General features: G+C 60.5%; 95 protein-coding genes, 1 tRNA gene and 1 pseudogene (2 of these 97 running past the window's edge). 65 read left to right on the top strand and 32 right to left on the bottom strand.

The window, feature by feature from the left end; translation table 11 throughout:
- Both ACQY7R_RS07235 and ACQY7R_RS07230 read left to right on the top strand, forming a co-directional pair.
- A protein-coding gene (locus ACQY7R_RS07235) for a glycoside hydrolase family 130 protein (protein WP_428304921.1) crosses the window boundary here: on the top strand, nucleotides 1-29 show its final stretch. Its footprint begins 1039 nt before the window's first position; 29 of the gene's 1068 nt are visible here — the last part of the coding sequence; the start codon falls outside the window, past its left edge; it ends in the stop codon at nucleotides 27-29.
- A 133-nt stretch (nucleotides 30-162) separates the two neighbouring features.
- A complete protein-coding gene (locus ACQY7R_RS07230; RefSeq protein ID WP_428304920.1) occupies nucleotides 163-2076 on the top strand; it encodes a sodium:solute symporter family protein in 1914 nt (637 codons plus the stop codon).
- A gap of 23 nt (nucleotides 2077-2099) precedes the next feature.
- Here ACQY7R_RS07230 and ACQY7R_RS07225 read toward each other — a convergent pair whose 3' ends face one another.
- The 3 genes from ACQY7R_RS07225 to ACQY7R_RS07215 all read right to left on the bottom strand — a co-directional run bounded on the left by ACQY7R_RS07225 (nucleotide 2100) and on the right by ACQY7R_RS07215 (nucleotide 4712).
- On the bottom strand, nucleotides 2100-2321 hold the full coding sequence (locus ACQY7R_RS07225) for a hypothetical protein (RefSeq protein ID WP_428304919.1): 222 nt from the start codon (nucleotides 2319-2321) through the stop codon (nucleotides 2100-2102).
- A 225-nt stretch (nucleotides 2322-2546) separates the two neighbouring features.
- A complete protein-coding gene (locus ACQY7R_RS07220; RefSeq protein WP_428304918.1) occupies nucleotides 2547-4133 on the bottom strand; it encodes a methyl-accepting chemotaxis protein in 1587 nt (528 codons plus the stop codon).
- A gap of 84 nt (nucleotides 4134-4217) precedes the next feature.
- Nucleotides 4218-4712: a chemotaxis protein CheW gene (locus ACQY7R_RS07215; RefSeq protein ID WP_428304917.1), complete on the bottom strand. Its 495-nt coding sequence runs from the start codon at nucleotides 4710-4712 to the stop codon at nucleotides 4218-4220.
- 761 nt (nucleotides 4713-5473) lie between these two features.
- Here ACQY7R_RS07215 and ACQY7R_RS07210 point away from each other — a divergent pair.
- The 21 genes and pseudogenes from ACQY7R_RS07210 to ACQY7R_RS07110 all read left to right on the top strand — a co-directional run bounded on the left by ACQY7R_RS07210 (nucleotide 5474) and on the right by ACQY7R_RS07110 (nucleotide 39032).
- Complete coding sequence (locus tag ACQY7R_RS07210; protein ID WP_428304916.1) at nucleotides 5474-7378, top strand: cellulase family glycosylhydrolase; 1905 nt, start codon at nucleotides 5474-5476, stop codon at nucleotides 7376-7378.
- Nucleotides 7379-7744: 366 nt separating this feature from the next.
- A complete protein-coding gene (locus ACQY7R_RS07205) occupies nucleotides 7745-8491 on the top strand; it encodes a PEP-CTERM sorting domain-containing protein (RefSeq protein ID WP_428304915.1) in 747 nt (248 codons plus the stop codon).
- 128 nt (nucleotides 8492-8619) lie between these two features.
- Nucleotides 8620-10176, top strand: a complete 1557-nt coding sequence (locus ACQY7R_RS07200; protein WP_428304914.1) for a dockerin type I repeat-containing protein — start codon at nucleotides 8620-8622, stop codon at nucleotides 10174-10176.
- Between the two features lie 85 nt (nucleotides 10177-10261).
- Nucleotides 10262-11362 carry a DUF1559 domain-containing protein gene (locus ACQY7R_RS07195; protein ID WP_428304913.1) on the top strand — a complete coding sequence of 367 codons (1101 nt, stop codon included), beginning with the start codon at nucleotides 10262-10264 and terminating at the stop codon, nucleotides 11360-11362.
- Between the two features lie 4 nt (nucleotides 11363-11366).
- The gene (locus ACQY7R_RS07190; RefSeq protein WP_428304912.1) at nucleotides 11367-11795 is read left to right on the top strand and encodes a hypothetical protein; all 429 of its coding nucleotides are present in this window, start codon (nucleotides 11367-11369) and stop codon (nucleotides 11793-11795) included.
- 30 nt (nucleotides 11796-11825) lie between these two features.
- On the top strand, nucleotides 11826-13535 hold the full coding sequence (locus ACQY7R_RS07185) for a glycosyl hydrolase (RefSeq protein WP_428304911.1): 1710 nt from the start codon (nucleotides 11826-11828) through the stop codon (nucleotides 13533-13535).
- A 157-nt stretch (nucleotides 13536-13692) separates the two neighbouring features.
- Entirely contained in the window at nucleotides 13693-14292 is a 600-nt protein-coding gene (locus ACQY7R_RS07180; RefSeq protein WP_428304910.1) for a DUF2513 domain-containing protein, read from the top strand.
- Nucleotides 14293-14878: 586 nt separating this feature from the next.
- Nucleotides 14879-15934 (top strand): SAM-dependent methyltransferase, encoded by a 1056-nt coding sequence (locus ACQY7R_RS07175; protein WP_428304909.1) that lies wholly within the window; start codon nucleotides 14879-14881, stop codon nucleotides 15932-15934.
- A gap of 234 nt (nucleotides 15935-16168) precedes the next feature.
- Nucleotides 16169-16936 (top strand): hypothetical protein, encoded by a 768-nt coding sequence (locus ACQY7R_RS07170; protein WP_428304908.1) that lies wholly within the window; start codon nucleotides 16169-16171, stop codon nucleotides 16934-16936.
- Between the two features lie 317 nt (nucleotides 16937-17253).
- A complete protein-coding gene (locus ACQY7R_RS07165) occupies nucleotides 17254-18963 on the top strand; it encodes a GspE/PulE family protein (RefSeq protein WP_428304907.1) in 1710 nt (569 codons plus the stop codon).
- 432 nt (nucleotides 18964-19395) lie between these two features.
- Entirely contained in the window at nucleotides 19396-20502 is a 1107-nt protein-coding gene (locus tag ACQY7R_RS07160) for a type IV pilus twitching motility protein PilT (protein WP_428304906.1), read from the top strand.
- Between the two features lie 167 nt (nucleotides 20503-20669).
- A complete protein-coding gene (locus tag ACQY7R_RS07155) occupies nucleotides 20670-22385 on the top strand; it encodes a GspE/PulE family protein (protein ID WP_428304905.1) in 1716 nt (571 codons plus the stop codon).
- Between the two features lie 247 nt (nucleotides 22386-22632).
- Entirely contained in the window at nucleotides 22633-23961 is a 1329-nt protein-coding gene (locus ACQY7R_RS07150) for a type II secretion system F family protein (protein WP_428304904.1), read from the top strand.
- Nucleotides 23962-24575: 614 nt separating this feature from the next.
- Entirely contained in the window at nucleotides 24576-25643 is a 1068-nt protein-coding gene (locus ACQY7R_RS07145; RefSeq protein WP_428304903.1) for a type II secretion system protein, read from the top strand.
- A 2-nt stretch (nucleotides 25644-25645) separates the two neighbouring features.
- Nucleotides 25646-26773 carry a prepilin-type N-terminal cleavage/methylation domain-containing protein gene (locus ACQY7R_RS07140; RefSeq protein ID WP_428304902.1) on the top strand — a complete coding sequence of 376 codons (1128 nt, stop codon included), beginning with the start codon at nucleotides 25646-25648 and terminating at the stop codon, nucleotides 26771-26773.
- 76 nt (nucleotides 26774-26849) lie between these two features.
- Nucleotides 26850-26966: pseudogene (locus tag ACQY7R_RS07135) on the top strand (type II secretion system protein); the annotation flags it as partial.
- 165 nt (nucleotides 26967-27131) lie between these two features.
- Nucleotides 27132-28130 carry a hypothetical protein gene (locus ACQY7R_RS07130; RefSeq protein ID WP_428304988.1) on the top strand — a complete coding sequence of 333 codons (999 nt, stop codon included), beginning with the start codon at nucleotides 27132-27134 and terminating at the stop codon, nucleotides 28128-28130.
- Between the two features lie 13 nt (nucleotides 28131-28143).
- Nucleotides 28144-29535 carry a type IV pilus modification PilV family protein gene (locus ACQY7R_RS07125; RefSeq protein ID WP_428304901.1) on the top strand — a complete coding sequence of 464 codons (1392 nt, stop codon included), beginning with the start codon at nucleotides 28144-28146 and terminating at the stop codon, nucleotides 29533-29535.
- A 184-nt stretch (nucleotides 29536-29719) separates the two neighbouring features.
- Nucleotides 29720-35989, top strand: a complete 6270-nt coding sequence (locus ACQY7R_RS07120) for a hypothetical protein (protein ID WP_428304900.1) — start codon at nucleotides 29720-29722, stop codon at nucleotides 35987-35989.
- 305 nt (nucleotides 35990-36294) lie between these two features.
- Nucleotides 36295-38346 carry a dockerin type I domain-containing protein gene (locus tag ACQY7R_RS07115; RefSeq protein ID WP_428304899.1) on the top strand — a complete coding sequence of 684 codons (2052 nt, stop codon included), beginning with the start codon at nucleotides 36295-36297 and terminating at the stop codon, nucleotides 38344-38346.
- A gap of 143 nt (nucleotides 38347-38489) precedes the next feature.
- Entirely contained in the window at nucleotides 38490-39032 is a 543-nt protein-coding gene (locus tag ACQY7R_RS07110) for a redoxin family protein (protein WP_428304898.1), read from the top strand.
- A 126-nt stretch (nucleotides 39033-39158) separates the two neighbouring features.
- On the opposite strand, the gene ACQY7R_RS07105 is transcribed toward ACQY7R_RS07110, so the two are convergent.
- Together ACQY7R_RS07105 and ACQY7R_RS07100 are read right to left on the bottom strand one after the other, a co-directional pair.
- Nucleotides 39159-40430 (bottom strand): transglutaminase-like domain-containing protein, encoded by a 1272-nt coding sequence (locus tag ACQY7R_RS07105; protein WP_428304897.1) that lies wholly within the window; start codon nucleotides 40428-40430, stop codon nucleotides 39159-39161.
- 332 nt (nucleotides 40431-40762) lie between these two features.
- Nucleotides 40763-40966 carry a hypothetical protein gene (locus tag ACQY7R_RS07100; protein WP_428304896.1) on the bottom strand — a complete coding sequence of 68 codons (204 nt, stop codon included), beginning with the start codon at nucleotides 40964-40966 and terminating at the stop codon, nucleotides 40763-40765.
- Here ACQY7R_RS07100 and ACQY7R_RS07095 point away from each other — a divergent pair.
- From ACQY7R_RS07095 to ACQY7R_RS07050, 10 genes are all read left to right on the top strand, one after another.
- Nucleotides 40965-41231: a hypothetical protein gene (locus ACQY7R_RS07095; RefSeq protein ID WP_428304895.1), complete on the top strand. Its 267-nt coding sequence runs from the start codon at nucleotides 40965-40967 to the stop codon at nucleotides 41229-41231. The genes ACQY7R_RS07100 and ACQY7R_RS07095 overlap by 2 nt on opposite strands.
- A gap of 269 nt (nucleotides 41232-41500) precedes the next feature.
- On the top strand, nucleotides 41501-42607 hold the full coding sequence (locus ACQY7R_RS07090; protein WP_428304894.1) for a hypothetical protein: 1107 nt from the start codon (nucleotides 41501-41503) through the stop codon (nucleotides 42605-42607).
- A gap of 148 nt (nucleotides 42608-42755) precedes the next feature.
- On the top strand, nucleotides 42756-43655 hold the full coding sequence (locus ACQY7R_RS07085) for an aminotransferase class IV (RefSeq protein WP_428304893.1): 900 nt from the start codon (nucleotides 42756-42758) through the stop codon (nucleotides 43653-43655).
- 504 nt (nucleotides 43656-44159) lie between these two features.
- Nucleotides 44160-45662, top strand: a complete 1503-nt coding sequence (gene ffh / locus ACQY7R_RS07080) for a signal recognition particle protein (RefSeq protein WP_428304892.1) — start codon at nucleotides 44160-44162, stop codon at nucleotides 45660-45662.
- 279 nt (nucleotides 45663-45941) lie between these two features.
- Nucleotides 45942-46409: a 30S ribosomal protein S16 gene (rpsP, locus tag ACQY7R_RS07075; RefSeq protein ID WP_428304891.1), complete on the top strand. Its 468-nt coding sequence runs from the start codon at nucleotides 45942-45944 to the stop codon at nucleotides 46407-46409.
- A gap of 33 nt (nucleotides 46410-46442) precedes the next feature.
- On the top strand, nucleotides 46443-47129 hold the full coding sequence (gene trmD / locus ACQY7R_RS07070) for a tRNA (guanosine(37)-N1)-methyltransferase TrmD (RefSeq protein WP_428304890.1): 687 nt from the start codon (nucleotides 46443-46445) through the stop codon (nucleotides 47127-47129).
- A gap of 76 nt (nucleotides 47130-47205) precedes the next feature.
- Nucleotides 47206-47586 (top strand): 50S ribosomal protein L19, encoded by a 381-nt coding sequence (gene rplS, locus ACQY7R_RS07065; protein WP_428304889.1) that lies wholly within the window; start codon nucleotides 47206-47208, stop codon nucleotides 47584-47586.
- Between the two features lie 123 nt (nucleotides 47587-47709).
- Nucleotides 47710-48126, top strand: a complete 417-nt coding sequence (locus tag ACQY7R_RS07060; protein ID WP_428304888.1) for a YraN family protein — start codon at nucleotides 47710-47712, stop codon at nucleotides 48124-48126.
- Between the two features lie 258 nt (nucleotides 48127-48384).
- On the top strand, nucleotides 48385-50046 hold the full coding sequence (locus ACQY7R_RS07055; RefSeq protein ID WP_428304887.1) for a CTP synthase: 1662 nt from the start codon (nucleotides 48385-48387) through the stop codon (nucleotides 50044-50046).
- Between the two features lie 26 nt (nucleotides 50047-50072).
- Entirely contained in the window at nucleotides 50073-50456 is a 384-nt protein-coding gene (locus ACQY7R_RS07050) for a DUF1844 domain-containing protein (protein ID WP_428304886.1), read from the top strand.
- Between the two features lie 185 nt (nucleotides 50457-50641).
- On the opposite strand, the gene ACQY7R_RS07045 is transcribed toward ACQY7R_RS07050, so the two are convergent.
- Entirely contained in the window at nucleotides 50642-51127 is a 486-nt protein-coding gene (locus tag ACQY7R_RS07045; protein WP_428304885.1) for a division/cell wall cluster transcriptional repressor MraZ, read from the bottom strand.
- Between the two features lie 360 nt (nucleotides 51128-51487).
- Here ACQY7R_RS07045 and ACQY7R_RS07040 point away from each other — a divergent pair, with 360 nt between their 5' ends.
- Both ACQY7R_RS07040 and ACQY7R_RS07035 read left to right on the top strand, forming a co-directional pair.
- The gene (locus ACQY7R_RS07040) at nucleotides 51488-52741 is read left to right on the top strand and encodes a beta-ketoacyl-[acyl-carrier-protein] synthase family protein (RefSeq protein ID WP_428304884.1); all 1254 of its coding nucleotides are present in this window, start codon (nucleotides 51488-51490) and stop codon (nucleotides 52739-52741) included.
- 311 nt (nucleotides 52742-53052) lie between these two features.
- A complete protein-coding gene (locus ACQY7R_RS07035; protein ID WP_428304883.1) occupies nucleotides 53053-54303 on the top strand; it encodes a TlpA family protein disulfide reductase in 1251 nt (416 codons plus the stop codon).
- Between the two features lie 353 nt (nucleotides 54304-54656).
- On the opposite strand, the gene ACQY7R_RS07030 is transcribed toward ACQY7R_RS07035, so the two are convergent.
- The 5 genes from ACQY7R_RS07030 to ACQY7R_RS07010 all read right to left on the bottom strand — a co-directional run bounded on the left by ACQY7R_RS07030 (nucleotide 54657) and on the right by ACQY7R_RS07010 (nucleotide 61898).
- A complete protein-coding gene (locus tag ACQY7R_RS07030) occupies nucleotides 54657-55973 on the bottom strand; it encodes a hypothetical protein (RefSeq protein WP_428304882.1) in 1317 nt (438 codons plus the stop codon).
- A gap of 54 nt (nucleotides 55974-56027) precedes the next feature.
- Nucleotides 56028-57371 (bottom strand): Gfo/Idh/MocA family protein, encoded by a 1344-nt coding sequence (locus ACQY7R_RS07025; protein WP_428304881.1) that lies wholly within the window; start codon nucleotides 57369-57371, stop codon nucleotides 56028-56030.
- A gap of 196 nt (nucleotides 57372-57567) precedes the next feature.
- Complete coding sequence (locus ACQY7R_RS07020) at nucleotides 57568-58470, bottom strand: cation diffusion facilitator family transporter (protein ID WP_428304880.1); 903 nt, start codon at nucleotides 58468-58470, stop codon at nucleotides 57568-57570.
- A gap of 163 nt (nucleotides 58471-58633) precedes the next feature.
- Nucleotides 58634-60022, bottom strand: coding sequence for a UvrB/UvrC motif-containing protein (locus ACQY7R_RS07015; RefSeq protein WP_428304879.1), 1389 nt, complete (start codon nucleotides 60020-60022; stop codon nucleotides 58634-58636).
- 70 nt (nucleotides 60023-60092) lie between these two features.
- Nucleotides 60093-61898, bottom strand: coding sequence for a phospho-sugar mutase (locus tag ACQY7R_RS07010; protein ID WP_428304878.1), 1806 nt, complete (start codon nucleotides 61896-61898; stop codon nucleotides 60093-60095).
- 127 nt (nucleotides 61899-62025) lie between these two features.
- Between ACQY7R_RS07010 and ACQY7R_RS07005 the strand changes: the two genes are divergently transcribed.
- Nucleotides 62026-63018, top strand: coding sequence for a cytochrome c (locus ACQY7R_RS07005; protein WP_428304877.1), 993 nt, complete (start codon nucleotides 62026-62028; stop codon nucleotides 63016-63018).
- 79 nt (nucleotides 63019-63097) lie between these two features.
- On the opposite strand, the gene ACQY7R_RS07000 is transcribed toward ACQY7R_RS07005, so the two are convergent.
- The gene (locus ACQY7R_RS07000; RefSeq protein ID WP_428304876.1) at nucleotides 63098-63478 is read right to left on the bottom strand and encodes a hypothetical protein; all 381 of its coding nucleotides are present in this window, start codon (nucleotides 63476-63478) and stop codon (nucleotides 63098-63100) included.
- A gap of 181 nt (nucleotides 63479-63659) precedes the next feature.
- A complete protein-coding gene (locus ACQY7R_RS06995; protein ID WP_428304875.1) occupies nucleotides 63660-64235 on the bottom strand; it encodes a DUF2179 domain-containing protein in 576 nt (191 codons plus the stop codon).
- Nucleotides 64236-64540: 305 nt separating this feature from the next.
- On the opposite strand from ACQY7R_RS06995, the gene ACQY7R_RS06990 reads away from it, so the two are divergent.
- The 3 genes from ACQY7R_RS06990 (at nucleotide 64541) to ACQY7R_RS06980 (ending at nucleotide 68008) form a co-directional block, all read left to right on the top strand.
- Nucleotides 64541-65590, top strand: coding sequence for an NAD(P)/FAD-dependent oxidoreductase (locus ACQY7R_RS06990; protein WP_428304874.1), 1050 nt, complete (start codon nucleotides 64541-64543; stop codon nucleotides 65588-65590).
- A gap of 228 nt (nucleotides 65591-65818) precedes the next feature.
- On the top strand, nucleotides 65819-67213 hold the full coding sequence (gene asnS, locus ACQY7R_RS06985; protein ID WP_428304873.1) for an asparagine--tRNA ligase: 1395 nt from the start codon (nucleotides 65819-65821) through the stop codon (nucleotides 67211-67213).
- A 66-nt stretch (nucleotides 67214-67279) separates the two neighbouring features.
- Nucleotides 67280-68008, top strand: coding sequence for a creatininase family protein (locus ACQY7R_RS06980; RefSeq protein ID WP_428304872.1), 729 nt, complete (start codon nucleotides 67280-67282; stop codon nucleotides 68006-68008).
- A gap of 191 nt (nucleotides 68009-68199) precedes the next feature.
- Here the strand turns inward: ACQY7R_RS06980 and ACQY7R_RS06975 are convergent, their stop codons facing one another.
- A complete protein-coding gene (locus ACQY7R_RS06975) occupies nucleotides 68200-68571 on the bottom strand; it encodes a hypothetical protein (protein ID WP_428304871.1) in 372 nt (123 codons plus the stop codon).
- A 541-nt stretch (nucleotides 68572-69112) separates the two neighbouring features.
- Between ACQY7R_RS06975 and ACQY7R_RS06970 the strand changes: the two genes are divergently transcribed.
- Entirely contained in the window at nucleotides 69113-69778 is a 666-nt protein-coding gene (locus tag ACQY7R_RS06970) for a hypothetical protein (protein ID WP_428304870.1), read from the top strand.
- 51 nt (nucleotides 69779-69829) lie between these two features.
- Nucleotides 69830-70189, top strand: coding sequence for a hypothetical protein (locus ACQY7R_RS06965; protein ID WP_428304869.1), 360 nt, complete (start codon nucleotides 69830-69832; stop codon nucleotides 70187-70189).
- A 94-nt stretch (nucleotides 70190-70283) separates the two neighbouring features.
- Here ACQY7R_RS06965 and ACQY7R_RS06960 read toward each other — a convergent pair whose 3' ends face one another.
- Nucleotides 70284-70781, bottom strand: coding sequence for a TrmH family RNA methyltransferase (locus ACQY7R_RS06960; protein WP_428304868.1), 498 nt, complete (start codon nucleotides 70779-70781; stop codon nucleotides 70284-70286).
- 360 nt (nucleotides 70782-71141) lie between these two features.
- Between ACQY7R_RS06960 and ACQY7R_RS06955 the strand changes: the two genes are divergently transcribed.
- The 3 genes from ACQY7R_RS06955 to ACQY7R_RS06945 all read left to right on the top strand — a co-directional run bounded on the left by ACQY7R_RS06955 (nucleotide 71142) and on the right by ACQY7R_RS06945 (nucleotide 75411).
- Nucleotides 71142-73076 (top strand): peptide ABC transporter substrate-binding protein, encoded by a 1935-nt coding sequence (locus ACQY7R_RS06955; protein ID WP_428304867.1) that lies wholly within the window; start codon nucleotides 71142-71144, stop codon nucleotides 73074-73076.
- A complete protein-coding gene (locus tag ACQY7R_RS06950) occupies nucleotides 73073-73993 on the top strand; it encodes an ABC transporter permease (protein WP_428304866.1) in 921 nt (306 codons plus the stop codon). The genes ACQY7R_RS06955 and ACQY7R_RS06950 overlap by 4 nt, the downstream gene beginning before the upstream one ends.
- 122 nt (nucleotides 73994-74115) lie before the next feature.
- Nucleotides 74116-75411 carry an ABC transporter permease gene (locus tag ACQY7R_RS06945; RefSeq protein ID WP_428304865.1) on the top strand — a complete coding sequence of 432 codons (1296 nt, stop codon included), beginning with the start codon at nucleotides 74116-74118 and terminating at the stop codon, nucleotides 75409-75411.
- Nucleotides 75412-75469: 58 nt separating this feature from the next.
- On the opposite strand, the gene ACQY7R_RS06940 is transcribed toward ACQY7R_RS06945, so the two are convergent.
- The 4 genes from ACQY7R_RS06940 to ACQY7R_RS06925 form a co-directional block, all read right to left on the bottom strand.
- Nucleotides 75470-75997, bottom strand: coding sequence for a hypothetical protein (locus tag ACQY7R_RS06940; RefSeq protein ID WP_428304864.1), 528 nt, complete (start codon nucleotides 75995-75997; stop codon nucleotides 75470-75472).
- 42 nt (nucleotides 75998-76039) lie between these two features.
- The gene (locus ACQY7R_RS06935; protein WP_428304863.1) at nucleotides 76040-77377 is read right to left on the bottom strand and encodes a M20 metallopeptidase family protein; all 1338 of its coding nucleotides are present in this window, start codon (nucleotides 77375-77377) and stop codon (nucleotides 76040-76042) included.
- A gap of 164 nt (nucleotides 77378-77541) precedes the next feature.
- A complete protein-coding gene (locus ACQY7R_RS06930) occupies nucleotides 77542-78165 on the bottom strand; it encodes a non-canonical purine NTP pyrophosphatase (RefSeq protein ID WP_428304862.1) in 624 nt (207 codons plus the stop codon).
- A 110-nt stretch (nucleotides 78166-78275) separates the two neighbouring features.
- Nucleotides 78276-79553, bottom strand: coding sequence for a hypothetical protein (locus ACQY7R_RS06925; protein WP_428304861.1), 1278 nt, complete (start codon nucleotides 79551-79553; stop codon nucleotides 78276-78278).
- A 332-nt stretch (nucleotides 79554-79885) separates the two neighbouring features.
- On the opposite strand from ACQY7R_RS06925, the gene sppA reads away from it, so the two are divergent.
- Together sppA and ACQY7R_RS06915 are read left to right on the top strand one after the other, a co-directional pair.
- A complete protein-coding gene (gene sppA / locus ACQY7R_RS06920) occupies nucleotides 79886-81955 on the top strand; it encodes a signal peptide peptidase SppA (RefSeq protein WP_428304860.1) in 2070 nt (689 codons plus the stop codon).
- 370 nt (nucleotides 81956-82325) lie between these two features.
- The gene (locus ACQY7R_RS06915; RefSeq protein ID WP_428304859.1) at nucleotides 82326-83762 is read left to right on the top strand and encodes a sialate O-acetylesterase; all 1437 of its coding nucleotides are present in this window, start codon (nucleotides 82326-82328) and stop codon (nucleotides 83760-83762) included.
- Nucleotides 83763-84496: 734 nt separating this feature from the next.
- Here ACQY7R_RS06915 and ACQY7R_RS06910 read toward each other — a convergent pair.
- A complete protein-coding gene (locus tag ACQY7R_RS06910; RefSeq protein WP_428304858.1) occupies nucleotides 84497-85033 on the bottom strand; it encodes a hypothetical protein in 537 nt (178 codons plus the stop codon).
- The gene (locus ACQY7R_RS06905; protein ID WP_428304857.1) at nucleotides 85030-85554 is read right to left on the bottom strand and encodes an RNA polymerase sigma factor; all 525 of its coding nucleotides are present in this window, start codon (nucleotides 85552-85554) and stop codon (nucleotides 85030-85032) included. The genes ACQY7R_RS06910 and ACQY7R_RS06905 overlap by 4 nt, the downstream gene beginning before the upstream one ends.
- 461 nt (nucleotides 85555-86015) lie before the next feature.
- On the opposite strand from ACQY7R_RS06905, the gene ACQY7R_RS06900 reads away from it, so the two are divergent.
- A complete protein-coding gene (locus tag ACQY7R_RS06900) occupies nucleotides 86016-87089 on the top strand; it encodes a DUF6666 family protein (protein WP_428304856.1) in 1074 nt (357 codons plus the stop codon).
- 609 nt (nucleotides 87090-87698) lie between these two features.
- Here the strand turns inward: ACQY7R_RS06900 and ACQY7R_RS06895 are convergent.
- Nucleotides 87699-87771: transfer RNA gene (locus ACQY7R_RS06895), tRNA-Arg, on the bottom strand.
- A gap of 180 nt (nucleotides 87772-87951) precedes the next feature.
- Between ACQY7R_RS06895 and ACQY7R_RS06890 the strand changes: the two genes are divergently transcribed.
- A complete protein-coding gene (locus ACQY7R_RS06890; RefSeq protein WP_428304855.1) occupies nucleotides 87952-89229 on the top strand; it encodes a tyrosine-type recombinase/integrase in 1278 nt (425 codons plus the stop codon).
- A gap of 1344 nt (nucleotides 89230-90573) precedes the next feature.
- On the opposite strand, the gene ACQY7R_RS06885 is transcribed toward ACQY7R_RS06890, so the two are convergent.
- On the bottom strand, nucleotides 90574-90843 hold the full coding sequence (locus tag ACQY7R_RS06885) for a hypothetical protein (protein ID WP_428304854.1): 270 nt from the start codon (nucleotides 90841-90843) through the stop codon (nucleotides 90574-90576).
- 47 nt (nucleotides 90844-90890) lie between these two features.
- The gene (locus ACQY7R_RS06880; RefSeq protein ID WP_428304853.1) at nucleotides 90891-91121 is read right to left on the bottom strand and encodes a hypothetical protein; all 231 of its coding nucleotides are present in this window, start codon (nucleotides 91119-91121) and stop codon (nucleotides 90891-90893) included.
- A gap of 330 nt (nucleotides 91122-91451) precedes the next feature.
- On the opposite strand from ACQY7R_RS06880, the gene ACQY7R_RS06875 reads away from it, so the two are divergent.
- Nucleotides 91452-91988, top strand: a complete 537-nt coding sequence (locus ACQY7R_RS06875) for a hypothetical protein (RefSeq protein WP_428304852.1) — start codon at nucleotides 91452-91454, stop codon at nucleotides 91986-91988.
- A gap of 44 nt (nucleotides 91989-92032) precedes the next feature.
- On the opposite strand, the gene ACQY7R_RS06870 is transcribed toward ACQY7R_RS06875, so the two are convergent.
- Nucleotides 92033-92155, bottom strand: a complete 123-nt coding sequence (locus tag ACQY7R_RS06870; RefSeq protein ID WP_428304851.1) for a hypothetical protein — start codon at nucleotides 92153-92155, stop codon at nucleotides 92033-92035.
- Nucleotides 92156-93834: 1679 nt separating this feature from the next.
- Here ACQY7R_RS06870 and ACQY7R_RS06865 point away from each other — a divergent pair.
- From ACQY7R_RS06865 to ACQY7R_RS06830, 8 genes are all read left to right on the top strand, one after another.
- Nucleotides 93835-95061, top strand: coding sequence for a hypothetical protein (locus tag ACQY7R_RS06865; protein ID WP_428304850.1), 1227 nt, complete (start codon nucleotides 93835-93837; stop codon nucleotides 95059-95061).
- Nucleotides 95058-95513, top strand: coding sequence for a hypothetical protein (locus ACQY7R_RS06860; protein ID WP_428304849.1), 456 nt, complete (start codon nucleotides 95058-95060; stop codon nucleotides 95511-95513). Before ACQY7R_RS06865 ends, ACQY7R_RS06860 begins: the two co-directional genes overlap by 4 nt.
- A gap of 10 nt (nucleotides 95514-95523) precedes the next feature.
- Nucleotides 95524-96198, top strand: coding sequence for a hypothetical protein (locus tag ACQY7R_RS06855; RefSeq protein ID WP_428304848.1), 675 nt, complete (start codon nucleotides 95524-95526; stop codon nucleotides 96196-96198).
- Between the two features lie 1085 nt (nucleotides 96199-97283).
- Nucleotides 97284-97496, top strand: coding sequence for a hypothetical protein (locus ACQY7R_RS06850; RefSeq protein ID WP_428304847.1), 213 nt, complete (start codon nucleotides 97284-97286; stop codon nucleotides 97494-97496).
- 627 nt (nucleotides 97497-98123) lie between these two features.
- The gene (locus tag ACQY7R_RS06845; RefSeq protein WP_428304846.1) at nucleotides 98124-99095 is read left to right on the top strand and encodes a hypothetical protein; all 972 of its coding nucleotides are present in this window, start codon (nucleotides 98124-98126) and stop codon (nucleotides 99093-99095) included.
- Nucleotides 99096-99581 (top strand): hypothetical protein, encoded by a 486-nt coding sequence (locus tag ACQY7R_RS06840; RefSeq protein ID WP_428304845.1) that lies wholly within the window; start codon nucleotides 99096-99098, stop codon nucleotides 99579-99581.
- 41 nt (nucleotides 99582-99622) lie between these two features.
- Nucleotides 99623-99802: a hypothetical protein gene (locus ACQY7R_RS06835; protein ID WP_428304844.1), complete on the top strand. Its 180-nt coding sequence runs from the start codon at nucleotides 99623-99625 to the stop codon at nucleotides 99800-99802.
- Between the two features lie 26 nt (nucleotides 99803-99828).
- A complete protein-coding gene (locus tag ACQY7R_RS06830) occupies nucleotides 99829-100182 on the top strand; it encodes a hypothetical protein (RefSeq protein ID WP_428304843.1) in 354 nt (117 codons plus the stop codon).
- A gap of 442 nt (nucleotides 100183-100624) precedes the next feature.
- Here the strand turns inward: ACQY7R_RS06830 and ACQY7R_RS06825 are convergent, their stop codons facing one another.
- The 3 genes from ACQY7R_RS06825 to ACQY7R_RS06815 all read right to left on the bottom strand — a co-directional run bounded on the left by ACQY7R_RS06825 (nucleotide 100625) and on the right by ACQY7R_RS06815 (nucleotide 105431).
- Nucleotides 100625-104050, bottom strand: coding sequence for a choice-of-anchor Q domain-containing protein (locus tag ACQY7R_RS06825; RefSeq protein WP_428304842.1), 3426 nt, complete (start codon nucleotides 104048-104050; stop codon nucleotides 100625-100627).
- A gap of 408 nt (nucleotides 104051-104458) precedes the next feature.
- On the bottom strand, nucleotides 104459-104656 hold the full coding sequence (locus ACQY7R_RS06820) for a hypothetical protein (RefSeq protein WP_428304841.1): 198 nt from the start codon (nucleotides 104654-104656) through the stop codon (nucleotides 104459-104461).
- 538 nt (nucleotides 104657-105194) lie between these two features.
- Nucleotides 105195-105431 carry a hypothetical protein gene (locus ACQY7R_RS06815; RefSeq protein WP_428304840.1) on the bottom strand — a complete coding sequence of 79 codons (237 nt, stop codon included), beginning with the start codon at nucleotides 105429-105431 and terminating at the stop codon, nucleotides 105195-105197.
- A 206-nt stretch (nucleotides 105432-105637) separates the two neighbouring features.
- Here ACQY7R_RS06815 and ACQY7R_RS06810 point away from each other — a divergent pair, with 206 nt between their 5' ends.
- From ACQY7R_RS06810 to ACQY7R_RS06795, 4 genes are all read left to right on the top strand, one after another.
- Complete coding sequence (locus ACQY7R_RS06810; RefSeq protein ID WP_428304839.1) at nucleotides 105638-105802, top strand: hypothetical protein; 165 nt, start codon at nucleotides 105638-105640, stop codon at nucleotides 105800-105802.
- An 836-nt stretch (nucleotides 105803-106638) separates the two neighbouring features.
- Entirely contained in the window at nucleotides 106639-106971 is a 333-nt protein-coding gene (locus ACQY7R_RS06805; protein ID WP_428304838.1) for a hypothetical protein, read from the top strand.
- A gap of 419 nt (nucleotides 106972-107390) precedes the next feature.
- Nucleotides 107391-107882, top strand: a complete 492-nt coding sequence (locus ACQY7R_RS06800) for a DUF4240 domain-containing protein (RefSeq protein WP_428304837.1) — start codon at nucleotides 107391-107393, stop codon at nucleotides 107880-107882.
- Nucleotides 107883-108136: 254 nt separating this feature from the next.
- Nucleotides 108137-108364 (top strand): hypothetical protein, encoded by a 228-nt coding sequence (locus ACQY7R_RS06795; protein ID WP_428304836.1) that lies wholly within the window; start codon nucleotides 108137-108139, stop codon nucleotides 108362-108364.
- Nucleotides 108365-108400: 36 nt separating this feature from the next.
- Here the strand turns inward: ACQY7R_RS06795 and ACQY7R_RS06790 are convergent, their stop codons facing one another.
- Entirely contained in the window at nucleotides 108401-108634 is a 234-nt protein-coding gene (locus ACQY7R_RS06790) for a hypothetical protein (protein ID WP_428304835.1), read from the bottom strand.
- 824 nt (nucleotides 108635-109458) lie between these two features.
- On the opposite strand from ACQY7R_RS06790, the gene ACQY7R_RS06785 reads away from it, so the two are divergent.
- Both ACQY7R_RS06785 and ACQY7R_RS06780 read left to right on the top strand, forming a co-directional pair.
- Nucleotides 109459-109620 (top strand): hypothetical protein, encoded by a 162-nt coding sequence (locus ACQY7R_RS06785; protein ID WP_428304834.1) that lies wholly within the window; start codon nucleotides 109459-109461, stop codon nucleotides 109618-109620.
- A 134-nt stretch (nucleotides 109621-109754) separates the two neighbouring features.
- Nucleotides 109755-109949: a hypothetical protein gene (locus ACQY7R_RS06780; RefSeq protein ID WP_428304833.1), complete on the top strand. Its 195-nt coding sequence runs from the start codon at nucleotides 109755-109757 to the stop codon at nucleotides 109947-109949.
- 108 nt (nucleotides 109950-110057) lie between these two features.
- On the opposite strand, the gene ACQY7R_RS06775 is transcribed toward ACQY7R_RS06780, so the two are convergent.
- Entirely contained in the window at nucleotides 110058-110408 is a 351-nt protein-coding gene (locus ACQY7R_RS06775) for a hypothetical protein (RefSeq protein ID WP_428304832.1), read from the bottom strand.
- Between the two features lie 118 nt (nucleotides 110409-110526).
- On the opposite strand from ACQY7R_RS06775, the gene ACQY7R_RS06770 reads away from it, so the two are divergent.
- A complete protein-coding gene (locus ACQY7R_RS06770; RefSeq protein ID WP_428304831.1) occupies nucleotides 110527-110733 on the top strand; it encodes a hypothetical protein in 207 nt (68 codons plus the stop codon).
- 2840 nt (nucleotides 110734-113573) lie between these two features.
- Here the strand turns inward: ACQY7R_RS06770 and ACQY7R_RS06765 are convergent.
- A complete protein-coding gene (locus tag ACQY7R_RS06765) occupies nucleotides 113574-113876 on the bottom strand; it encodes a hypothetical protein (protein ID WP_428304830.1) in 303 nt (100 codons plus the stop codon).
- 933 nt (nucleotides 113877-114809) lie between these two features.
- Here ACQY7R_RS06765 and ACQY7R_RS06760 point away from each other — a divergent pair.
- Complete coding sequence (locus ACQY7R_RS06760; protein WP_428304829.1) at nucleotides 114810-115085, top strand: hypothetical protein; 276 nt, start codon at nucleotides 114810-114812, stop codon at nucleotides 115083-115085.
- Nucleotides 115086-115232: 147 nt separating this feature from the next.
- Here the strand turns inward: ACQY7R_RS06760 and ACQY7R_RS06755 are convergent, their stop codons facing one another.
- Nucleotides 115233-115343: the final stretch of a DUF4142 domain-containing protein gene (locus tag ACQY7R_RS06755; protein ID WP_428304828.1), read on the bottom strand. Its footprint extends 558 nt past the window's final position; 111 of the gene's 669 nt are visible here — the last part of the coding sequence; its start codon lies off the right edge, out of view; the stop codon is at nucleotides 115233-115235.

Here is a 115343-nt window from a genome sequence, read left to right as displayed (position 1 = left end):
ATATTAAGGAAAACTCGCTAGTTTTCTAATGGCAGCCTCGGGCTCTGCCCGGGGGTAGGTTTGAAGTACGCTGCACGTTGTGTAGGGGCGACGCGACCCCCGGGCGGAGCCCGGGGCTAGTGGAATTTCTCTTCGTTCGATCTCATCAGCGGGGCCGAGACTGTGCGCCTGCATCTGCTCGATATCTCCATCCTCCTCAGCTACTTTGTCGCCACGATTCTGATCGGGCTGTGGGTTTCGCGGCGCGGGAGCAAGGATCTCGATTCGTACTTTCTGGGCGGCAAATCGCTGCCTTGGTACGTGCTCGGCGTGTCGGACGCCTCGGGGATGTTCGACATCAGCGGCACGATGGTGATGGTCTTCTGGCTGTTCGTCTACGGACTGAAGAGCATCTGGCTGCCGTTCGTGTGGCCGGTGTTCAATCAAGTCTTCCTGATGATGTTCCTCAGCGCTTGGCTCAGACGCTCGAACGTCCTGACTGGCGCCGAGTGGATCGAGTTTCGGTTCGGTCGCGGCTTGGGGGCGAACTTGGCTCACCTGAGCGTCGTGCTGTTCGCGGTGCTGAACGTCATCGGCATGCTCGCCTACGCGTTCAAAGGCATCGGCAAGTTCGCCGAGCGGATGCTGCCGTGGGATCTGCAGTCGACGCTGGCCGGGTGGGCGCCCTCGCTCTTCTCGACCGACCCCGCGGCACTGCTCAGTAACGAAAATCTCTACGCTCTCGTCATCCTGCTGCTGACGTCGCTCTACGCCATCAAGGGCGGCATGGTCAGCGTAGTCATCACCGAGGTGATGCAGTTCTTTGTGCTGACGATCACCTCGGTGATCATCGGCGTCACGGCGATCTATAAAGTTTCGCCGGAGATGATTCAAAAGGCTGTGCCCGAGGGCTGGTTGAGCCCATTCTTCGGCTGGGAACTCGGCCTCGATTGGAGCAACCTACTGCAGCAGGCGAACGAGGTCATTGAGCAGGATGGCAACGAACTGTTCGCCATCGCGTTCGGCCTGATGTTTTTTAAAGGCGTGCTTGCCAGCCTCGCGGGGCCGGCGCCTAACTACGACATGCAGCGGATTCTCGCCACGCGAACGCCGCGCGAGGCATGCCTGATGAACGGCATGGTCAACCTCGTGCTCTACTTTCCGCGGTACATGATGATCACCGGCATCACGGTGCTGGCGGTCGCCTTCTCGATGGAAGAAATGCGGTCGTTGAAGGCGGACCAGTTTGAAGAGTTGCTGCCAATTGTGCTGACGCGGCACATTCCGGTTGGCGTCGTCGGCCTGCTGCTCGCGGGACTGATGGCGGCGTTCATGTCGAACTTCGCCGGCACGCTCAACGCCGCGCCGGCGTATATCGTGAACGACGTTTACAAACGCTTCATCAACCCCGACTGCACGCCGCGGAGGGCCGTGTCGCTCAGCCGCGTCGCCTCGATGGCTGTGTTGGCGATCGGCATTGCATTCGGACTGTTCACGACGCGCATTACCGACGTGATGATGTGGATCGTCGGCGCCCTCTACACGGGCTACGTGATGGCCAACGTCCTGAAGTGGTATTGGTGGCGGTTCAACGGCTACGGCTACTTCTGGGGGATGGTCAGCGGCATCGGCGCCGCGATGATCGCATCGGAAATCGCTGGGCAAGCGAGCGTGAAGGCGTGGTTCGTCGAGCATGTCGGCAACATGAACGCCCTCTACCTCATTCCGCCGATTTTGTTAGCGTCGGCGATTGGTTGCCTAGCAGGAACGCTGCTCACACCGCCGGAAGACGAAGAGACGTTGCTGAACTTCTACGTGAAGACGCGGCCTTGGGGGGCCTGGGGACCAATTCGAGAGCGGGCGATCGCGACGATTCCTGGCTTCGAGCCGAACCACGACTTCCGCATCAATATGTTCAACGTCGCGATCGGCATCGTCTGGCAACTCTGCCTGACGGCGCTGCCGATCTATGTCGTGCTGCAGCAATGGAATTGGGCGATTCCTGTCGCTACGATGCTCGCAGTGACGAGTTTGACGCTCAAGTTTACCTGGTTCGATCGTTTGGAACACGATCCGCCGGCGGTTCGCACCGCCTAGCGTGCAGGCCGCTCGGAGATGGCCTAACACGCTTGGCGATGCTGAATCCGTTCGACGCGCATCGCTATCGTCGGCGCTGCTTCCAGCTTCTCTAGCACGTCGGCTCTCACCGACGCCTCCATTCCCAGCAACCGTAGCGCTGCGGCATGCTGCCCCGCAGCCGCCAGCGTACGGGCCAGGAATCGGAGATCTTGTACAGCCCGCGCCACGGCTGCAGCGACTTCAGGAGCAAGAGGCTGGGGCATGACGCGGGTTCCTCGGGCACTACTTATTCGACTCTCGTCGGGGAGCTGTTTCCCGTGACCCCTTCGCTGGTCACTTCGTCTCCCATTAGCATTTACGAGTCAATCATCCTCTTGGATATTACAAACTGGAAAGACCTGGCTGCGGGTTAACGCGAAAACCCTCGGAGCGACCGCAGTCGCCCCGAGGGCCGTTTACTTCAACAGTGAGTTTCTAAGCCGTTAAGCTCAGAATTCCTCGAACCCGTCGTGACCGGCGCCGGCGCCGACCAGTTCGAGCTCTTCGACGCGACGGCTCGCAGGCTTCGCGGCGGTCCGCTTGGCCGGCTTGCTCGGCGTCGAGTAGGCCTGAGCCGTTGCCTGCGGGGCATAGCTCGTCTTCTTCGGAGCCTGCTTCACATCGCGGTTCAGGTTGAACTGAGCCACGACCGACTGCAGCTGCTCGGCTTGACCCGAAAGGGCCACGGCGGTGCCGCTCATCTCTTCGGTTTGCGAAGCATTACTCTGAGTTACCTGATCCATCTGAGCGACCGCCTTGTTGATCTGCTCGATGCCGACCGTTTGCTCACGGCTGGCAGCGGCAATCTCCGCGACGATGTCGGTCACCCGCTTCACGCTGGTGACGATCATGCCCAAGGTTTCGCCCGACTTGTTCACCAGCTCCGAACCGGTCTCGACCTTCTGCACCGAGTCTTCGATCAAGCCTTTGATCTCGCGAGCGGCGGTGGCCGAACGCTGAGCCAAGTTGCGAACTTCGCCGGCGACGACCGCGAAGCCACGACCTTGTTCGCCGGCACGAGCGGCTTCGACCGCGGCGTTGAGGGCAAGCAGGTTCGTTTGGAACGCGATCTCGTCGATCGTCGTGATGATGTCGGCAATCTTCCGCGACGAGCGGTTGATCTCGCCCATCGCGTCGACCGCTTGAGCCACCACGGCGCCACCCTTTTCGGCCGTTTCCCGCGAGCTGTTCGCGAGTTGGTTGGCCTGGTCGGCGTTGTCGGCGTTTTGGCGAACCGTCGCCGTGATCTCTTCCAGCGACGAAGCCGTTTCTTCGAGGCTCGAAGCCGATTGCTGGGCGCCCGAGCTCAGCTGTTCGCTCGCCGCGGCGAGTTGCTGTGAAGCCGAAGCGACGCTGTTCGAGATGTCGTCGACTTCGACGATCGCACGGGTGAACCAACGCGAGATCCATGCAGCCATGCCGAGGCCGAGCAGGACGTTGATGCCAAGCACCGACAGCGTGACCATGCGGCCGGTCGAGTAGGCGACCAGCGCCGTCGCGGCTTCATTGTTGCAGCCGGTCCGGTTGATTTCGAGCTCTTTGGCGATCGACGCGCTCAACGCTTCGCGCGATTCAAAGAGCGGGCCCAGCAAGATTTTGTTCGCTTCGTCGCGATTGTCTTCGTCGACCAGCTTGATCAGCGAGTCAGTTTGGGCGAAGTAGGTGTTCATCTTGCCCTTAAGTTCGTCGAGCACCTGCTTTTCTTCGGGAGACGCGCAAAGCTTCACCAACGCATCGTAGTTGGCTTGAATCTTCGTCGTGAAATCAGCAAGCGACTTCTTGCACGCGGCACGATCTTCCGGAGTGGTGACCGTGTACAGCTTGTAGGTCTGCACGCGGTGATCCGAGGCGTTCGTATTCATGACGTTCGTTTCAGCGCGGGCGGGAATCCAGTTGTCGTTCAGTTCGACGACGCTGGAGTTCAGCGAGGCCATCTTCAGGATGGCGATCGTTCCCATAATGCCCATCAACAACAGCAGAGACATGAACGCAGCGAACAACTTCGCTCCAACGCTCAAACGAGTAAACCAAGCCATAGTAAATTCTCCCCCACGACGCCGCTGCCGGCGTCTTGAAAATAGATAGGAACAGTTCCTTGAAAGATTTCGACAGCAGGACGACTAGGCCGCCGTTGCTTCAGCTTCGATCAGCGCTTCGACGCCAACCAACCGCCCGGTATCGAGCAGCATGACGATCCGCTCGCCCAGCTTCCCCATGCCGGTGATGCAGGAGGTGTCGCCCGAGGTCGCCAATTCCGGCGGCTCGGCGATCGAGTCGGTCGGAATGTTGAGCACGTCCGACACGGTGTCGACGACGAGGCCCACCACCCGATTGCCGACGTTCACCACGATGATGCAGGTGAACTGATCGTATTCCTTCTCGGTCATCGCGAAGCGAGCGCGAAGATCGATGATCGGCACCACCGTGCCGCGCAAATTCATCACCCCGCGCACGAACGACGGTGCGTTCGGAATTGGCGTGATCTTCGAAAACCCTTTGATCTCCTGCACGCGAAGAATCTCGATTCCGTATTCTTCGTTCTGCAGGGTGAACGTCAGGAACTGGCCGTTCTCCGACGTCTTGTCTCCTCCCCCACTGTCTAGTTCTTGTCGCATATCACCATTCCCCTGGTTGACCGGAGTCGACGTTGTCGCGTTCGACGTCCGCACAACTGGCGAAACCGAATTCGCCTTGCTGCGGACTACCCGTTCGACTCTACGGCAGTCCGCAAAGACTAGGTTGCGTCTGCATGAAGCCGGTCAAATCCACCATGCGGAGATGTGCGTCTTTAGAACTCTCGCTTTAGCTGCGGGACATTGCCCCCAGCGGCTGGCGGAAGGCCACGTGCAGAACTCGCAAAAACCGTGGAGCGAGGAGGCGCCGCTGCCCGAAAAGCGGTTTTGTGCATCGCGATTGGATGGCCAATGCCGCGTGCTAAGAGAACTCCAAGGGGCGTAGCGGACGCTTTGGGATTAATTGGCGGCGATTCAGTAGAGCCCTGATGATACGCCCCACACCAGCTACATTGGCTGTGCACGGAACATCGCGCTCGCCTAGGAGCTGCCAATCGGCCGGCACGACTTCCGACAGCGGCTGGAGTAGCTGATCGATTTCGCCGGCGGCGCTCTCACGAAAATCGACAAGTTGTTGGCGACCGAGACGAACACCGGGGCGAAAATCATAACTTTTGGGCTCCGACTCCGTCGTTTCTTCCCAGTTTTGTTGCTGAAAAGGGCCGTCTGCTTCGGTACGATTGCAATCTGCTGCACGTCAGCGAATTCGACGCAAATTTCCTGACGGCTACAGAACTCATCAGCGATCGCAGCGTTCAGCGTCGTCGACTAGCCAAGCGACCACTCAAGCGGCATTCAACACCATGCGATTTGCATTCGTCGCGAGCGCGACCTTTCTGGGGATCTCCTTGTTGGCGGGTGCCGCATGCGCAGAGCTGAGCGGTTTTATCAAAGCTCGCGGCGACCAACTCTTCGACGGCGACAAGCCGTTCCAATTCATCTCGTTCAATATACCTAATTTGCAGCTGATCGAGGATAATTTCGCGCCCGACGCCGAAACGGCTTGGCGGTGGCCGAACGAGTTTGAATTGAACGATGCTCTCGCGTCGGTGCGACAACTTGGCGGAACCGTTGTGCGAACCTACGTCCTGAGCGCGCGCCGCGAAGGTTCCGACATGGGCGATCACGTCTACGTCCGCGGACCCGGCAAATTCAATGAGGAAGCGTTCCAGTCGCTCGACCGCGCGCTTGAAGCGGCGAATCGCCAGGGCGTGCGGCTGATCATTCCGCTCGTTGATAACTGGAAGTGGCAGGGAGGCATCGCCGAGTACGCGGCCTTCCGCGGGTTGCCACCCGAGGCGTTTTGGACCAACGAGCAGTTGATCGCCGATTTCGAAGCGACGATCCGCCACGTTCTTACCCGCGTCAATTCCCGCACCGGCGTCGCGTATCGCGACGATCCGGCGATACTCGGTTGGGAAACCGGCAATGAGCTCGACGCCCCGCCCGAGTGGACCGCGCGGATTGCAAAGTTTATCAAGTCGCTCGATCGCCATCACCTCGTGATCGACGGCTACGCGCTACATGGCGTGCGCGAAGAATCGCTCGCCGATCCCAACATCGACGTTGTCACGACGCACCACTATCCCAACGTCGGCAACGGCGACTACATCCCGCCGATTCGCGCAGCCCGGGCGAAGGCGCGGGGCCGTAAGCCGTACTTCGTCGGCGAGTTCGGTTTCATTCCAACCGATCAAATCGCGGCCGTTTATGACGAAGTCATCGCCAACGGCACTAGCGGCGCTCTTCTCTGGAGTTTACGGTTCCATAACCGTGACGGCGGTTACTACTGGCATTCTGAACCGTGCGGAGAGGGATTGTATAAGGCTTACCACTGGCCCGGTTCGTCGACCGGCGACGCCTACAACGAGCGGGAAGTGTTGCGGCTGACGCGGACCAAAGCGTTTGAGATTCGCGGCGACCAAATCCCGCCGCTCGAAGCGCCGGAGGCGCCGGTGCTGTTGCCCATCGTCGACGTCGCGGCAATTTCATGGCGCGGCGGCGCCGGCGCTGCGACTTACGCCGTCGAGCGTGCGACCAATGCGGCAGGTCCCTGGACTCGCATCAGCGCTGGAGTCGATGACGCCGCCGTGCAGTACCGGCCGCTGTTTAGCGACGCTTCGGCTTTGCCTGGCCAGAGCTACTTTTACCGCGTGATCGCCAAAGGGAGCGGCGGCGAATCGCAGCCGTCGAACGTTGTCGGGCCCGTGGCCGTCAAGCAGTACACGCTTGTCGATGAAGCACGCGACCTCGCGCTCATCGCAGAGGTCGACGGCGAGGTCGTTCCGGTGAGCGCCGAAGCGCGTCGGCGTCGTGAAGACTGCTCGCGGCTAAAGCTCGCGCCCGGCAGTCGCGTGACATACCGAGTCGATGCGCCGATCAATTCCTGGCAGGCGGAGTTCTTCTTGTTGGGCGCCGACGCGACCGCAACTCAGGTAGCGGCAGAATGGTCTGTCGATGGCGTGGACTTCAAGCCGCTTGAGGCCGCGGCCGAACTTCGCGGGGCAGGGCCGACCGACGCCGACTACGGCTACCTACCGCGGCTCGAACTCAGCGCGGCGCAGCTTCCGGCCGGAGCGCGATTCCTCCGCTTGGCCGCCGAGACTGAGGTGGAGCTAGCTTGGCTAGAAATCCGTTACGGGACGCGTGCAGAGTCAGCAATCGGGCCTGCCCAAACGCCCGCGGTAAAAAAACACGACAGTCGGTAAAATCTGGTAGACACGCCGCGGCGAAGGCGGTAATATGCCGGCGTTCAACTATTTGAGCTAATTTCCTCGCGAGCTGCTCAAGTATTTGAACTACCCAGGCATCTCTTCACTATTCGAACGTAACGGCAGGCGGCCCATTCGCTCGATCCCTTTGAGTCGTGGTCGGTAGCTGCTGGCAGATTTGCCGGTAGCGGTCAGCGAAGCTCGCAGCTTCCCGCGAGTTCGAAGTCCCTTTTCGATTTATATCGCGTCTCCGTCCGTTGATGGCGTTCCCGACGATCAGCGCTGCAAGCGTCGTTCTTGCGCGCCGTCGCTCATCGTGATCCCACTTCTTGTGAGCTCTTTTCAATTTAGGGGAGAAGTCTAATGCAATTGATTCCTCGTTGGACCTCGATCGCCGCACTGGCGGTCGCGTTGTTGCCGGCCGGAACATCGCTGGCGGGCAGTGCGCAGCTCTACTCTTGGGAAGCCGGCCTCGAAGGCTGGACTGCCGCGAACGTGACGCTGGCCAATTCGCCGACGCTCGGCGTGACCGACGGCGCCCAGTCGCTGCTAATCGACAATCTCACTTCCGGTTTCAAGAACGACGCCGGCGTGGCGACGGTCGGTTCCGGGACAGCGTTTGCGGGCTGGTCGCAAGCCGCCACGGCCTTCGCCGGCGGCGCGACCGATGTGAAGCTCGAATTTGATTTCAGCTGGGACAACACAAACGCCACGACAGACGGCTTCGCTCAACTCGGCATGTTCCTCAACAGCACCACCGGCGGCTACACGCAGTACGGCACCGGCGCGTTTATTCAAGGCAATTTGCTGAGCACGTTTCCGATTCTCGGCGCGCAGGCGACCACCGATGGCGTCACGCTCACCTCGATTGGCCAAAATCGTGTCCACGTGGCTGTGCCGTTCGTTTCGGTGGGCGTCGGGCCAGGTTCGTTCTTCCAGATTGGTTTTAAGTCGAACGGCGGTTGGGGCGGCACGACCGACTGGGCGATCGACAACATGAAGGTGACGAGCGCCGCGATCGGAGTTCCTGAGCCGAGCTCGGTGATGATCGCGGGAATCGCAGCGACCGGCTTGGTCGCGGCGGTGCGCCGTCGTCGCAGCGCTATCTAGCGCAGGTTGGCACGATAACGCGTCGGCTGGCTCGCCGCAGCGAGCCAGCCGACGAGTACGAAGCTTTTCTCGAACGCAGGTTGCTCGAAACTAACGCCACGAAGTGAGGAACGTTCACCATGAAGAAAATGCGAACCCTGTTTCTGGCAGCTGCGACTCCCTGCCTCCTTCCTGCCGCGACGCACGGAGCGACGGTGTTCCATCAACTGGCGGACTTCGAAAGCGGCGTCCCCGCCTTCTTCGCTCCGCAGAATGGCGCGATTCTCACGCAGTCGACGATCGGCGCGACGCACGGTACTTCGAGCCTAAGCGTTCAATTCACGGACACTCGTGCGACCGATACGGGGCCGGACCAGCATATTTACATGGCGATCGACGCGACGAACAACAATTTCGCTAAGTGGCAGGAAGCGGCGACGTTGCAGGCGACGACCAACCGTCAGTTCGCGCTGGCGTACGACATGTACCTCGATTTCGACGGCGGTTCGATCCCCGCCGGCGCCGACCTCTTTGCCTCAGACCTGCGCTACAACCAAGACCCCGATCCAGTCGCGGCCGTCCCCATTCCCGGCTTTCAAGATACCGGGGGCGAGTATGGTCTGCCGACTCGCTACAGCAGCGGATTTCCGACCTCCGATCGGTTGATGCCGATTGTGATTCCGTTCGACAAAGCCGATAATCCCCGCAGCTTCTTCGTGAATCCGAGTCCCAGCAATAGCTTTTATCAGCTTCAGCTGGGGCATAAGTACGGTCCGGTCGGTCTCGGCAGCTCGGCGAAAGTCTACTACGACAACTTCCGTATCCTCGAGTACAACACGCCGCAAACCAACGTCCTGTTTTCGTGGGAAACGCCCGACAACCCGGGAACGCCCGAGAACGAGCAACTTGAGGGCTGGGGCCTGGGGGCAAGCGGCGCGCCGGGGCACAACCGCTCGATTACCACCGTCGGCGTCACCGACGGCGCCTCGGCAATGCGCATCGGCACCGGCCTCAACGGTTTTACTTGGGGGAGCCAAGTCACCTTCGGCAATCAGACGCAGGTAACGCAACTCGCCGATTCGTTTAAGAAGGCGATCCGCGTCGAGGCCGACGTTACCTTCACCGGCGGCGGCGCCTCGACGACCTATTTCAGCTTCTTCATGCACATCTCCGGCGCCGGGCACTTCTATCAGTCGCCCGCCTCGCAGTTCAACGACATCCAGAACCTGGGCGTCGGCGAGTCGAAGACGATCACGATTCAATTCAGCATGGACGATTTTCGCGACGCGAACGGAACGCTGCGGCAAGTTGGGCTCGATGGAGCCACCTCGCTGGCGATTGGCATCGGCACGAACGAAGGCGCCCTCAACAACGTGAACATTTCGGTCGACAAGCTTCGTGTCATTAGCGAGCAGGCGGTAGCCGTCGAGACGGGCGACTTCAATGACGACGGCATCGTCAACGGCGCCGACTTCCTGATCTGGCAGCGTGGTTTCGGCGCCGGCAGCGGGGCGTCGCTTGGACAAGGCGACGGCAACGGCGACGGCGCCGTCAACAATCTCGATCTGGCGATTTGGAAGGCCCAGTACGGCACGCCCGGTTCTTCAGTAACGACCGCCGCCATACCGGAACCAGCTGCGGGACTGCTCGGAGCCGTCGCGCTGCTCGGCGGCGTAGCGTTGCGGGGCAAGACTCGGCGTTCGTAACGGAGTAGCGTTGCGAGGCGGCGAATGCGCCCCGCAACGCTCGTCTGGATAATCTCAGCAGGAACGTGAGAGACGAGGAGGCCATGTGGCGTTAAGCATTCAATTGGAGCACCGCTCGACGAATCGCCGCGGATTCACGCTTGTCGAACTGTTGGTGGTCATCGCAATCATCGGCGTGCTCGTCGCGCTTCTGCTGCCGGCGGTGCAGGCGGCGCGGGAAGCGGCTCGGCGCAGCCAGTGCACGAACAACCTCCGTAACGTGGGGTTAGCCGTGCTCAATTACGCCGATGCCCGCGGCCGATTGCCGGCGGCGGCGACCTTCCTCCCGAAGGGGGAGCTCAGCGCCAATCCCGCCCGCGACAATGGTTTGATGCTCAACTGGGCGATCGACGTCCTGCCGTACATGGAACAGCAGGGGCTACGCAAGTCGTTCATCATCGATCCGGCGAACGACATCAAGCTGTTCAGCGACGAGAACAAGATTGCCCGCGGCACCGAGATTCCCATCATGCTTTGTCCGAGCGACGGCGGGCAGGGGCAGCTGTTCCAGGGATCCGGCGGGAATTGGGCTCGCGGCAACTACGGTCTCAATGCGATGCAGTGGTACCCGAACGCGTTCATGTGGCCCACGATGCAGACAGATCCCTTCTTCGACTTCAACATCGGCATGGCCGGATTTAGCAACGGGATCGTCAATCAAGGCCAGAAGCTTGCACAAATCACCGACGGCACGAGCAACACGATCATGCTTGCCGAGATGCGCGTCGGCCTGAGCGGCAGCGATCGCCGCGGCACGTGGGCGATGGGGTTATGCGGCTCAAACTACCATTGTCGGCACGCCGGCTTCCCGCCGAACGCCTGCGGCGGCGCCGAGGATGATACGCAGGGCGTTGCCGATATTATCAAAGACGTCGGTGAGGGAACGCTCAAGCAGGAGTGCATGCTTCCTGACGCTAGTGTGCCCGATAGCGGCCAATCGGTCGTCCGCAGTCGCCACCCCGGTGGCGCTCACGTCGCGATGGCCGATGGCAGCGCCCGCTTCATCAGCGACTTCATCGAGTACGTTCAGGTAAGCCTGGGAGGCAAATTCGATGCGACGGACAACATGACCTCCGAGAGCAAGTTCGTCGCCTGGCAACGCCTGAACGTCTCACGCGACGGGATGGTCGTGGGAGCGGTACAGTAACGATATGATGCCGCTGATTCTCAGAGATGCTTGGTGGGCGATCGCGTTGGCTCTGGTCGTTGGATGTGGTGCAGCCAGTCCCTTCGACTACCAGCAAGTGTCGGGAAAAGTCACCTACGACGACGGCACGCCGATTTCCCCAAGCGGCTTTACTATCTACTTTTCGCCGCAAGTTGCGGCCATCAACGCCGAGACCCACCCACGCGTGGCGAAGGCGATGGTCGATGGCAGCGGCAACTTTACCGAGACGACCAGCCACAAATTCGGCGACGGCCTCATTCCGGCGAAGCATAAAGTCTTCTTAGACTTGAAACCCGCCAAAGGCGCCAAGCCACTCGTCGCCGCCGTGTACACTGACGTCGAAACGACGCCACTGGAGGTCGACTCCACGGCCACCAATTTCTTAGAGATCAAAGTCCCGCGCCCGCAATAAATCTACTCATTCAGATCGAGCAGCGTCGACGTGCGAACAGCGATCATCATTGCCGGAGCGTTGGCGTTAGCGACCTGCCTCACCGTCCGTCTCGACGCTCAGAATTATCGCTATGAAGCCGAGGCGTCGCAGCGCACTGGCGTGCAGATCGCCAGCAGCATTCCGGGCTATTCGGGAACCGGTTACGTCACTGGCTTCGACAACACGTCTGACAAGGTGACATGGCAGGTCGACGTGCCGAACGGCCTCTACGAAATGTGGGTCGGCTACCGTTCGCAGTATGGCCAGAAGGGCTACGACTTCCATGTCGACGGCGAAGCGGGCAGCGGCATGTTCGATCAGTCGAACGTCTTCAAGGCCGATCGCGCCGGCCTGTTCAACCTGCAGAATCCGACGAACACGTTTTCGATCGAGTACGGCTGGGGCTACTACGATCTCGACTATGTCGAGTTCCGCCCGTTCACGCCGCCGACGCTCGCGCCCGTTTCGCCGCAGCTAGTCGACGAGCAGGCGAATGCGCGGACTAAGTTCTTGATGAACTATCTCACCGATATTTACGGCGAGAAAACGCTTTCCGGGCAACAGCACGAGGTGAGCCAGAATCTGTCGTTTCCCGGACAAAGCTATCTCAACAAGTCGGTCGGCCTCGTCCCGGCAATCCGAGGTTCCGACTTCATTGAATACTCGCCGTCACGCCGGCAGTTCGGTTCGAACCCTCGCAACGAAACCGAGCAGACGATCGCTTGGGCTCAGCAAACGGGCGGCGTCGTGTCGATGATGTGGCACTGGAACGCCCCTGCGAACCTCATCAATCAATCGGGCGGCAAAGAATGGTGGCGCGGGTTCTACAGCGACGCCACCACGTTCAATCTTCCTGGTGCACTGGCAAATCCCGCCGGGAACGATTACCAACTTCTGCTCCGCGACATCGACGCCATCGCCGTGGAATTGCAGAAGTTCGAAGACGCCGGCGTCCCGGTGGTTTGGCGTCCGCTCCACGAAGCGCAAGGGGGCTGGTTCTGGTGGGGAGCCCACGGGCCGGACACCTTCAAGCAACTGTGGAATCTCACTTACGATCGGCTCACTGAGTATCACGGCCTCCACAACCTCATTTGGGAGTTCACTTCGTCGTCTGCGGAGGGAAACTTCCGCGACTGGTATCCCGGTGATAACGTCGTCGACATGATCGGTCTCGACATCTACACCGATCCCTCGGCGAGCATGAGCGGCCAGTGGTACGACATGGTGGAGGAGTACGATGGTCGGAAAATGATTGCCCTGTCGGAGACCGGCACGCTGCCGAATCCCGACGTGATGGATCAGTGGGGCATCGATTGGAGTTACTTCTCGCCCTGGAGCGGTTCGTTCGTTAACGCGTTCACTTCGCAGCAGCTTCAAGCGACGCTCGGACACGAAGACGTCATCACGCTCAACGAACTGCCGATGATGCCCTGGAATTTGGCCGCTCCGCGGAATGGCGACTTCAATGACGACGGCATCGTCGACGGAGCCGATTTCCTCCTTTGGCAGCGAGAACTAGGGCAGAGCGGCGCGCTAACCGCCGACGGCAACGGAGATGGCGTCGTCGACGCCGACGATCTCGCGATTTGGCGGGAGCAATTCGGTCAGTTAGCCGGCGGGGCAGGGGGACAAGCGACTGTCCTCGAGCCGGCCACTGGCCTCTTGGCCGGCATTTTCGGCGGCATTATCGCTCTCTGCAGCCGACGGTCGAGACGCTAGCACGCGGCGGCGTTAGCCGCACTGCGGTGTCTTTGCGTCCCCTCCCCAAGTCGATCTTGACCCATCTGCCGAACTGGGCCACATTCGCACGATCTTGCGCTGGCCGGAGTGCCGCGCTTCCCCGCATACTTGCTTTTGAGCTCAATGGAGTGACGTGATGAAGCGAGACCTCGACCTGGCCCGGCAACTCTTGCTGGAAATTGAAAACCGCGGCGCCGATTGCTCGGTGAGCGTCCTGCGCAGCGGCCCGAATCACGAGGCGGAAGAACGGATCCGCTACCACCTGCGTCTGTTGATCGACGCCGGCCTGCTGAAAGAAGTCGACCGCACCGCCGGCGGCGTCCCGTGCGTCCGCCTGACCGACGCTGGCCACGAAACGATCGAACTCACTCGTAGCGAGTCGCGTTGGCGCGACGCGAAGTTCGCCTGCCAAGAACGTACCGGCGGCCTGTCGCTGGGCGTCGTCCGCAACATCCTCACGCACTGGTCGCTCGAGGCGCCTCGCTATCGGACTCGTCGACGATACGCCGTCGAGTCGCCCGCGCTCGTCGAAGGCCGTTACCGCGGTCGCCGTTCACCGTACCGGTTCGAACCGTTCGTTGAGAACGAAGTAAACGCCATCCTCGACGACGATGTCCGCTATGTCCGCGTCCGTCCGAGCCATGCGAACGGCTGGCGTTACGAAGCGGTGGAAAGCGATTCGCTCCGCAACGCTGACTTCGGCGTAGACGCGACGCTGCCCGATTATCTGCTGTAACGTTCGCCGTCTCGAATAGCCTTTCGAACAACGTCAAGCCGTCGCCTCTCCCAGCGAGAGGCGGCGGCTTGTCGCATTTTCCGGCGCTCGCCCGCTGGCAAGAGCTCTCAACGCTCGGGGCGAATTGTCGGCAGCCGCAGCGGGGCGTTGGCAATTGCAGAATGGATTCCTAGACAAAATGGGTGGAGTCTGAGCGGACGCTTTGCCGCAGAATCGGTTGAATTCATCGATTTAAGGTCCGTTACAGGCTCTCCGGTGAATTTCAACGGGTCCGCCGCTTGTGCCGTTCCTAGGAAACCAGCTAGATTCCCTCGCCTCGTGCATTTGCTGGCAAGCGGCGTCTCGTGCCCGTTCCTGGCGGACTTTGTAGCCGGCTGCTCTGCTAATTATTAACGATGGCTTGAGGGACGTTGGCGGCGCCATTGCAGCCATTTCCGTTCGTAGCGGTTATGCCGTCTGCAGACCTGTGGTTGGCCGTTTTCTGACTCACTCATCCAAAACTCTGCGTCCCGCGCGCTCGTAATCATTCTGTACTAAAGAGGCAGTTTTCCGATTCCGCCACCGTTGATTCACACCCTGAACGTGTATGCTCATCAAGTTAGCCGAGCGACGGATGCTCCCAGACACCGTCATTCGGGCCGGTATTCGCAGAGTTCTCGAACGACGCCTCGCCCGCGAACGCGCTGCGATCCCCGCCGATTATTCAGGTCGCTTGCAAGTGTTGCGCGAGCGTTTCGCTTCGGGGCCGATCGCTGATAGCGTTGATGCAACGCTCGCTCAGCAATACGAAGTTCCCGCAACGCTATTTCTCACCATGCTCGGACCGTGGCTGAAGTACAGCGCGGGCCTGTGGGAAAACGACGACAGCACTCTCCTTGAATCTGAGGAGGCGATGCTCGCTCTTACCTGCGAGCGCGCTGAGATTGCCGACGGGCAGCGAATCCTCGACCTCGGTTGCGGTTGGGGCTCGTTGACTTTTTGGATGGCGGAACGTTATCCAAACGCCGACGTCGTCGCCATTTCGAATTCACGCACGCAGCACAAGTTCATCACCGAGCAGGCGCTCGCCCGCGGGCTGATGAACGTGCGGCACGTGCGGATGAACATCGCAGACTTCGATCGAGAGCCGCCCGCCGAGCAGGCGGAGCCGGAAGCTGAATGGCAGTTCGATCGCATCGTGTCGATCGAGATGTTCGAGCAGATGCGCAACGTTGAGAGCCTGCTCGGGCGGCTCGCCGGTTGGCTCCGTCCGAACGGCAAGCTGTTCCTGCATGCTTTTTGCCATCGCGAACTGTTCTACCGATTCAACCTCGACGGTCAGTACGATTGGATGGCCCGCCACTTCTTCACCGGCGGCGCCATGCCTTCGGCGGATTTGTTCGAACACATTCACGGCCCCCTGCATCTGCAGCAGAAATGGGAAATCGCCGGGCAGCACTACGCCCGCACTTGGCACGCGTGGCTGGTTAATCTCGACGCCAATCGCGACGAGATCATTCAGGAATTCGAACAAAAGCTTTCTCCTGTCGAGGCCCGTCGGCAGTTCCAACGCTGGCGGATGTTCGCGATGGCCTGCGAAGAGATCTTTTCCTATGCCGATGGCAACGAATGGTTCGTCATTCATGCTCTGCTTGCTAAGTGAACGAACGCTGCGACGCTGAGAGAGCCTTTAAGAACCGCTTCTGCGCGGTGTTCCGTCGTACCCGGCGGGCAGACGTGTTCCCTTGCAACCCGGATTTTCTTGCCTTTCGGCAGCTAGGTCAGGTACAACAACGGCGAGTTGAGCACGTTCTCATCCCGCAGTATCTGACCCGCGGTGCAGCCGATGCGTATTCCACCTAGCCCTCGCTTCTGTCGTTCGTTCGCAATTGGCGCGATGATCGCCTCGACATGGGGCTCAGTCCTCCTGGCGGACGAGACGCCAGCGGGCCCTGCTGCCGATCAGCGTGACTTTTCGGCTGAAGCCGCGGCTCGACATGCCGATCGGTTCGAAGCTCTTCGCGATCCTGAACTGCGAAGGCACTACCTGGACCAATTAGAAAGCCGCCGCTGGAGTGATTTAGAGAGCAGGACGCCAGGCGAGTCGCAGCTGACTCCCGGAGGCGGCGAACTTCCACCGGAAATCCGCCAAATTCAGAAGGCGCTCGGCGGGCCGCAGGTCGATCAGTTCCCTTCGCTCCGTTCAGACGCCTTCAACGCCCCATCGTCGCCGCCGCGAAACGACCGCAGCTCGCGGGTTTCGCAACGGGAAGTCATCCGTGCTCTCCGCGATGCGGCGACACAACTCGACGCGACCGCCAACCGCTTGGAACAGCTCGATCTCTACCGCCAGGCCGATGGCCTCCGCCATCAGGCGCAGCAACTTCGCATCGACGCCCGCAGTTTTGGCGGCGATCCGCAGACGACCCCGACGCCATCAGCGCCGACCCCGGCCTCGTGGGAACAGTGGCCCGCGCCGTCCGCACCGGCACTCGCCCCGCAACCCATGTTGTTGCCCGATGCCATCCCCCAGCCGACCCTCGACGCGATTCCCACTCCGGCCCCCACGCCTGAGCCGAAAACTCCGAACGACCCTCCCAAGCCGCAGCCTCTGAACGACGCTCCCACAAACTCACCAATCGCCGAGCCCCAACTGGAGGACTAGCCACCCAAGGGCCCGCGGCATGGATCGCCCATCGGACTGGTCGCTTAAGCAACCGTCCAGCACCACGCTGTGGCATCGTCGACCACGCTGAACGTGCCCACCGGCATATTCCAGCAAACGTCGCCCCGCACGGCATTGATTGACTTTCCCCCCTCGCCCCACTAGCCTAAAAGGTTACGGGGGGGACGGTTACGATCGCTCTCAGCGATCGCCGAGAGATCTACATTCCGCCCACTCTTCGGGTCGGTTCGCGGCCATCGCGGTCGCACCGATCCTGTCGATTCGCTTCCGGAACACGCAGCAGAGAAGTAGCCGCCATGGCCGATCGATTCGGGGATTTTCTCATTAAGAAGGGGATCATCGGTCCCGAACAGCTTCAAGAAGCCGAGACGGTCGCCAAGTCGCGCCGGCTAAAGCTGCAAGACGCCATCGTTCAGCTTGGCTACGCCAACGGCGAGCAAATCGCCAAGTCGTTGGCGAAGCTCCACGGTTACGAATACTACGACCTCAACAACGTGCCGATTCCCCCAGCGGTGGTGGAACTCGTGCCCGAATCGGTCGCTCGCGAAAACGCCGTCATTCCGTTCTCGGAAGAGAACGGCGCCCTGAAGGTGCTCGTCAGCGATCCGCAAGACTTCGAAACCTTCGACAAACTGCAGTTCATTCTCAATCGCAAGATCGAGATCGGCGTGTCGACGAAGGAAAGCATTCTCGAAGCAATTAACCGCAACTACGGCCAAGTCGACGGCGAATCTGCCGACTCGATGCTGCAGGAATTCACCGACACGGCCATCGACTTCACCGAAACCGAAGACGACGCTACCAGCGACTCCGACGATGTGGTCGACGAAACGAGCGCCCCGATCGTTCGGCTCGTCCAGCTGATGATCGGCGAAGCTGTCCAGCTGCGTGCCTCGGATATCCACGTCGAGCCGTTCGAAGACCGCGTCCGCATCCGTTACCGGATCGACGGCATGCTCGTCGAACGCGACAGCCCCCCGCGGCGTCTGCTCGGCGCCCTGCTGAGCCGTATCAAAATTCTCGCCAAAATGGACATCGCCGAACGCCGTCGCTGTCAGGACGGCCGGATCAAGATCACGGCCGGCGGCAAGGAACTCGATCTCCGCGTCAGCATGCTGCCGACCAACCATGGTCAGTCGTGCGTCATGCGGTTGCTCGACAAGGACAACATCAAAGTCGGCGTCCGGCAGCTTGGTCTTTCCGAGAAAGACTTCAAGACGTTCAAGAATCTCATCCGCCGCCCCAACGGCATTTTGCTCGTCACCGGCCCGACCGGTTCGGGTAAGACGACGACCCTCTACGCGGCGATGAACGAACTGAATCGCCCCGACCGCAAGATCATCACTGCCGAGGACCCGGTCGAGTACTACCTCCCTGGCGTCAACCAGGTAGAGGTTCGCCATAACATCGGTCTCGACTTCGCCAAAATCATCAAGGCGATGCTGCGGCAGGCTCCCAACGTCATTCTCGTCGGCGAAATGCGCGACCATGAGACGGCATCGATGGGCATTCAAGCGTCGCTGACGGGCCACTTGGTGTTTAGCACGCTCCACACCAACGATGCTCCCGGCGCCATTACCCGCATGGTCGACATCGGCGTCCCGGCATATTTGGTGGCCGGTAGCGTCGTCGGCGTTATGGCTCAGCGGCTCGTCCGCGTGAACTGTGCCAAGTGCAAGCAGCCGTTCACGCCCTCGCAGGCCCAACTCGACATTGCGGGCATCACGCCCGAGCAGGTCGCAGGCGCCACCTTCATGAAGGGCGTTGGCTGTTCCCATTGCGGCAAGAGCGGCTACCGCGGCCGTATCGGCATTTACGAGCTGATGACGATGACCTCAAAAGTCCGGGAGCTCTCGTTCCAGGGCGCCTCGACGCTCGAAATCCGCAAGGCTGCCGTGAAGCAGGGGATGACCACCCTGTACGACGACGGGATCCTGAAGACCCTTCAGGGGATCACAACGCTAGAGGAAGTCTTCCGCGTCTCGAAACGCGAACAAACGACTTAGCCGTTCGTCGAAGCGTCGTAGTCTCGCCTCTAGCCCCGGGCTCCGCCCGGGGGTCGGCTTCCATTCCGGTAGACGTCGCGGCTCGCAATGCCACCCCCGGGCGGAGCCCGGGGCTAAAGCGCCGCTGCAACCTGCGCGGCGGCTGAAGCCACGGCATTCCGTCGGATTAAACGGCCTTCCCCAACCCCAGCCAAATGCCATTATCCTCTTGAAACGCTTGAGTTTACCACTTTCCCCCGACATAATGCCTAGGTAGGCGCAGAGCAATTTTGAGGGGGTGGATCGAGGAGCGTGCAGACCCGTTCGGCCGGAACAGCCGACGCGGGACGCCTCTCTTGCCTGGGCCGTCAGACTTGTCACGGGAAGAGGCTTCCCGGATGGCGCTGCTTGCCTCTCGGCAACTCGCCGCGCGATCGTTACGGGAAAGAACATATGGGTACGATTCTCATCGACAAGCTCCTCTCTGCTCAAGTGAAGCAGGGAGCGAGCGATCTTCATATCTCCGTCGGGCAACCGCCGGTGCTGCGCCTGCATGGTCACATGCAGAAGCTCAAGACGAAAGTCCTCGAGCCTTCCGACACGATCGCGCTGATGAAGTCCATCACGCCCGATCGCTGCCAGCAAGAATTTCAAGAGACTGGCAGCGCCGACTTTGGCTTCGCCTTCGGCGATCAGGCCCGTTTCCGCGTGTCGATTTTCCGCCAAAAGGGCAATGTCTCGATGGTTCTCCGGCAGATTCCGGTGAACCTGATGTCGATGGATCAATTGGGCCTGCCCCCAATTTTCAAAGACCTCATCTTGCGGCCGCGCGGTCTGCTGCTCGTCACCGGGCCGACCGGTTCGGGTAAGTCGACCTCGCTCGCTGCGATGGTCGATCACCTCAACTCGACAGTCGACCATCACATCATCACGATCGAAGACCCGATCGAATTTTATCACAACCACAAGAAGTCGACGGTCAATCAGCGTGAAGTCGGCGTCGACGTCACTTCATTCGCCGAAGCGATTCGGCGTGCGTTGCGGCAAGACCCCGACGTCATCCTCGTCGGCGAATTGCGCGACTTGGAAACGATCGAAGCCGCCATTACCGCAGCCGAAACGGGCCACGTCGTGTTCGGCACGCTTCACACTTCCAGCGCCGCCGGCACGATCAACCGCGTCATTGACGTGTTCCCCAGCCATCAGCAAGATCAGATCCGCACGCAGCTCGCCACGGCGATCATCGGCATTCTCGCCCAGCAGCTTGTCCCTCGCATCGGCGGCGGCCGCGCTGCGGCGTTCGAGACGCTCGTTGTTACCCCGGGCATCGCGAACCTGATCCGCGAAAACAAGATTTTCCGCATCACCTCGGCCATTCAAACCGGCTCGAAGTACGGCATGCAGCTCCTCGACGATCACCTCTTCCAGCACTGGCGCAACGAAGTCGCCACGAAGGAAGACGTGATGATGAAGTCGAACAGCCCTGACGATTTGGCGAAGCGGATCGCCGCCGCCGAACGGGGCATCTTCGACGAACCGCAAGCGAACGATCCCGGTTAGACGCATGCAGAAGTCTCTCGCAGAGGCGCAGAGACGCAGAGTTAACCCAGACGATAAGAAACAAAAGTCATACGCAGATATCTCTAATTATTGACGATCGCCCGACCCTCTGCGACTTCGCGCCTCTGCGAGAGACATTCCGAGTACCGCAAAGTAGATAGACAGCCATGGCCCAACGCCGCATCGGACAAATCCTGGTCGACCTCGGTTACGTCTCCGACGACCAGCTCGAATTGCTTCTCGAAGAGCAACATCAGCGTACCGGCCAAATGCTTGGCCAAGTCGCCCAGGATATGGGTCTGATCAACGACGATCAGCTCGCCCAGGCCCTTGCGGAGCAACTCCACCTTCGCGTCGTCACGGTGACCGACCTCACCATCGATCCCAAAGTGATCGCGATGGTCACCGAGCCGATGGCGCAGATGTACCGCATCATTCCTACCGAGTTCGACGGCAGTACGCTCACCGTCGCAATGTGCGACCCGCAGAACCTCGGAGTTCAGGACGAGCTGCGTACCTTTCTCGGCTACAACATCCGCGTAGTCGTCGCCACTGAGCCGGGCATCATCAAGTCGCTCGAACGCTACTACGGCGAGAGCACCGAGAGCGTCGAGTCAATCGTCACCGCGATGGAGGACGACGCCGACCTCGCCGCCGCCGCCGCGAAGGTCGCCGGCAACTCGGTCGACCTCACCAGCGTCGAAGCCCTCGCCGACAGCGCCCCGGTCCGCAAGCTGCTTAACATGGTGCTGCTGCTCGCGATCAAGGATCACGCGAGCGACTTGCACTTCGAACCTTTCGAAGACGAATTCCGCATTCGTATCAAGGCGGACGGCGTCCTTTACGAAATGGTGCCGCCGCCTCGTCACTTGGCCTTCGCGATTACCACGCGCATCAAGGTCATGGCGAACCTCGACATCGCTGAACGCCGCCTGCCGCAGGACGGCCGCATCGAACTCACCGTCGGCGGCCACCCCGTCGATCTGCGCGTCAGCGTCCTGCCGACGCTGTTCGGCGAGAGCGTCGTCATGCGGGTGCTCGACCGCTCGGTCGTGTCGCTGGACCTCAGAAAAGTCGGCCTCGATGAAACGACGATGGGCCAGTTCCGCGTCGCCATCGCCAAGCCGAACGGCATTGTCCTGGTCACCGGCCCGACCGGTTCCGGTAAGACGACGACGCTCTACTCCGCGCTCAACGAACTCAACACGATCCACGACAAGCTGATCACCACCGAGGATCCGGTCGAGTACGACATGGAGGGGATCATCCAGGTCCCCATCGACGCCTCGATTGGCAACACCTTCGCCGCCTGCCTCCGGGCGATCCTGCGGCAAGACCCCGACAAGATCCTGGTCGGCGAGATCCGCGACCTCGAAACGGCCGAAATCGCCGTGCAAGCGTCGCTCACCGGCCACATGGTGTTTAGCACGCTCCACACGAACGACGCCCCCAGTACGATCACCCGCTTGAAGGATATGGGGGTTCCGGTGTTCCTCATCACCGCCACGGTCGAGGCAATCCTCGCCCAGCGGCTGGTCCGCCGCGTCTGCACCAAATGCCGCGAAGAGCATACTCCGAGCAAGGAAATGCTGGACGATTTGGAGCTTTCGCCTGCCGACCTAAAGGGAAAACGCTTTTTTCGTGGCTCAGGTTGCGAAAATTGCAACAATACTGGGTACAAGGGGCGCGTTGGTCTGTTCGAGCTGATGATCATGAACAACGAGCTCCGCGAGCTCATCATGCGCAACGCCTCGACCGACGAACTCCGCGAGGCGGCTCGTCGGGCTGGCATGGTCACCCTCCGCGACGCCGGCATGAAGGCCTGCTTCGAAGGGCTGACCACCGCCGAGGAAACGATCCGCGAAACGATTATGGAAGCTTAGGAAAAGCGCTTAGCAATCAACCGGCAGCTTCGAGCTTGAATAAACAAAAACCGACCAAGTAAACATCCCTAGGACGGGTCGCTTCAGCGACCAGCCTTGGGGGCCGGGATACGCGAGCCGAGGAATCGGACAGACAAGATTCCGGGCAGATCAAAATTCAGGGCAGACAGGGACAGGGCAGACAATGAGCTTTCAAGCCAGAAGCTAATCGCTGACCGCTGAAAGCTCGTTCCGCAGGAACGCTACTATGCCAACTTTCCAATTCGAGGCGATGGACTCCACCGGGGCGGAGATCAAAGACGTCATTGACGCCGCCACCGAGGAAGATGCGCAAGCGACGATCCGGCAGATGGGGTACTTCGTCACGAAGATCTCCGTCAAGAAGGTTCGCAAGAAGGCCGAAGCTGGCGGCGCTAAAAAGAAACGGGGCTTCGTCTTTGGCGGCGTCCCCTCAAAGCATCTCACCGCCTTTACCCGCCAGCTCTCCATCCTTCAGGACGCCGGTCTGCCGATTCTCCGCTCGCTCCGCATCCTCGCCGAACAGGCGAAGCCGGGCCGACTGAAATACTCGCTCGAAGATACCTGCGAAGCGATCGAAGGCGGCGACACCCTCTCCGAGGCGATGGCCAAATCGCCCAAGGCCTTCGACCGGCTGTACGTCAACATGATCAAGGCCGGCGAGGCGGGCGGCGCCCTCGAAGTCATCCTCCAGCGTCTCGCCGACTTCAAAGAACGGGCCGAGTCCCTCAAACGCAAAGTCAAGTCGGCGATGATCTACCCGGTCGTCGTCGTCAACGTCGCCGTCGGTATTTTGACGTTCATCATGATCAAGATCGTCCCGAGCTTTCAGGACATCTTCGAAGACTTCGACCTAGAACTCCCGGTCCTAACTGTCTACCTGATCAACGTCGCCGAATGGTGCCAGAACTACTGGTACCTGATCCCCGGTATACCGATCGCCATTTGGCTGACGATCAAGCTCATTCGCAAGTTCAAGCATGGCCGCATCGGCTGGGACCAGTTCTGCATCAAAATGCCGATCTTCGGCAACTTGGTCGAAAAGAACATCATGGCCCGCACCTCGCGGACGCTCGGCACGCTGATCGCTTCCGGCGTGCCGATTCTCGAGGCCCTCAACATTACCCGCGAAACCGCCGGCAATGCGATCTTCGAGAAGATGTTCCTGAAGATCAGCGAGCGGATTCGCGAGGGCGACGCCATCGCCGGCCCGATGAAGGAATTCTCACGCCTCAGCTTCCACCCCGTGGCGGCCTTCTTTTGGTTCTGCTTCATCGGCGGCCCCATCGGTCTGCTGATGTACATGCTGAAGTACCGCCAGCGGGTAGTCGACGACATCGTCGTCAACATGGTCGACGTCGGCGAGGAAACAGGCGAACTCGACACGATGCTCTACAAGGTGGCCGACACCTACGACGAAGAAGTTGCGGTGCTCACGGACGGCCTGACAAAGCTCATGGAACCGCTGCTGATCATCTTCCTCGGCGGCGCCGTCGGCTTCATCGTCATCGCCCTGTTCGTCCCCCTGGTCGACCTCATCAACAACCTGTCGGGCTAGCCGTTCGAAGGCTAACCGCTAGGCCGCAAAGGCACTAAGAAGTCACGAAAAGAACATGAGGGCGAAGCCCCGGGTGGCAGGATCGAACGCTGGCGGCGACCCGCCCGGCTCGGCGTTCTTCCGCGTCCATCGGCGGTTCCACCCCTCTTTGTCTCTTCGTGATTGCTTAGTGCCTTTCTGCCTTAGTGGTTAGTTCCAGACCGCCCGGAGAGAGGTTAAACTCTATCTGGCACACAGTTTGCGGTTGCTAGCGGTTCGACATGCGAACTTGCTAATTTCCGCGGACTTGCGTCGGGGGGCGCCTTATTCCGCCTTGCGAAATCAAACGCTTCGTCTCATCTCAATACCCTCGCCCGTCGGCGGAGGGGAGGGTGAGCGGGAGCATCCCGAGCGTGGCGATTTCGCCACAGGCAGACAGGTCAAACTCCGCCGCCTAGTGACCCCCAATCGGGGGAGCCAGCCGCCAAACAGAACCGAGCAGCCGGACGGTCACGCCCTCCGGTCGCCCCGAAACAGACGCCCGTCCCGGAAACCCAACAAAACCCCCGCCCAGCCCCACGCCCGGCTAGGCGAGTGCAGCGAGCCAAACGAGCAAGACAAGGAGCCTAAGTCACATGCAAGAATCGCAAGTCACCCCCGTCGCCGGCCAGCGTCGAGCAGCCGCCCGCCGCCCGGCGTTCACCCTTACCGAACTGCTGATCGTCATCGCGATCATCGCGGTCCTCGCCGGCCTCATCGCCGCCGCGGCGGTAAATGCGCTGCGGCGCGGGCGGGAGGCTCGCATCGCGCTGGAACTCAAGAACATGTCCGGGGCGATCGAGAACTTCAAGAACGATCCCAACATCGGCGGCGCCTACCCCTGCAGCGCCGCATACGCGACGAATCCGACGAATGCTCAGAAGCAGCAAGCTCGTTCCGATCTGCAGCGAGCATTCGCAAAGATGTTCCCCCGAGCGAATGAGCCGTCGCTGGCGCTAATCATCAACAAGCTGGCTGGCGACACGGCCGCGCCAGGCACCATGAACTTTGGCGGCCATCTCGAAGGCGGCCTCTCGCCGAGCGAGGCGCTGTTCTTCTGGATGGGAGGCTTTAGCAGCGACCAAACGTTGCCGCTCTCTGGCGCGGGCGGGCCTGCGTTCATCGGTACGGAAATCCTCGAAAACCGCAAACCAGGATACGAGTTCGATTACAGTCGACTTGGTCCGCGCGATGACAACGGGAACTTCGTGGGACGCTACATCGAGTATCCAGACCCCGTGAATCCTGGCGACACGCGGCGGATTAATCTGTGGACTTACACGCCGGCCGGTTCTCAGGTGCCGTACGCGTATTTCGACGTCTCGCGCATCAAGCCGTCGACCTGCTCAACGAAGTTTGGGCCTCCGGCGAACAACGTCGCGTCGTTGCCATGGGCTCGTTCCAATCCGCTCGACGCGAACTCGGTGCTGATCACGCCGCTACGCGAACCGCTGGAATCGGCGCCCAATACGAACGGCACAATCTTCGCGGAAACGAAGTTCGTCAACCAAGACAAATTCCAGATCTTGCACCCGGGCCTCGACGACGCGTGGGGCGCAGGTTTCGACGTGTTGATGTACCCGTCGGGTCCATATATCGGCGAAATCGCCGATACGCTGACCAACTTCACGGACAGCACCCTTGAGAACGCGTCGGAGCAATGAGCATGAACAAGCAATGCGGAACGTCGAATGCGGAAAGGGGAACGGCGCCTAATCGTCTAGACGCTCGGCGTCCGCTCCCCATTCGCACCGGCGTCACGCTCATCGAACTGCTGATCACCATGACCATCATGGCGATCATCGCCGCCGCCATCCTCGGCACTGCCGCGATGGCAATCGAGTCCGCGCGCGAGAAGCGGACACAGTCGCTGATTACAAAGATTCATGCGCTCATCATGGAGCGTTACAACTCGTACGAGACGCGACGCATCGATGTTAACCCCACGATTATCAACGCCATCGATCAGTGGGTTACTAGCACGGTCGCGAGCGCCAGCAATCCGCAGCAAGCGATGAAGGAAGCTTTAAAAGCTCGCGGCGAAATGATTGCCGACGCTCGGCTGCTTGGCGTCCGTGAGTTGATGAAGAAGGAAATGCCGGATCGCGTCGAGGACGTCCTCTACGTGCCGAAGATCCTTACCCAGCCGCCGCCGCTGGCGTTCGCGTACGATCGGCGCCGTCAGCAGTTGCCCGCTACCGCGGGCCTCTCACAAGCTGAATGTCTTTATCTCGTCGTGATGAACGCTACCGGCGACGGCGAGGCGCGGACGTTGTTTTCTAAGCAAGACATTGGCGACGTTGACGGCGACGGCGCTCCCGAATTCATCGACGGCTGGGGCAACCCCATCGGCTGGATACGTTGGCCTGCCGGAGTAGTTTCCAATTTGCAGCCTCGCAACCCTAACGGAACTCGCCCTGGAGAGACGGATCACGATCCTTTCGATCTTTACCGCCGTGACTTGCCAACGACAAAGTCTTCCCTGCCGCTGACTTCCTATCCCCCCGCACTCCAAACTGTTTATCGAGCCAATATGCGTAGCCGCATGGATCGTGCGGCGGGCGCCAACATGACGCATCAGCAGGCCTATCGATTGGTGCCGTTAATTTACTCCGGCGGGCCGGACGGTGAATCGAAACTGCAGCTCACTGGCGCCAGCAGCGGAGATGATATCGATCCTTACGTTGCCAATTCGGGTGCGGGGTACGCGGATGGCACGCAGTCGGGAGCTCCCGTTGCTGATTCAATCGAACTCACCAAAGACAACATCACGAACCACCTCATCGAATATTAGTCGCCGCCCAGCGCCGAAGTGACCGCCAAATAGCCTCGACCTAGCTAGATCGAGGCTGCCGCCGAAAGACGAAGCCATGAATTGCCACCACCAAGTTCGACATGCCGACTGCGGAGTCATCGCGTCCGCGCGCCGCGGCCTCACGCTGATCGAACTCCTCGTGACAATCGTCATCATGGTGACGGTCCTAGCCGGAGCGCTGCCGCTACTCTCGCCGAACAACAACGCCCGCAAGATTCGCGAAGCCTCCCGCCAACTCACGACGCTTCTTTCTCAGGCCCAGGCCCAAGCTGCCCGCGACGGTCGTCCTGTCGGCGTTGCGTTCCGAGAAACAGGAGTCAACTCGCCCTTCAGCGGCATGGCGCTCGAAGCTTATGTGATTGCGTCGCCGCCTCCGTTTGCGGGTTTCAGCGAACACTCTCGCGTGGTTGTCGTCGATACCGGGAATCAGTACGGACCAACGAGCACTTTTACCAACCCGGATTTCAGCCCATATCTAAACGGATATAAAATTTGTCAGCTTGATTTCTTGGCTTCTGGAATGGTGGACGCGTTTCCGCCGCGCACCCTGAAAATTGGCGACATTGTCGAGGTCGGCGGGAATTCATTTTTGATTTGCGACGACCAAGATAAGACGACGATGCCCAACCAAGTCGAGGTGGTGAATGGCGTCGAGTTCCTGCTTTCCGACCTCAGTGCTAGCGCACCTGTTCCAGGAACAATCTTAAACGCCATCTGGCTGAACTATCACGGGCAAATGTTGCCGCAGCCGACGACCCCTCTATCGGGGCAGGCATACGTTATCCGCCGTCAGCCGGTGAATACTTCTGATCAGCCATTGCAGCTGCCGCGCGGCATCGGGGTCGACATGGACGCATCTAGCGCCACCGACGCTGGTGCTTCGACGCCGATGGATTTTGACGTCCCCAATCCCTACCTGACGACCGTCGGGATTATGTTCAGCCCCAATGGGTCGATCGAGACCGTCTACCGTGACGGCGTCCGTCGCGAGGGCGTCGAGCAGGTGTTCGTTCTTCTGGGGCTGTTTGAAAACGGCAACAACGGCTCGCAAGATTGGAACGATTACGATTTTGCCTCGACGACGGTCACCGATGACGAATTAGCGCTGCGTCGCACGCGCCTCAATTGGCTAAACGCCGACAGCCGTTGGGTGACCATCAATCGCGCCGGCCGAATCATCACAGCCGCGAACAACATCAGCTTTAACCCGCGGCTATCGCCGTTTATCGACAATTTGACTGGAACTGCCCAGGAGAAAGCGATCACGCAGAAAGCGCGCCAGATCGGCGCAGCTCGCGATGTTGCTCGGGATATGACCGGCTCCACCGGCCGCTAACGCGTTCAAACACATGACGAACCACTTGAACATCTGCCGACTCTCGACCTGCCGCGGTCCCCGCGCCGCAGCCGCGCCGATGATTGGCGTTTCATTGTCCACCGCCATCGCCTCTCGCCGCGGTATCTCGCTCCTCGAAGTCCTCATTTCGATGTTCGTGCTGCTGTTCGGTTTGATGGGCGTCGCCGCCGTGTTCCCGGTCGGCAACCACTACGCCGGCAAAGGCGAACAATTCGATCGCGGCTCCGCCCTCGCTGAAGCCGCCATGGCCGATCTCAAGGCCCGCGGCATGCTCAAGCCAGAGCTCTGGTACTACGCGAGCCACCCATATTCTGAAGCTCAAATCGTTCCGCCGAACAACACCCCGCCGCAGCCGCCGAGCCCCTCGCCCGTCCTGCGGCCGAGTTCGCTAGACGACTTCAACGTGCCGTTGATTTCAACGAGCGTTACCGGGCCCGGGTACGCGTTCGTCATCGACCCGATGGGCGCGGCGCAGGGCTTGTACAACGCTCAAGGGAACTTTGACGCAACGACGTCGATCTCGACGAATCTCGACTACTTCCCTTATGTCAGCCTAGTGGGCGCCAGCACTCCCGACGGCGTGCCCAACACGCTGATGCCGAATCAGTGGGTGCAGAATCTTCCCAATCAGCCTGGCCTGATCGGCCAGCGCTGGCCGTTGCGTCGCATCAGCCTCCAGCAAGCCAACGGCTACTTGCTAACGCCGCGAGTTGGCGCAACGATCTTCCGCCTCCACGACGACGTCATCAACGAGCTCCCCAAGCAAGACGATCGCCCGGCGATCCAGCGTTGGAGCGTCAACACAAACGGTAAGCCACAAGAAAATCCTTGGCAGCACACGCTTCTCTCACGCGATTACGCCGGCAATTACTCCTGGCTCGCGACCGTTGTGCCGACCTCGGTCGAGAGTCTTGCGGCGTTGCAGCCGATTAACTCCCGATTCGGCAGCGACTTGTACGAAGTCTCTGTCGCCGTCTTCAACAAGCGCGAGCCGCTGCCGCCGTCCGCCGCGACCGAGCGACTGATCGAAGCGCAAATGTTGCAAGGCAATGAGTTGGTGATTTATGGAACTTCCAGCAACACCGTCGAGCAAGCTGCTGACAATCTCGACAATGCCGTAAAAGATATTCGCGCCGGCAACTGGATCGCCGTCGCCGGCGTTCATCCGACGACGGGAACGTTTCTGATGCGCTGGTACCGCATCCTCTCGATCGACGACGAGAATGATTTGCTAACCGGCCCGAATCCGCTGCGTCGCATCATGCTCGAAGGCCCTGAATGGCCAATTTCGCAGAGCACCGGCACTGCCGACAACCTCCGCGCCATCCTCCTCCCCGGCGTCATCAGCGTCGCTACGCAGATGCTGCCGATGGAGGCTCAGTAAGTTGCGAGTGACGAGCGGCGAGTTTCGAGTAGCAAAAAATGACGCCGCACGACCCTCCAACTGACAACGAACGCCCGCTACTAACAACTCGCAACTCATCGCTCGCAACTCGCAACTAGATACTCGCAATCGGATACTTCCGCATACTTGGGGCAACACAAGTAGCACAGGAACAGCAGCCGCCATGTCCCCGCACCGTCGCCAACCGTCGTCGTCGCCAGCTCCTCGCCGAGCCCGCGTCGGCCGCACCGCTCGCACCAGCCGCAGCCGGCCCGCTCGCCGCGCCCGGCTGCTCACCCGCCGCGCGAAGCTGAACGCCGCCCGCGACCGCCGCGGCGTGCTGCTGCTGGTCGTCCTCAGCTTGCTCGTGCTGTTCATGATGGTCGGCACTGCGTTCATCATCACCGCGAAGCAGTCGGAGAAGACGGCCAAGACCGCGATGAAGGCCTCGGTCCGCCTCGCCAGCGAAACGGCCCAAACGCAACTCCTCGACGAAGTCCTGCTGCAAGTCCTCCGCGACACGAACAACCCGCACAGCTCGCTGCGGTACCACTCGTTGCTGGGCGATCTGTATGGCAACAACGGGCTAAAGGGAGTCGTGCTCCCTACGCCGACGATGCTCAATCCCGGCCCCGCTCCGGCGACGGCGATTCCGCCCAAGTTCGCCGGTTCGACTGGTGGAGTCGATCAAACGGCTACTGGCGGGCAAATCATCGAATTACAGATCGGCACGCAGGCTACGGGCGTCACCGCTCCGGGAGAACTGCTGCGCGATCTCTACGGCAATACGTACCAACCGGCCGTTGGAACCAACCCGCCGGCGGCTCTCTCGTTCGCCAACATCGACAACGCCTACAACGGGCAGGTGCTCACCTTCCTCAGCGGCGCGGCTCGCGGTCGCAGCACGCGGATTGTGGGGTTCATCCCGCCGAATACGTTCCGCGTGATGAACTTCACGCTGGAAGACGGAACGCTGGTTGCTAATCCGACGACGCAACTCGCTTCTGCGCGAGTTCTGATCAACGGCCGCCCTTTCAGCGGCACGGGCGTCGGGTTGAACGTTTGGGCTGATCCAACTGGCCCGAAACTCAACGCTGCTGAAGAACTCGTCACCGGCAGCGGAACGTTCTGGCCGATGGCGTTGATGCCAAACGCCCAGTTCCAGATGGCGACGGCGAAGATCAATCTCCCCGGCACGCCGCCGACCTCGGCCGGCGTTACGGCCACCGATCCGCATAATGCGTTTTATAATCCGCTGGATCCGGTGAATCCCCTAGGCCAGCAGAACTGGATTGGTCGCGGCGGGGCGAACGAGTCGTACGACGCGGTTGATTACCAGAACATGCCCCTCGCTTACGTCCCAGCGCCAAGAACCGGCGGGGCGCTGCAGGAAACGATGATCCTGGATCCGACGCTGTTAACCAACACGGCGCTGCCGGTTCCCACTGACTTGGGAACGATGATCATCCCGTCGTGGCATCGCCCCGAATTGCTAAACTTCTTCGCCTATCAGACGCCCTACAAAAACGGCGTCGATATCCGAGAATCGAACCTCGCGGGCGATGCGATGCTGTTGCGTCGTATTCTCATGCGGCCGAACTGGCTCGACCATCCCAACTTCACCGGCAGCAACCCAGAACTGGCGGCCATTCCCAACACGAACAATATCGTTGAATGGCAGCAAAAGCTTACCCGCATGGTTTACGGCCCTTGGGACGTCGACAACGACAACGACGGCATCCGCGACAGCGTCTGGGTCGACGTCGGCCTGCCGGTGATGGCTGGTCCCAACGGTAAGCTGGTCAAACCGTTGGCCGCGATCTTGATCGTCGACATGGACGGCCGGCTCAACGTCAACGCTCACGGCACCTGCGACTTGGCGGAAGCATGGCCAGCCAACGGGAGCAACACAGGTCTGACCGCCATGACGGCGATGACGCGTTTTGTGAACGCCGTTACGCTAACTCAGTCGGACATTGCCCCTCATGGAGTCGGTTACGGCCCTGCTGAGATTAGCCTGTCAGATGCAATTGGCTTCGACGATTTCCGTCGCATCCTTGTGGGCAACACGATCAACGGCGTCTTCGTTCCAGGCCGGTATGGCTTTGAAGCGGATATGAACCCGACCGGCCCGCCAAGCGGGTCGCGGGCAATCCGCCCAGGAATGACTAACCAGAGCGAGGCGCTCGCTCAAATTAACTTCTATGGTTGGCCGCAGAAGGCGACCGATCTTTCCAGCTTCGTCACCCCGCCCGACTTGCGGGCCCGCTACGCCGTCGGCTTGAACCAACTTGGCCAAGCCGAATCCGAATCGACGCTGGCTCCAGTGATCAACAGCGCCGACACAACCGACAATCTCTCCGTCGACTCCCCCTACGAACTTAACCTCTCGAACAAGACCGCTGCCGGCGTTCAGGGAGTCAATGGCGGCTACGCATCGAGCGATGCGCCATTTGCTGTTGGGGAACTCGAACGCGTGTTGCGTATGTTCGACGCCGACGCCGGCTCGTTGCCTTCACGCTTGGCTCTGCTGTCTGGCGTTGCCACTGATCCCGGGGATCGCCTCAAGCTCACGACCGACAGCTTCGACCTGCCGGCGCCGAATATCTCGTTGCCGCACGAGATGGAAGGGCTGCTAACGCCGGACCTAAAATTCCGTCGGCAACCCAACTCCGTGGCTGAGTTGATGGAGGTCCGCGTCCGCGCGGCGCTCTTCCCCGGCAACAATTCGAAGCTCTTTCCCGTGCCACTCACTGACGTGAACGACGTGAATCGCGTTCGGGCCATCGTGCGGCGGATCCTTGCGCCGGAACTCGCGAGCGGTACGCGGCTGAACATCAACCGTCCGTTCGGAAATGGGCGTGACGATACTGTACCTCGCGATATAAACAACCCGTACCTCACGCCAGGATACGGAGTTGTTGACGAGCCAGGCGAGTACGTCGACGCCAACATCAATGGCCGCGTCGATCTGGGCGAAGAAACGCAAATGTGGGCTGTAGGCGGCGTACGGCCCGCCGCGGCCGACACGTTTAGCAGCGCGACCTTCCCCTTGTTCGCCACGGAGATTCTTCCGGATTCCGCCCAGCCCAACGGACAGGTCGGCGTCGTCGATCACCGGCATCTAATGGCTCGCCACTTGTACACGCTGGCGATGATGCTGACCGCCGAGCCCGATTTCGGCACCCGCGTCCCCACGGTTCAAGACCAGGAGTTCGCACGCCAACTGGCGCAGTGGGCGGTTAACGTCGTCGACTTCCGCGATCCCGACAACATCATGACGCCGTTCGAGTACGACGTGAATCCGTTCGACGGCTGGCATGTCGACGGCTTCGTTGGCGCCGCGCCAGGCCCTGACGGCATTCTCGGTACGGCCGATGACGTCGCCTCGCTAGACGGCGACGGCGTGCGCGCCAGCCAACTCGAACTGCCGCCTAACATGCCGGGCGGCACGAGTATTCTCGGCCCGGAATATCGCGGCCTGGTCTGGGGCGTCGAGCGCCCCGAAGTCGTCATGAGCGAAACGCTCGCATGGCACGACCGCCGCACCGACGACACGGCGCTCGAAGACGTTTACACCGGCAACGGCCAGTTTGAAGGGACCGTCAACGCGAGCGTGTTCGATCCCGTCGACCCGAAGGCCGACAAAGATTTCGACCAACTCGTTCGCCCGCGCGGAACCCTGTTCGTCGAACTTTACAATCCCTGGGCGGCCGATCCGGCGGCGAACGCCGATACGCATCAGCGCGTCTTCAATAACAACGCCGCAAATCGAGACAAGGTGCACGATTTCGGCGTGAACCTCGGCGCTTATGTCCCTGATTCGAGCGACCCGACCAATATTTTGAAGCAGAGTTCTGTTTGGCGGATGGCGTTCTGCAAGCGAACGGTAGGCAAGCAGGTTACGCAAGAGGCAGACGCCTACAAGTGGGACCCGGAGCACCCCGACCAAAACTTCCGCCCATATCGCCAACCGCAAGTGCAGTACGATCGCACGATCTACCTCGGCGGAGCCCCGGGCCGAGACAGCTTGCAAGGCGCCGCCTATTTCAACGATCGCACGCAGAATCCCACGCCTGCCGTTCGGCCCGGACGCTACTTAGTCGTCGGCTCGGGCAAAGAGACTTCGACTGGCAGCGGGATTTACGAGACGCCGATCGCCGATCGCAAAGGCGCCCGCAATACGAACAACGTGAAGGCCCAACGCCGCATCGAGTTGGTCACCTCGCGCGCTACAGGGACCGCGCTTTCCAATCGCGTCCGGATGCTTGACTGCATTACCGATCCCGTCGCGGCGAAACTCACCGATACGACGCGGCAATACGATCTCCAATCGCCGGCTGACGATGGCATGCAGGTGCCGCGCATCCCAGGCGAAATGCTATTGGACCTGGCGCAACGGCCTGTGCAGTCGATGAGCGACGTCGCCATCGTCGATCAGGTCCTTAGCCCAGGGCAGAACAGCCCCGAATATCGCAGGCTGTCGTTGACCGAACCAGCCCGCGGCTACCCTCGCAAGATCGGCGACGCGACTTGGAACACTTCGAAGGAAGAGTACCAAGCCCAAGGCGCTCCGCGCGCCCTCGACGTTCCGCTCGATGGACCGATCGGCGGGCAGGCCGCGCTCGATAACCAGAACATCGACTGGCCCTATGCCTATCCGCTCGACGAAGTGTTGACCGAGATTCGCGATCCCAACCCGCAGACGGCTTCCAACCCGCGCGGAGATCAAGGCGCGTTCTACGGCAGCCTTTATCTTCAGCGTCTGGCCAATCCGCTGCTCCCTTGGAACCCGGAGCCAGGGCATCCCGATCACCAGAACAACAAGCCGATTAATCCGTACCTCACGGTCGACTCGATGGCTCCGAATGTCTCGGTGTTCAACAGTCGCGGCAGCGCCAACGGCAAAGAAGAGCCGTCGGCGGATCAACCCGGCGGAGCCGACGCGAACAATCCCCGCAATTACTTCTCAAGCGTGCAACGTGGTTACACCGCGAAGACGCAACGCCAAGCGGATGCGAACTACGTCTCCAGCCTATGGGCCCGCGAAACTCCGTCGGTTGTCCGGACGCGACCTGGCAAGGCGGGGCTCGACATGCTGACGACTCCGCGGAGCGATTATCGCCTGATGCAGCTCAATCGCACCGACGACAATTGGTTCAACGCTATTCCGATGGCGAGCCTCGGCTTTCTCAACACCTCGTTGCAGGACACGGCGACGAATGGCGTACAGAAGCAAATCATTCCAAGCCAGAATAAGGCGTTCGAGTGGCTTACCTGGAACAACCGGCCGTTCGTCAGCGGCAACGAGGTGATGCTGACGCCAAAACTACGTTCTTCGCAGTTGACGACGCAATTCTCATCGGCCGAGACGCCGCCGGCCAATTGGAATGAATATCAGTTGCCCACGTCGCCTGAACCTGATCCCCAGGCGGGCGCGCAAATGGTGCAGCCGTTCCGCCACTTGCACGGCTTCTTCTACCAGGAGGGGGCCGCCGCTCCGCCTCCGGGGACGCCGTTGCATCTCTATCGCGTGCTGGAATACGTTCACACGCCCTCGCTGTTCGTCGGCGCGGAAACGTGGATGAATCCGTCGCCCGATCGGTTCGGCATGACGCTGACGATGCCGCTAGCGACGCGAATGGAAACGGACCCGAGAATTAGCTTCCGGCCGCCGTTCAATCTGATTCCTGAGTTCCGCGAACCGGGGCGCGTGAATATCAATACGCTTCCAGGTAGGGACGTCTGGACCGGATTGTTCCACGGCTCGACGAAATCGGGCAAGCCTTCTCAAGGGGGGCAAGTTGCACCCGTTCGAGTCCACCCTGGTCCTGACGATGATTATTTTGCGTCGTCACGGCGGGGGTACGGAGCAGCCACTGCTGCGGCCACGCTGCTGGATCCGACTGTGCCGACGATGTTCGCCAACCCCTTCCGCGCGCCCGACGCTGGGAACCTGGTGCCGTTGCCGCAACTGGTGCGGACGGGCGTCGATGTCGGTCTCCTGAGGAGTGATAAGCTGACGACGGCGGGGCCCGCGACCGATGCGACGCCGCTGTTCTCGGTCAACTCGACGCTCGCTTACAACAACACCGATCGGAATCCGTACTTCCGCTATCAGCCAATTACGCGGCTCAACAACCTGGTGACCAATCGCTCAAACGTCTACGCGATGTGGGTCACCATCGGCTTCTTCGAAGTCGATGAAGTGCCGGATTGGAACGCAACGTCGGGGCCCCAACCAGTAAAGGCGAACTTCAACAACGATCGGGAACTCTACAAACGCGTTTACCCCGAAGGCTACTCGTTCGGCCGCGAAGACGGCGTCGACATTGGCAACGTCCGGCGGATTCGCAGCTTCTACATTATCGACCGTACCCTCCCGGCCGGCTTCGAACCAGGCGCCGACCACAACGTCGATGAGACGGTTCGACTCCGCAGGAGAATCGAATAAGAAGATTGGCGTTCAACGCAGCGGGGGCAGCGCGCCAAGCGAGTGCCTCCCCTGAACCCCGAACCCTACCCCCCGAACCCTTTCAACAGAGACAAATGCCGCCCATTGCGGCCAATATGTATAGTCCCCAGCAACGTCAAACCGGGCCTGCCGACCGCAATCGCCCATTTCGCCCCGGCCGACAGGCCTGCCGACAATTTGCTGGCACTTTACCCAGTTTTCAACGATCATAGAACGACGGGCCAGACACCGACCGAGGCGAAGCTGTGCGCCGCGGTCGACGAGATTAGAAAGAGGCATCATCGATGAAGCGTAGCAATTGGCGGCTTTCCGCGATCTTGTGGTTCAAGCAACAGGGGACGGTCGCGCTCCTCGCCGCGGCTGGATTAGGCGCAACATCTGCGCAGTCTTTCGCCGACGTCGTCGGCATCGGCGATGTGACGCCCTCGAAAACTGTCGACGGCGAGACGGTTCCCGATCTCCCGCAATTTGGCGGCGCCGTTACGGGGGGAACGGTAACTGTCGGCGGTACTGGGCAGAACGTCGGCGGTACCGCTGCCGGCCAAATGACCATTGATATCCCTGCCGATACCGATCCGCTCGCCTCTGATAACGGGGTTATTGGCGGCAATCGATTTGGCCTCGGCCTCGTTCGCATCGTTGGCCTCAATTCAGAGTGGCGCGTCGGCCAGACGCTCATCGTTGCCGACCAGGGCCAAGGATTTCTTCAACTCGTCGCCGGCGCCCGGCTCGGCACCAATGGCTCCGGAAGCGGCGGCGGTACCGACGAATACGACCTCATCTTCGGCAACCAGGAAGGTGCGCAAGGCTTCGCGACTATCGACGGCTTCGCCTCGCTGATGGTCAATACGAACATCTCTATCGGCTTCAAGAGCTTCGGCGACTTGCGGCTCACAAATGGAGCACGCCTCGAAACGCTCCATACCGCCAGCATCGGCACGGAGATGGACCTCTCTAGCAGCAAAAACGATCTCGGCCAGGGTTATGTCTTGGTCGACGGCATCGGCACTCGCTGGAACGTCGGCTTCGTTGAGAACGGGCAGTCAGTCTCCGAAGATCTGGATTTCTTCATTGGCGAAGAGGGCCGCGGTACGCTCGAAATCACCAACCAGGGCCGCGTGCAAGTAGCCGACGACACCTACCTGGGCAGCGAGAATGGCGCCTACGGCGAGCTTATCGTCACCGGCCGCAACTCGATCATTTGGACCCGCGAGGAGATGTTCGTCGGCAGTGCCGTCGCTCCGACCCCGCCGGCTACGATTGGCTCCTACGGCACCGGCGTCGTCTACATCAACGACAACGGCATGGTCCGCAACGACACGTCGACGACGATCGCCCGCCTCGGCACGATCAACCTCAACGGCGGCACCTTGCTCACGCCGCTCGTCACCAACAACAGCGGCGTTATCCGCGGCGGAGGCACGGTCGATGCCGCTTCGGTCGTCAACAACGGCGACATTCGCAACACCGCCTCGACGATCAACCCGAACCTTCGCGAACGCCTCCTGTTCACGGGCGCGGTCACGAACAACGACAACATCGAGTCGATTGGCGGCGAGATGGAGTTCAAGGGCAACGTTACGAACAACTCGCCCAACGGCGACATTTACGGCAAGGATGCGATCTTCCGCTTCCTCGGCGCCAGCGGCCTGATCAACAACAGCCGCGTGACGCTCGATAACACGATCGTCGAATCGACCGTCTTCACCAACAACGCCGCGCTCGCCGTGCAAGCCGACGCGACGTCGACCATCATCGGCAACCTCACGCTGAGCGGTTCTAGCATCCTGGAGATGGACCTCGGTAGCGACTACAGCCAGCTGTGGGTAACCGGTACGGCTGATCTCGGCGGCATCTTGTCGTTGTCGCTGATTCCGAACTACGCTCCGAAGCTCGGCGATTCGTTCGAGATCCTTCGCAGCGACACGCTGGCCGGCTCGACGTTCGACGCGGTGATTAGCCCCGGCACGTTGTGGAACGTCACCTACCCAGGCGACAGCGTCTTCGTGACGTACGCCGGCATCGCGGGGCCAGGCGTCGGCGCCGATTTCAACGGCGACAACATCGTCGACGCCGCCGATCTCGCCGTGTGGAAGATGAACTACGGCGTCGGTCTGAACCCGCCGCCGCTCGCGACGAAGGCGCAAGGCGACGCCAACAACGACGGCAAAGTCGATGGCGCCGACTTCCTGCTGATTCAGCAGCAGTACGGCGGTCCGCCGGTCGCTGTCCCAGCCGCGGGCGGTTCGATCGTCGGCGTGCCGGAACCGAGTTCGTTGGTGCTCGCTGCCGCCGCGTTCGGCTTGCCGCTAGCAGCTCGCCGTCGTCGCAAGTAAGTCGCTGCCGTTTCCGCATCGCGACTAAATCGACGTTTGCGTTGATCGCCTCGATCACTGCAAATCGCGAATTGAAGTCAGCAACCTGACGCCGTGAGAGATCGCATTAGCGGCCTCTCACGGCGTCGTGCTATATTGCGGCGATGGAAAAGCGTGCAAATTTCGGCGATTCGTTTGGCGTCATCTTGCTCGTCATCGCGATCGTCGGCGGCGTCTGGATGCTCCGCGGCTCCGCGGGCTCAAGTTCCGCTCTAAAAGTCGGCACGCCGATGCCGCCGCTCGGCGTCGACGGTTGGTTGAACGTTCCCGAGGGCTTCGCGTTCGAACCCGCCGGCAAAGTGGTCGTCGTCGATCTGTGGGCGACTTGGTGCGGGCCATGCCGTGCGGAAATTCCCCGGCTCGCGAAGGTAGTCGAGAAGTACCGGCCGCTGGGCGTCGAGTTCGTCGGGCTGACGAGCGAATCAAAGCGCGACGTGCAGCGGATCGAAGAATTCGTCGCTGCGCGGCCCGAGTTCACCTGGCCCGTTGGCTGGGGGGCGATGGAGTTCTTCGACGCCTTGCCGATCGAAGGAATTCCGACCGTGATCGTCTTCGGTCGCGACGGCAAACTGCGCTGGTCGGCCGTCGGGGCAGGGCAGACGGGACTTGAGGCCGCCCTCGATGCAGCGCTCGCCGAAGCGGGGTGAGCATTGCTTTACTTAGCCCCGGGCTTCGCCCGGGGGTCGGTTTCCATACCGGTAGGCATTGCTGCGCGATGTGCAACCCCCGGGCGAAGCCCGGGGCTAATATTGCGGCGAGCATCACGAATGCCGTTAGTTCGTCAGCGGCTCGCGCACATACACCACCCGCGGCTTGTGCTTCCCCGAAGCCTTTAGCGTCGTGTAATCAGTCGCATACCGCAGCCGCTCACGGCGTCGTTCGGGGACGCGGAAATTATCCCCCTTCTGGAAGATCACCATCGGCAACGGCATCTCGCCGAAGGCCCGCGTCCCCGCGAGCTGAGCGGGGTACCAATAGCCTTTGCCTTCCTCGTCTTCCAGATAGAACTCGGCGTACTGATGGTTGTCGACCCACACCATGCGGGCCGGAACCTTCATCGTGCGGGCCATCGCGACGAATAACGCCGACAGGCCGTAACAGTCGGCCTCGCCGTCTTCGAGGGCTTTCGTCGCCGGCATATCCTCGGCGCCGTCCAGGTACTTCACCTTCGTGCGAACGAAGTCGTAGAGTGCTTCCACCTTCTGCCAGTCGGTGAGCTCGCCGATCTTGGCTTCAAGCTCCGCCAACTCTTCTTTAGTCTTTGGCTTCGGTTTTTCCTTCGCCGTCTTCTTCTTCGCGTCTTTGGCATCGCCCGCGTCGGCCGCGACCGAAGCTGCCGGCGCGATGGAGAGATTCGCGCTTCGAATCGCATTCGAATCAGCCGCCAGTTTGTCGCCTAGCGTCACGCGTTTTTCCAGCGCTTCGGCAACCGCATCGCGAATCTCGCGGTCGTTCACTTCGATGAACGGGCTCGACTTCACGAACAGCTTCAAGTCGCTCGGAGTCTTCGGCGGAATCCGCAGCCCGGCAGTTTCCGTCGGAGCATAGACGTGATCGGTTTGGATTTCGTAAGTCACCACGGCATTGGCCGTTTGCCGTGCGGGCAACTGCGGGATCGAAATCAACATTTGGTTCGCGCCCGGCTTCGACCGCTTGTCGTCCGGCAGCGTGCGGAAGTCCACCGTTCCGACGTCGGTGGGATATTCTTCTTCAATGATCTCCACGCGCTGCTCGGGACAAGAGAGCGGCGCCGCGACCATGATATAAATATTCTGAACCTCGCCACCCTTGGCCTCGACGCGTGCGCCGATCCGCATCCGCCGCGTGACAGGCGAGCCGTAGGTCGGTTGGCCAGCGCTTGGCTCGGCGTTCTTGGCGTCGTCGCTGGCCGCGTCCGGTTTATCGTCGGCGACAATGACGTCGGCCGCTGGTTTCTCGACGGCGTTTTGCGCGTCGGCAGCGGCGTGCAACATCGACGGCGCCGCAGCGAACGTCAGGGCGGCGGCGAACAAACGGCAGGGCAGGGGAGCGGTGCGAATTAACACGGAACACGAGTCCTGAGGTACGGAACAGTCCATACTCTCAGCATAGCCCAAGGCAAAAGCAGCGGCGAATTTGCCGGTCGTACCGCCCGCGACGATAAGCCGCATGTACTGGAGGTACTGCGTAATAAAAGCCACCGGCTCCGCCGGTGGACGCAGCAAAAGCACTGCCAACTAACACCTCGTCCACCGGCGGAGCCGGTGGCTTGGATTCGGCGTATTCTCTGAACCTCAATAAACGCAGAAAAACTCGAAGCCGCCCGACCGCGTTCAGGATGGCGCGGTGCGAACGGCTTCGAGTTCGTTAAATCAGACTGTGGGTCTCAAGCTTCGGCTTACATATCGCCGCCGGGCGTCGGGGCCGGCATCGCACCGCCCTGGATCACCTGCGGAGCCGACATGATCGCTCCGGCGCCGCCGCCAGAGCAACCGCAGCCTTCCGGAGACGCATAACCGCCGTCGCCGCCATAGCCCATCGTCACCATCCCGCCGGTGGCGCAGGGATCTGCGCACGGGTCCGCACACGGATCGACAGGCATGCACATTGGAGCTTGCGGCACGCACATCGGACCGGCCATCATCGGGGCCGATACCGGCATCGTCATGGGCGTTCCCATGGCGAGCGGGGCGCCCATCACGGCCGGAGCGGTCATAGCGGTCCCGCAAGGCGAGCCTTTGTGGAACAAATTTCTGCAGCGGCCGATGCAGCTCGAGCATCCGCTGCTCGCGGCGACGGTCGTCGCCAGCGCCATCAGAATCGTCAATTTCCTCATGACTTGGTTCTCCGCTGCCAGCGCACTGTAGCGAAGGCGTAGAAGGGGGGAGGGGTGTTTTGCTTCAGGAGGGCAAAACGGAGGGTCCGGCAACTCTACAACACGTGGAATGATGTGCAAACGCAACACGCGTTTTTTTTCGCCCTCATAGCTTCCGCCTGCGCGCAGAAAAAATGCTACGCTTGTGCGGGTCGTAGGTGCGCACCCGCCCAAAGGAGTTATTGGTCTCACTTCGGTGCGCCTGCCGTGCGGATTGGACGAAGTCTGCGCTAAACGGTCATGATGGAACGAGCAACAGATATGCTGAGACGCGGCGTCCTGCCGTTCGCGATGGCGATGCCGTTGGCATGCGCTACGGGCGATTCCCTCTTCGCGATGAACCACCCGCACCCGATCAAACAGGGCGGCGGAATCATTGACGCAGCGGCGTCGCGAACGCCCGGCTTCGCAAACGCATCGCTGCGCCGTCAGCAACAGGAAGACCAAGATCAAATCTTCCTGATTAATACTCGGAGCATCGGCACGCGCTGCGAAGGCGACGCGATGTGCTCCGGCTTGGTGTGCGAAACGCACGCAGGGCTCGGCGGTCCCTCTGGCTGGGAATCGCTGGGCTGGGAACAACTCTCCGCGGAACTCGCCAAGCCGACGCCGACAATCATTTACATTCACGGCAATCGCGTTGACTGCGGCTACTCGAAGTCGCACGGCCTCGCGATGTACCGTTCGCTCGCCAACCGTCGCCAAGACGATGGGCCAATCCGATTCATCATTTGGTCGTGGCCCTCGTCGCAAATTCGCGGGCAAGTGCGCGATTACCAGGTGAAGGCTGCTCGCACCAAGCAAGTCGGCTGGCAGCTCGCGTGGGCAATCGACCAGCTTCCCGCTGAAACGCCGCTCGCGGTGATCGGCTACAGCTACGGCGCCCGCGTTGCGACTGGTGCGCTGCACCTCCTCGCCGGCGGCCGACTCGGCTCGCTTGAGTTGAATGAACGTCTCCACCCCGAGCGCCCGCCAGTGCGAGCCGCCCTCGTCGCCGCCGCGCTCGACGCCAATTGGATCCGTCCCGGCGGCTACCACGGCCGCGCGCTTGAGCAAATCGACGAGTTGCTACTCGTCAACAATCATCTCGATCCCGCGATGCGGTTCTATCACCTCGCAATGGAAAGCGGCGCCCGCCCGCTCGGTTTCGGCGGCACCGGTGGCCTCGGCCAGTTCGCGACGCGCGTCCGTTCAGTCGACGTGACGAATTCCGTCGGCCGCCATCACGCGATCGAGGAGTATCTTTCCTCCTCCAGCCGTGTGACGCGCGTCCTGGAACAAGTCGCCCAGTTCCCGCCGCAACATCCGCAAGAGCCAACAATCGACGACGTCGAGGGCGCAGAAACAGAACTCGCCTCGCGCCCGTAATCCGTATGGGTGCCACTGGCGTGTCGCCAGTGTGAAGTGCCGAGCGAGTTTCCACTCCAGCACTGGCGACACGCCAGTGGCACCCCTAGGCAATCGCTAGCTTCCGGGACGGTGGCAAGCCGCGCCCCTCCCCGCCATACTAGACTGCATGAACCTCAGCCAAGCCTACCTCAGCGGCGAATGGATCCCGCTGCAAAACGCCCTCATCCCGCTCAGCGACGTCGGCTTCGGCCTCGGCGTCGTCGTCGTCGAACGCCTCCGCACGTTTGCCGGCCAACCCTTCCGCGTCGAAGAGCACCTCAAGCGTCTCCACCGCTCGCTAGAAATCGTCGGCTGGAACGCCGCCGCAATTGTCGACGAAGTTCGTGCAGCCGTCGCCGCTTTCCCCGACGTCAACGCGGAGCTGATGGCGCCGGGCGACGATTGGTACGTCGCCATCTTCGTCACGCCCGGCGATTCCCCCGCCGCGACGCAACCGCGGATTGGCGTCCACGGCGGCCCGCTGCCGTTCGCCGGGTGGGCCGACAAGTTTGAAACCGGCGTCGACACCGTCATCACCGAGGTCCGCCAAACCCCCGCCAACTGCTGGCCCCCCGAGCTGAAGTGCCGCAGCCGCATGCACTACTACCTCGCCGACCAGGAAGCCGCCCACCGCCAACTCGGCGCCCGCGCTGTCCTCCTCGACCAAAAAGGTTTCATCGGCGAGGCGTCGACCGCTAACGTCGTCGCCTACTACGCCGATCGCGGCATCGTCACTCCGCGCATCGACGGCGTCCTGCCCGGCATCAGTCAGCAGGTGCTGTTTGAACTCGCCGACGCGGCCGGCATCTCCCATACGGAGGCTGATCTCACGCCCGCCGAGTTCGCGCGAGCGGACGAGCTGTTCATCACCAGCACCTCGATCTGCCTGCAACCCATCGTCCGCGTCGACGGCCAACCCATCGGCAACGCCCAACCCGGCCCCATCTACAAAAAGCTGCTCGCCGCCTGGAGTGAGGAGGTCGGCGTCGACATCGCCGCCCAAGCGAAGCAATTCGCCACCCGGTAGCCGCGGGTCAACGACCCGCCGGAGCGAACCGCGCAAAGCTCACCACAAAGGCACGACGGCCACAAAGAAGCGCAAAGAACGCATTTGAATAGAAATCGGCCACCCATGTCGCTATACTGTTCGTTTGTGTACGTTTGTCGGCCGTTGGGTATTCATTGTCGCGGCCATTAGCCGCGTGTCGCGGGCGATGCGAGTGATAACCCCACACGCCGCAACGACTTAGCATTAATGTCGCCAAAAATGCGTTGAGGCGACATAAAGCGACGCGACACCAGCCGCGGCTCAACGAGCCGCCGGAACGGTCGCACTCTACGTTCGAAGGGGTCGGGAGCCTTTTGCCACTGGGAGGTTTCTTGGCGTGGAGAGTCGCCAGTGGCAAAAGGCTCCCGACCCCCTCAGGCCTCCAAGCCATCGCGGCCCGTCCTCGCCTATATCACCCGTACCCCTTCCGCTAGAATTGCGAGTCTCGCGACTCAATCCCAACGCTAACGCCTTTCAACAGCCATGTTCGAAGCCCTCCAAGACGGTCTCTCCAGCGCCTTCAAAACCCTCCGCGGGCAAGGAAAGCTCTCCGAATCGAACATGCGCGACGGGCTGAAGCTCGTCGAACGCTCGCTCCTTGAAGCCGACGTCAGCTTCGCGGTCGTCCGCGACTTCATGAAGCGCGTCAACGAAGAGGCGGTCGGCGAAGCGGTCCTCAAGTCGCTCAATCCAAGCCAGCAAGTCGTCGGCGTCGTTTACCAGGCGCTCGTCGATTTCATGGGCCCGGTCGACCACTCGCTCCACCTCAAGGGGAAAGGCGAGCTAACGACCATCATGATGTGCGGCCTGCAGGGCTCGGGTAAAACGACGACCACCGGCAAGCTCGGCCGCCAGCTCAAGGCGGCGGGCCGTATGCCGTTGATGGTCGCGTGCGACTTGCAGCGTCCTGGCGCCATCGATCAGCTCCATATTCTCGGCGAACAACTCGAAGTCCCCGTTTTTTCCGATCGGGCTCAGAAAGATCCCGTTGCCGTCACGAAGGCCGCCCAGGCCCACGCGAAGAAGATCGGCGCCGACGTCCTGCTGCTCGATACGGCCGGCCGGCTCCACGTCGACGAAGCTCTCATGGAAGAGCTCAAGCGGGTCGACCGCCAGGCGATGCCCGACCAGGTGCTGCTCGTCATCGACAGCATGACCGGCCAAGACGCGGTCAACAGTGCACAGGCGTTTAACGACGCCCTCGAACTCGACGGCGTCATTCTCACGAAGCTCGACGGCGACGCCCGCGGTGGCGCCGCCCTTTCGGTGAAGCATGTCACCGGCGTGCCGATCAAGTACATCGGCGTCGGCGAGCACCTCGACGCCCTCGAAGAATTCCATCCCGACCGGATGGCCGGCCGTATCCTGGGCCAGGGCGATATCCTCACGCTCGTCGAAAAGGCGCAGCGCGAGTTCGACCAGGACGAGATGGCCCGCCAGGAAGAGCGGCTGCGGAAGGGCGAGTTCACGCTCGACGACTTCCGCAAGCAAATGAGTCAGATCAGCCGGCTCGGCCCGCTCCAGAAGATCATGGGCATGATCCCCGGCATGGGCGGTCTGATGAAGCACCTCGACAACGTCGACGCCGAACAGGGCATGCGGCGGATGCTCGGCATCGTCGACTCGATGACGGCCGACGAAAAGCGGAATCCTTCCAAGGTGATCGACCAGAACCGCCGCCGCCGCATCGCCGCAGGCTCCGGCGTTCAGCCGCACGAGGTGAACGAACTGGTCAAGCAGTTCGACGCCATGTCCCAGGTGATGACCGCCATGGCGGGCAAGGGCGCTCGCGACCGCATGAAAATGGTCCGCGACCTGCAAAACGGCGCCATGGCGAATCCCGGCGGCCAATTGACCCGGCAAAAACAGGCCTCGGGCAAGCGGCTCAGCCCGCAGGAGAAGGCGAAGCAGAAAAAACAGCGGGAAAAAGAGATGCGTAAGCGTCGCCGCGACGAAAAAGGTGGGGGGGCAAACCCCAAGGAGTGAGGCTTTTCGGGTTAACTTGTCATTCCGAGCGGAGCGAGGAATCTAGCCGGACCCCTCGGAGTACCTCGGGGTGACAGCTGCAAGGGCCTTCGGCAGGGTAGGTACAGTAACCCCGGGGTAACAGTTGATGGTCCAAAAAACCTTTGCGAGACCCCACTTGCCAAATACCCCCACATTCTGACAAGATACTGGATTCCCGTCTGGCCCCTAAGCTATGCCTGGGCGGGCACTTGTGAAACGCGAAGGCGGTTCACGTAACGATTACCGAGGAGATTGAACGTGGCGGTATGCATCCGCATGAAGAAGATGGGCCGCACCCATCGCGCCTTCTTTCGTATTTGTGCGACCGACAAGCGCGCTCCGCGCGACGGTCGCGTCCTGGAAGAGTTGGGCACTTACGACCCGTCGGTTCCTGATACCGACGCGCGGGCATTGTTCAACAAGGAACGCGTCGCTCATTGGCTCAGCGTTGGCGCTCAGCCGAGCGAGAAGGTCGCCATCCTGATCAAGAAGTACGGCCCGGAAGGGACGCACCTGGAGCAGCAGACCAAGGCGCTGGAAAAGCTGAAGGGCCCGAAGTCGATTCCCGACGCCGGCCCCGCCGCTCCGTCACGCAAGAAGTTGGCTGAAGAAGCTGCCGCGAAGGCCGCTGAAGAAGCCGCGGCCGCGAAGGCTGCCGAAGAGGCGGCTGCTGCCGCTGAAGCTCCGGCTGCTGAAGAGGCTCCGGCCGAATCGGCTGAAGGTTAATCACACGGCGAGCAGCCAAGGAGCCGTCTAACCATGCGGTTCGACGTCCTCACGCTGTTCCCCGAAATGTTCTCGGGCTACCTGACGCAGAGCTTGCTGAAGCTCGCGATCGAGCGATCCATCGTTTCGGTCGACCTTCACAACATCCGCGACTGGGCTCAAGACAAACACCACTCGGTCGACGACCGTCCCTACGGGGGCGGGCCTGGCATGGTGATCATGCCGGGGCCCGCGGTCGAAGCGGTCGAAGCGGTGCAAAAGATGGATGTAACGCCGGGGCGAGTCGTCATGCTCACCCCGCAGGGCCGGCCGCTTAACCAGCGGCTGGTCGAAGAGTTGGCGACCCATCCGCGGCTGCTCCTGATGTGCGGCCGCTACGAAGGGTTCGACCAGCGCGTGATCGACATTTTGGAGCCTGAGGAAGTCTCGATCGGCGACTTCATCATCAACGGCGGCGAAGTCGCCGCGATGGTGGTGATCGACTCGGTCATCCGACTGGTTCCAGGCGTGTTGGGCGACGAAGACAGCGGCCGGTACGATTCGTTTTCAACTGGCAACCGACTGTTGGAGTTTGCTCAGTACACCCGTCCGCGGGAGTATCGGGGACTGCAAGTTCCCGAGGTCTTGCTGGCGGGCGATCATCAGAAGATTGCCAAGTGGCGCGAAGAAAGCAGCTTGCAGCGGACGAGAAAGCAGCGTCCCGACTTGCTGAACGAATAGAAACACTTCGCTACGGGGAGCATCGACTGTTCTCTGTAGTCAATTTCCAAATCGCATTTGCTTACGGATTGCCAAGATGAGCCAGCAAATCCTCGCTAGCGTCGAGAAGTCGAGCCTCAAGCCGGCCGACCAGATTCAGAAGTTCGAGATCGGCGACACCGTCGACATCCACACGAAGATCCTTGAAGGCGAGAAGGAACGCATTCAGGTCTTCTCGGGCATCGTGATCGCTCGCAGCGGTTCGGGCTCGAAGGAAATGTTCACGGTCCGTCGCATCGTCGCCGGCGAAGGCGTTGAGCGGAAGTTCCCGCTCCACTCGCCGCGCATCGCGAAGATCGACGTGAAGCGCAGCGCCGTCGTCCGCCGGGCGAAGCTCTACTACATGCGGGAACGCTCGGGCAAGTCGGCCCGTCTGCGTGAACGCCGCAGCGAGCAAGCCGGTACCGACAAGAAGTAGCCAATTTCTTGTTGATCGCTGGCTGATTGGGGCTAGGCTGGGACTTGCTTCCCGCCGCGTCCTGTAGCCGGCATGCTGGCGGGAATGGCGTGCAACGCATCGCTTCCTTCCCTCGGCACGGTCATGACGCTTCGGCAGTGGTTCGGGCTCCGCTGGCGACCGCTCACCTTCGGTGAGCAGGGCGAACGCGCTGCCGCACGATTCTTACGCCGGTTGGGTTACCGCATCGTGGTGACCCGCCGGCGTTTGCGTTATGGCGAGATCGATGTCATTGCCGTCGACGGCCGCAGCGTCGTCTTCGTCGAAGTGAAGACTCGCCGGAGCGCCGCGATTCGTCCCGCCCTCTCCGTCGATGCGGTTCGTCGCCAGCGAATGACCCGCGCCGCAGTCGCGTTTCTGAAGTCGCACGGCTTGCTGCAAAAGTGTCCGGCTCGGTTCGATATCGTCGAAGTCATTTGGCCGGCGGGCGACCCGCGGCCGAGCGTCGTGCACCATCCGAATGCATTCCAGGCGGAAGGGCGGGGGCAGTTCTTTGCATAGGCAACGCCAACGGGGTCGGGAGTCTTTTGCCACTGGTGAGACTGCGTTGAATGGGAAGCCGCCAGTGGCAAAAAGCTCCCGACCCCTTCCATGCCTCAACCCCGCTGTGGTCGCCGACTTCGCAACGTGGCCAATTCTCAGGACTGCGCGCCTCGCACTTTCCCGACTAGAATAGACAGGTCCGCGACAGCCAGGCTGGCGCCCCGCGGACCGTTTCTCCCACCTTCGCGCCCCACATCACGGAAGGCCCCGCAGCGTATGACCAAGCATATTTTCGTGACCGGCGGTGTCGTCAGCTCTCTCGGCAAGGGCCTTACCAGCGCCTCGATCGGCATGCTGCTCGAACGCCGCGGCCTCAAGGTGCGGATGCAGAAGCTCGATCCGTACATCAACGTCGATCCGGGCACGATGAGCCCCTACCAGCACGGCGAGGTCTATGTCCTCGACGACGGTAGCGAGACCGATCTCGACCTGGGGCACTACGAGCGATTCACCAATTCGCCGCTGACGCGAGATTCGAACTACACGACCGGCCAAATCTACCAATCGGTCATCAATAAAGAACGCGCCGGCGAGTTCCTCGGCAAGACAGTGCAGGTCATCCCGCACATCACCAACGAAATCAAGTCGGTGATTCATCGCCTGGGCGAAGGCGACGTCGATGTCGTCATCACCGAAATCGGCGGCACCGTCGGCGATATCGAGAGCCTGCCGTTCCTCGAAGCGATCCGCCAGTTCTCGCTCGACGTCGGCAAGCAGAATTGCCTCTACATTCACCTCACGCTGGTGCCGTACCTCAAGGCGGCCCGCGAACTGAAGACGAAACCGACGCAACACTCGGTCGGCCAGCTCCGCGAGATCGGCATCCAGCCCGACGTGCTTATCTGCCGCACTGAGCAACCGATCAGCCGCGAAGACCGCGAGAAGATCGCCCTCTTCTGCAACATCTCGATCGACGCCGTCATTGAAGAACGCGACAAAGATTTTTCGATCTACGAAGTGCCGCTCAGCCTCGTCGAGCACAAGCTCGACGGGCTTATCTGCAAGCAACTCGGCTTGAAGACGCCGGAGCCGGTAATCGACGATTGGCGTGAACTCCTTCGCCGCCTTCGCAATCCCGACCACGAGGTGAGCATCGCCGTCGTCGGCAAGTACGCCGAGCATCGTGACGCCTACAAGTCGATTTACGAATCGATCGATCACGCCGGCATGGCGAACTCGTCGCAGGTTCGCATCGCCCGCATCAAGAGCGAAGAGCTCGAAGCCGAAGGGCCCGAGCGGATGCTTGCCGGCTACGACGGCATCCTGGTGCCGGGCGGGTTCGGCGAGCGCGGCATCGAAGGCAAGATTGCCGCGATCCGCTACGCTCGCGAGAAGGGCGTCCCCTTCTTCGGCATCTGCCTCGGCATGCAGTGCGCTGTCATCGAGTTTGCCCGCAACGTCTGCGGACTCGAAGGCGCCCACTCAACCGAGTTCGACAAAGAGACCCGCCACGGCGTCATCTGTTTGCTCGACGACCAGAAGACCGTCACCGACAAGGGGGGCACGATGCGACTCGGCGCCTACCCCGCGAAGCTCGATCCGGAAAGCCATTCGGCGAAGGCTTACGGCGCTGAGGAAGTGTCGGAGCGGCATCGCCATCGGTACGAACTCAACAATGTCTACCGCCAGCAGTTCACCGCCAACGGCATGATGATCGCCGGCAAGAGCCCAGACGGCACGCTGGCCGAAATCGTCGAATTGCCGGGGCACCGCTGGTTCGTGGCGGTGCAGTATCACCCCGAGTTCAAGTCGAAGCCGACCGACGCCCACCCGCTGTTCGCCGGTTTCGTGCGGGCTGCGATCGACCATCACGCCGCCAAGCACGCGAGCGGCGAAGGCAAGAAAGCGGCTCCCCGTTCCACTCATCAAGAAGCGTAACGACTTTCCACGACTGGCGACGAACTATGAGCGACGCGAAGAAAATCATCATCGACGAAGATTGGAAGTCGCAGGTCGAGGCCGAGAAAGAAGCGGCCAAGCATCCTGTTGCCGGCGCGGAAGGTCTCGGCGATGAGATGTCGGCTCACGACGGCGAGTTGCCGGAGGCGTCGTTCGAGCTGCTGATCTCGACCTTCGTCACCGAAGCGATGGTGGCGCTCGGGCAGTTTCCGCATCCGGGCACCGGCGAGATTGCCGCCGATCCGGGGCATGCGAAGTTCGCGATCGACATGATCGGCGTCATTGCCGACAAGACCAAGGGAAATCTCAGTCCCATGGAAGAGCAGGGGCTGCAAGACCTGCTCCATCAACTGCGGATGACTTACGTCGCCGCGACGCAGGGTCAGTAATCTAAGCCCGTGGCTTGGGGCAATAAAAAAACCGCGCCCAGCCAGCAGGAGATGCGGGTCTCCTTTGCCGATTAGCCTACCGTTAGACTTGCATCCCGAACCGGGTGACAACGGACGGGTGGCGTGTGGCTAACCGTGCCAGCCAGGCGCGGATTGTATGGTGGAAGCTTCTCGCTTCGCTGTCGTTACTCCGTTAACTGGTCGAACAGCTGCCGGAAGCCCGGCATCTGATCTCCGATATGTTGGCTCCAGCTCTCTGGCCGCCAGATTTCTACGCAAACCGCGGCGCCGACGATCAATACGTCTCCGCCTGGCTCGACTCCCAGGAACTCCCGAAACGCGTCGGGAATCGCGATCCGTCCGCGGCCGGCAATCGGCAGCGAGTAGTGGCGAGTCGATAGCAGCCGCCCCACGAGCTGAACGCTCTCTGTGCGACGATCGAGCCGCCCGCTGCGGATCTTGCTTTGCAACAGCTCGACGCCGTTGCTCAGCCAGCCTTGCCACTGCTTGGTGTTCCACAGGCTGAGGCATCCCGGCCGTTCCTTGGCCAAGGTGCAGTTCGCCGTGTCGCCAGCGAGTGGTTCGACCCATTCCGGCGGGAGCGAGAGGCGGAAGCGATCGTCGATCGTTCGGGGCCACTCGCCGAGGAACAGGTCAAAGGAATCGGTCATGCCGTCCCGGCGGTTGCTTGAAATCCCTCCGTGTGTCGCAGTGGGCAATTTACCCACCTAAGATACTATTTTGATTGCCTTGTTGGGCTTCCATTCCCAGTTGGCGTTGTGTGGCTGATTCTACCCGTCGCGCGCTCGCTCGCAAGCCCCCGCCAGAGGGATTTGCTAGCATTCCGCATGATTTCGCTCGCAGTCACGCACTTCACCATCAGTAAAGTTACGGCAGTCGCCCCACTTTCTCATTTTTCGTCCATACCGCCGGAACTCGGGTGGCGTCGTTTGGTTGGAACCCGTATTCCTTGCGTTTCAGAAAGAGATCCCTGCTGCAATTTCCTGCGCACTCACCACATTGCGGATTCGATGGACGATCGCGTCGTTATCACCGGCATCGGCATGGTCACCGCCGTGGGGCGTGACCGTGAATCGACGTGGAATGCTGTGAAGGCCGGCCGCAACGGCGTGAGCAAGCTCTGCGGAATGCCGGGAATCCCCGACGGGCTGCTGCTTGGCGCGACCATCGATGAAGTCGGCCACGACCGCTACGGCGATCGAAACTTCCCGATCGCGTTGGCCGCGGCCCGCGAAGCGCTCGACGACAGCCGCCTCGATCTCAAGCGAGTCGATCGCTCGCGCATCGCCCACTCCTACGGCACCTGCGGCGGTCCAACCCCGTGGATGGCCGAGGAATACGCCCGCCGCGACGGGACGACTCAAATCAAACCTTGGTGGGAGAACCTGCTTTACTCAGCAGTCCCCACGCGCGTCGCCAATCGGCTCGGCATCTACGGCCCCCGCATGGTCAACTCGACCGCGTGTGCGACTGGCTCGATTGCGACGATCAACGGCATGCGGGCGATTCTCGACGGCCAGTGCGACGTCGCCTTCGTTGGCTCGGCGCAGACGCTCCACCCGATTCTCTCCGCCGGCTTTTACAACATGCGCGTCCTGGCGAACGCCGACGACCCCGCCTCCGCGTGCCGGCCATTCGACGTCAATCGCACCGGCTTCGTGATGGGCGAAGGCGCCGCGACGCTCGTCCTCGAGCGCCTCAGTTCGGCCCGCGCTCGCGGAGCGTCGATCTATGCTGAGATCTTAGGCGGGTCGTTGATGAGCGACTCGACCCACGTTACCGACCTGAGCGCCGACAGCCGGCCGCTCACGCACCTGCTCGATCGCACGCTGCGGAAGTCGAATCTCGTTCCGAGCGACGTGGCCTACATCAACGCTCACGGCACGGGGACCAAGCAAAACGACGCGATGGAGACTCGCGGCATCCGCGCGGCCTTCGGCGCCGCGGCGAATCGTCTCTGCGTTAGCACGATCAAGGCGAACCTCGGCCACCTCGTGAATGCCGCCGGCGCCGTGGAACTGGCGATCACGGCGATGGCCCTCCGCGACGGGTTCGCCCCGCCGACGGTCAATCTGACGCACCCCGACCCTGATTGCGACCTCGATTGCGTGCCGCTCATCGGCCGTCGTCGCGCCTTGGAGCATGCGGTCAAAATCTCGATCGCCTTCGGCGGCCATCTGGCCGCGATCGCGCTGCGACGTTGGTCGGGCGCGGGTGAACGCTGCGAACCGGCGCCGGCAGCCGTGCTGCGGATGGCGGCGTAATTCTTGCCGCGGGACTAGAAGACTGCGCTGGCTGTGTGCCACTGCTCGCTCGACCAGCAGTGGGCGCCGTGTACCCGCTTCACACTGCTGGACAAGCCAGCAGTGGCGCGCGTTCTAGATCTGCACTCATGCCTTCACGGCATTAAATTCAGCCGCACTCCCGGCGAATTCGCGCACCCCATTCCACTTGGCGGGTGATTTAGTTGCATTTGGACGTGGATTGGCGAAAATGCGTCGCTGCGGAGTTGCGTTGGCGTCAAGCGTCGAGGCTTCGCGGTAGTTGCGAGGGGAACTTATTAAGGAGAGTCGTCATGTCTATGCGGAGCCGATGGTCGTGGTTGATGATGCTGGCGCTGACGGCGACTTGGACAGTGGCCCCGCTCGGCGGAATCGTCCGCGCTGCCGAAGAGCAGGCTGGCGAGGAAACCGCCGTTAAAGTGGAAGAGACGGAAGAAGAAGTCGATCCGCTCGCGATTCCGGAAGGGGGCGCGAAGGAAATGGCCGAATTTGTTCAGAAAATTGTGCGGATCAAGCCCGAAGGCGATACCGAACTCGAGAAGTTGCAGCATCAGGCGAAGATTTTTCGAACCGCCGCCGACGCCGCTGGCCAAGGCTTGGAGTCTGATGCCGATGCTGATGATCGCATCGTGAATATGCTCGCAAATTTTCGCTTCATGGCGCTGCAGCAATTGGAGCAAGTCAACAAGCAAGAATTCGATCTGCTAGTGAAGGAGGCGATGGCCGACGATCGCGCCCCCGTCGCCGCCACCGGTTGGCGGATGATGATTCAGGGAGTCGTCAGCAAGTGGGGCGACAAGAGCGACGAGGAGAAAGCGGAATTCCGCGAAACGCTCCTCGGCAACTTCCCGACCGATCCGAAAGAGGCCTCTGCTCGTGCGACCGGCATCCGAACCGCCGTGGCGTTCCTGGAGCGGACCGATCCCGAATTCACCAAGGCGCTGATGACCGACGCGGTCGAGCAACTCGGCAAAAGCGACGAAGAATCGGTCAAAAAGGTCGCCGATCAGTTCGCCGGCATGCTGCGGCGACTCGATCTTATGGGTAATGAGATGGAACTGACCGGCCCGTTGCTCGGCGGCGAGGAACTCGACTGGGCCTCCTACCGCGGCAAGGTCGTGCTCGTCGACTTCTGGGCGACCTGGTGCGGGCCGTGCATCGGTGAGATCCCAAACGTTAAGGAGCAATACGAGGCCTACCACGACAAGGGCTTCGAGGTGCTGGGCGTTTCGCTCGATAATGAAGCTGACAAGGTCGAGACGTTCCTGAAGGACAAAGAGATTCCCTGGGTAACCCTTTTCGGCGGTCCGAAGGGAGAAGAGGATCTCGGCTGGAATCAACCGATGGCCAAGTTCTATGGCATCTCGGGCATTCCGACGGCGATCTTAGTCGACAAGGAGGGCAAGGTTGTCCACATGAACGCCCGCGGCGAGGTCCTGCCGGAGGAACTCAAGAAGTTGCTTGGCGAGCCGGCGACGGCTGATGACAGCGAGAACTCGAAGTCTGACGAAGAGAAAGCGGCCGCGACGGAAGCCGCCGGCTGAGCTTGATTCGTTTGCTCAGCGCTGAAAATGAATGATTGAATTGATTGGGGCGCCAACGTCTTTGACGTTAGCGCCCCCTTTTTATTGCGAACGATTTTTCAGATTGCTTTTGGCCGCTCATACCGAGCTGATATACAGACGTTTATTGTCGGTCTCTGGCAATTCGTCGATACGAATCGATCTTCCGCATACTTGGTCAGCGGAGGGATTGTCTCGTCCCGTGCCTCGGCTTCAATGTGTCGCCAAAAATTGCGTTTTGTAGGTCGGGCTGTCAGCCCGACAGCAGCACGCTCGGGAGCGACTGCCAAATGCCGCCAACTCCAGCGAAGGTTCCGTCACGCTGAAAGCCTGACCTACGGCCCGAGCGTCATTTCGATCGACTTCAGCTCGTCGAGCGGGATGCCATAGCTAAATCCGCCGGCAGCCTCGGCGGCGCCGCTCGCGCGGGTGCTGCTGCGCTCTGGCAATTGAGACGCGGGGATCGGCTGGTTCGACGTCGCGTCGAAGAAGCGAAATCTCGGCTGAGCGCTATACCCGCAGATCTCGTAGGTGACGCTAAACGAATCGTCGACGTCGATCGGCCCCCCTTCGCGGGGGATCAGCCAAGCCTGCGAGCCTCCTGCCGACGCGCCTTCGAAGCTGTCGCCGCGACGGGTAGAGACGACGACTTCAACGGGGTCGAAGTCCGCCAGCCGGCGTTCGATCTCCTGGCCGTTCACGTCGACCGCGACAACTGGCGGCGCGGCCAACGGCTTGGCGCTGATCGCGGGCAGCTCGACCCCCTCGAAGAAAAACCTATGAAGCCCCCCGAAAGGTTGCAGAATGAAATGATCGACTTCGTCAATCGGCATGTTGAAGCGGGGAGTTTCGCTGAAGACGCTGGCGCCCATGCGAAAAGAAATGTAGTTGAGTAAATGAGTGTGACCTCGGCGACCATCGGCTGCAACGGCGGTAATTTGATAGCGCTCGCTCGCCGGAGCCGGCGACACGTCCCACGACAGGACAGCGGTCGTCGTCGGCGCATCGGGATCGAGCGGTCTGAGCAGCTTGGCTCCGACAGTGGACCAGTTGCCGGGCTGCAGGTCTTCGACGCGAACGGTGCCGTACGGAAACTTGCACTCGGCGCCGACGGCCGCGGGGAGTTTGAACTCCTGCACCGGCAACGCGTAGCTGTGTGTGCGAAACCACAGATCGAGCTTCGGCGGCAGAGGCTTTTTGAACCCATACAGCTGAACGACGTTAGGCGATTTGAGCGCCCAGCCGTAGCCGTCGCCTGCGAACAGAAACTCGCGAGTCTCGTGGTTGAACGCTCGGAACTCAATGACGTCGACGGCGTCGCCGGGGGCGAGCGCAATTTCAACCAGATCGAGCCAGGGGCCGGCGTCTTTCAACCGCTGGGCGTTGGGCGACGTTGCCTTGATGGTCGAGCCCAATCCATCCGCGTAGCGGATCGACCCGTCGCGTTCGTTGCGAGCTAGGTATTCGATTTCGATCCGATTGGGCCCAACCGCAATCGAGCCGTTGCGCGTGCTGGGAGCTTTTTCGTAAAGGCCGAGAAAGTACGTCGGGTGGCGGTAAAAGACAAGTTGCCATGTGGCGGCAAGCAGCGCAACGAGCGTGATCGCCGCGAGGAGCTTGGCAAGCGAGAAGCGGAAACGTCGGCGATTCACCAGGATCGAACTCCAACCGGATTAGATCGATTCTTTATCGCCATCAGGCTGCGGTCAACCAACGCTCGGATGAACCCACGGCGTCCGATACGGCCGCGCCAGCTTCGAGTTCGCCTCCTCATCGCCGACAATCTTCCCCGCCGCAGCGTCCCAGTGCAGCGTCCGGCTCAGGTCCATCGACAGGTTGGCCAGGATACAACTCGCCGAGCTGATGTGGCCCTGCTCGATGTTGCTCACCGGCAAGCGTTGTTCGTGCCGGGCGGCGAGGAAGTCTTGCATGTGCCGGCGTGTGGCAGCGGAGGCGAACATCTCGGTCTCATTGTGCTGCGCGTCTTCGGGATACTTGTCGCGCTCGTCGAGATGATTGCCATGCTCGGCGGCGCCGTCGCCGTGCGGCTTGAAATCGTAGCTGTGGACGCTGAGCTTCAGCGTCCCCTTGTCTCCGTAGAGCGTGGCGCCCCACGGGTATTCTTTATCGCCTGACTCGCCCCAGTTGCGTTGCGTCCACACGACCTGCAACTCGGGGTATTCGAACGTCGCCGTCTGCGTGTCGGCGATCGTGGCGATCGACTTCTTGTCCCGCTGGAAGACGCCGCCGCTCGCCGAGATGGTCGTCGGCCAGCCGATGTCGAGGAAGTAACGCACCACGTCGAACATGTGCACGCAGAGGTCGCCGATTTGTCCGTTGCTGAAGTTGCGGAAGTCGCGCCAGCTACGGGGATGGATACGCGGGTGAAAGTCGAGCCATGGCGCCGGGCCAACGTACATTTCCCAGTCGAGATTGGCGGGCGGTTTTTCCTGCGGCGGAAACCCGCCGGGGCCGCCGTAGTAGCTGTGAATGTCGACGAACGCCACTTTGCCGAGCTTCCCGCTCCCGATGTAACGATCGCGAGCTTCGATGAGGTGCGGCGTACTGCGGCGTTGCAGGCCGACTTGGACGGTGCGGCCGGTGCGCTTGGCAGCGGCGACCATCGCGGCGCCTTCAGCGACGTCGACGCTGATCGGCTTCTGGCAGTAAACGTCGGCGCCCGCTTCAACCGCAGCGATCATCGGCAGCGCGTGCCAATGGTCGGGCGTGGCGATGTTCACGACGTCTGGTTTCTCCGCGGCGAGTAGCTTGCGGTAGTCGCCGTAGATCGGCGGTTTTTTCTTGGAGGGTTGCCGCTGAGCGACGAGTTCAGCAGCGCCCTCGGCCATCTTCGCATCGACGTCGCACAGGCCGACGACTTCCACCGGGGCGACTTGCATCAGATGCAGCAGGTCGGTCTTGCCGTACCAGCCGCAGCCGATCGTTGCCACTCGCAGCGGCTTGTCGCTGGCGGCGGCGAAGGCGCGGGGTTGAATGGCGGCGAGCGACGCGGCGAAGGCGGTGCTTTGCAGGAAGCGGCGACGATCCATGGCTGAACTCTTCTGAGTGGGAATGCTGACCACGAAGACACGGGGTCACGAAGATAAGCACGAAGGGGCGAAGAACAGAATGCGAGGCAACGAGACGTTAATCTTCGCTGATCCTCACGCGCCAAGTCAATTAGCCCAGTTCCGCAGAACGTGCCAGCGGCGCATTTATTCGTGCTTTCCTTCGAGCCTTCGCGACTTAGTGGTGATCGCATTCATGAGCACTAGGCGGGAACTCGCTGTTGCAATGCTCCCCCTCCAGCTCGGTTTCGATCGTGATATGCTCGAATTCACGATTCCGCAGCAGGCGATAGAGCTCGCCCTTCGCGGCGCAGATTTCTTCGCGCGACGTTCCCGCTCGCATTAGCAGGTGGGTGGCGATGACGTGCCGTTCGCCGTCGAGCGTCCAAGTGTACGTATCGTGAAGTTCCACAACCTTCGGCAGTTCCAGTGCTTCCTTGCGGAACGCTTCAACGTCGAAACCAGCGGGAGAAGCCTGCAGGAACACCATGCCGACCTTCTTCAGATTGCGAACGACGTTGTACAGCACGAAGATCGAGATGCCGATCGACAGCAGCGGGTCGATGATCGGCACATCCCAGAAGGCCATGATCGTGCCGCCGACGAGGACGGCGACCCAACCGAGCGTGTCCTCCAACAAGTGCCACGTCGCGACCTGCTCGTTGAGCGACTTGCCGCTGCGGAGTCGCCACGCGGCGGCGCCATTGGCCAGCACGCCGACCACCGCCAGCGCGACCATGCCGCCGGCGCGAACTGGCTTCGGTTCGAAGAGGCGATGGATCGATTCCCACGCTACGAAGCCAAGGCCAATGATCAGCACGCAACCGGTGATGAGCGCGCCCAAAGCCGACAGCCGCCGGTAGCCGTAAGTAAAGCGCTCATTCGGTTCGCGGTCGGAAACGCCTTGCAGGTACCAAGCGAGACCGAGCGAGATGCAATCGCCGGCATCGTGCACGGCGTCGCTGAGGATGGCAACGCTACCGGTCCAAATGCCGCCGGCAATTTCGATGAACGTGAACACGAAGTTCACAAAGAACGCGAACCGCAGATTCTTACCGGCGGGATGGGGATGATCGTGCATGCGGAATCAGCGTTGGCGTTGTAGCCCCGGACTCTGCCCGGGGGTGAGCGTGAAGTGCCGCCTAACGTTGCGCAGGGGCAAAGCGACCCCCGGGCGGAGCCCGGGGCTGGGTGGGCGGCTGCCAAAGTGTAGGTCAGGGTTGTAGGGCCTGGCCAGCCGGCTTTTACGAGTCGCCGAGTGTCCGTTTCCGCCGCAACAAATGATGATAATGCTGGGCAAATCGGTGTGCCTCATCCCGCACGTACTGCAGCAGCCGCAGGGCGAACGCGTGCCGGCTCAGCCGCAGCGGTTCGTCGCGGCCCATCACGTAAATGAGCTCTTCCTTCTTGGCGAGCGACAACACGAGCGGCGGTTTGATGCCGAGCGTTTCGAACGCCGTGAGCGCCTTGCCGAGTTGCCCCTTGCCGCCGTCGATCAGCAGAATGTCGGGGAAGACTTCGCCTTCGCGTTCGAGCCGACGGAAGCGACGGGCGACGACTTCGTGCATGCTCGCGTAGTCGTCGATCCCCTGCACCTCGCGAATCCGAAAGCGGCGGTAGCCCGGTTTGAACGGCAGCCCGTCTATGAACTGCACAAGACTCGCTACCGTCTCCGTGCCGCCGAGGTGGGCGATGTCGCACCCCTCGATCGTTCGCGGCTGGAAGTCGAGTTTGAGCACCTTCTGCAGCCCCGCGAGTCCCTTCTTCGGGTCGAGATAAAACACCTCGGGCTGCTCGTTCTTCTCGAGGTCGCCGCGATCTTCGAGCGACTCGAGCATTTGGATTTCGTCGCGCAGCTTGGCGGCCTGTTCGAAGCGACGCGCGGCGGCCGCTTCTTGCATCTCGGCCCGCATCTCGGCGAGCAACGGCTTGCGGCCGCCGTCGAGGAATTTGCGGAGGCGGTTGATGTCCTTGCGATACTCCTCTTTCGAGATTCGCAGATTGCACGGCGCCGTGCATTGGCGGATCGAAGCGAGCAAGCAAGGGCGGAACCACCGCCAGCGGTCGTCGTTCTCTTCGATGTCGAGCGGGCAGGTGCGGAACTTGAAGACCCGCTGCAGCACTTGCAGCGCGCCGCGCAGCGAGCTGACGTTCGCGAACGGACCATACAGTTTCACGCCGCTACTCTGCGGCGTGCGGGTGATCTCGACGCGGGGGAAGTCCTCGTGCGTCGTAATCTGCAGGTACGGAAACGTCTTGTCGTCGCGCAGGTCGCGGTTGAACTTCGGCTGGATGTCTTTCACCAGCCGAGCTTCTTTCAGCAGAGCGTCGACTTCGCTCTCCGTTTCCATGAAGTCGATGTCGTAAGCCTCGAGCACGAGCTGGGCGGTGCGCGAATCTTCCGCCGCCGCCTTCAGGAAGTAGCTGCCGGCCCGGGCGCGCAGGTTCTTCGCCTTGCCGATGTAGATCACTCGGCCGAGCTTGTCCTGGAAGAGGTAGACGCCGGGGGTATTGGGAAACTGCGTCCGCACCTTTTCGGCGGCGCGGAGGAAAAACTCGACCTGCGACTTCGGCAAGTCGGGCGGCGCCTCCGGCTGAGCATCCTGCGGCAATTCGTTGGCGTCGGCGTCCATGCGTGAATTGTAGCGCAGCGGTTAGCCCCTGGTCAGTGACCGGGGGGCATTTGGCCCTATTTCGTTGCCTCTACACCCCCGCAAACGCCCGCATGTCGGCTTCCATCGCTAGCAGCCGCTCATCGAGCATCTGCTTCGCGTCTTCCAGGTTCGCCAACTGCTCCGGCGGTTCGTAGGTGAACATGTAGAGCTTGATCTTCGGCTCGGTGCCGCTGGGGCGAATCGCGACGTAATTTCCTTCGAGAGCCAGATCAAGAATCACCAGGTCCCCCTTCGGCCCATCGAGCGGCTGCTTGCCGCCGCCAGGGAGGATGACCGTCTGGTCGAAGTAGTCGCGAACCTGCACCACCGGGCTGCCGGCGAGCGTCTTCGGCGGGGCCGCGCGGAACTGGGCCATCACTTCCTTCATCCGCAGCATCCCTTCGCTGCCGGGCATTTGCACGGAGACCGTCCGCTCGATGTGGACGCCATGTTGCCAGAAGAGATCGTCGAGCTTCTGGTGAAGCGTCTTCTTCTGCGCCTTCAGCTTCGCGGCGAGTTCGCACAGCAGCATCGTCGCGAGGCCGCCGTCCTTATCGCGGTTGTAGTTGCCGGCCATGTAGCCGTGCGACTCTTCGGTGCCGTAGAGGAACTTGTCGGCGCCTTCGCGATCGATCACGCCGGCGATCCACTTGAAGCCGACGAGGTTGTCGCCAAACGTCTTCACGCCGTAGCTATCGCCGATGCGGCGAGTTAGCTCGGTGGTGACGAGCGTTTTCACAATGAAGTTCTGCGGCGAAAGCCGGCCCGCGGCCTTGCGTGAGTCGCACATGTAGTCGGCGAGCAGAGCGCCGATTTCGTTGCCGGTGAGGGTGAGCCATGGTGCCCCTTTGGCCATCGTCAGCGGCGCCGCGCAGCCGATGCGATCGCAATCGGGGTCGGTCGCCACGGCGAGGTCGGCGCCGTTGTGGCTGCCGTGGGCGATCATCGTGTCGAAGACTTGCGGATTCTCGGGATTCGAGACATGCCCCGGCACGTTCGGGAAGTCGCCGTCCGGCTTCGCATGGAGGCTGAACAATTCGACGTCTTTGAACCCGGCCGCTTCGAGCACCGGCAGCACCGCGCTGGCGCCGACGCCATGCAGCGGCGAGTAAATCACCTTGAGATCGCGCGGGCCGGGGATCGACTGCTCGACCACCGCGGCGACGTACTTGGGATCGACCTCGTCCTGGCAGATCTCGATCCGGCCATCGGCGACCGCGGTATCGAACGGCACGCGCTCGATGGCGTTCACCGACATCACGCGGTCGATGACCCCCTTATCGTGCGGCGGCAGCAACTGGCCGCCGGTCGACCAATACGCCTTCACCGCGTTGTCTCTCGGCGGGTTGTGGCTGGCGGTGACCATGATGCCGCAAGAGGCGTGCTTGTAGCGAACGCAGAACGAAAGTTCCGGCGTACTGCGGTAGCCTTGCAGGAAGAAGACGCGGAACCCGCTCGCGACCATGATTTCGGCACAGAGCCGGGCAAAATGTTCCGACCGATGCCGAGTGTCGTACGCCAGCGCACACGACGGGTTGCCGTCGGCGCCGAGCTGCTCCTTCACATAGTCGGCCAAGCCCTGGGCGCTCTCGCCGATCGTGCGATCGTTGATCGCGTTCGACCCCACCGGGTACATCCGCCCGCGGCGGCCACCGGTGCCGAACGGAATCACCGTCCAAAACACGTCGTCGAGCGTTTGCCACTGCCCCGATTCCACCATCTCGGCCACTTGCCCGGCATACTCGCCGTAGCGGGGCTCGGTGAGCCACGCGGCGATATTCTTCTGCGCGGTGCTGGTGATCTTGCCGGTCTCGGCGGCCTGGCGGACGAGGGCGAGCGTGTTGTCGTACGACATGGTGCGATGGTTCCTGGGGGGCGGAGAACCAGGGAAATGGGCAGGCCGTGGGTTGGCCTGGAAGGGCGATTTAACGTACACCATAGTGCAGGAACGGGGAAGTTGGCGCGGGAAGGAGGAAGGGCGAATGCGGAATGCTGAATGGGGAATGGGGCGAGGGATGCGGGGAGCTTTTTCCGCCGCCTTCGTCATGGGCCTCGCGCTGGGCGGAATCGGACACGCGGCGGAGAAGGCGGGGCCGGTGAAGCGGGCGAAGCCGCCGGTTTGGTCGCCGGATGTGCTCGACGAGTTTTTCGTCGATGCGCGCGAGCAACTCGTTGGCGAGCGGCCGGCGAAACGGGCTGACTCGATCGCGGCGACTCCGTCGGCAGGGCAGGGGAGTGGCGCTGCAACCGTCGAAGGGGCTGGTTCAAATTCTGGCGCCGCGACTTGGTCGCAACTTATCTCCGGTGACACGCTCGCAGCCGAAGTAAAACGGCTTGCCGCGACGCTCCGCGATCCGCTCGCCAACCCCGCCAAGTTCAAAGCTGGCGGTTACAAGATTTGCCGCAGCGCGTTCAGCGAACTGGCGACGCTCTTCGCCGTGATCGCCGAGTACGACGGCGACGTCCGCTGGCAAGACGATGCCCCAGCTCTCCGCGAAGCGTTTGCTCGGGCTGCCCGCAATTGCAAAACGGGAACCGACCAAACGTTCGCGGAAGGCGCCGAGTTGCGGACGCAACTCGACGATCTGGTCCGCGGGGAGCGTTTAGGCGGCAAGCCGACGCCACCGCCCGAGCAGTGGAGCGAAATCGCCGACCGGCCGCTGCTCATGAAACGGATGGAGTCAGCGCTGCAAGAAGCGATCTCGCCCGCGCTCGCCAATGCCCGCGAGTTTTCACGCAAGGCGGTCGACGTCCAGCAACAGGCCGAGGTCCTCGCGATGCTCGCGGCGATCATCGATCGCGAAGCGTACGAGTATTGGGACGACGAGAACTTTCAGCAGCAGAGTAACGACCTCCGCGCCGCTTCCCGCGAACTCACCCGCGCCGCTGCCGAAGCCAACTACGAAGCCGCCCGCGCCGCCGCTGGACGGGCAAGCCAATCGTGCACTGCCTGCCACGAAGGCTACCGCGGCTAGCAATAAAAGCCACCGGCTTCGCCGGTGGACGAACCACCGTAAGGCTCAATCTACAGGGCAGGCCAGAATTCCAAGCGACTCAAGCATTCTCAACTCGCCGACCGCAAAGCAGCCGCAGCCCCGGATGTTTTGTCGGATATCTTCTCGCGTTTTCGAGAGCTTCTTCATCGAACAACAAGCGATGCGAATAACCTGCGGTCCAAATTCGTCCGCGGTTGAGCCCCTGCCGCATTCGGTTTTTCAATCGCCCGGCCATGTCATCAACGGCGTCGCCATGACCGATGATCCAATGGAGATGTGTTGCTTCGATGACCGCATCGGTTAGCGAGTAGCCGAACTCCCCAGCAGCATCTTGGAGGTATTGAAAGAGGCGTTCTTGCTCTGGCAGGGAGAAGGTTGTTTTCGGCTCGCTAATGGATTTTTCGACATGCGCCTTGAGGTAGCGGCGTTGCGGGTACATCTGCCCGTTATCGACGTACCCGCGCTCATCCCCAGGCAGCCACGTGCCGAAGCTAGTCGTCGTCACGAATGTGGCGAGTGGATCTGAGTACATGAGGCGTTCGTTGCAAATTTTGCACGTCGAAACCGCTGTGGCGTGGTGGGATTTATTGTAGTTCGTCCACCGGCGGAGCCGGTGGCTTTTATTTCCGCATCCGGAAAATCGCCCGCCAGTCGGCCGGCGTCGATAAGGCGGCCGTCGCTCCGCCGTGGTACTCCCGCACTAGGTCGACGCTGTAGTAAATGTGCGGATCAACGCCCCGCGCCGTTTCGAGTAATTCGCTGGTGCGGCGACGTGGGGCGATAACAAATATCATCGTATTCGGCCCCTCGGCGCCGATCCCTTGAAACGTCGTCGGTTTCCAGCCCGCGATGCTCAGTGCCGAGGCGATCGCTCCGCCTGCTTGCGAAGAGAACATCCGGATCACCACGATTCCCAAGGCGATCTTGCGTTCAATTTGAATCCCCACGGCATTGCCTGCCGCGAATCCCGCGCAGTATGCAATGATCAGCATCGGGTTCTTCTCGACGCCCATGAGCGCTTGAGCCACGGCCGTGAGCCAGACGAACGTTTCGAAAAAGCCCAGCACGACCGCCAGCTTGATTCGTCCCTGCACAACCGAGATCGTCCGCAGCGTGCCAAGCGAGACGTCGATGATCCTCAAGAAAAAGATCAGCAGCGCGGCCGCGAGCGGATGGAGCGAAATGAGGAAGTCCATAGCGAGTTACCCAGCGAAGGTCGTTCTGAATGCAGCGAGGAATCTAGCGCATCGCAAATCGTCGCAGCGCTAGATTCTTCGTTTCACGCTCCACGACGCAAGATGATGCGGCGAATGAAGCATGCCACTGCAGCCGCGCCGCTCGCATAGGTGCTCGCAATGCCGGCCATAGGCAAAAACGTCGCAAATCAAGGCGTTTTCGCAGCACTCGTCGAGTTTACGCCCATCGGCCACCCCTCTATAATTCCCCCTTCACCCACCCACTGTGGGTTCATTAAAAGTTTGTGCCGGAAGGATGTGCGACTGTGGCTGAACATGTGGTGATTATTGGCAGCGGACCCGCGGGATGGACCTCGGCAATCTACACGGCGCGGGCCAATCTCTGCCCGATCGTGTTCGAAGGCGCCATCACCGAAGAGAATCGCCAGGTCGGCACGCTGCCGCTCGGCCAGCTCGCGCTGACGACCGAAGTCGAAAACTTCCCCGGCTTCCCCAAGGGCGACCTCAGTCATTACCTTCGCTCGGCGCTCGACGAAGAAAATCACTACCTTGCCGACATGCATCACGGGGAAGGCTGCTCCGGTCCCGAACTGATGCACCTGATGCGCAAGCAAGCCAAGAATTTCGGGACGCGCATCGAGACCGACGACATCGTCAAAGTCGATTTCAGCAAGCGGCCGTTCGTGCTCCACTCGGCGAGTGGGCAGCGGATCGAAGCCCAGTCGGTGATCATCGCCACCGGCGCCCGCGCGAACTACCTCGGCCTGCCGTCGGAAGATCTCTACAAGAATCGCGGCGTCAGCGCCTGTGCCGTGTGCGATGGCGCCTTGCCGCGGTTCCGCAATAAGCCGCTTGTGGTCGTCGGCGGCGGCGACTCGGCCGTGGAAGAAGCCGACTATCTGTCGAAGTTCGGTAGCGTCGTTTACATGATCCATCGCCGCGATCAGCTGCGGGCGTCGAAGATTATGGCCGACCGAGCGATCGCCAATCCGAAAATTGACATCCAGTGGAACACCGAAGTCGATGAAGTGATCGGCGACGACGCCACCGGCGTGAAGGGCGTGCGGCTCAAGTCGACGACCGGCGACGGCAAGACGATCGATCTCGATGCCACGGGCATGTTCGTCGCGATCGGCCATACGCCGAACACGCGGTTCCTCGAAGGCCACCTGGAGATGACGTCGAAGAAGTATCTCAAGTGGACCGTGCCGTTCCGCACGAACACGAGCGTCGAGGGCGTGTTCGCCGCCGGCGACGTGGCGGACGATTACTATCGGCAAGCGATCACCGCCGCCGGCAGCGGCTGCATGGCGGCAATCGATGCGGAGCGCTGGTTGGCTTCGCAGGGGCTATGAGCAGCCGGAAGTTGACTTGAAGTTACACGGCGACGTGAAGTTAAATTGAATGCTCCGGCTCCCTCCTCCTGGAGGGGAGGGCTGGGGAGGGGGGAGAAGTTGGTACACTGGTTCTTCACCACTCCCTTGTATTACACATAGCTACCGCACTGCGCACGGGCAACTTCGGGTTGCCCGTGCTCGCTTGCTCCCTCCCTGCATGGGAGGGGGATTTCAAGGACGAACATCGTGGAAAAGCTTTCAGTCTCGGCCGCTCGGCAGGCAAAGGCGATTGGCAAGCAGGCGACGCTGCAAGGTTGGGTGCGTACTCGTCGCGACTCGAAAGGGGGCTTCAGCTTCATCGAGCTGAACGACGGCTCCTGCCTCGCCAACATCCAGATCGTCGCCGATGCGAACTTGCCGAACTATGAAGCAGAAATAAAACATCTCAGCGCCGGCTGCAGCATCACGGTGCGCGGCGAAGTAAAACCTTCCGGCGGCAAGGAGCAGGCGACCGAACTGCTCGCGAGCGAAGTGATCGTCCACGGCCTCGCCGACCCCGACGATTACCCACTGCAGAAGAAGCGCCACACGCTCGAAAAGCTCCGCGAGTGGGCCCACCTCCGCCCGCGGACGAACACGATGGGCGCCGTAATGCGAGTGCGCAATCGCATCTGCCGCTCGATCCACGACTTCTTCCAGGAGGAAGGATTTCTCTACGTCCACACGCCGATCATCACCGCCAGCGACTGCGAAGGCGCCGGCGAGATGTTCCGCGTGAGCACGATCGACCCCGCTAATCCGCCGAAGACGGCCGATGGCAAGGTCGACTACGCTCAAGATTTCTTCGGCAAGCCGGCCTACCTCACCGTCTCCGGTCAGCTCGAAGGCGAGATCTACGCGACCGCGCTCGGCAAGATCTACACGTTTGGTCCGACGTTCCGCGCGGAGAACTCGAACACCTCGCGGCATCTGGCCGAGTTCTGGATGATCGAGCCCGAGGCGGCGTTCTTCGACCTCTACGACGACATGGCCCTCGCCGAGCGGTTCCTCAAGCGAATCGTCAACGACGTGCTCGCCGAGTGCCAGGAAGACATGGCGTTCTTCCAAGAGCGGATCGACAACACGATCATGTCGGCTCTCGAAACGGTCCGCGATCGCGACTTCTTGCGGCTCAGCTACACCGAAGCGGTCGAAATCCTGGAGCAGTCGGGCGAGAAGTTCGAGTATCCGGTGAAGTGGGGCTCCGATCTCCAGGCCGAGCACGAGCGTTATCTCACGGAGAAAAAGTTCAACGCTCCGGTGATCCTCTACGACTACCCGCGCGGCATCAAAGCGTTTTACATGCGCGTCAACGACGACGGCAAAACGGTTCGCGCGATGGATGTCCTCGTCCCGCGCGTCGGCGAGATCATCGGCGGCAGCCAGCGGGAAGAACGGCTCGACGTGCTGATCGAACGGATGAAAGAGCAGGATCTCAATCCCGACGATTATTGGTGGTACCTCGACCTGCGCCGCTTCGGCACCGTCCCGCATGCCGGTTTTGGTTTAGGGCTTGAGCGGATCGTGCAGTTCGTCACCGGCATGGCGAACATCCGCGATGTGATTCCGTTCCCCCGGACCCCCGGCAGCGCGGAATTTTAAAGTGTGCCACTGCTGGGCAAGCCAGTAGTGGCACCCGTGCGAAATCCCTCAGCCCATAAGTTTGCCATGATCCTCGAAGAAATGACCACCGTCGAAGTCGAAGCCGCACTCAAAACGTGCCGCAGCGTCTTCATTCCCTTCGGCGTCATGGAAGCCCACGGCCCGCACTTGCCGCTCTCGACCGACACGATCCAGGCGTACGACGCCGGCAAGCGGGCGGCCCAGCTTGTGCCGCTCTTCGTCGCTCCGCCAATTCCGTACGGCTACTGCCGCAGCCTCGGCGGCCACGACGGGACGATCAGCATCAGCGCGGAAACGCTACGCTCGCTGGTCCGCGACATCGTCCAGTCGCTCTACCAAACGGGTCTACGGAACTTCATTCTGTACTCAGGCCATGCGAGCGCGCTGCAAATGGCGGCGATCGAAGAAGCCGCCGAACGAGTGCTCCGCAGCTGCCCCGATGCGAACGTCGCGATCGTGCTTGAGTACGACGTCCTACTGAAGCGGATGGCCGGCATCATCGAAACGCCCGGAGACATGCACGGCGGCGAAATCGAAACGTCGAGGTTGATGTCGATCTGCCCCGAACTCGTCCGCAACGATTTGCTCCCCGAAGAGAGCGGCCGCGAGTCGCCCAAGCCGCTGCTAGTCCGCGACGTGAAACGCTACTGGCCCAGCTCGGTTCTCGGCGCCCCGCGCAAGGGAACTCCCGAGAAAGGCGAACGGCTCGGTAAGATCATTGCCGACTACCTCGCCGACCTCGTGAAGCGAATGGAAGCCTTCGAGCCTCACTAGCGCCGCTACGATGAATGTTGTGGCTCCCTCCCCCTGGAGGGGAGGGCTGGGGAGGGGGGAAGAACCCTGGTACCCGCTTCAATCACGCCTCCCTAACCCTCCCCTTCAAGGGGAGGGGACCTCAGGGTTTGGTTTTCTGTGGAGCTTGAGCAACTTATCGTCGAATGAGTTGCTCCTCCCCGGGGGCGAGCTCAGCGCTGCATCGCCATCACCAACACCGCCAAAATCGGCGCCAGCGCACTGCAGATGGCGAACGTCAAAAACCCGCCCGGCGGCGGCGTCTTCCGAAACCGCAGCACCACCGGCAGCAGCAATAGCGAAATCAGCCCAATCGCCGCCGCGCAAAACAGCAGCAGTTGGCTGAGCATTTGCGCTCCGCCCAATCGTGGATTCGCCCGCGCATAGAGGTGGGCCGCCACGGCTGCGATATCGCACAGGAATACCGTCGTCACTGACACGGTCCACGCCACAGTCGCCGCTTCGGCGGTGCGCGTGTCCGCGACGCGGTGCTCGAGGTCACGGGCCGAGTTCTGACGACGCGGTTTGGTCTTACGCTTCGACATGGCGAACGCCGCCTCCTGCGGGGAAGAGAAGTACGCTCCACGATACGAAGTTTCGCCAAATTGGCAACTCCGCCGGCCTCCTTCGCTTGTTTCCTTGCCTTTCTTTGCGCCTTCGCGCCTTTGCGTGAGATCTAAATCCGAAATGTCTCACGCAAAGGCGCGAAGGCGCAAGGGTAATGCTGGGGTGCTTCCAGGTACGGTTGTAGCGACTCAGCCCCGCGCTTCCCCGCAACTTTCTCCGCCGTTCGCTCCGCCGCGCGCCCGCTAGCAAGCTAAATTTCCCATGGAGTCGGTCTGCATCCGCGCACCCGCCCCTCAACTCGTCAGTCTTGCCCCTTTTCAAGTTGCGACGCCGCCACGACGCACGTGCGGTTGGGAACGTTCCCAGCCAAACGCTGCGACGCAAGTGGATGGCTCGCAGTTGTCAGGTCTCAACTCGTTTGCTTGGAGCGTTCTACCGCGCGCTCAACGCAACCGATCGAGGCCGCGCTATTCGTCCGTCGGTACCACCCGTTGCACCAGTAGCTCACTCAACACGGCAATGGTCGAATTTCGGTCGTTGGAGACCCTCCGCGAGGCGTTAGCCCCGGTCGAGGCGCTCCGAGGGGAACAATCTGAACTCGAATCGTGGGTCTGCGAATCGTTCGCGACGCTCGATTCGTTGCATGGCGAACTTTCGGACTGGCAGCGCGACCTCACGCGACAGCAGGCGCTGCTCGATCAGCGCCAAGCGGCCGCCGACGATGCGTCGCAGCACTTCGCTCACGCCGAGGAATACGAACGTCGGCTGGTCGCGGCAGAAGAAGAATATCGTCAGCTCGTCGCCGAAAACGCCGAGCAGCTGCAAACCTTGGAGGAGGTGGGGCGCAAGCTCGCCGTCGCCAAGTCGGAGTTACGGCTCCTCCAGCAATCGAACGAAGAACGCGGCTCGGCGCTCGAACGCGAACGGCAACGGGCGACCGAAGAACATCACGAATGGCTCACCGAACTACGCGAACTACGGAGGACGATGCAATTGCATGGATCATTGCTGCAACGATTGACCGGATCGACGCACGAGGGGAATGCCTTGCCCGACGGGGCCGCAACTGGCCCGGCGAATGATGCCGCCGGGCAGACGCCGCTCGACGACGACGTCGCGTGTCGGGCCGCCGAATTGCGGCGGCGGGCGGAACTCCGCCGGGCCGCCCACGGGCGAACTTCTTGATTCCAGCGTTTGTCTCTCTTCCGAATCAATCGATCTTCAGGCGGCTCGGCAATGGCAAAGAATCTCAACATGCACGGCGCGCATCTTCGGCGCATAAAGCCCGGCGATGAACTGCCGCCGACGGTCCCGCTCGATCCCGAATCGCGCGAAGCGAACGAACTGCTTGAGGCCCTCGACGACGCGATGTTCGAAGCGATCGCAGGCGACGAAGCGGCGCTCGCCCGCGCCCATGAGCTCTGGCAACGCGCCGTCATCGCTGTCGGCGGCGAGCGCGTCGAAGAATCGCGCGAGCAGTATTTGCGATTTGCCGTCGAGACGACCAACCGCCACTCGGCGGGCGAAATCCGCGAATCGGCCCGCATGGTCGCCGCGGTGGAAGTCATCGCGTGGCTAACGCGCGGCGCCGCGTAGCCCCATCGTGCAACTGCTGGCTCACCCAGCAGTGCGAAGCTGGTACCCGCGATCCGATCCACTGCTGGACCAGCCAGCAGTCGTACGAGAAACGTCAACCATTCGGAAACTGCCGACAGTACTCATACAGCGCCATCGTCGTCGCCGTCGCGACGTTGTAGCTGAACGGCAGCCCCCAGACCGGAATCTCGACGACGTCATCGAGCAACTTCAGCAGATCGGGCGTCAGCCCCGTCCGCTCGTTGCCGATTACCAGCGCGGTCTTCCGCTGAAACTGGAAGTGGTGCATGTCGTGCGAGTCGGTCGTCTGCTCGAGTCCGACCAGCCGGTAGCCTTCATCGCGGAGCCGTTCCAGCACCGGCGGCAGCGTGCGGCGGACTTCAATCGTGATCGTATCGGCCCCATCGCGGGCGATCTTGCGATCGAGACTCGCCTGGCCGGTGCAAATAATCCGGTCGAGCCCGCAGCAACTCGCCACCCGCGCGATCCGCGACAGGTTGATGTTGCTCCTCATCGGCGCGCAGACGATCAGCAGTTCACGCGGCTGAGTGAGTTCACGGGGTGGTTTGTGACGCAAATGTTCGAAACTCATAGAGAGCAATTCTAGCAGGCGGCTTGGTTCTGTTCAGGAGAAGAAGATTAGTCGCCAAGGACGCCAAGGACGCCAAGGTTCGCCAAGGGAATGCAGGGATATAAACCACGAAGACACTAAGAACACGACGCAATACGAGAGAAGATGGAACCGCAGATAAACGCCGATGAACGCAAATAATTCTTCATCTGCGTCTATCCGCGTTCATCTGCGGTTCCAAATGTATTTGTATTCCCTTGGCGAACCTTGGCGTCCTTGGCGGTTCAAATTGAAGCTCAGTAAGTTCTTTGCCCCGTCCTCTCCGTCCGGTAAGCTAACGTCAGTTGGAGCCCGCCCCACTCACCTCCCCAGCAGAGCCGCATGCCACTGGATGGCCGATCGCTGTTCCCCTGGATCGCCGGCGTTGCGATTCTCGGCTCCATTGGCTGGGCCCTAAACCGCGGCCAACTCCCGCCCGCCGACTTCACGTTCATTAACGGAACCGAGGTAAAAAGTCTCGACCCGGCGATCGTCACCGGCCAGCCCGAGAACCGGATGATCAACGCCCTGTTCGAAGGGCTGACAAGCTGGAACCCCGAAACGCTCAAGCCCGAGCCCGGCGTCGCCGAGCGTTGGGATGTCTCCGCAGACCTGCTTACCTACACCTTCCACCTGCGGAAGGATGCGAAGTGGTCCGACGGCTCGCCAGTGACGGCCCACGATTTTATCTACTCGATGCGGCGGTTCCTCGACCCCCGCACCGCGGCCGAATATTCGTACCAGGCTTGGTACGTGAAGAACGCGAAGCGCTACAGCGGCGGCGGCCGCGCGGTGCGGCCCGGCGACAACGTCGAGGTGGAACTCAATGTCGATCCGGCCGCTTCGAATGCGCTCCGCGGAGAACTCGTTCACGGCAAGCTGGTTCGCATCGAAGATCGGAGCGGCCAGGAACTCACGGGCGAAGCGCTCGACAAGGCCGCGGCCGACGAGTCGCTGAAGATCGAAGATTGGGTCTTCGTCATCTCCACCGAAGCGGGCGAAGAGCGCTTTCGCTACGCCGACGACGCAGCCGCCGCCGAAAACGAACCGGCGAAAGCCGAACGCCACGCGCGGCAAATTCTGCTCGACCTGAAGGATGTCGGCATGCGGGCGATCGACGATTACACGCTCGAATTCAAGCTGGAAAATCCGACGCCTTACTTTCTCACCCTCGTCGGCTTCTACCCGCTCTTCCCCGTGCAACAAAAGTGCGTCGAAACCTTCGGCTCGCCCGATTGGACCGATGTGGAGAACATCGTTTGCAACGGCCCTTTCAAACCGCAGTTCCGCCACTTGCGCGATCGGACGCGCGTCGTGAAGAACGAGCACTACTGGGATCGCGACAATGTGAAACTGGGCAGCGTCGACTTCCTCGCCGTCGAGTCGAGCACCACCGCGCTCAACCTCTACCTCACCGGCGAGGTCGACTGGATTTACGACGTCCCCGCCTCGGCGCTGCGAACGTTGATGGCCGAGCGGCCGGTGCGAGACGATCTCAATCCGCAGCCGATGCTCAACACCTACTTCTACCTCCTCAACGTCAAACGCAAGCCATTCGACGATGTGCGGGTCCGTAAGGCGTTGTCGATGGCGATGGATCGCAACGAACTGACGCAAGTCCTGCTCGGCGCCGGCGAACTACCGACGTACAGCCTCGTCCCGCCGGGCCTGCCCGGCTACGACCCGCCGCAGGGCCCGCACGAAGACGTCAAAGAAGCCCAGCGGCTACTCGCCGAAGCGGGTTATCCGAACGGACGCGGCTTCCCCGAAATCGAGATCCTTCACAACACGCACGAAGGCCATCACGCGATCGCCCAACTCATTCGCGACCAGTGGCGGAAGAATCTCGGCATTAGCGTCAAAACCCGCAACGAAGAGTGGGCCACCTTCAACGCGAGCCAACGGCAACTCAAGTACGACGTCAGCCGCCGCGGTTGGATTGGCGACTACGCCGACCCCAACACGTTCCTCGACATGTTCGTCAGCGGCGGCGAGAACAACTGCACGGGCTGGGGCAACGCCGAGTACGACCGACTGATCGCTGCCGCAGCGACCGAAACAGATTCCGCGAAGCGGCTCGAACTGCTCCATCAGGCCGAAGCGATCCTCATGGACGAGCAGCCGATCATTCCGTTTTACAACTACGTCAGCAAGAACATGGTGAAGCCGACCGTCCGCGGCTTCTACAACAACATTCAGGACACCCATCCGCTGTCGGCGATCTGGATCGACGCCGAGGAAAAAACGCCCAACCCCTTCATGGAGGGCCGGGAATGATCGCGTTTATCATTCGGCGTCTCTTCTGGCTAGTCATCACCATGTGGGCGGTCTTCACCGTCTCGTTCATCTTGATGCGGAGCGTCCCCGGGGGGCCGTTCGACGGCGATCGGCAGGTCGCGCCCGAAATCAAACGCAACATGGAGCGGCGGTACAACCTCGACAAGGAACTGCACGAGCAGTACTTCATCGAGCTGGAGCGGACGTTCCGTTACGGCGATCTCGGTCTGTGCATGCGGTTGACCGATCGTAGCGTGAACTATGTGATCGCTCAGGGCTTGCCGATCTCGGCGGCCCTCGGCGTGCTGGCGCTGGCGTTTGCGATGACGTTCGGCCTGCTCACCGGCGTCGTCTCGGCGGCGCGCCGCGGCAGCGCGCTCGACGTTGGCTTGCGACTCGTCGCGACGATCGGTATCGCGCTGCCGAGTTTCGTCGTGGCGACGATTTGCATCATGCTGTTCGTGTTCATGATTCCGCTCTTCCCCGCCGCCGGTTGGGGGAGTGCGTCGCAGCTCGTGTTGCCGGCGTTTTGCCTCGGCGCCCCGTACGCCGCGGAAGTGGCGCGGATCTCGCGCACTAGTCTGCTTGACGCGCTGTCGCAAGATTACATCCGCACCGCCCGAGCGAAGGGGCTCAGCAGCAGCCGTGTGATTCTCGTCCACGGTTTGCGAAATTCGTTGCTGCCAGTCGTTTCGTTCCTGGGCCCTGCGGTGGCCGGCATCCTCACCGGCTCGCTGGTGGTGGAGACGGTGTTCGCGATTCCTGGGCTGGGCATCTACTTCGTGAAAGCCGCCGAGCTACGCGACTTCACCCTCGCGATGGGCGTCGTCCTGCTCTACACGCTCGTGCTCTACACGATGAACTTCCTCGTCGACCTCTCCTACGCCTACCTCGATCCCCGCGTGGAGTTGGAATGATGCGACCAATATCAATCGAATCGATCTCTCGCAGAGGCGCAGAGCCGCAGAGAGATCGCTATCGCATCCATTCTTCATCCGCGCCTCTGCGCCTCTGCGAGAGATCTTACTGAGCTTCAAGCATGTCGACGCCAGACGCCAAATCGATCGCCGGAACATCGCTCGCTCGCGATGCCTGGCGGCGGCTGCGCCGCGATTGGGCCGCCATGGCCGCGCTCGCCACGCTCGTGGTCGTCTGCTCGCTGGCCGTCGTCACGCCGCTGTTACCCCTGCAGCCGCCCGATCGCGTGCAGACTGATTTGCAATATCGCCCGCCGACGCTCGGCCCGCTCCGGATCGACGGTTTTTCTTTGAACCTCGAAGCGATCGAAGCCGCCCCCGCCGAAGTCGCGGAGCTCCGTGGTCAACTCCCTGAACTCGAGGCCGCTTATCGCAAGACGACCGAGGCGTTTCGTACCGCCGAGCGCGAGCTCGCCGCGGACCTGCCGCCGCTCGAACGCGACGCCAAGCTCGAGCCGCTCCGCACGGCGCGCAACGAGGCCTTCGAAGCCCTCGTCCGCAAGCACAACGAAATCGACGACACGATTCAGGCGCCGTATGCCAAAGCGGGCTTTGCTGATCTTGGCCCGCTCAGTCGCTGGATGGTCCGCACCCGCTACGCAATGTTCGGCAAGTCGCAGATCAACTCGCTGTGGGGCCGCGACATGTTCGGCCGCGATCTCCTCTCCCGCGTCTTCTGGGGCGCCCGCATCTCGCTAATGGTGGGGCTTGTGGCGACCGCGGTCTCGCTAGTCATCGGCGTCACTTACGGCGCCGTCGCCGGGTACTTCGGCGGCTGGCTCGACGACGCGATGATGCGCTTCGTCGATCTGCTCTACTCGATCCCGTTCATCTTCGTCGTGATCTTCATCATCACGATGCTCAACGACGACAGCACGCCCGAAAGCTGGGGCACGCGCCTCGCCTATCTCGGCCTCAACAAAATCACCGTGTTCTACCTCGTCGTCGGCGCCATCTACTGGCTAACGATGGCCCGTGTCGTCCGCGGCCAAGTGATCTCGCTGAAGACCGAGCCGTTCGTCGAAGCCGCCCGTTCGCTCGGCGCCGGCCACTGGCGAATTATCTTCCGCCACCTGCTGCCGAACGTCTCGAGCGTCGTGCTCGTCTATCTGACGCTCACCATCCCGCGGGTGATGCTGTTCGAGGCGTTCCTCTCGTTCCTTGGCCTCGGCGTCGAAGCCCCCGACGTCTCCTGGGGCATGCTCGCCCGCGAGGGAATCAACGATCTCACCCCAGTAAAAATCTACTGGTGGCTGGTCCTCTTCCCGAGCCTCGCCCTCGGCGCGACGCTGCTGGCCCTAAACTTCCTCGGCGACGGCGTCCGTGACGCGCTCGACCCGCGGATGAAAGACCGTTGAGGGGATGACGAATTACCGAATGACGACAGTCGGCTACATTCGCCAATTGATAGAATTCTTAAAGGGGTATAGACGGTGAAAAGATGCCTGAAATGGGGGCGTCGTTAGCCCCGAGAAAGTCGGTTTCGTACGTCAGCGGAAAGATGGCATCATCGCTACGTCCGATGGCTTCCTGCAATGAGCGAAGCGAAACGTCGTACCAGTCAGCAAAGGCTGGATGGCGACTAAAAGTATGGTCGTCCTCGCCGATAAATAGCGTCAATACAAAGGCATCATCGTTCATGACGCAGCCGTCCAGGTACGTCCCGTTAGCGGTTGTGAAGCGGGCCTTAATATAAAGACGCATACGATCGGGAAGTGGATACGGGCGGAGGATCGGATATGCGCAATGGTCGTTTCCGCTGTGAACGTTCTCGAGTTCATCCTCCAACCATTTCTGATCGACTCCCCACGAGACGATCTCATCTTTCTCCTCATGGTCGTAATATTCAGACCAGATAGGGTGCAGGTCGAAGTGTCGCTTCGACAATTGGCTCATTGGCACCAGCGTGAATATCTCAGGAGAATAGCTTGAGTTAATTGCCATGTTGGCCTACTTGTTGGTCATGGGGCACTCGCGAACGCAGCCTCATTTCTTTTTCGCCAGCAAATCAAGCGAAGCAGCCGTCAGCGTTCGCACCCCAGTTGTCAGCGTGCCGTCGATGTCGGGATAGAATAGTGGCGAGTGCAGCGAAGGCGCGAGCGTCCCCTCTGTTTCGTACTTCGTCAGCCGCGACTGATCGACGGCGCCAACCGCGATCATCAAAATCGGCACCCCGGCTCGGCCGTAGGCGCCGAAGTCCTCGCCCCCCATTGAGGGCTCCGACTCTTCGACTTTATCTTTGCCCAGTTCCTTTTGAATCACCGGCTCCAACCGCTTTGCGAGGTCGGCGTCGTTCGCCAGGGCAGGGGTGCCGTCCGAGATGGTGATGTCGGGCTGCGGCGCTCCCGCACTTGCGGCCGCGGCATCCGCTTTTCGCTTGATTGCGTCGAGAATTTGCTTCCGCACCTCCGGCGTGTAACTCCGCACCGTGAGTTGCAGCGTGCAGTCGTCGCTGATGACGTTGTGCTTCGCCCCGCCGTGAATCGAACCGACCGTCACCACCACCGGTTCGATCGGCTTCACCTCGCGGCTGGCGATCGTCTGCAGGTCGAGCACCAGCTTCGCCGCGATGACGATCGGGTCGATCGTCATGTGCGGGTAAGCGCCGTGGCCCCCTTTGCCGCGGATGACGATGTCGACGCTGTCGACGTTGGCCATCGCATAGCCAGGGCGCCAGGCGACGTTGCCCGTCGGCCGATCGGCGGCGACGTGCAGCGCAAGCGCGTAGTCGGGTTTCGGAAAGCGGCGGAACAGTCCGTCGTCGAGCATCTTTTGAGCGCCGGCGCCTTTTTCTTCCGCGGGCTGAAAGATCGGCACGAGCGTCCCGCTCCACTGGTCGCGATGCGTCGATAGATATTCGAGCGTCCCCATCAGCATCGTCATGTGCATGTCGTGCCCGCACGCGTGCATCACGCCGACCGTCGCCCCGCGCGCATCGCGCACCTTTACTTGCGACGCATACGGTAGCCCCGTCTCTTCCACCACCGGCAGCCCGTCCATGTCGGCCCGCAGGAGGAGCTTCGGCCCGGCGCCATTTTTCAGCACGCCGACGACGCCATGTCCGCCGACTTTTTCGGTCACGGTGAAGCCGAGCTTGCGGAGCGTCTCGGCCATCGTCGCGGCCGTCTTTTCCTCTTCGTGCGACAGCTCCGGCGCCTGGTGAAGCGACTTGTAAAACTGGGTAAGCTCGGGCAACGCGCCCTTCACCCAGTCGTTCACCGACTCGGCGCCGCTGGCGGGGGGGATGGCGCCAGCCAGCAGACACAAAAAGAACCAAAACCCGTTGGCGAGGGGAAACAGGCGCGTTACACTTCGGGCATTCATACGACCGCTCTTGTTCATTGGAGCCGCTTTGAGTTCATCGCTCGCAGCGGCTCCTCTTATTTGGTGAACGAACGTTGCGGATGAACGATGCGTTCACGAACAAGCAGCGAGCCTGCCGCGGCACGGCTGATTGTAATCCCTCGCCGCGCCGTTGCCATTCTCTTCTATTCCCACGCCCCGCTACTCGCCAAAGCGAGCAGCTTCGGCACCACGCTCCGCAGCGCCCGCGCTCGGTGGCTGATCGCCGCCTTCACTAGCGGCCCGAGTTGGCCGAACGTCTGGTGATACTCCACCACTTCGAACAGCGGGTCGTACCCGAACCCATTCGCGCCCGCCGGTTCGAAGACAATCCGCCCGCGGCAAGTATCGGCGCTCTCGGCCCGAATTTCCCCAAGCGGGTTGGCCACCGCCACATGGCACACATAGTGGGCCGTCCGCTTGGCGAGCGGCAACTCGCCCAGCTCCGCGAGCAGCTTCGCGTTGTTATCGGCGTCGGTCGCATTCTCGCCCGCGTATCGCGCCGAGTAGACGCCCGGCCGGCCGTCGAGCGCATCGACGGCCAATCCGCTGTCGTCGGCCATCACCCACGCGCCGAGATAAACCGCCTGCTCCGCAGCCTTCTTGCGCGCGTTGTACGCGAACGTCTCGCCATCCTCGACCACATCGAGAATCGGCCGCCCTGCCTCTCGCAGCGTCTGCACCTCGAACCCATACGGAGCGAGCAGCTCCTGCAGCTCGAGCCCCTTCTTCAGGTTGGTGGTGCCGATGACAAGACGATGCGCGGCCATAGTGCGTTCCTAGCGACGTGAGTGGAACGCATTATTGTAGCGCCGCCGGCGCTCAGGCAGAACCGCGAATCCGCCGCGGCCAGTCGACTTCAGCCGTCATCCCAGCACGGCTATTTCCGCACGTAAGCCGAACTCACCGAAACCTTCGGAGCATCGATCGCCTGCGGTTGGATATCGAACGGCAGCCCGACGAAGTCTTTCGGGTGGAAACCGTCGGCAACGTCGCCGAACTTCGCAGAGAACTGCTTGTCGAACTGCTGCAGCACTTCGCCCTCGGCATGCTCTGCTTGCTGGATGTCTTCCGCGTCGGCGCCGATCGCTTGATACGTCGCCCGTTCGAAGCCGACGTTCGGCGTCGCGGCCCCGAACGTATTGACGATGATTTGCGCTTCGCGCGTCGACGGCGTCAGTTGGCCGTTCTGGTTACGCTGCAGGTCGTCGAACGAACCCACGGCGACGTAGCTCTCGTAGCGATCGTGGAACTCGTATGCTTCCCAGCCCTTCGCACGCAGGGCAACGGTGAGCTTGTGGGCCTTGTCGACCGCGACGACTAGCGCGTCGTTCTCTTTGGCGCCGCGAATCGAAGAACCCTTCGCCGATTCAACGTCTGCGGATTTGAGCGACGTCTTGCCGCTGAAGGTCGCGACCTTGATCGTCTGTTTTCCGGGGCACTTTAGCAGCGAGTATTCAAAGTCCTTGTTCCACTTGGCGACGTCTTGGGCGACGCCGGCGGGGGCGAAGTACTCTTTCGGTAGCAACGGATTGCGCGTCAAGAAGGCGTGATTCATCGGCCCGCGATTCACCGGCTTGCCAAGCTTTTGCTTCACCGTCCGTTGCAGCTGCCGCATGCCGACCAAGCTCTGCGACGTCGCTTCGCCCGATTCGAGCTTCAGCGATTCCGGCTCCAGCGTCTTCACGCGGTCGAGCAGCGCCTGCGCGGCGGGGTCTTCAATCGTGTGGAATTCGCCCACCAGCACGGCATGCTCCAGCACTTCTTTCCCACGCTGGTAGCGCCGCTTGATCGGGGCGCCGTAGTTGTCGATTCCCAGGCCAGTCCGTTCGTCTTCCAGCTTGAACGTCATGGCATAGTAGTAGGCAGGCAGATTGAACTTCGAGCGCAGTTCGTTCACCAACTCGCGGGCTTCCGTTTCGCCCCCTTCGCCATTGAACGACATCGCCATCACCAACCAAGGACCGTTCTGCTCGGTCAGCGTGTAATCGCCGTTCGCTTCGAACGCGACCTTCTTCTGCGGCATCACTTGCCGCCAAAACGGCTCGGCGGCTGGGCTCGTCGTGGGAATTCCAGCCACCATCGCCGTGGCGACGGCCAGCGACGAACAACGGCGAACAAATGAAGAGCGGAGGGCCTGCGAAAATGCTGAGGTCATGGTCGGTTCCGCGATCGGGGAGCACGGTGGAACGGGAGTCGCCGGGCGAACCGGCAAAAAGTAGCGCGGGAAAAGTATCAAACCGCGCCGCGCCCGCCCAGGGCGGATTACGCCCCGCTAGCACGGGCGAAGAGGTCGCGCCGGTCGCAATGGCCCAGGAAAATCGGGCCGCTGCTGAATTCGGCCCAATTTGGGCAAGATAGCCCGGCCCCTGGCGAATGCCCGGCATCTACCCGCTATAGTGGTAATGACGCCGGGAAGCGGCCTGAGTAGGCGGTTGAATTTCGCGGCGTCACCGAAATCACGAGAGACTCAGAACGGGGATACCAGCAATGCGTGAATTCTTGCTCGGGATGTGGTTGGCCATCGCACTCGTCGTCGCCGGACCGGCGACTCGCTCCTTCGCCGCCGACAAACCGGCGTCCGACGACAAAGCCGCAACGGCGGAAAAGAAAGCCGACGAAAAGGAAACAGAAAAGGACGCCGACAGGAAAGCCGACAAGAAGTCGGAGGCCAAGGCCGACGCCGACAAAAAGGCTGACGACGCCGACGAGAAGGGAGCCAAGGAAGAAGCCAAAACCGAATCCAAGCGCATCAAAGCCAAGAAAGCCGAAGCCGCCCGCGCCGCCGATAAGGCCAAGGCCGAAGAACAAGCCAAGAAAGACAAAGAAGCCGCCGACAAAGTTGCAGCCGAAAAGGCCACCAAGAAAAAAGTCCGCATCGCCTACATCATCATCGACGGCGCCCTCCCTGAATCCCCCGGCGAGATGTCGCTCTTCGGCGACCTCGGCGTCGACCTCCGCAAGACGATGGCCCGCATCGAGAAGGCCGGCGACGATGAAGCGATCGCCGGCGTCATTCTCCAAATCGACTCCGCCCCCGGCCGCGGTAAGCTGAACGAACTCCGCGACTCAATCAATCGCGTCCAGTCAAAGGGCAAGAAGGTTTACGCCCTCCTCGAATCGGCCATGGGCCCGCAGTATCAACTCGCCTCGGCCTGCGATGAAATCATCATCCCCGAGTCGGGCGAAGTTCTCCTCCCCGGCGTCCGCGCCGAGTTCTCGTTCTACAAAGACCTGCTCGGCAAGGTCGGCGTCGAGGCCGACATGCTCCATGTCGGCGACTTCAAAGGCGCCGCCGAACCCTACACCCGCGACAGCCTGAGCGAGCCGGTTCGCAAGAACATGACCGCGCTCATCGACGACGTTTACGATGAAATGCTCACCACGATCGCCTCCGACCGCGATTTGAAGGTCGAAGAGGTGCGCCTCATCGTCGACCAAGGCCTCCTCATGGCCAACGAAGCCAAGGAAGCCGGCCTCGTCGATCGCATCGCCTACCCCGACCAGTTCCGCGATTCGCTCCAAAAGGAATACAAAGCCGACAAGCTCGTCTACGTCGAGAACTACGCCAAGCAAAAGGTCGACGCCGACTTCAGCGGCCCGATGGGCATGATGAAGCTCTTCCAGTCGATGATGGGCGAAGGCAAGGGAGGCAGCGGCGACAGCAACCCGAAGATCGCCATCGTCTACGCCGTCGGCCCGATCATGAGCGGCAAGAGCCAAAGCAGCATCCTCGGCGAAACCACGATGGGCTCGACCACCATCGTCGAAGCCCTCGAAGAAGCCGCCAAGGACGAAACCGTCAAAGCGATCGTCCTCCGCGTCGATAGCCCCGGCGGCTCGGCCCTCGCCAGCGACCTCATCTGGCGGCAAACGCAAGCGATCGACAAGCCGATCGTCGCCAGCATGGGCGACGTCGCCGCCAGCGGCGGTTACTACATCTCGATGGGCGCCGACCGCATCTTCGCCGAACCCGGCACCGTCACCGGCTCGATCGGCGTCGTCGGCGGCAAGCTCGCGATGAAGGGCGTCTACGACAAACTCGGCATCGATACCGAATCGATCTCGCGCGGCGAGAACAGCGGCATCTTCTCGACGACCCACAAGTTCTCCGACTCGGAGCGCAAGGTCGTCGAGCGGATGATGAAAGACGTCTACCGTCAGTTCACGACGAAGGCCGCCGAAGGCCGCAAGATGAAGGTCGAGCAACTTGAAAAGCTCGCCGGCGGCCAGGTTTACACCGGCCGCGTCGCCAAACGCCTCGGCCTGATCGACGAAGTCGGCACGCTCCGCGACTCGATCCAATCGGCCAAGCGGCTCGCCGGCCTCGACCCAGACAAGAAGGTCGAAGTCCTCGTGCTGCCGAAGCCCGAGAACCCGTTCGAAGCGATGTTCGGCGGCAACATGGACGCCGAACGCGAAGCCGAAGCCCGCGTCATCGCCGGCCTCACGTCCCTCGCCCCGGAACTCCGCGGCGTTTTGCGTCACGCCGTGCAGCTTCGCCAAGTGATGCGCGAACCGGTGGCGGTGATGATGCCGTATTGGTTCGAGATTAAGTAGCGAACACGCATCGCAAAACCCAACGAAAAATCGGCCGATCGCGGTTGCGATCGGCCGATTTTTTTATGCGCTCGCTCAGTGAGGGTAGCCCCGGTTGCCGCCTCAAGCGGCTATCGGGGCAGCGCAGCTGCAAGAGGCAATAGTCCAACGCTCTCTACCCGAAGCCTCTCGCGGCTAACGCCGCCCAGGTAGGCGAGTACGCCACCCGGGCCACCCTCGGTTCCCCCGCGCGTCGTTACAATTTGTACACACCCCAGTGCCATCGATCGCCAACGCTTGAGCCCGCCCAGTTCGCTCGCTAGTCTGTCTGAAATCACCGGACTCGTCTTAGGACTCATCTCATCTCATCTTGCAGCTTGAAGAGGCGAACATGAAACTCGCAGCGGCAGTTTTCCTGGCACTTGGTCTCTGCGCTCACGTTCAAGCCGCGAAGGCGGCGGACGCACCGCAGCCGCTCGCCCTCGCCTCGGTCTTCTCCAACCACATGGTGCTGCAACGCGACGCGCGAACTCCCGTCTGGGGAACCGCGGCGCCGCACGCCAAAGTGGCGGTCTCCGTCGACGGCAAAGCGACTGCCACCGCCACCGCCGACGCCGACGGCAAATGGAAGCTGGCCCTCACCCCGCACCCCGCCGGCGGGCCCGTAAGCGTCCAAGTAAAATCGGGCGACGAATCGGTCACGCTCGCCGACGTGCTGTTCGGCGACGTTTGGATTGCCGGCGGCCAATCGAACATGGAATGGACCGTCAAAGACTCCGACGGCGCTGATGCAGCGCTCGCCGCCGCGGCCAACCCGATGATTCGCGCCATCGACGTCCCCAATCGCCCCATGGACGAACCGCAAGCATCCTTCGAAACGCAAGGCTGGCAGGTCGCAGCCCCTAAAACGATCGCCTCGTGGCCCGCCGTCGCTTACTACTTCGCCCGCGACTTGCAGCAGGAGCTGGGCGTGCCGATCGGTATCCTCTCGTGCAACCAGGGCGGCACCCCCATGGAAGCCTGGACCAGCCGCGAGGCGCTCGCCGCCGTCCCCACGTTCGCCGACGATTACGACCAGGCGCAGGAACTGCTTAAGAGCAACGCCAAAGACGCTGAGGGACGCCCCCGCATGTACTCGCACCACGTCCCCACCGTCCTCTTCAACGGTATGCTGTCGCCGATCATTCCCTACGCCGTCAAAGGCGTCGTCTGGTATCAGGGCGAAGACAACTCCGGCCGCCCCGCCGAGTACCACGAGCTCTCCAAAACGATGATCGCCGACTGGCGGGCGCGGTTCAGCCAAGGCGACTTTCCCTTTCTCTTCGTCCAGTTGGCCGCATTCGAACCGGGCGGCGAGACCTGGCCGCTCCTGCGGGAAGCCCAGACCGAGACGCTCGACGTCCCCCGCACCGGCATGGCGATCGCCATCGACGTCGGCGATCGGCACGACGTCCACCCGCGCAACAAGGCCGAAGTCGGCCGGCGGCTGGCCCTCGTCGCCCGACATGTCGCGTACAACGACGACCAGATCGAGTATTCCGGACCGACGTATCGCGATCTGCAAGCGGAGGGCGACAAACTGCGCGTCTCGTTCGACCACGCCGCCGGCCTCCGGTCCGAGGGCAGCGAACTCAAGGGTTTCGAAATCGCCGGCGCCGACGGCCGCTACGTCCCCGCCACGGCAACCATCGACGGCGACGCCGTCATCCTCTCCGCCGCCGGCGTCACCGAACCAAAGTCGGCCCGCTACGCCTGGGCCGCCTACCCCGAAGCAACGCTAAAAAACGCCGCGGGCCTCCCGGCCGCCCCGTTCCGGTCCAAGAAGTGACCCGAGCCCAAACCAATAAAAGCCACCGGCTCCGCCGGTGGACGAAGCACGATCACTCCCGCCACTCAGCGGGTTCCCCGGCGTTCTCAACGGGTAGCCCCGGTTGCCGCCCCAAGCGGCTACCGGGGCAGCGCAGCTGCAAGAGGCAACTCGGAGAATCTTCCAATTCCCGACGGTGCAAGCCTCCCACGGCTTCGCCGCGCAGGTAGGCGAGTATGCCAACCTTAAGCCGCTTGCAAATGTTTCAGACTGGAACTGTGGCAAACGCAACAAGCCCTGCGGAGCCATGAGGTTCCACTGGGCTTGAATGCTCTAACGAATCGAATTTGGTGAGTTGAGGACGCTACAAGTCTAATTTTTCCCCAAGACTTTCAGCACGAAGTCAAAAGTCAAATGCAATATTTCCTTAACTGTTGCCAGATCTAATGGTGAACAGCAAGAAAGAAATGCTATTACGGCCGCACCTATCGTTGTCGGAATTACTCCTCGCCTTACGAGGCTTAATAATGTTCCGACGAAGTTTAGGCACTTAGAAAGAAGTCTTGTAGCGTTCTCTTGTCTGTTAATCGCGTCAGCAATGACAGCCTGACTTTGCGAACTTTCTACATGTAAGACTAGGCAGCCAAACGAGAAAGCAAGCAGAAATGCGAATGCGATGCAGCAAGTCCAGGACATGCAGAACCCCGCGAGAGAAGAAACACTGCTCTTGAGTGTTTCAGTCTCCGCATTCTGCACTAATTGGCCGGACATTCAAGGGCTTCTACTGCTTCTGCGACGATCTCACGAGTGAAAAATCTCTCGTGAATCACATTTGGGTCTAGTGGCTTAGGGGCAGATTGCTCAACACTCTTCAGTAAAGTGTCTAGGTCTTGCCGAAATTCCGGCTTAGCTAAATTCAGTACAAGGATTTCTCTTGCGACCGGTCCGGTTTTTTCGACTGACTCGAATACCTCTTGCTCAGCGTTTATGCGCAGCACTCTCTCGGCTAGAAAAGCACCCCAGATTGCAAGAAACAATAAACAACTACTCAAGCATACTAGAGCAAGTGACCCCAATAAGATGAATGCAGCAACAGCACGAGAATGATCATCTAGTGAAGGGTTCACCCACACGTATGTCAATGTGACTGCAAACGACAGAATGCCGAACAATAGGACAGCCCCAAGTCTGAGAAGTCGAGAATCAAGGTTTTTGTTGAATGTAAACATTTCAGTTAACTTCAGGAGTAAATTCGCCCTATGAAGTGATCGCTTAGCAAGTACGTGGCTCATGGGTCTCTCCCAAGTCTTTCTCTCAAAAGCATCGTTCCATATCGCTTTAGTGATCGTACGCTCGCTTCGGATATGCCCAATTCGGCTGCTGTGTCGCTTGTGCACTGCCCTTTAAGAAATCCCTTCATGACTTCTCTTTGCCGACGGGGGAGTGATTCAATAGCGTCTATAAGATCATTCGATATGTCATGTTCTAGGGCCGTATCGTCAAATGTAAGTATTGGCTTTGCGACATCAAGCTTATGACGTCCTGCAGTTCTTAGTTTGCGGACGCGATCAATGCAGCGATTTGTGAATACCGCAGAACTCCAGCGATACAAATCGTAGGGATTGGCAAGCGCCTCCGAAGGGGTTGTACGCACTCGTTGTAAAAAAGCGGTTGCCACGTCTTGCACTAGATCTTCAATATCGTGGTCCTGCAGTCCGAATTTATTTCTTCCAATTCTTAAAAGCATTTGAGTTACCTCATGCCAAAAGCTTTCGAATAAGCGCACGTCCTCTGTGTCGTTGTTTCTGAGCATTGGATTTGAGGTGCTCTGTATATAAGAACGTTCACCGAGGACAAATGTGCAGAGTATTTAGTGAAATATTGCGTAGATAATGTTGTCGTGGTGGTCGTAAAGCGTATTTGTGAAAGTACTTAAGTTGTATTTGGGGGCGGGGTTTCTGGGGAAATAACGAGAGTAGCAATATTGGCAGCTACCCTCGCAACATGAGCAGATTCGGCAAACGACACAAGTGCATTGATGTTATGGAAATAAAACGCGGGTTTCGCCCCAGTAACCAGAGGCGAACGTCTCTCCCCGGCAACTTTGCCGCCCAGGCAAGCCAATCCGCCCCCTCATCCCCCCCTCACACCGGTCCGCTTATTCCGGTTGTACCGCTTAACCCGTCCCGCTAGTTTTCCCGCAGAAGATGCCTAAAACCGTACGATCTACGGAATGGACACGACGTCCACTCGTAAGTCACGGAGGGCGGTATCATGCGGAAGCTTTTTAGTTTGGCCTTTTTAAACGCGGCGCTCATTGGTTCGACCGGGGCGGCCTACGCGGAAGAAACCAGCGTCGCGAATTTCCTCGACGGCGAAGTCAAAAGCGAAGCCAGCCTCTCCGAGGCCTGCTTCAACGAGAAGGGCGGCTACGAGCTCTGTAGCTACAGCGACTCGTGCGAACCCTGCAACGACTGCAGCAGTCCCTGCATCGGGAACTGGCTCGATAATACCGTGGTCTTTGCCGGCGCCGACGTCTACAAGTCGATCGGCGATCGCATCACGAACATCAACGGCGGCACCGGCGCCCTCACCAGCAGCTTCGGCGGCGTCACCGGCTTCAACACCGGCTTTGCCCTTGGCGATTCCGAGCTCCGCGGACAAGTCGGCGGCAGCTACGGCGTCTACGATCCTCGCGGCCGCTTGGCCGTCGTTCCCGAATCGACCGACGTCGAAACACAGGGATTCGTCACCGCCGGCGTGTACAAACGGGGCGACATGCTCCACAACACCGACCGCATTAGCTACGGCGCCGTCGTCGACTCGTTCATGGCCGACAACTGGGGCGTCAACGCGAACACCGTCCAGATGGGCCAGCTCCGCGGCATCGCGGGCTACGCCCTGAGCGAACGGTTTGAAGTCGGCGGCTTCGGCACGGTCCACCTGTGGCACGACCAAGCCGCCGTCACCGTCGCCGGCGCTCCCAGCGTCCGCCGCGAAGTTCGCGCGGCGAACCAAGCAAACGCTTACCTCCGCGGCAACACGGCCTCCGGCGGTTCGCTGATGGGTTACGTCGGCGCCTTCGACCGGGCCGACATCCAGTCGTGGCAATTCGGCTTCACCGGCGAAGCCCCGCTGAGCCGCTGGTTCTCGCTCTACGGCAACGCCAACTACGCCGTCCCCGGCGCCAGCGCCGGCCCCCGTGGCTCGGGCGAAGAACAGTTCGCCGCGCAGTTCGGCGTCGCCTATTACTTCGGCGGCAAGGCAGCCAGCCCGACCGTTACCGGCCAAAAGGGTCTGCCGCTGCTCGACGTCGCGAACAACGGCTCGTTCTTGGTCACCGACTGATCGGCTTAGTTTAGGACTGATCCGCACAGGATAGATTCACGAAGCACGCCCCCGGTCGCCGCCAAACGCGGCGACCGGGGCAGCGTCGTTGGACGACGAATTAAAACAAACTTGTCCCTATAGTGCCGAGCGCCCATCGCTCAATCCTTTTCGTACCCCTTCGCTACCGCAGCGAGCCGGGTCGTCCCGACCCCGGCGCATCTCAAGGGTGGCCAAAACTGCCGTCTCCCCGCGCAGCGCATTTTCCGTTAGGTTAAAGAGCATCAAGCTTGCGCGTGGGAGCCGACTCGGCCTAACTCCTAGTTGCCATGCACAACCATCGCGCCGCGGCGCCACAGCCCGCGCGACGACCGGAGCGTCCCGTCCAAAAATGCGACTAACAACGCAAGAAAGATGCGAGAAAGAATTCTGTCACTACAGAATCCGCACCTAACAACCGCCCCGGCAACAACTTAGAATTCTGTCGCCGAAAACGCGTCTCGCGACAAAATTCAAGCGACAGAGAAACCGACGGAAGCAGCCGAGCAAGCCAGCCGAACCAGCAGCACCCACTCAACTAAGAGGGCCGCTCAAGCAACAAAATCCGCCGGCGCGCAGAAAGAGAAAAAGCGCCCCCGGCAGGAATCGAACCTGCGACCAACGGTTTAGGAAACCGCTGCTCTATCCCCTGAGCTACGAGGGCTTAAGTTGTTTCACTGAAAGGATTTGCGTCGATCCTCTTGCGGACTAATTTCGCACCATGACTCCATCTCTTTGACACCAACTCCCGGCAGTGCTAGCATCTTCCGCACTCCGTGGCCTCTTCTGCGACTGCCTCGCATAGCCACGTTTCCCCTACACTTAGCGGCGGAGGGAGCGATAGATGAAGGCCAATTCTAGCAGTTCGCCAAGGACTCGTAAGGTTCGCAGTCGATCGACTACCGGCCTGCAGTCGGCCAAGCCATTCGCTGATTTCCCGCTGTTCGTCCATGCTTCCGGACGTTGGGCCAAGAAGATAACGGTCAACGGACGAGCCAAGCTCTACTACTTCGGCAGGGTGGCCGACGGCTGGGAGCCAGCCCTGCAGCGTTACGACGCCGAGAAGGTCGACATCGCCGCCGGCCGCACTCCCGTCTCTGACACCAAATCAGATGGTGTCACGCTACTCGACCTCTCTGACAAGTTCATGGGCTGGAACGAGAGCAGGGCGGAGCGAGGCGACATCTCATGGCGCTCGTTCCACGATTACCACGACACGCTGTCGTTGCTGCTGGGCAGGGTAGGGCGTCTCGTGCTAGTCGAGAGGCTTGCGCCTGAAGACTTCGATGCATTCGAGACGGCATTGAGTAAGCGCTTCGGCGCGGTAGCCCGCATGAATCACATCATCCGCGTGCGGGCATTCTTCAACTTCGCAACCAACGAACGACTAATTAAGCAGCCAGTTCACTTCGGCATGCGGCTGGCCTTGCCCACCAGAAAAGCTCGCAGACTTGAGAGAGCCGAAAAGGTCGAGAAAATGTTCAGTGCCGCTGAGATTAGGCGGATACTGCGCTACAGGATCGGACATCAATTGGCCGACCCTGTGCAGCTGCGAGCAATGGTGTTGCTCGCTATCAATGCCGGACTCGGAAACGACGACTGTGGTCGACTGAAGAAGTCATCCTTAGATCTGCAAGGTGGGTGGTGCTCGACTCCTAGAAACAAGACCGGTACGATCCGTCGCGCCAAATTGTGGCCAGAGACGGTTGCCGCTCTCAAGGTGGCCATCAGCAAGCGTCCAACGCCAAACGAAGTAGCTGACGAAGGCTTGGTATTTATCACTAAGTACGGCGGCCGCTGGAGCAAAGAGCAGACGCAGGAAAAGAAATCGACCGACAACCCAGTTGCGAAGCAGTTCGCGAAGATCCGGCAGGCAGTTGGTGTGGGCGGCGGCGGACGAGGCTTCTACTCGCTGCGCCACACGTTCTTCACCATCGGGTCGGACACGGGAGATCAAGTCGCAGCGTCGTTCATCATGGGGCATGCCGATGAGAGCATGGCGGCCAACTACAGACATGGAATCCGCGACGCTCGCCTCATCGCAGTCTCGAACGCCGTAAGGCGGTGGCTCTTCAGACGAGATTCAGAGGCCCTCTGGCGGCCCCTGAGCGTTCAGAAGTAGCTCTTGTGCTTCGGCGTGCTGTGTCCACTTCGACGCGGAGACTGAGCAGACTGGGGGCTCACGCGCCGCCTCTCTTCAAACGCCTCGATTGCTTCGCGAGCAATGAACAGCCTGGGTCTCTTGGCACCTACGGCGCGATAGTCGATTGCCGCAAGCTCGCCTGCTTCAATCCAGCCCATCGCTACGCGCTTTGAAATTCCGCGCTCTCGGCAGAAGTCTGGCAAGCTGATTCGAGTTTGGCTGGCTGCTTTCACGCCGGTGAGTAAACCATACTCACGCCGTCCGCGGGTAGGCGCGAGCCCCACGACGCATTCCGCAAATTTGCGGAGTCAGGCATCGCGGGAAATGACGAGGGTTAGATATCCCCGCCAGTTGCCATCACGGGCCGAGAAGGCAGCCGCCGTCTTGACTGGTGAGCGCACCGCGACGATCGCAGAGTTACGCGGGAAGCAAGGATGAGGCCCGTGAAGCGGGCGGCGGATCCGTGACCTGCTGAAGTCGGCGGCAAGCTGAGTCTGCGTCACTCAGAACCAAGGGCCCCGATCGCACGCTACGCACGGGCAACGTGGTCCGAGTGTCGGCGTCACCGGCCAATCGACCGCTGTCTACCCACTCCGCAAATTTGCGGAGTCGGACGGCGAGAGGGGTTGGCTAATCTTGCTGGATCCGATCACCCAAGCGACATCCGTTCTCTTCAAGCGTGCCACCAACCACCCCGCTGAGTGGCTCTCAATAGATTGCGGAGTGTTGCGCATGGAAATGGAAGTGCACCCGCAATCACACGTAGCGTCTGTCAACGCGCCGTCTGCGAAAGCTTGGCCGGTTGATGTCACGCGGGTGAGTTGAACTCAACCCGTCGGACTTCCGGTCTCAGCGGTGATGATTCCGCAAATTTGCGGAATGGTAGGGAGCAAGTTCGGAGATTCCGACGCTATCGCGAGCGTCTCGCTGCGCCGCCAAGACGGGGGCCACTCTCCCAAAAGATAGGGAGCGGCGGTCGAATGTGCAGTTGATGGCCATCCATGCGACTGAGACGCATGTGGCGCATCGCTGGTTCGCATCAGCCGACAGAAAACCTGCACTTATGCCGAACTAGTTCCATGCGGGGAGCCCATACTCGACAATGTCGCGTGCAAGGGCTACGAGTTTGTTCCCTTGCCTCTTAGCCAGCGATTTAAACGCTTCTCGTTGCCCTTCGCTGGGCATGGCCAGCCGGGGGTTCTCGTGATCGATTAGTAAGTTAAGCGGGGAGACTGTGATAAGAGTGGGTATCGAGGCAAGATACATACTCCGCTAAATCGCCGTCAATTAGATTTTGGACCTAAATTGACGTTAGCGCCCCCGTCAGCCCCCAGACTCCCGGCCGGGGTAGGCTCGCCGAAAGTTGATGGCGGCTATCTCGTCGCAGGCCGTGAGAAGTGCCCGGCCGATCTGAACCGCCTCCAGGCGCGTCCGGCGTAGTTCCTCGCTGCAGCCGGCGCTCGGGTGAGCCGCTAGCCGCTGCTTCAGCCCCTCCAGCTGCGCCTCACAGGCGAACATCTGCGAGCGCAGACGCATGGCGCGGACAATTGAATCGGTCAGCGCGAAAGATTCAGCCACTTCTTGGGGCGACATTTCGGCATTCTAGCCGGTGCGCGGGGAATGCAATCCGGCATCAACAACTAATCACTGACCACCCGCTCCAGCATCTCGGCAGCGACCCTAATAATCATCTTGCGGCCCTCGACCTGTGCGACAACCGTTAGCGGCAGCAGCATGCTTTGCCGCCGTGCGTTGACCGTTCCGACCGCGTCGTGGGCAGCGGTAGGGTCCGAGATGACGCCTTCTATTCCGCCGAAGTCCCCCGACTTAATCCGCACTCGATCGCCAACCGCGAAGATGGTGTAGCCCATTGCGATACCAGTCGTGGGGTTTATTACAAAACCGACAGGAAAAAGGTTACGCGATCGTCTGTGGAAATCCTATTTGATATCGCGCAGGGCCTAATAAATATTCTGCGTTGATGCGCGAGCGTTTACGCAGACATCGCCACGGTCCGCCACGCCGGCGTGGTCTGCCGCATGAATCCAGAGGGATGGCAGACGCCACGAAGGCTACGCCAGCCGAGAGACATAGATTCCCGCCGCTATCTTTAAATGGCCGAAACGAGCGAAAAGCGACAGGCTAGGTGAGGAGAATCCCGCAGCGGTGGGGCCGCACACTTAATCACACACTACCAAATTATGGGCGATTTAGCGACTAAGGGGCGCCTTCCCTACAACGCCATCGGCGTTTTGGATGGCGATAAGGAGGATCAAAGCCACGGATGTATCGTCCTCCCAGGCAGTGAGGCTCCGGAAAGGATGGTCTTCGGAGAATTAAAAGCGAATGGTTGGGCGCAACTCTTGGATCGCTTCGGAATCGGTGCCGGATCTCTCTACCAATTTCTAGACGATGCTATTCGCGCCCCTGACCATCACAAATGGACCGAGCTTGTGGGTGATCGCATCCTCAAAAGCAAGCAGAGCGTATGGGAGATTCTTGCGAATCAGTGGGCACGTACCTGCGTCAGGCCAGATGATGCAAAGAGAGTGACTGACGAGATTAAGGCGGCTGTAGCGCGAGCTTCTGAACGACCAAAAAGGCAGTCAATCGAAGTGACGGAAGCTGTTGATGTCGCAGCAGCACATAAAGAAGAAGTGACGTCGCCGGCGGAGCTGTCAGATGCAGAGCGTCCCGAGCGACACATTTATCAAGATTTATTCGGAAACGACCCCTAGTCCCCAGACTCACGGCCGGGGGCAGGGGCGATCTGGTCCGGCTACTACTTGCGGAGTACCTTGACGACGGCGTAGATAGCCGAGAGCCAGAAAGCGGCAATGATGCTGACGATAATGACTTCCATCAGCCCAAGACCAAACAGCGCGACAACGATGAGCTTCTCCATGCTCCGCATTCTAACCGCCGGCGCGGGAATACAATCCTGCCGCCTAGGACCCTTCAATGCCGGACCAGCCAAACTTCCTGCGCGGACCGACCTGGGTTGAGTGGATCGTTATCGCTGGGGTTGCACTGGTGACCTACCTCGCGTTCTTCGATCCGCAATTCTTTGAGTAATTGCCCTGCCTTTGAGGAGCTCCGCACTTACGTACCCTACACCCCCGGCTGAGGTATGTAGAATGTGGCGATGAGAGAACTCGCTTACTGGTCGATCGGCCTGCCAATCGTCGCATCCGCGCTCCCTTTGATTAGGCCCACACCGGGGTTCATTGAACTTGCCTTGCTGGCGTGAGCTATCTGGATTGTCTTGCGAGTACGTCGGGGCCGGAGATCGCGTACCGGACGGGCGTTTGTCCTCGGTGGGGGAATCGTGTTCGCACTGACCATCATGGCCACGCTCGCGGACGCCATGTCTCCCATTGGCTCTCGGAGCATCTGGCCGATCGTCTGACTAGTTACTGGCGCGTCCGCGATGCTAATTGGCGTCCTCTTCGTTGTCCCGCCGAGTAAGTAGTTAACCATTCGTTGAGGAAGAGTTATCACTCCGCCGCCGAGGCCACTAATCGCGCTCTTCGCAATGCCCAGAATGTAACTTAATGACAGAGCGTCTTCTTGGACGACTCAGCGCCTACGGCACTCGGGCGCGCTCAAGGGTCCTCTACTCTTATCACCACGTGATCGGGCACTCAATGTGGTCGACAGGTTGACGGCCTAGGTAGTCGCACACCTACGAAGTCACTGGCCCAGTGCCGCTGTCATTCCGCAAATTTGCGGAATTGGACACAGGGCGACGCGGGACAGGCCTATCTGGTCGGATAATGGGACTTCCGTAATGGAATGACCCGCTATACGCACCTCAGCGCCAACAAAGGGCAGCTACTCCCTCCTCTACCTCGGCGCCGTCGCGCCGAAATCGCCATTTTCCTCTGTTGAACGGCGACGCCTTCCTTCTTCGGCGTTTCCACCACTGCCCGACGCGCAGGTGTGCGAGCTAGGCTGCGCCCCGTGGCACTTTTTCCACTACCGCAGCTACCCCTGCGAGAGTGTCCATCCGTACACTTACGCATGGAAGCCTACCTAGGAATCCGCATTTAAGGAACAACGCATGAAGACAGCAACGCGAATTGCTCCATTACTTGTCAGCAGATCAGAAGCGAGAGTGCTACTTGGATGCTCCCGCAACTTCTTAACGAAGCTTGAAAACCGAGGCCAGCTGACTCCGGTCGTGCTGGGAACACGATGCCGTGCTGCTCGTTACCGAATGAGTGAACTTGAGCAGCTGATCGAGAATGCGACGCGCAAGACACCCATCGCTGTTAATCACTAAAAACAAGAACGGCGCCGACCCGAGCGAATAGGTCGACGCCGTTCCCTTGTTCCGTCCCCCGCTGGCAGGCGGGTTCCACTAACACCAACAGAATTATGACGGCTACTAAGGCTACCGGGAAGAGGGCTAAAGCTCTAAAGGTCTCCAATTTTAAGGAGTCGCGAGGTGGGGGACGGAGATATCTGAGGCCAAGCGAAATTGCAGAACAACTCCGCGCTGCAATCGGCGATGGACCTTACCGACTGGACAGCCAACTCTTTTTTGATGATCCGCAGCATGGAGTCTCGTTCTGCACGAAGGTGCCAGAGCTGTTCGGCATCGTGAAAGAGCGGGCGGCGGTCGAATGGTCTCTCGATCCGTCGGCTGCTAGCCATGCGGAAATTCTGGCGGAACTATTGCGTACCTCCCGTTCGTTTGCTGGCGTCGAATCCGACTATCCCCACTTTCCGCCACTTGCCAACACCTACTACTCACACGCGGCGCGTGACCTTCCTGAATCGGGGAACGGAGCGTTTGACGCGCTTCTCGACCACTTTCGCTACGAGGAGCCAGCAGACCGTGGTTTCACTGCGGCATCATTCATGTCCCCTGCGGTCGGCCTTCGTGGCGGCAAGCGTCCCGGGGTTTGCGTCACTTCGATAGATGGATGTGGTAGCGGGAAATCGACTCTCTGCGGGTGTATAGGGCTGCTCTACGGTGGCGACTTGCGCTTCGAAGAGAATGTGCCAAGCGCTGCTGAGTTGTCGAAGCGGATCCTCTCCGTCGAGGGCATGAAGCTACGAGTTGTTCATCTCGACAACATTAACGCGCAGAATCTCGCGAGTCCCGTCGTTGAGACGTGCATCACTTCTGAAGTTATCTCTGGCAAGAAGCTGTACGTCGGTGAGGGGCGTCGCCCAAATACGTTGACGTTTCTGATCAACGGCAACGATCTGACATTGTCGAGCGACATGGCGCAACGCTGTTTGCAGATTCGACTACGAAAGGGCGAGTTCATTCCGGGCTGGGACGCGCCAGCCTTTATAGATTCGAACCGGAAGGCCATTCTCGCCGACATCCGAAATATCTTGTTGAAGCCACCGGCCAAGATTCGCCGCCATTCTCGATGGGCTGCCTGGGAGAGCGAAGTTATTGCCCGATTAGACGATCCCGAATATCTACTGCGAGTGATGGCTGAACGCCAACTCGCCTGCAACGGTGACGCTGAAAACGCCGCGATTGTTGCCGAGTACTTTGCTGATCAGCTGCAGCGGCTCGGATTCGACCCATGTTTGTCGCGGGTTCGCATACCGAATGACATCGCCCGCGACTGGTACTGCCAAGCACTCAGACTCAATCCTCTGCCGAGTCCAGTTGTCGCCGGAAGATCTCTCAAGAAGGCCATTCGAGACGGAATAGCGCAGCTTGGCGACGCTCCGGGACATGGCGCTAGCCGAGCGCTCCTTTGGGCCGGCACTGATTCCGACTCAAAAACGCCCACTGCCGATATCCCACACAGGACAGATGGACAGATCTCGGACAGATGATCGGACAGATCGTGTTTTCCAACTCACTCGGCGAAAGCAGGCCTTTCATACTCTTTTGGACAGATGGACAGATAAAAATGGAGAAAAATAAACGTGGGGGCCTTATGGAGGAAAGGTTTACAAATCATCTGCCCCATCTGTCCATCTGTCCTGAAACGGTCAACGCCCCACTGAGCATCGAGTATCGAAAAATCATTGGACCACCCTCGAAGACGCATTCCTCAGTGCCAGAAGCACCAGCACATCGACCACGCCGATCGGCTTGCAAGCCTGAAGCCCCCATCGAGTTCCGCCGCCTGAAGCGTCACTCCGCTATCACGCAAGATGTCGTCTCTGCATTCGAGAGCGGAGAGTACTCGGATTGGCCATCTGCGCTTGCGGCACTGGTGTTCGCGCTCGCTGCCGAAGTCGACCGTTTACAGCGCCTTTCAAATCAAGCACTCGACTCTTAGGAGCAAGACAATGAATATCGTGGGTAACAATCAACTTGAAATTCAAGATCAGCAGCGCCTGGACGAGTGCGAGCAGGTCATTGAGAGGGGGCTGAGCACGTTCGTCGAGGTCGGGTCCGCGTTGAAGGAAATTCGGGGAGGCCGCTTGTACTCAGCCACACATTCGAGTTTTGAGTCGTATTGCAGAGATCGCTGGGCAATCTCGAAGCCTTACGCGACGCAGCTGATCTCTGCCGCACAAACGCGTGCAGTCATTGAGGCGGTTGCAGTTGCAACCACACTGCCGACAACTGAATCACAGGCCAGGCCACTATCCGCAGTGCCACTAGAGAAACGCGCGGCACTGTGGCAACAGGCTGTCGACACCGCACCGCGAGACGAGCTCGGCACTCCGATCGTCACTGCCGGGCATGTGAAGCGTACTGTCGACGCCTGCCGCAAAGGCCGGATCAGTGACGGAACCTCGTTCAATGTCGAGGAGATCGAAGCGGCCGACGTACCTCCGCCTCCGAAGCTGAAGAATGGCGCGCCGCTAGTTCCCACGAAGGACCGCAAAGAGGCGGTTGCAGCATTGGACCGTGTCTCTCGGTTTCTTGAGCGCGCGGGGTGCTACGAACAATTCTTGCGACCATTGAGTGCGATTAGAGAGGCCATTGCTACGACTCGCGGCGAGGCGTCAGCTTAATGACGTCGAGTGGCCCGCGCTTCCCACGCCTGCGGGAGTGCTCAAGGCCGCGCACGTCGATCCCGAGGAGGGAACGCCGAGAGCAACTGCCACCGAAGCACGATGGCCTTCCACGATGCCTGAAGCTAGTTGGAAGCGTGGGTGATTAGGGGGCAAAACGACGCAGAGATCGCCACGCCAACTAGATAACATCCATGAAAGCGCGAAGGGGGAGATCCCGGTTCCGATTCCTACCTAGCGTGGGTCCCCCTAGGGGTCCCTGAGAGCCTCGATTTCTCACACAAAATGGTCGGATAATGGGTCTTTCTGTAGAGAATAGCCCGGTATACGCACCCCCACCTCCGTCCTAAGGCGTCTGTACAGTAGTTCCAACGCTCAAGCGGATCGGTATCGCAGCGCCATTGGAGCCATCGAGACGGGCCGACAAACGCTTCTGCACGCGGGGGCAGGCCTTGGCGTTAAATCCAGCCTCACGACGCTTCGCAGCACATCAGCAGAACCACTACTGCTCCCAAGCAGCCGCCGTTTCGACGCCGATAACCACGTGCCGGGCGTGACCGTTTGGTCCAAGGGAGCGAGCGGCGACGAGTGGCGAGACGCCGAAACTATCGCCAAGTGCCTTCGAGCTTAGAGCAGTACCGCTGGGCATCCATCGCGTCGCCTAGCAAACGTCGGCTTCAACTTAGTCGCATCTAACCTCGGTAGGGCGAGCAGCCGAACACCACGAGAGTGCAGCGCAATGGCGACTCCGCAAATTTGCGGAATTGGGCGACGGTTGAGATGGATGAGACAGCAGAAGGAGGGAATGACCCAAGTGAGTGAATCGCAACCACCACGGGGAGCATGGGACTCGGCGCCGCTCGTCGTGATTCCGGTCTACGTCGCGAGATGCCCGCATTGCTCTTCAGAGAAGTACAAACCCATTCGCGGCACGAAGAGCAGTGATGGCAGCCGGACCAGTCGGCGCGAGTGTTCATGCTGCGGACAGCGGTTCGTTGTGATTTCCGAGCGAGTCTAAGACTTTGCCAGAGCTTGGCAAATCGAACTGGACACGCCGATAGCATTAGCTTGGAGGAAAAACACCTTTGAGCAATTCAATCATCAGCATCGGGCAAGCCGCTCAGCTACTGCAGGCCATGCCGTCACGGATCAGCGCCGCGGCGGTCGAGCTTTGCATCGAACCGGCTATGCGGATCAACTGCATCGACCATTTCGCTGAGGCCGACCTTGAGCGGATTGCCGAGCATCTTCGCCTCGAAGTAGTCCACGAAGCCGACAGCCCGCAAGAGGAAGCCTAGCCCATGGCGCGAAAACCCATGTTTGGCCCGAACGGTAAACCCATGATTGGGCCGAATGGCAAGCCACTCATCTGTGAGCCGGGGAGTCGGTGCTGCGGAGGAGATACACCAGGCGATTGCACGACACCCCCTGGGCAATCGATTGGGTCGTGCGACGACTTAGTAGGCGTGCATAGCATTCTCGAATGCTTTTTCCGCATGCCATACATCGTTACGGTGACTTTCACTGATTGCGACAATTGCAATTGGTCGGTTCTCAACGGGTCTTACTTTTTCCGGTCTGGCTACGACCAGTCAACTGGAAACGCAGACATGCAGCCGTCGTGCCTTTTGTGGGCAAAACGTACTGAATTGCTCGATTGCAATGCCGGTGCGGGAGATCTGCCGACTGGTGACGGCTGGGAGTGCTGCCCAACCGCTGGCGCTAGCTGCTACTACGACTCGGAGACGGGAGAGTACTATTTGCAGGCCAGCCTAGGCGCGAGCAGCGTCAACGATGCAGACGAGTACGCCTGTTACGTCGTACGCAGCTTACCAATTCCGATGCCAACGACGATTGAGTCGGGCATAACATTCGTTTTTCCGGCTGGCGCGTGCGAAGGAATTGACGATTCCGATCCCTGCTCAATGTGCAACAATTTCGTTGGCGGAACTATCGAGTTTCTGGGCGCACCGTGCGACGACACTGCTGGCGATACGTGCGTCAACAACCCCATCGTGCCGAACTTCACGCTAGCGAAAGTGTCAGGCTGCCGCTACGAAGTTTCGAATGTGACGATCGACGGCATCTGCGTTGACGCAGAGACGGAGTGCTACTGGAGCGATGGCGTCGTTGGCTGCGACCGTGGAGGCGCGACGGTAGGATTCGTGGGCTGCGGCGATCACGCGGCTAAAGACCTGACCCTTTGGGTGGTCGACAAGCGTGGGTGCGTCGGCGAGGTCACGCACGAGATCCCCGGATGCTGCAACTGCGACGACGCCGACGGCAGTGCTTGCTCCGACCCAAACATGACCCTGCTCGCGTTCGAGCGAGTAGACGCGGACGGTGAGCCTTGCATCTCCCCCATCCTCTGCGGCGAGCACGTCGAAGGGGGTTTCGACGACTGCGCGGGTGATACTGGCTACTACCGCACCCGCTGGCGAATTGAGGTGGATTTCGACGAGTTCGATAACTGCGGCAACACCTGGGCTATGGAGGCGACATTCTCTCAGCCAGGGAGTACCAGCACGGGCAACGTCTATACGACGAAAGAGTTCTACATCGAGGACGTGCTGGAAGGGTACGCCGCGAATGCCTGCCTCAGCATCCGCTTCTTCGCCGTCACGAGCATAGATCCTTTGTTAGGCTGCGCTGCCAACGCTTTTAATGGAGTGAATGGTGGCTGGTACTGGGCGGCCGGCATCCGCAACAACGACTTCTTCCCAGGCAACTACAACTGGGGCTGTCACACGCCCGCGGCGCCGAACTGCAGGCCAGCGAACGCCGAAGGGTCATCCACGCCCGGCGACGTGTGCTACTACAGCATGAACTGCGTGCCTGGCCAAGGCTTCGGCTACCCCGGAGCAGTGCCATCTTGCGAAATACCCGAGGAGTGCTAAATGGCGGGTGAACCTCCTAAAACGTTCGTCGCAGAGAACGCCCGCGCCTCCGCTGGCGTCGTCCTCTTGGAGCGTCCGGTTCGGTTCGTTGAAGGCAAGATCGTCGACGAAGTGACTTGGGCGCAGGCAGGCAAGCCGGTCACGCTACGGCAGCAACCGCCGGAGCCGTCGCTCGCGCGGAAGGCATTTAACTACGGCAAGGCAATCGTGCATCACTTAGCCGCCGGAAAACCACTGGCGACCGACGAGCAAGTGGCCTCGCGGCACCGCGTGTGCCAGAGCAACCTGTGCGGCCTCTACAAGCCGCTCGCCGAGACGCACGGCGTGTGTTGCCATCCCAGTTGCGGCTGCCCGTCGAAGGCTGTTGGCGTCATGGGCCGGAACAAGCTGAGGCTGGCGGACCAGGAGTGCCCGGCGACCAATCCCGAGACGGGCCAGCGATTTTGGGAGAGGGTTGATTCACCCGCGCCTCCGCCCGCGGTATGATGGGGAAGCCCGCCAACCCATTCCGACGCAGGAGAAAAGTCATGGACAGCTGCTGCAACGAAACCGACCCGTGCCAAGTCTACGATGGCTGCGGACAACCGAGCGGCAATCTTCTCGAGCCAATCACGCCAGCGACCATCCGCGGCGATGGGTTTGTCGCTGACGGCTTCGTTGTTGGCGATCGCTTCACTGGCGTGATTCGTCCTAATGAAGCGGAGTGAGCCCGCCATCTATAAGCAGCGAAGCGATGGACCACAACCGCGAATTACCCGGCGATCAATGCAGCTGCGACTGCGGAGGCTTGGATCTGCACGGCACCGCCTGCAGCGTGGAAATCTCCGAAGTTACCGCCACCTGTGAGTTTGGCCAGTGCGGAGATGGCGAACTAGTGGACGCCGCGGCGGATGTGGCGTTGGCCATTGAAGGAGGCGATGCCTTCGATCAGGTCTTGGCGGCCGTAATGCGATCGTTCGCCGGGGAGCTTCAAGGCGTGACGCGAGTAGTCGTCAGTGAGCAGACGCCCGATGGACCGATCACCTACCTCGACAAGTCAGTTGACGGCGATGCCACCCCGCCGACCATGGCGGAGATCGTGGGGTAGAGTCGCTCACAAAGATTTTCAAATTCCGCAAATTTGCGGAGTCTACTTTCGCTTCGGCCTCTTCGCGCCGACTTCTGGCTCACTGGGGTGGCGGTCAAGGACATCTCTCGACTGAGGTGGCCTCTAGGCGCCCCATCCGCGAAACGGCTGCTTCAACGTATCGGGCGGATCCCGGAGCGTGGACGGCGCCGGCGGTCGAGTTCGACAACGAGGCGGCGGTTGGCGATCGGTGAGCCAGGTCCCAACCGTTGGGACCTGCGGCGAGTAGGGCTTTCGGCCCCGATCTTTGGCAATTCGGTGTAGCCCGTGCCGCGCGAGTAGCGTCCCGGCGCGGGCGTTATTTGCTGAATCGCGGCGAGTTCTCGTTAAATGAAAGTCCCCCCTCACAGCAAGTTTGAGTGCTGCGAGGGGGGATCGACGGTCAAGTATTGTTGTGAGGGCGTTAGACCTCCACCAGTTGAAGCTCTGTAGCTCCGGCGTCGATGTGATCCGTACCGATGCCGTCGTAGTCCACGATGCGATCATTTCCAATTTGATCAAAGGCATAGTCGAACGTGGTCGCGAAGTCGTCGTCGCCGTGGTCGATCGCCAAGCTATCGCTCAAGAGCTGGTAGACTTTCAGGCCATTAACCGTGGTGACTTCACTCAGGCCACCTTCGAGTGCGGGGTTAGCTCCTTCAACGCCGACGAGATTGGTGTCTCCGTGATCGATGCCGTTCTCGTCGTCGTAATCGATGCCGATTAAATTGTGCACGCTGGCGCCACTGAAAATTCCGAAGATGTCTGGCGCACCGAAGGTGTCCTCATTTCCGGCAACGATCGTGTTGTCGAGCCGGACGGTTGAAGAACTCGCTGCGTTAACACCGCCGCCCTTGTCTGAGGCAATGTTATAGGCGATCGTCGCATTGACGACTCGCACATCGGTGCCACCGTAAGCATGAATCCCGCCGCCGATTCCGGCTTCATTCTCAGCGATGGTGCTGTTTACGATCGTGACATCCGCAGTTCCGTATGCGGCTAGTCCGCCGCCGTAGTAGGTCGCCTCGTTTCTCCAGAGAGTCGAGTTCCTCAACGTGAGGCCGCCACCGCTTGCCACGTAGATGCCGGCACCGTCACTAGCCGAGTTTTCGTCGATCTGAACACGATCAATAGTGGCCGAGGGGGAAGCGACGTAGACGCCGCCGCCATTGAACGGAGTTGCTCCGCCGGTAATCCGCATCCCGCTGATGACCGATGAAGTCGCAGTGGGACTGACATACATGACGCGACTGCTTGGCGCGGCTGCGACTGTCAGCTTGTCGGCTCCAGGGCCCTCAATTTTGACTTCGCTGGTTACCGACAAATACCCCCAAGTTGACGAAAGCTGAATCTCGTCGTCCGCCCAGCCTGATTGGTCGAAGGTGATCGTTTCACTTCCTACGAGCGCCGCCGACAGTGCCAACGCTTCACGCAACCGGAGCGAATCGGTCGTCGCTTTGAGGTCAACGGAATTATCTCGATCATCATCGCTGCGGACGATGAGCGTCGTGCCGGTGCTGGCTTCGTAGGCACCGATGTCGCGTGCGCCGTCGGCACCGTTGGGGTAGGTGCCATTTGGCAAGTCGTACTCGCCCGTGAAACCAACGCCGCGCTGGTCGTAGGTTGTTGTGTAGTCATTGCTACCCTTGTCAATCGCCGGGCTGGTCGTCTTGAGAGCGTGCGTTTTCGTCTTGCCGCCGTAGTCGCCGAGCGGCGCAAGTCCTGCAGTGTTAGGACTGCTCAGTATGATGTTGCCGTTCGTGTTGCTCAGACCGCCGGCTCCCCCACTGCCGATGAGGTTGTAAGTGCTGTTAGTTAAGTCGACTGAACCCAAGATATCCAGCTTGGTACTGGTCGAGTGAGCCGTGTTCTCAGATACGATTGTGTTGTGGAGAACCGGGTCCGACGTGTTGTTGAGACGATGGAGACCGCCGGCATCGTTGCCGATGTTGTAAGCGATCGTGGAGTTGATAAGGCTAAAGGAAGCTAAGCTGTTCTGCAGGCGAATGCCGCCACTGTAGAGCGCATGATTTCCTGAGAACGTGCTGTTCGTGATCTCGATCGACGCTGTGTTTGTACTATCGGCGCAAATGCCGCCGCCAGCGGAATAGGTCGAGGTGGCAAGTCCCAGGGCCACGTTGTTGGAAATGGTACTGCCGGTGATTTCCACTTCGCCGTCGTCGACGCTGAGATAGAGGCCGCTGCCGAACGACGCATGATTGCCGTCGACGGTGCTGTTGCGAAGGTAGAGCCTGGCGGTCCCTGTCAATCCGTTCTGGGTGAGAATGCCGCCGCCATAGCCTGAGGACGTGGTGGTATTGCCGCTGACGACGACGCTTTCTAGCGTCAGCACGCCGTTGTTGAGAATACCGCCGCCAGTGGAGACGTTGCCGCCGCCCGTTACGGTAAGGCCGCTGATGGTCGCGTCAGCGCCCGGTACAATCGAGAAGATCCGGCTGAGGCCGTCGCCATCAATTGTTAGTCGGCCGGCGCCTGGGCCAACAATATTAGCATCGCTGTCGACCACGAGCTGCGTGCCATCGAGCGTAATGTGATCGATCCACTTCGCGAAGGCGATGATGCGCGCCCCGTCGTAGCTAGAGTCCGAAGCGAGGGAAAGCGCTTCTCTCAAGCTAAGATCGTGGAAGCTGTAGTCACCGTCGTCGACGTCCTCTTCAGTCGTGACAATCAGCGGAGCAACGTCATTCTGTATCGCGGCTGCAACGTTTTGTCGCCAAAGCAACGCGTCGAGTTCGTCGACCACGCCATCGCCGTTGACGTCGCCGGGTGCTTCACCGTCTTCGAAGAGTCGTGGGTTGCTGTTGGTAATCCCGTTTCCATCTCCGTCGCCGCCGCCATCCCAAATCGGCGGTAGGTCGTCCGGCGGATTTTCGGCTTCAAAAGCGAATCCATAGGCGTGCACGTTTTTAATAAAGTTGTAGCTCGAACTAGAAGCGCCGTTGGCTGTATTCGAAGCGAAGCCTGCGCCAATGCCCGGTCCGTGAGTACTGTCCTCAAGACGACCGCTCATCGTTATCTCATTGCCGTTCTCTATATCCACAACAAAGTTGACGTAGATGTTCGCGCCGGTGGTGGCGACGGTGTACGGCTCCTGCCCTTCTATGTCAACGGTGAGCAGGCCTGAGGTTTCGTCATACTCCTCCAAGTCTGTGTGTTTAATGTCTGTGTAATGTTGAAAGGTAATCGTGCCAATTGCGTCGCCGTTTAGGCCAATGGTAATTGAAGCACGCTGATCTAGACGCGCCCCAGAGTCGTAGCCACCTGCCATGGCTTCGCCGAGTCCAATCAGATAGAGGGCGCCGTAAAACTTCTTGGCGACCGACGGATTGCTGTCGTCAAACTTGAACCGACCGTCAATCTCTCCGTATGGCATCGAAACATTCCCACCCGCCGACCCTTCGCCGCCTTGATTGGCGCTGCCAACCTGAACAGATTCCATTGTCACACTGGGGACCGCTATCCGATTCGCTCCTGTCACGGGCGACGCTCCGTCCCATATTTCAGGGATGATGAATCCCGCGATCTTGGCAAATGCGTAACCGTAGCCATCTCCGTCCGCAAGCGAATCGGAATATTTGCGTAGTAAGTTGTCTTGTTGATCATCCACGGGTTCGTTGTCATTGGGCGCATTCGCCGCCTCAGCTCCGGTGTAGATCTCCGTTTCTAAATCTTTCCCAGAAATGCTCGCGTCCATGCGAATCCACGACCCTACTGCGGAGCTGGTCAGCACACGGCGGTCTTCAAGGATCTCATAACCCAATTGCGCAGAAGTAAGGCGTTTAGCGACTCTCGAGCTTGTGCGTACTCGCTTCAGACCGAGCTTCGCCATCGTCCGATCCCACGAGCTAGGAAGTCTGCGCATTGGTAGCCTCTCATCCTTTGATTGCTGGAAGACGCGAGTTTCGTGCGGCGCAAGAGAAGGATGCAGCTGCAGACCTATAGGCATCGCGAGCTGTTAGGGTGCCGCGGCGACCGTTCTAACTTAATTGTCTGATCAAATCAATAATCGCTCAGGACAAATTGAGAGGGAAATCAGTCGCGTGAAGATTGTGCTACGACAATTTTTCCTAATCTGCCTAGATGACCGAATAGGTGTCGCGCGCTGCGACATCATTGCTGTCGATGATACGAATGCGAGCTTAAAAAAACGTGCTCCCAATCACCCTGATCAACGGCCAGACTCCTCGATCGCCTGTTCGTCTAACGAGATACTTGAGCAGTGAGCAACGCTGGCATGTCAATCGAGTGGTTGGAACTTCCGGGCCCCCTGGATGAACTGCGTCTCATCGCCTTCCGTCACCTGCAGCACGACGTCGCCGAGCTCGTCGAGGGCGAATGCGCGAACGGCGCCCGGGCGAGATTCCGTGGCGCTGTAGAACCACCCGGCCGGCGTCTCCCAAGCGTTCACCACGCCCAAGAGGGCAAGGCCGAACATCGCCTTAGGGAACTGAGCCTGCAGCTCCTTCGCTTTCTCGATCGCCTCGAGCCGCGTGCCGACGGGCCAGGTGTCGATCGTCCGGTTGCTCTGGCAGAGTTCGACTCCGGTTTCCTAACCAGCTGCGATTCGCGGCGTCGGCGAACTTGCGCCCTCAGCAAACGGTGAGAATCCCTGCTGCCCGCAATGCCTGCCTCACAATTCCGCAAATTTGCGGAATGGAGACGATAGTGGAGATGGGTGAGGACGAGGCAGCAACGGCGGAGCAGAGCTCATTGACCATTCACTCACCCCGCGGACCTAGCGAATCTGGCGGGGCGCTCTTTTGCCATCTCGGGATAGAATCCCAGCCGGAGTCAGGCTGGGGGATCTTTAGAATTGATTATGCTGATTACCAGCGGCCAAAAGAGCACGGCGACAATGGCGGGGGCGACAACGAACTTGATGAAGAAGTCCATCCCAACAGTCTAACCGCCGGGGAATGCGGACAGCTCACCTTCCTCCGCTGCTTTCCTGAAGCCCGTGTTGCAGTGAATCGCTAGTTTGTGATTTCCATCGCTGCACGGCGATTTCGCTCGTTCATTTCTTGAGCGAAGGTCAAAGCCTTCAATTCTGACTCGGACACAGAGGCATGGGCTTCGGAGTGAAAGAGGCCAATTTCGGCGCGAGTGCAATGCTTGCTTAGCTGATCCCTGTCGATCGACCAGGCAACGAGAATTGCTGCGATGACCGCGAGCCAAAGTGCGTTACGCCGATAGAATGGGATCATATTCATGCTGCTCACAATAGCAACTAGGCGCACTGGGACCAAATAATTCACGCCCTCGCCGTCCGCCATCCTACCTGAATGCTCACCCACCTCCGCTACGCCCTGGCGACGATCTGCTTCGGGGTTGTGCCAGCAGAGCACAATACGGGTTGACGGTATGTTTATTGCTCGGCCCTCTGCACAGGAAACATAACACCACTTAGGGTCTATCGATGGAACGCGACGACAACGCAAACGCCCTCCTCAAGCGGAATGCCCTGATTACCGACGCCGAGATCGAAGATCCGGCCCAGTCTAAGAAAGAGGCTGAGCGGAAAGCGTGGGCCGAACGCCGCGAATTGCGGCTGCGCGAGAAGCGGCTTTACCCTCCACGATGATCGCAACGGCATCTCCGCGAGTGTCACGAGCTCAGACACCCCGCACATCGACGCTCACCGTGTCCCATCAGTGACGCAGCTCTAAACCGCATCAACGCGACTCGGCGATGTCGCGGGAGCATCGCGAGTGTGAATACATGAGGCAGAACTTCACCATCCTCGGTATTGCTGGCGTCGCAATCCTTAGTGCCGTTAGCATCGCATATCTCACTAATTCGCCTTTTCAGTCGTTGGCAACACTTGCGTGCGCGGTCTTTGGGGGCCTTCGCAGCAATTATCGCCGAGCAAACTTGAATGTCTTTGCCAGTCGCATCCGCCTTGCGACAGTGTGGATGGTGAGCGGGATGTAAAACAACGTCCCAATTAACCCCGCCGCGTGAGTCGCGTCCCGGCGCGGGCGCCCGTCTTCCGCACCGCTTTTTGCGGCGTTTTCGCGGGGCCGGAATTCACGAGCGGCGAGTTATGCTATGCCGCGGCGGCGCGTTCATCGACCAAATCGCACCCACCCTCACCGAAGAGAGATGAAGACGGAAACTGCGTGTAAAGGGACAACATGCCTGTAGACGAGGACGACTCGGTGCGATTAGCAGCCGCCAAATTGTGGACGAAGTTTGCCATTTGCGGCATCATTGGCGTCGCGCCGCTCCTGATCTCGTGGTGGCCGGTAGCAGGTACACTGGTATTCGGTGGATTAGCTGCGATCGCTGTGGCTCTCGCCGCAGCACGCGGCAGATTGGTGCGCAATAGCTTTCGGAAGCCCCGCCTGGACCCGACCGCCCCGGAATCCGGCGGCTAGGTCTGCTTTCGCTGGGGAGCGGCGAGGGTAGAATGCGGGGATGGGAGCAGATTCGGTCATTGCGTTCTATGGCGTGCGCTATGAAGTCGGCGATGCTGACGAGGTAGACGCATTGGAGACGTCGCAAGATGAACGGTTGCGGATCGCGAAGCTCGCCAAGCTTCAGACCTGGTGTGGCCGAACCACAGACGGCGAACCATATCATCTGCTGGTCGGAAGAAAGCTAGGAGCGTTCGGCGTCCAGGGAGAAGTCAGTCGCGACTACAGTGCGGATGACCTTGCCGCCATTGCTCGAACTGTTGATGAAACCCTTATAGCGCATGGCTTCGTCGGTGAACCGCGATTCTGGTTTATTCTAGAAGCTCAGTACTAGCAATCGCCCCACCCGTCGCCAGCGGGTATAGTGAGGGACATGTACACATTCTCGGAAACCGCCGACTACACGTTTCGCGTGGCTAACAGTCGGTTCGGTTTCGTCGATCGCGAGTGTGACGGTTACGGCCGAAGCTGGTCCGACACGCATCTCGAATTGGGTAGCCTTGGCACTTTCGAGATGCCAGTCTCAGCCGCTACGTGCTGGGCTGTTGTAGCCATCGTCATCGTTACATTATTAACAACCTCTGGATGGTTAGCGTGCCGGCGTGCCAGCGTTGGCGGCGCTCTTTCAGAGCAATCAACCCGCAAAGGAAAAGGCAAGTTTGCGGCCGGGGAGCGGGGCGGTAGAGTGGCGAACACAACTTCACGAGTCCGGACACGCCGCACGCTCACTGCCAGTGCCACGAGGTCAAGCGAATGGAACGAGATGTATTCTGGAAGATCATAGATGATTCCCGTCGATCAGCTGAGGATGTTGAGGACGTCCCCTCGGAAGTAGCCTCGCGACTGGCGAAGTTGCAAGCGGACGAGATCATTTCCTTTAAGCAGCACCAGTGGGACTTGGACGCCGAGTCGTACCGCTGGGACCTGTGGGCAGTTGCTTACATCGTGAACGGCGGCTGCTCCGACGATCTCTTCGACTACTTTCGGGGCTGGCTCCTGGCCAATGGAAAGAAGAGATTCGAAGCCGCGTTGGCTAATCCCGAGGTAATCGGCAAGTGGACCGAAGAGGAAGTTGAGCTCGAGGATATGCTCTACGCTGCTGATGACGCTTACCAGCAGGTTACTGGAGAAAAAATACCAATCGGCGCCATCACAAACAGCCGACCGCCGGAGCCCGTCGGTGACGCCTGGGAAGAGGACGACTTGGAGTCAATGTACCCGAAGCTATGGGCTAAATTCGAATAGCCTCTCGCCTTCGCCGCCCGCAGGGATGAGCCCTTCACAGTCGCCAATCGGCGAGTGGAATATCCCCAACTGCAGATTGTTACGTCGCCTGTCGTTACGAAGGCTCCAAGCGGCTGACCACGCGAGGGGCCTTTCTCGTGCGCGGAGGGGACGCCACAATAGTCGCTCAGTACACTATTACTTCCTCGAAAGCAGGCGCCGCGTCCCGTAAAGCTATCCCGATTCTGCTGCCGAAGCTGAGGGCGGGAGGAGCAATGGCGACCAGTCAGCACCGGTTTCGATTAGGAGAAATTGAATACCTATGCATGATGGTCCGGCACGAAGGCGAGTACGTCGCGGAGTACACCTGCCCGGTTTGCGATCGTAAGTTCACGGCCTCCCGTCGCTTCGCCAGCGAGCGCGAAGGCACCATCCGCATGCTCGCCGTGATCTACAGTGAGCACCACGTTCGGGTCCACCTGATCCCCGATAGGGGCAAGTGATAATCTGCTAGCACAAACGCTTCAGGATTGAACGATTCAGACACCGGCACGGGCGATCGCCTGGCTCGCGAGACGCTGATACTTCCCGAGCGAGTAGCGCTGGCAAACATCCTTGATTAGGTGCAGCCGACCGATGGAGAGCTGCAGCACTGTCGCGGGATCGATCTCAAGGGCTTGGGCTTCCTTTAGCAGTTTCAGGTCTTCCGCTGACTCGCACACGATGTTGCGGCCGGCGAGAAAGATTTGGCGTGGTGGGTATTTGTCGTACACGAGACCGCTCCATCAAATGTGCCAATCAAGTAGCGGCATAATCTTGACGCTGGGTGACCGAAATCGCAAGCGAGTCTGAAGTCGACCTCGCCAGCGCCACGCTCGTGCGTCTGCGGCGGTTGGCGACTACTGAGTCAGGTTCCGCCAGATCGCCTCACTGGGCCCTGGGAGCGTCTTGATGTCGATGCCACTTTGATCACTAATTGGGCCTTTCCGAGGGATTACCGCTGAAACGTATCGCGGATGACGTTGAGAGTTGCCATCAAAAGGCCGTCAGCCTCACTATGATCGGTGACATTCCGCTTCGCCTGCCGCCAACAGCACGCGTCCGAATCGCTAACGAGTTGAACGCTGAGCAAGATCCGCGATCATGTCTGCCATCTTGCCTAAGCCGTAAGCCCGGCATGCCGAACTGATCTCCCCCAATCGTTCGCCGCTATGCCGGTCGCTGGACCGTCTATCACAGCAGATGCCGTGTCCCTCTTGGAGCATTGTGCGATCAGACTCAGTGCGGCACTCGATTGTGCGACTTTCAAGTTCGATCGAGAACGTTGGGTTTTCCATTAATCTACCCCCCCGAGTGTGCCCGGTGCGCGGGACTTTGCCGAACGATTGGTACGATTTACCATCCTAGGCGACAATCTCCGCTTTCGGTCGACTTAATTCGACGATGCGGTTGGAATTGCGGGTATAACCGAGAGAGGCAGCTTCGCCGCCACGATTCGACTTTAAGGCAGGACTCTGAGCCGGATGCTCTCATGTCTACGCATGCGAGCGTCGAAGGATGCTAGGTGCGTCCACCTTCTAACCCCCCCCGGCAAGTTATGACTTCTCCGACTAACCTAGCGATGCTGGTTTTGGCTATTTGGCTGATCCTTTTCGGCCTGCTGACAACGCCCATGCTGGGCTTTGGTTTCTCGCACAGCGGCGACGTACTCGGCGTGTTGGCAATTGTGGTGGGCGCGTTGCTAATCGCGAAACGCTAGATCATTTGTGCTCGGAGATCACCAACTCATCCCTCAGGAACATCATGAAAAGCCAAGTTGAGCTGTGTCGGGAGTCGAGCGGGGCATCGTGCAGTGAAGCACACATCGCCGGATGCATAGCGGCGATCGCCGTGATGGCAGTTTTCGTGGCCGCCAAGCTCTTCGGTTATCTGCCGGCGAGCATGACTACTTCGAGAACTATGGTGCTACCCGTGCTCGCCTACGGCATCGTGGGGGGAGCAATGCTTTGGAAGCTCGGCCGAGCCATCAAGCGGGCGAAGCTGACCGACGAGGCCGCTATCGCGGTCGGCCCACCTGCGTCAGTCTGAATGTTGTAATGGATGTGATGCGTGCGGCACGAGGGTGAAGTTGGCGCGGGCCATGGGGCTGCGATTGCCGCTTCGATCTGGACCGTTCTTTTGCGAGCCATGTACAAATTAGGCGAGCGAGGCAGCATGCTCACAGGTCGATCCGATAACAGCCGCTCGGTTGCCATCTTGGTAATCCGCAAGTGACTGATCGATCGATCTCTCAGCGCTCGCAACGCTCCGTAAAGCGCGGTCAACCTGTATCACGTTGCAATGAACGCTTGCTAGATCGACGACCAGCATGCCCCAAAAGCTGTCACTGGGGTGGACGAGCAGCACGCCCGCGTAGTCGCCGTCAGTACTGACGAACCAGCCGATGGCCTGCGACTCATCCGGCATGTTGACGCGAATTCCCCGGCATAGAGCGACGAACTGCTCTTGAGTGATTCGATGCGAGTGGCTTAAAGACGCGGTCAACATAGTGCAGCCTCCGAAGGAGTGCGTAGTCCTCGGCAATCCTTGCGCCGGTTGAATTCTCTGCCTGCCTCTACTGCAAAAACTCAGTACTCGGGCATTCCCACCCGTTACCTAGCGGTGAATGAAACGCGAAGGCCGCAAGGTTCCACGCAACCGCCCGACCAACTGGGGTTTCAAGCCGGCCAACCAACTAATGCAGGAGATCGAAGAGGGCGAGCCGATCGATCTCGACGACTGCTGCCCGGCGGCGGTGGAGCGTGTGGCTGCTGATGCTCGGCGTGTTCGTGTGAAGCGGGATGTGATTCCGTTCCGGGCGAAGCGACGATAGCGATGAAAATGCACGCCGGAGGGGGCAGCCTCCGACATGCTCTTACTTGCCGTCGAGGTAGGCCATACCCGACGCGGAGCCGAGTATTGCGACGCGCGACGATGCAGCCAACAGCAGCAGATGACGTTATCGACAGGTTGCCGATTGCTTGCCGGCGGCGCAGTCCGCGAACCAGCACGATCCACCAAGCCGGCCGACCTCTGGGCACCGATCAGTTGGCGGGCTTGGCTTCACGCACTTGGAGATTGGAATGATACGAGCCGGCTGCGAGGAGGCATCCCCCCAGTGGAGGGAATTGTGATCTCTGACGCCCCGCTGCGTGCCCGAAGCGGGTTGCTTTGCGTCGGACTTAGCTCAGAGATCGCGACGTGTTCGACTGGAACTATCCGCCGTCTGCTCTGATGCGGGGTACGCCTCAGCCAAATACCCGCCCGGGCGCAATGCCATGCTCTTGCACTTCGTGCAGCGACCGCTGGCGTAACAGGCCTTACAAGAGCGACGGTTGGCCGGATGCTCGGAGTCGGCGGACGGAAACGACCCGATGCCTTCGCAATGGGAGCAGCGACCCGAGCTATTGCAGGTCGGGCAAAACGTATCAGCCATCTAGTTGCCTACGGTGAGGCGTGGGCTGAACTTGGCAGGCGATGAAGATTCAATCGGCCGGAGCTTAGAGATGCGACCTAGGTTGCCAAGCGGTGTCAGCGGAAAGCAGGGGAACTATATACAGCACACAGGGAGCCGACACCCCCCAGCGGAGAATTAATGTGATCGTCCGAGGCGATCCCTAAGCACCCTAATGGCATTCCGAGCTTCTCGAAGTTCGTTGATAGCGGTGGCCTGGGCGCTAGTAGCATCCGTGACGCCTTGCGTCGTCGCAATGAGCTTCGACATGGCGATGTCAATTCGTGATTCCGCGGCAATCAGCAGCGATAGTTCGTCAGCATCTACATTACGGCGGTGTTGATCAGTTCCCATCCTCCTATCCTCGTGTGGATTGAGGCGGAACTCCAGTGATTAGTCCCCAGGAATCAATTTTGTCGGTAAACCCCTGAGCGAGCACATGCCTGCAGACGAAGGCATGCGGCGGATGCGTCAAGCGTTCGTCTTGCGATCTATCGCCGCGAGTTCGCTCGAGATCGCGTCGTAAACTGCCCGAGCCGAACGCCAGTCGAGCGAGAACTGCAGGTAGGTTTGAAAATAGAAGCGACGCTCCGCATTATTCCGCGCGCTGCGATGCCCGAGGCACGATCGCTGGGCACTGAATTCGCGGACTTCACCATTGCCAGCGCTGCACGCTGAGCAAGCCGGAGCTCGCGGCGTTGGTCCAACTCGGTTGTACTCATGAGAGGAATTTAAGGATGGGCTTGAAATCCAGCTAGATCCACGTGGTGCCAGTAGCGGCAATTGCCTGGCGGTCCGCGGCTAGCCGCTGAGAACGCCGGCGGCCGTTGCGAGGTGGGACTTGGACCAAAGTGCAACGGCCGACCGGCGAGGCAGGATCGGAAAAGCGGAGAGCCGGTTCAGGGCGACTCCCCGCTCTTGATGTTCGCCTCATCTAGTCCCAGCCAGGAGCAGCGTTGAGGCGAAGCGTCGAACTGGATCGGTTAGAAGTCGTTCAACAGCTAGTTGCTCGGAGCAGCGCCGCCAGGTGTCGTCTGTCCGCTAGTCGTCCCCCCCGTTCCGGGGGCAGTCACCGGATTTGACGAACCGCTCGTTGTGTCGTTAGGAGCAGGCGCTTCCGACTTTGAGCAGCCGCCGCATAGCGCGACGCTAAGGAGCAGCGCGGCAAGTGATCGCAGCAGTTTCACGTTTTGACTCCTTGGAATCTTAGGTTCGGGCTGCGAAGCAAATGCGAACGCTATGCCGAACACTTCTTAACCCTTTGGAGACGCACCAATGGCGATGGGCAACAAAAAACCACGGCCTCCCCGCGAAGGCTGATACGCCAATGGTGGCCGCCGATTTCAACAAGTAGCAATAACAGGCGATCGATTGCACTTTCTTCGGCGACGAATACTGACCCGACGGCTACTACCGCGCAAGCGACACCCTGCGGCTCAGCAGTTTGGCGGCCGAAGCCGTGGAGTCGATTTGCTCGACCGGACTCCGCAAATTTGCGGAGTCACTTCTCAGTCGTCAGTGCGAGCGAGAACACCGAACGGCTTATCCGCAACGGGGAGTGGGGAATTCTCTTCGTCTAGTCCTGGGAGCCTAACACCCGTTACGCCTCACGGATGGGGCGTAGTTGATGACACGGCGGCCCCAAGTCGAAAGGCTAATAAAGACGAAGGGCCGCCGCGCCAAACGAACTGTATTGATGATGAAATGCGGATGCCGCGGCAGTCCGACAAACAGGGAACGGATTACCGCGGCAGAGCCACAAAAGATTGTCAGAGCCGATTAGTGGGCGGGCGGTGGCGGATTTTCGCCCGATTGCTCAACCGTCGTCTCTGAAGTTGTCGTTGTTTCGCCGTTTGGCGTCGAAGTCGTCGTCTCGGTCTTAGTCGATGCCTCTTTCGAGCACCCGGTCAAGCCGCCGACAGAAACGAGCCCGGTCAACACCACTAGCGAAAGAAACCATTTCATCGTTAAGCCTTTCAATTGAGGAACTAGAAACATGGGCAAGTGCCCCGGAAACATGTTAATTATCCGCCGCGCCAATCCCCCTCCAAGTTGCACATCCATGACATTGATTGGCGCGGCGGGTTGCTGGAGTCGTCATGCCGAGGCAGCCCCGCGCCAAGGTAGGAAACGCAGGGCCGCCAGCATGGCATAGATATCTAAGGCCGCTTGCTTGACGAGATTGAGAGCTTTTATCCGCGTCAGGGAAGCTACATGTTTCAGTCACTCAAATGCGACGAAAGCAGCGCCGCAAAATGGTGCTGCACTTCATGCAAAACAATGTCCGGGCACCGAGAATCTTCCACCCGTAGCAGCAAGATGCGACCAGCCTCTTGGATGCAAAATTGGTAGCCGCGGTACGTGAAATCGATTTGAGCGTTGTGTCCCTGACCGCTGAACCCTTGATAGGTACCGCCGAGGCGGTGGACCTGCATTCCAATGTCCTGCCAGGATTTGGTCAGCACGAATTCGGCAAATGTCCGCGGTGCAGGCGGAGAGAGGTGAGCGACAGAAGCGACCATATTTATATTCCTTGAGCGGTTCTGGACCGCATTGACTGTGAAGACTCCGCGCTTCTAGGCAGGGAAATGGGGAGAGCAGTCGCAGAAAGGATCATCGGTGGGCGGTATTACGAAACACGCTGCGACTCTGCTGTAACCAGCTAAGTGATGCGATGCGAACTCCGTGCCAATCATCAGACAGCGGTTGAGGACATACCGTTGATCTGCTTGCGCCAGGCAGCGGCCCGCCGGCCTTCCTCCAATCCAACAACCCGATCCGCTATAATGGCTTCCCGCCAAAACCCTCTCTTCTCCCGGAGTCTCCCCATGAAACCCCTCTGCGTGTTACTCGTTGGCGTCGTTGTTGGTTGGGCCGCGTCGGATATTGATTGGAGCCGCGAAGCGGTGGGAGAGGAGCAAGGTACTAGCCAAAACCTAGACGCACTGGTGCCAGCGCCGAGTACATCGGTTTACGGTCAGACTGGCAACATTCCTGCAACGCCGCCGCAGCTTAGAGGGCACGCCACCGGATCGCCGTTGATTGGCCGCTTTCAGGTCTCGGCATACGGCTCGCCCAATGGGCATGGCTGCTACGTCGTCGATACGACAACTGGTCAGACGTGGCACGTAGCTAACGGCCAGCCGCCGCAATTTGTGTCGCCGACACCAATCAACTCTGCGCCAAGCACGCAGAATCCCGTTTCGAGCGATGCGTGGAATGGACCGACACCCGTTGGCCCTCCTACGCTGCAAAACCGGGACTAACCCCAGCCCCAAATGCTAAAAGCCATCCGCTGCACCTTGGCGGCGATTTGCCTCGCGGCGAGCGTGGGCTGCTTGGTGTTGTGGTGGCGGAGTTGGCGATGCCCTGAGGCACGCTACGGACCTTCGCTGGCTCTACCGAGTCGAGCGGCCTATTTAGAATTCTGCGATGGGTACGTATTGGCAATGCTCATGCCGGAAGATGAATCGCAAGCATACCTCGCAAGATGGGAGCGTTTCCCCTTGGCGGGTAAGAATCGCGTTCATTCCAGTGTGGATGCCTGGAAACTCTACGCTCCGTTCCTTGTCAGACCAGATGCAGTTTTCCTGCCTTTGTGGTGGGGTTCTCTTATCTTCGCCCTCGCCGCCGTCGCGGCGATTCGCATCGGCCGCCAATTCACGTTGCGGTCGGCGTTGCTGGGAATGAGCGTCGTCGCCGCGTTGCTGGGGATGGTGGCGGCGTTGTAGCTTCCCGATTGCGCCAGAAATCGCGTCGAAGCCATACTTTGGGCGACCGCGATTAGTTGGTGCCGTGTGAGTTAACTGCAGGACCAAAGCTTTCAGCCAAAAGCGAAAGCCCGGCACAGCAAGTCGCCGTACCGGGCTCTTGATAGCCTACTTACGAGACTGCGGTGAAGTCGCAGGCTGCGTTGCACTTGCAGTCTTCGGAGCGGCGTTCAGTTGCTCCATGATCTTCTTAGCTTCCGACATGTGCATAGTTGTCAT

This window comes from Lacipirellula sp. (genome assembly GCF_965279485.1).
Taxonomy (GTDB): domain Bacteria; phylum Planctomycetota; class Planctomycetia; order Pirellulales; family Lacipirellulaceae; genus Lacipirellula.
Note: the sequence above shows the minus strand (reverse complement) of the source record. Positions and strands in the feature narration are given on the sequence as shown.

Bases quoted from the DNA above. Each gene is read 5' to 3' on its own strand.
- ACQY7R_RS07225 (WP_428304919.1), bottom strand. From the start codon at position 2,321: ATGCCCCAGCCTCTTGCTCCTGAAGTCGCTGCAGCCGTGGCGCGGGCT.
- ACQY7R_RS07220 (WP_428304918.1), bottom strand. From the start codon at position 4,133: ATGGCTTGGTTTACTCGTTTGAGCGTTGGAGCGAAGTTGTTCGCTGCG.
- ACQY7R_RS07215 (WP_428304917.1), bottom strand. From the start codon at position 4,712: ATGCGACAAGAACTAGACAGTGGGGGAGGAGACAAGACGTCGGAGAAC.
- ACQY7R_RS07210 (WP_428304916.1), top strand. From the start codon at position 5,474: ATGCGATTTGCATTCGTCGCGAGCGCGACCTTTCTGGGGATCTCCTTG.
- ACQY7R_RS07205 (WP_428304915.1), top strand. From the start codon at position 7,745: ATGCAATTGATTCCTCGTTGGACCTCGATCGCCGCACTGGCGGTCGCG.
- ACQY7R_RS07200 (WP_428304914.1), top strand. From the start codon at position 8,620: ATGCGAACCCTGTTTCTGGCAGCTGCGACTCCCTGCCTCCTTCCTGCC.
- ACQY7R_RS07190 (WP_428304912.1), top strand. From the start codon at position 11,367: ATGATGCCGCTGATTCTCAGAGATGCTTGGTGGGCGATCGCGTTGGCT.
- ACQY7R_RS07180 (WP_428304910.1), top strand. From the start codon at position 13,693: ATGAAGCGAGACCTCGACCTGGCCCGGCAACTCTTGCTGGAAATTGAA.
- ACQY7R_RS07175 (WP_428304909.1), top strand. From the start codon at position 14,879: ATGCTCATCAAGTTAGCCGAGCGACGGATGCTCCCAGACACCGTCATT.
- ACQY7R_RS07170 (WP_428304908.1), top strand. From the start codon at position 16,169: ATGATCGCCTCGACATGGGGCTCAGTCCTCCTGGCGGACGAGACGCCA.
- ACQY7R_RS07165 (WP_428304907.1), top strand. From the start codon at position 17,254: ATGGCCGATCGATTCGGGGATTTTCTCATTAAGAAGGGGATCATCGGT.
- ACQY7R_RS07160 (WP_428304906.1), top strand. From the start codon at position 19,396: ATGGGTACGATTCTCATCGACAAGCTCCTCTCTGCTCAAGTGAAGCAG.
- ACQY7R_RS07155 (WP_428304905.1), top strand. From the start codon at position 20,670: ATGGCCCAACGCCGCATCGGACAAATCCTGGTCGACCTCGGTTACGTC.
- ACQY7R_RS07150 (WP_428304904.1), top strand. From the start codon at position 22,633: ATGCCAACTTTCCAATTCGAGGCGATGGACTCCACCGGGGCGGAGATC.
- ACQY7R_RS07145 (WP_428304903.1), top strand. From the start codon at position 24,576: ATGCAAGAATCGCAAGTCACCCCCGTCGCCGGCCAGCGTCGAGCAGCC.
- ACQY7R_RS07140 (WP_428304902.1), top strand. From the start codon at position 25,646: ATGAACAAGCAATGCGGAACGTCGAATGCGGAAAGGGGAACGGCGCCT.
- ACQY7R_RS07130 (WP_428304988.1), top strand. From the start codon at position 27,132: ATGGCGCTCGAAGCTTATGTGATTGCGTCGCCGCCTCCGTTTGCGGGT.
- ACQY7R_RS07125 (WP_428304901.1), top strand. From the start codon at position 28,144: ATGACGAACCACTTGAACATCTGCCGACTCTCGACCTGCCGCGGTCCC.
- ACQY7R_RS07120 (WP_428304900.1), top strand. From the start codon at position 29,720: ATGTCCCCGCACCGTCGCCAACCGTCGTCGTCGCCAGCTCCTCGCCGA.
- ACQY7R_RS07115 (WP_428304899.1), top strand. From the start codon at position 36,295: ATGAAGCGTAGCAATTGGCGGCTTTCCGCGATCTTGTGGTTCAAGCAA.
- ACQY7R_RS07110 (WP_428304898.1), top strand. From the start codon at position 38,490: ATGGAAAAGCGTGCAAATTTCGGCGATTCGTTTGGCGTCATCTTGCTC.
- ACQY7R_RS07095 (WP_428304895.1), top strand. From the start codon at position 40,965: ATGCACATTGGAGCTTGCGGCACGCACATCGGACCGGCCATCATCGGG.
- ACQY7R_RS07100 (WP_428304896.1), bottom strand. From the start codon at position 40,966: ATGCCTGTCGATCCGTGTGCGGACCCGTGCGCAGATCCCTGCGCCACC.
- ACQY7R_RS07090 (WP_428304894.1), top strand. From the start codon at position 41,501: ATGCTGAGACGCGGCGTCCTGCCGTTCGCGATGGCGATGCCGTTGGCA.
- ACQY7R_RS07085 (WP_428304893.1), top strand. From the start codon at position 42,756: ATGAACCTCAGCCAAGCCTACCTCAGCGGCGAATGGATCCCGCTGCAA.
- ffh (WP_428304892.1), top strand. From the start codon at position 44,160: ATGTTCGAAGCCCTCCAAGACGGTCTCTCCAGCGCCTTCAAAACCCTC.
- trmD (WP_428304890.1), top strand. From the start codon at position 46,443: ATGCGGTTCGACGTCCTCACGCTGTTCCCCGAAATGTTCTCGGGCTAC.
- rplS (WP_428304889.1), top strand. From the start codon at position 47,206: ATGAGCCAGCAAATCCTCGCTAGCGTCGAGAAGTCGAGCCTCAAGCCG.
- ACQY7R_RS07060 (WP_428304888.1), top strand. From the start codon at position 47,710: ATGACGCTTCGGCAGTGGTTCGGGCTCCGCTGGCGACCGCTCACCTTC.
- ACQY7R_RS07055 (WP_428304887.1), top strand. From the start codon at position 48,385: ATGACCAAGCATATTTTCGTGACCGGCGGTGTCGTCAGCTCTCTCGGC.
- ACQY7R_RS07050 (WP_428304886.1), top strand. From the start codon at position 50,073: ATGAGCGACGCGAAGAAAATCATCATCGACGAAGATTGGAAGTCGCAG.
- ACQY7R_RS07045 (WP_428304885.1), bottom strand. From the start codon at position 51,127: ATGACCGATTCCTTTGACCTGTTCCTCGGCGAGTGGCCCCGAACGATC.
- ACQY7R_RS07040 (WP_428304884.1), top strand. From the start codon at position 51,488: ATGGACGATCGCGTCGTTATCACCGGCATCGGCATGGTCACCGCCGTG.
- ACQY7R_RS07035 (WP_428304883.1), top strand. From the start codon at position 53,053: ATGTCTATGCGGAGCCGATGGTCGTGGTTGATGATGCTGGCGCTGACG.
- ACQY7R_RS07025 (WP_428304881.1), bottom strand. From the start codon at position 57,371: ATGGATCGTCGCCGCTTCCTGCAAAGCACCGCCTTCGCCGCGTCGCTC.
- ACQY7R_RS07020 (WP_428304880.1), bottom strand. From the start codon at position 58,470: ATGCACGATCATCCCCATCCCGCCGGTAAGAATCTGCGGTTCGCGTTC.
- ACQY7R_RS07015 (WP_428304879.1), bottom strand. From the start codon at position 60,022: ATGGACGCCGACGCCAACGAATTGCCGCAGGATGCTCAGCCGGAGGCG.
- ACQY7R_RS07010 (WP_428304878.1), bottom strand. From the start codon at position 61,898: ATGTCGTACGACAACACGCTCGCCCTCGTCCGCCAGGCCGCCGAGACC.
- ACQY7R_RS07005 (WP_428304877.1), top strand. From the start codon at position 62,026: ATGCGGAATGCTGAATGGGGAATGGGGCGAGGGATGCGGGGAGCTTTT.
- ACQY7R_RS07000 (WP_428304876.1), bottom strand. From the start codon at position 63,478: ATGTACCCGCAACGCCGCTACCTCAAGGCGCATGTCGAAAAATCCATT.
- ACQY7R_RS06995 (WP_428304875.1), bottom strand. From the start codon at position 64,235: ATGGACTTCCTCATTTCGCTCCATCCGCTCGCGGCCGCGCTGCTGATC.
- ACQY7R_RS06980 (WP_428304872.1), top strand. From the start codon at position 67,280: ATGATCCTCGAAGAAATGACCACCGTCGAAGTCGAAGCCGCACTCAAA.
- ACQY7R_RS06975 (WP_428304871.1), bottom strand. From the start codon at position 68,571: ATGTCGAAGCGTAAGACCAAACCGCGTCGTCAGAACTCGGCCCGTGAC.
- ACQY7R_RS06970 (WP_428304870.1), top strand. From the start codon at position 69,113: ATGGTCGAATTTCGGTCGTTGGAGACCCTCCGCGAGGCGTTAGCCCCG.
- ACQY7R_RS06965 (WP_428304869.1), top strand. From the start codon at position 69,830: ATGGCAAAGAATCTCAACATGCACGGCGCGCATCTTCGGCGCATAAAG.
- ACQY7R_RS06960 (WP_428304868.1), bottom strand. From the start codon at position 70,781: ATGAGTTTCGAACATTTGCGTCACAAACCACCCCGTGAACTCACTCAG.
- ACQY7R_RS06955 (WP_428304867.1), top strand. From the start codon at position 71,142: ATGCCACTGGATGGCCGATCGCTGTTCCCCTGGATCGCCGGCGTTGCG.
- ACQY7R_RS06950 (WP_428304866.1), top strand. From the start codon at position 73,073: ATGATCGCGTTTATCATTCGGCGTCTCTTCTGGCTAGTCATCACCATG.
- ACQY7R_RS06945 (WP_428304865.1), top strand. From the start codon at position 74,116: ATGTCGACGCCAGACGCCAAATCGATCGCCGGAACATCGCTCGCTCGC.
- ACQY7R_RS06940 (WP_428304864.1), bottom strand. From the start codon at position 75,997: ATGGCAATTAACTCAAGCTATTCTCCTGAGATATTCACGCTGGTGCCA.
- ACQY7R_RS06935 (WP_428304863.1), bottom strand. From the start codon at position 77,377: ATGAATGCCCGAAGTGTAACGCGCCTGTTTCCCCTCGCCAACGGGTTT.
- ACQY7R_RS06930 (WP_428304862.1), bottom strand. From the start codon at position 78,165: ATGGCCGCGCATCGTCTTGTCATCGGCACCACCAACCTGAAGAAGGGG.
- ACQY7R_RS06925 (WP_428304861.1), bottom strand. From the start codon at position 79,553: ATGACCTCAGCATTTTCGCAGGCCCTCCGCTCTTCATTTGTTCGCCGT.
- sppA (WP_428304860.1), top strand. From the start codon at position 79,886: ATGCGTGAATTCTTGCTCGGGATGTGGTTGGCCATCGCACTCGTCGTC.
- ACQY7R_RS06915 (WP_428304859.1), top strand. From the start codon at position 82,326: ATGAAACTCGCAGCGGCAGTTTTCCTGGCACTTGGTCTCTGCGCTCAC.
- ACQY7R_RS06910 (WP_428304858.1), bottom strand. From the start codon at position 85,033: ATGAGCCACGTACTTGCTAAGCGATCACTTCATAGGGCGAATTTACTC.
- ACQY7R_RS06905 (WP_428304857.1), bottom strand. From the start codon at position 85,554: ATGCTCAGAAACAACGACACAGAGGACGTGCGCTTATTCGAAAGCTTT.
- ACQY7R_RS06900 (WP_428304856.1), top strand. From the start codon at position 86,016: ATGCGGAAGCTTTTTAGTTTGGCCTTTTTAAACGCGGCGCTCATTGGT.
- ACQY7R_RS06890 (WP_428304855.1), top strand. From the start codon at position 87,952: ATGAAGGCCAATTCTAGCAGTTCGCCAAGGACTCGTAAGGTTCGCAGT.
- ACQY7R_RS06885 (WP_428304854.1), bottom strand. From the start codon at position 90,843: ATGTCGCCCCAAGAAGTGGCTGAATCTTTCGCGCTGACCGATTCAATT.
- ACQY7R_RS06880 (WP_428304853.1), bottom strand. From the start codon at position 91,121: ATGGGCTACACCATCTTCGCGGTTGGCGATCGAGTGCGGATTAAGTCG.
- ACQY7R_RS06875 (WP_428304852.1), top strand. From the start codon at position 91,452: ATGGGCGATTTAGCGACTAAGGGGCGCCTTCCCTACAACGCCATCGGC.
- ACQY7R_RS06870 (WP_428304851.1), bottom strand. From the start codon at position 92,155: ATGGAGAAGCTCATCGTTGTCGCGCTGTTTGGTCTTGGGCTGATGGAA.
- ACQY7R_RS06860 (WP_428304849.1), top strand. From the start codon at position 95,058: ATGATCGGACAGATCGTGTTTTCCAACTCACTCGGCGAAAGCAGGCCT.
- ACQY7R_RS06855 (WP_428304848.1), top strand. From the start codon at position 95,524: ATGAATATCGTGGGTAACAATCAACTTGAAATTCAAGATCAGCAGCGC.
- ACQY7R_RS06845 (WP_428304846.1), top strand. From the start codon at position 98,124: ATGTGCAACAATTTCGTTGGCGGAACTATCGAGTTTCTGGGCGCACCG.
- ACQY7R_RS06840 (WP_428304845.1), top strand. From the start codon at position 99,096: ATGGCGGGTGAACCTCCTAAAACGTTCGTCGCAGAGAACGCCCGCGCC.
- ACQY7R_RS06835 (WP_428304844.1), top strand. From the start codon at position 99,623: ATGGACAGCTGCTGCAACGAAACCGACCCGTGCCAAGTCTACGATGGC.
- ACQY7R_RS06830 (WP_428304843.1), top strand. From the start codon at position 99,829: ATGGACCACAACCGCGAATTACCCGGCGATCAATGCAGCTGCGACTGC.
- ACQY7R_RS06825 (WP_428304842.1), bottom strand. From the start codon at position 104,050: ATGGCGAAGCTCGGTCTGAAGCGAGTACGCACAAGCTCGAGAGTCGCT.
- ACQY7R_RS06820 (WP_428304841.1), bottom strand. From the start codon at position 104,656: ATGTTCGGCCTTGCCCTCTTGGGCGTGGTGAACGCTTGGGAGACGCCG.
- ACQY7R_RS06815 (WP_428304840.1), bottom strand. From the start codon at position 105,431: ATGAATATGATCCCATTCTATCGGCGTAACGCACTTTGGCTCGCGGTC.
- ACQY7R_RS06810 (WP_428304839.1), top strand. From the start codon at position 105,638: ATGGAACGCGACGACAACGCAAACGCCCTCCTCAAGCGGAATGCCCTG.
- ACQY7R_RS06805 (WP_428304838.1), top strand. From the start codon at position 106,639: ATGGGAGCAGATTCGGTCATTGCGTTCTATGGCGTGCGCTATGAAGTC.
- ACQY7R_RS06800 (WP_428304837.1), top strand. From the start codon at position 107,391: ATGGAACGAGATGTATTCTGGAAGATCATAGATGATTCCCGTCGATCA.
- ACQY7R_RS06795 (WP_428304836.1), top strand. From the start codon at position 108,137: ATGGCGACCAGTCAGCACCGGTTTCGATTAGGAGAAATTGAATACCTA.
- ACQY7R_RS06785 (WP_428304834.1), top strand. From the start codon at position 109,459: ATGACTTCTCCGACTAACCTAGCGATGCTGGTTTTGGCTATTTGGCTG.
- ACQY7R_RS06780 (WP_428304833.1), top strand. From the start codon at position 109,755: ATGGCAGTTTTCGTGGCCGCCAAGCTCTTCGGTTATCTGCCGGCGAGC.
- ACQY7R_RS06775 (WP_428304832.1), bottom strand. From the start codon at position 110,408: ATGTTGACCGCGTCTTTAAGCCACTCGCATCGAATCACTCAAGAGCAG.
- ACQY7R_RS06770 (WP_428304831.1), top strand. From the start codon at position 110,527: ATGAAACGCGAAGGCCGCAAGGTTCCACGCAACCGCCCGACCAACTGG.
- ACQY7R_RS06765 (WP_428304830.1), bottom strand. From the start codon at position 113,876: ATGGTCGCTTCTGTCGCTCACCTCTCTCCGCCTGCACCGCGGACATTT.
- ACQY7R_RS06760 (WP_428304829.1), top strand. From the start codon at position 114,810: ATGCCGGAAGATGAATCGCAAGCATACCTCGCAAGATGGGAGCGTTTC.